The following is a 115343-nucleotide window of genomic DNA, read 5'->3' as shown; positions in this document are numbered from 1 at the left end:
ATGATCGAAGCGCTGACGCGCGAAGTCTTCGAGGAAGGCAACATCGCGCTGACCGGACCGCCGGTGCTGAAATCCCTGCATTTCAACCGCCGCGCCAGCCGACGCGACCATGTCGGCCTCTATCTGGTCGAGGAGTTCGACCAGCCAGCACCCAAGCTGCCCGACCGCGAGATCGCCGAAGCCGGCTTCTTCCCGCTCGACCGCTTGCCCCAGGGCACGACACCGGCGACGCTGCGGCGGATTGCCGAAGTTTTTGAGGGGAATTCGGCATCGCCTTACTGGTAGATCATCTCTTCAACAGCTTTGGCTGCTTCGGTATAGACCGGCAGCATCCATTGTTCTCAGAGAGATACATGCTGAGCGATGAGGAGAAAAAATGCAACACAGCCAAAACGATAGGTTTAGAATCGCGCTCTATGTATCACTTTACACGGGAATTTATGTGATAGCATTTTCTGTGTTAGCCTTAATTTCGACAATAGTTCTTGCGATAGATCCATATATTTTAGCAAAAGTTGGAAGATTCATCCAATTCGCAATACAATTAGTTGCGGCATTCGTGACATATTTCGTTTTTATAAAGCGACATGCTCAGCTTTTTACTCGCACTGAATTCTGGAAAATGGTCGGCTTCTCAACCATGATAGAAATGATTTTGGGAATGGCTGTGCTTCTGCCGTCGGGATTGTTACGCGCAATCCCGCCCCAGATGTCGGTCCTGATCGTCATGATCAGCGGCATCGTTGCGTTCCTGGCAACGTCGCTCGGCTACTCCAATCGATTTGGAAATACCATATTGAAAGCTGAACTCGTTAGAAGGGCAAAGATGGACTCCGAAACCTTCCGCTAGGTCACCGGTCTCACGCCGCCTTCCTGAATCGCGCCCGGTCATGCGGCGCGGCGTAGTCCAGCTCCGGCCCGACCGGCACGATGCGCGTCGGGTTGATCGTCTCGTGGCTGCCGTAATAATGCGACTTGATGTGGTGCAAATTCACCGTGCCGGCGACGCCTGGCACCTGGTAGAGGTCGCGCAGATAATTCGACAGGTTCGGATAGTCGGCGATGCGGCGCAGATTGCACTTGAAATGGCCGACATAGACCGGGTCGAAGCGGACCAGTGTCGTGAACAGCCGCCAGTCCGCCTCGGTGATGCGGCCGCCGACGAGATAGCGCTGCCTTGACAGACGGTCCTCCAGCATGTCGAGCGTCGAGAACAATTCGCCGAACGCCTCCTCGTAGGCCGCCTGCGTGGTGGCGAAGCCGGCGCGGTAAACGCCATTGTTGACCGCGGGATAGACCAGCGCGTTGACCGCATCGATCTCACCGCGCAGCGGTTGCGGATAGAAATCGAGCCTGGCATCGCCCCATTCGTCGAAGGCCGAATTGAGCATGCGGATGATCTCGGAGGATTCGTTCGAAACGATGGTCTGCTCGCGTTTGTCCCACAGCACGGGAACGGTGACCCGGCCCGAATAGCCGGGATCGGCCCTGGTGTAGATCTGGTGCAGGAAATCGAGGCCGTAGAGCGTGTCGCCGGTGGCGCCGTCCTCGGCCAGGAACGTCCAGCCGTCGGCGCCCATGAAATGATGGACGACCGAGATGGAAATCACGTCCTCGAGTTTTTTGAGCACGCGAAAGATCAACGTCCGATGCGCCCACGGGCAGGCGAGCGAGACATAGAGGTGGTAGCGGCCGGGCTCGGCCTTGAAGCCGCGTTTTCGCCCTTCGGCCGGCGCGCCGTCGCGGGTCACCCAGTCGCGCCACTGCGACTGCGCGCGCACGAATTTGCCGCCGCTCTCCCCGCTATCGTACCGGCGGTCCTGCCATTGGCCTTCGACTAGCAATCCCATGCAATATCCTTTCGCGTTCCTGTCCGATGTAGGGCACCAAGCGGCGCCGCGGAAATCCCCGATGCTGAACAGATCGTCAACGGCTGCGTCGTCGAGTGCGGTCGGCTGCGCGGGCCGATTGCGGCGGCTGAAAATTGGTGCTAGCGGACAATCCGCATGTTCGACTTTGCCGTGATCCGGTTCGACCGACGACGAAAGAGCGCCCGCGCTTGATGAAGCGCTGACTGGCGAATGCTGCCGCTTGCAGCAAACCTTTCCTCGCATACCGGAACGCAAAGACCATGAGCCTTGCCGACTTGAAATACCTGGCCGACGTGAAATACCTACCGGAAACTCCGGCGCACGATCCTGAAATCGAAGCCATCAATGACGAGGCCTTCGGGCCGGGCCGTTTCGTGCTTGCCGCCTACAAGATCCGCCAAGGTGGCCCGCACGAACGCGCTTTGTCCTTCGTGGCCGTCGATGGCGCAATCGTCGTCGCCTCGGTACGGATGACGCGCATCGCCGCCGGTGCCGGCCGCGCGCTGATGCTCGGGCCGCTCGCTGTGCGGCCGGCCTTCAAAAATCTCGGCATTGGCCGCAAGCTAGTGGCAATCGCGCTGGAAGCCGCCGCCAAGGCCGGCGCACCGGCGGTGATGCTGGTCGGCGACGAACCCTACTACGGCCCGCTCGGCTTCAGGAGGCTGCCGCGCGGGCAGATCTCGATGCCGCGTCCGGTCGACCCCGACCGGCTTTTGGCGCACGAGATCGTGCCGGGCGCGGTGGCGAGGCTGGCGGGCGAGGTTTGCCACGCCGACCAGGCAAGGATTGTCCGCGCACATCGCCGCGATGGCATGACCGTGCCGGTGCTGTCGCACGGTGGCTTGGCGGCATAGTCTGGGCACGGAGGAGGACGTCGAGATGAACCCGAACGGCCAGATTGCGATCGTCACCGGTGGCGGCTCCGGCCTTGGCGAGGCGACGGCGCGCGCTCTTGCCGCCGGCGGCGCCAGGGTTGCCGTCCTCGATCTCGGTATCGAGCGTGCGGCCAAGGTGGCGGCTGACATCGGCGGCATCGCCGTCCGATGCGATGTGAGCGACGCCGAGAGCGGTGCCGCCGCAGTCGCGGAAGCGGCAGAGACGCTCGGCGCACCGCGCATCCTGGTCAATTGCGCCGGCATCGTTGTCGGCATGAAGACGATCGGCAAGGACGGACCGCATCCGCTCGATCAATACCGCAAGGTGATCGAGGTCAATCTGATCGGCACCTTCAACATGATCCGCCTGGTCGCCGACCGGACCGCCAGGCTCGAACCGCTGCAGGGCGGCGAGCGCGGCGTTATTATCAACACCGCATCGGTCGCAGCCTATGACGGCCAGATCGGCCAGGCTGCCTATTCCGCGTCCAAGGCCGGCGTCGTCGGCATGACGCTGCCGGTGGCGCGCGATCTCGCCCGCTCCGGCATTCGCGTCTGCACCATCGCACCCGGCATCTTCAGGACGCCGATGATGGCCGGCATGCCGCAGGAGGTGCAGGATTCGCTCGGCGCCGCTGTGCCCTTCCCTTCCCGTTTGGGCGAGCCTTCGGAATACGCGGCACTTGCCTTGCACATCATCGAGAACCAGATGCTCAACGGCGAGACAATTCGCCTCGACGGCGCTATCCGCATGGCGCCGAAATAAACGCGACGGTGGTGCTTTGGACAAACCAAAAAAGGACGTGATCCGCGCGACCGATCCCGAGGCGATCAGGCTGGCAAAGACGCTGATCCGCAGCGCCCGTTTCGGCGCGTTGGCAGTGCTCGAACCAGGAACCGGTTCGCCGCTGGCCAGCCGGGTCGGCGTCGCCACAGACATCGACGGCACGCCATTGATCCTGGTATCGATGCTGTCCGCCCATACCGGCGCCATCCTTGCCGACCCGCGCTGTTCGTTGCTCGTCGGCGAACCCGGCAAGGGCGATCCGCTGGCGCATCCGCGATTGACGCTCGTCTGCCGCGCCGTGCGGCTGGAACGCGGCTCGAACGAGCACGCCCGCGCCGAGCGGCGCTACCTCAACCGCAATCCCAAGGCAAAACTCTATGCCGGGCTCGGCGACTTCTCGATCTTCCGGCTCGAACCGGAGCGCGCCAGCCTGAACGGCGGCTTCGGTAAGGCCTATCTGCTCGACCGCACCGATCTGGTCGCGACGGGAGCGATCGTCGAAGAGCTTGCCGCCGGCGAGCAATCGGCGCTCGACCACATGAACGCCGACCATCTCGATGCGATTGCCCTCTACGCAAGTCATTTCGGCGGGGCCGAGAGCGACGGCTGGATCGTCACCGGGTTCGACGCCGACGGGATGGATCTCATATCGGGCGACAATGTCTGTCGGGTTTTCTTCCCCGAGCCGCTGAGAGCGGCGCGCGACCTCAGGCCTGTCCTGGTCGACATGGCCAAGGCTGCCCGATCGGCAAAATAATCACAGCCGCACGGTTAATCGGCTTGCATGGAAAGCAAGCCTTGAGATTTGAGCGAAATGTTCTACCTTTGCGAGTGACGCTGAATCGCTGGCGTGCATCTATAGGGAAAGTCTATGGAATCCGACGCTATTGCCCCCATAGCGGCGGATGAGCAAGAAGGCATGGGGGATCTATGGTCTCGAACAAACTAGTCGCCAACGCCGGAACCGCGGCTGCGTTTCTGACGCTGATGGGCAACGAAAAACGTTTGTTGATCATGAGCTATCTAGCCGAGGGCGAGATGTCGGTCGGCGCCATAGCCGAGAAGGTGTCGCTCAGCCAATCCGCCCTGTCACAGCATCTGGCCAAGCTCAGGGCTTCCGACCTTGTCGAGACCCGCCGCGACCGGCAAATGATCTATTATTCCTGCAAGTCCGCGGCGGTGCGCGAATTGCTGCACATGCTGGACGGCATTTTCGGCGAAGGTGAACTGTCGCAGATGGCTCACCGGCTGCGTCGCGCCGGGACCTGAGCGGCCGAGGCGGAGAACGCCCCGCCAAATCCGCTTTGCTGCCAAGTCCGCCTTGCTGCCAAGTCAGCCTTGCTACTGAACGCGCTCGTCGGCGGCCTGCGCAATCTCGTCCTTGAACTCGACCTTCGTGCCCGGCTGCACCATCGAGGCAAGGTCTTCGGCATCCCAATTGGTCAACCGGATGCAGCCATGCGAAAAGGTGGTGCCGATCTTGCCCGGTTCGGGCGCGCCGTGGATGCCATAGCTTTCGATGGAGAGATCTATCCAGATCGATCCCACGGGATTGTTCGGCCCGGCAGCGATGGTGAAGGGCCGCTTGGTCTTGACCCCCTTGAAAGCGAAGTCCGGATCGTAGTGATAGGTAGGGTTGTGCACCACGCGCCTGACCTCCGCCATGCCGCTTGGCGCCGGCTTCTCGTCGCTCCCAATCGAGGCGGGGTAGACCGCCAGCCATTTGCCGGCACGGTCGAGCACACGCACCTGGCGGGCGCCCTTGTCGACCTCGACGGCGGCAACGCCGGCGGGAGGGTCGCCCCTGCTGACATCAGGCACCACCAACGTCCTGCCTGGTTTCCTGAGGCTGGTGCCCGGATTGAGCATTCGCAGCAATTGTTCGCTGACGTGGAAGCGCTCAGCCAACCTCTCCACCGCATTGCGGTAGCCGAGCCGCCGCAAGCGGGCCATCCTCTCCAAGCGAGCCGGAATACGCCTGGTGAAAGGTCCGCGCACATCCTTGCGCATCACCTCATAGGTCACCAGCACCGGCTTGGCGGAGCTTGCGATGAGTTTGCTCCAGGTCTGTGGACTGAGCTTGCCATCGGGCGGAAGTCCGTTTGCCGCCTGAAACGCGGCGACGGCTTTGGCGAAGTTCTGGGAAAGGCGACCGTCGATGAGGCCCGGCGAGAAGCGGGCGCGATCCAGAAGGATCTGCGCCTTCAGCAGCATCGGATCGACACCCGTCGGTTCGCCGATAGTGAATTGGGCCTGATTGACGGTGGTTGGATCGAGCTTGGCCGCGCGAGCCACGCCGCATGCGAGGGCAAGCGTGGCGGCAAAGACGAGGAGGAGCCTGATCATCGATGTCCTCCCAGGACCGCAGCAGGAGCCCGCCTCTATGACGCGGCATGGCCCTGTGTGGTTCCTTCGCCCATCGAAATTCTGCATTGAAGCGGCTTGGCCGAAGAGCCGTGCCGCGGAAATCAAATATCGCCGTGCCGCCAGGAGGCCAGGCAGGGCATCTCCGCCCGGCGCCTAGTGATTGGATTTGACCGTTAGAACGGCGTGCATCCATTTGGACACTGAGATACGGTCAGAGCTTCGGATCCGGCATCATGCCTTCCGAATCCGAATCCCGATTCGCGGCCGACGCCAGGGTCCGCCGAGGAAGCCATGAATCCGATCCGCATAGACGACCCGCAGGATCCTCGCGTCGCCGCCTATCTCTACATCCGAGAACGCGATCTTGCCGGCCGGCAGGGCCGTTTCGTCGCCGAAGGCAAGGTGGTGCTCGACACGCTGCTTGCCGCCCGTCGCTTCGAGGCAGAATCGGTGCTGGTGCTCGAGAACCGGCTGGCCGGCCTCGATGACGTCCTGCGCAAGGCGCCTGCCGGGCTTCCGATCTATGTCGCATCCGGCGAAGTCATGGACAGGATTGCCGGATTCCACATGCATCGCGGCATATTGGCGATCGGCCGCAAGGGCGCGGCCGTCTCCGCTGAAGCTTTGCTCGGCGCACTGCCCGCCCGCGCGCTGATCGTGGTGCTGGTCGGCATCGCCAATCATGACAATATGGGATCGATCTTCCGCAATGCCGCCGCCTTTGGCGCGGATGCCGTGCTTCTCGATCCGACCTGCTGCGATCCGCTGTACCGCAAGGCAATCCGCGTCTCGGTGGGCGCGGCCTTGAAAGTCCCCTTCGCCTGCTTTGCCGATACCGCCGGCTGCACCGCAATGCTCGACCGGCAAGGCTTCAGCCAATTCGCCTTGTCGCCGCGCGGGCAGATCGACATTCGCGATGCCAAGAGAAACGGCCGGCTGGCGCTCTATCTCGGCACCGAGGGCGAAGGCCTGCCGGAAAGCCTGCTTGCCCGCCTGCAGACGCTGCGGATCGGTATGGCGCAAGGTTTCGACAGCCTGAACGTTGCCGCCGCGTCAGCCATCGCACTGCATTATTTTTCCGGAGCCTAATGCATGTCGCGCAAAAGTGTGCAGCGGTTTTGCGATAACGACATGCATCAAACAAGAACTTAAAGCGCGTCGCATTAAGCCGGTCGAACGCGGCGCGCCTTAGAGCCGGGGGTGTGCTGCTCTTGGATCTGCGGAATCTCAGTCGGTCGAAGCGGCCTTCTGCAGCGCCCGCACCCGATCGGCAAGGCTGCGTCCGCCGCTCCCCGGCCGCGTATCCTCAGGCGCTGCAAGCGCCCGGGCGATCGGTGAATCCGGCCCGTCGAGCTTTGCCGTCAAGGCCACGACTTGCGCCGCCAGATCGTTCATCTCTTCGCGCAACGCCGCGCTGGCGCTGCCGGTATCGTCTCCGGCCTGTGATTTCGACGTTTCGACGGCAGCAAGATCTGTCTTCAGCCGCCTGTTCTCGCGTGCCAGCGACGTCAGCCTGGCCTCCAGCCGCTCGCGGTCGGCGTCGAGCTTGGCGGTTGTCTGTTCGACGTCGCCGTTGACGGCCACATTGACCTGACTGCCTGGCACGCCGGCAAGACCCACCGCAGGCGCCCTTTCAGCGCCTTTCGGCTTTTCGCGAAGGCGCACCAGTTCCTTCTCGCGGCGCTCCAGCCTGTCCTCGCGATCGGCCAGCGAGGCGAGCAGGCGTTCGACCTTCTTTTCCAGGTCGCCGGTTCTTTTCTTCTCGGCCTTCAGCGCGTCCCGCAAAACCTTGCTTTCGGCTGCCAATTCCTGGCTGCGCCTGTCCGCCTCCTTGCGCTGGCCGCGCAGCAGCGAAATGTCGCTCGCCAGCTTCTGCAGCTCGGATTCGCGCGCCACCAGCTCGATCTGCCTGCTGCTGGATGAAAAACTGGCGTCGTCATACATGTGCTCCAGTTTCCGCAGTTCGAGCCCGCGCTTTTCGAGGGCGCGCTCGGTCTCCGCAAGCCGTTCCGACAGCTGCTGCAGCTGCTCATCGCGCTTGCGAAGCTCCTCGCCCCTGGCTGTAAGATCGGCGACGACCCGGTTCTTGTCCTGTCGCTCGGCCGCCAATTCCTTCAGGGCTTCGCGGTCGCGGCCGATCTCGACCAGCTGTTCGGCGGCCTTCTCGCGCAATGATTTGACGGTCATTTCAAGCCGGCGCACCGAAACGGCGAACTCGGCGCGAATGCGATCCTTGTCCGCCTGGATCTCGGCCAGCGTCAACGGCATCGAGCCCTCGACGCGCTTGCGCGTCAGCGCCACCGCCCGCCGCCACACGGCCGGAGCAATCATCAGCGCCAGAAAGCCGGCGCAGAGAAAGCCGAGGACAAAGAACAGGATCGACTGGACCAAGATGACTATCCGTTGTGCATGGCAACCGCCAAAGGTCGACTTTGCCATCTTCGCATGACGGAAATCCGGCGCCACGGCAAGAGTATGCCGCGGCAAAGCTCAGACCGTGGGATCACAGGTCCAATCGCAGTGGCGCCATCATGCAGGTCAGAACGGATTCCAGGTCGCGCGCTGGGTGAGCTTGAGGTAGCCGAGATTGACGCCGAGCCGGGCGCCGACGCCGGTACGGATCGGCACGAGCAGCACATTGTTGTTCTTCAGCACGTTGAAGCCGACGCCGGCGACGACATAGGCGGAGCCGGCGACGCCGCCAAAACGATTATAGAGGCTGCTCACATCGTCGAGATTGTAGACCAGCATCATGACGCGCGAGCCCTCGCCGCCGAAATCCCAGCCGAGCGACGGGCCTTGCCAGAACACTTTGTGGTCGCCGGCATTCTTGGTGTAGAGCGTGCCTTCGCCATAGGTCAGGCCACCGATCAGCGCCCCGGACCCCTCTTCGCCGAGCAGATAGCCGTTCGGCAGGCCATAGGTGGCGAAAATCTTCTCGACGACGGTGGCGAGCCCGCCCGATGTAGCGCCGAAGAATTTATGACCGGAATCGACGATCTCCTGCGCCGTGTATTCCTGCGCCCGCGCGGCCGATGCCGAAAAGGCGACAAGGCCGATGAGCGCGATCGTCATTGAGATGACACGGAAAAAAGTCCGGTCGTAGAATCGGGAAACCATGCTTCCAATCTCCGTCAGGGAGCACTTTCGCCGACGCCTCGCACCCGTACGGCTCTTTGGCGGCCGTTAAGGATGACTGTTAGGGGCAAACTATGCCGTAATCCTTTTTCAACCATTAAACTCCCACATGAAGATGGCGGTTCGAAGGCTGTTTTCACATCGCCCGCGCAGCACCCTGCTGCGTGAACACGCCATTTTCGACAATCATGATTTCGGATTTGTTGCTGCACGCACAAGCGCTGTGTATTCAGAATGCTTGGGAGAGAGCGTGATTCGTGTGGACAGGCGTGATCATGATCGCCCGGTCATTGTGTTGTGAAATTTGCAGGGATTTTTGCCGATGGCCGAGCTTTTCACCCTTTCCGCACCCGATCTGGCAGCGCTGCTGTGCAGCCGGGTCTGCCACGACATCATTTCGCCGGTCGGCGCCATAAACAACGGGCTTGAGCTGCTCGACGAGGGCGGCGCCGACGAAGACGCCATGAAGCTGATCCGCCAAAGCGCCAAAAACGCCTCCGCCCGCCTGCAATTCGCCCGCATCGCCTTCGGCGCCGCCGGTTCCGCCGGCATGCTGATCGACACCGGGGACGCCGAGGCCGTGGCCATCGCCTTCCTGAAGAACGAGAAGCCGGAACTGATCTGGAACGGAACCCGCGCACTGTTGCCCAAGAACAAGGTCAAGCTGCTGCTCAATCTCATCCTCGTCGCCAACGCCGCCATTCCGCGCGGCGGCAGGCTGGTGGTCACGCTGGAGAACCTGGAGACCGAGCCGCGCTTTGCGCTCGCGGCGAGCGGCCCGATGCTGCGCGTGCCGCCCAAATTCCTGGAATTGCATTCCGGCCACAGGCCGGAAGAGCCGATCGACGCGCATTCGGTGCAGCCCTATTACACGCTGCTCCTGGCCCGCGAAGCCAACATGACGATTTCGATCCATGCGACCGCCGACGAGATCGTCCTTTCTGCAGTCTGAAGTTCTGCTAAGAGCCGGAAAAGTATTTTTCTCCAAATCATATTTGCGGCGTCGTCTTAACATCTGTGAGACCGGCTTGCAGATTGATTGCGTGAAGCATTGCGAAAGAATATTTCACTAAAAAACACCTTCAGGAAAATTTTACCTAACGGCTTTTCGGCTTCTTTACCAGATCGGCCTATGTTCCCCGGCAGATGCCACGACGCTGTCGGTTTGCCGCATGGCAAAGAGGGTCCGGGAATGAAACGCTGCATGTTCGTCGACAATTCGAGCGTCATCAGGAAGGTTGCAAGGCGTATCCTGGGCGGTTCCGGCATGATGGTGATCGAAGCCGCCAGCGGCCATGAGGCGATCGAGATGTGCGCGGTCGACATGCCTGATATCATCGTCGTCGACGGCGCCTTGCCGGACATGCAGGCGCAGGACCTCATCCGCCGCGTGCGCGCCATGGAAAGCCCGGTAGTGCCGCAAGTTTTGATTTCGCTGGTCGAGGTCGACGTCGGGGCGATCATGCGGGCAAAGCGCGCCGGCGCCCAGGGCTACCTGCTGAAGCCGTTCAACCGGCCGCAACTGCTCGAGTGCTTCCGCGCCTTGAAGATTGCCGCCTGATCAGAGCTGTTCCATTCCGACGAAAATCGAATCGGCTCTATCTTGTTGTTTTGCCGGGTTCTTTTCCGAAAAAAACCGGCGACCATTTTGGGATCACACCCCTAGTTCAGGCGCTGACGCGGATATCTTCGGGCTCACGCAGCACATAGCCGCGGCCCCAGACGGTCTCGATGTAATTCTGCCCGCCAGACGCGGCGTCAAGCTTCTTGCGCAGCTTGCATATGAAGACGTCGATGATCTTCAGCTCCGGCTCGTCCATGCCGCCATAGAGATGGTTGAGGAACATTTCCTTGGTCAGCGTGGTGCCCTTGCGCAGCGAGAGCAGTTCCAGCATCTGATATTCCTTGCCGGTCAGATGCACGCGCTGGCCACCGACCTCAACGGTCTTGGCATCGAGATTGACCACCAGGTCGCCGGTGGTGATGACCGACTGGGCGTGGCCCTTGGAACGCCGCACGATGGCGTGGATGCGGGCGACCAGTTCGTCCTTGTGGAAGGGCTTGGTCATGTAATCGTCGGCGCCGAAGCCGAGGCCGCGCACCTTGTCCTCGATGCCGGCCATGCCGGAGAGGATGAGGATCGGCGTCTTCACCTTGGAAAGGCGAAGTGTTCTCAAAACTTCATAGCCCGACATGTCGGGGAGGTTGAGATCGAGGAGAATGATGTCGTAATCATAAAGCTTGCCTAGATCGACGCCCTCTTCGCCAAGGTCGGTCGTATAGACATTGAAACTTTCCGATTTCAACATCAGCTCGATGCTTTGTGCGGTTGCACTGTCGTCTTCTATCAGCAGAACGCGCATTTCATTCCCCTTTTCTGCTGCCGGACCATTTCACGACCCGTCCAGGACCGGAGCAGTGATTGCCCTGAGCAGAGGCTGCCATCGAATGGTTAATAAAACCTAATTCCCCGTCCGTGACGGTATCAGATTTTTTAACCCCTTTCTACACCTTGTTGAATCCAATAACGAATCACAGCCCCAAACCGTTAATGCGGCACATTAATAAGCCAGACTAAGTGACTCTTCGGACTCGTTGGCCAGGTTTCGCGACGAGAAGCAGAATTTTTACCCGCCCTTAAGTCCTGAGCCGTATGATTAACAATGCCCGTAAACGAATGGTTACCGCCGGCAAAAAACTTTAGGAGTTTGTTTCCCATAGTTCGGGGAAAGCCGGTGGAAACGGGTCAGGCCTGGGCCTTGCCGGGTGAATTGGACGATATGTGCAGGTGTGCGTTTCCGGGAGTACCGAATCATGAAGTCACGTGAAAACCTCGTTCGGCTGAAGCAATTTCAGGTGAGCGAGAAGCGGCGGCAGCTGCTGCAGCTCGACATGATGATCGCCGAATTCGAGCGCATGGCCGTCGAGCTGGAACTTCAGATCGCTGCCGAAGAGAAGAAGGCCGGCATCACCGACATCAATCACTTTGCTTATCCGACCTTCGCCAAGGCGGCACGGCTACGCCGCGACAACCTTAGAAATTCGCAAAGCGACCTCGCCCAGCAGCGAAATGTCGCCGAATCATTGCTGAGCGAAGCCGAAGCGGAGCTTTCCAAGGCCGAGATGCTGGAATCGCGCGACACCAAGGCGCGCGACACGGAAGCCGGCGGCCGCAGCGCCATGATCGGCTGAAAACAAGACTTTAACGCGCGTCGCGCTTGCGCGCTATTGCTGCGCACCGAACTGTGCCCGCCTCAGGCATCCAGATCTTCTTGCTGTTCCGCCGCCCGTGCGCGCGCATTTTTGATGTCGGGCACATGCTGCTCCGACCAGGCTCTGATCTGATTGAGCAGTCCTGCCAGGTTCTGGCCAAGTTCGGTCAGCTCATATTCGACCCGCGGCGGAATGACCGGGAAGATTTCGCGCCGCACAAGCCCGTCGCGTTCCAGGATACGCAGCGTCTGCGTCAGCATTTTCGGCGTGATGCCTTCGAGCTTGCGCGCCAATTCGCCGTTGCGGAGCCGGCCCCGGCGCAGCGCACAGATCACCAGGTGGACCCATTTGCTGGCGAGCGTCTCGAGCACGGCGTGTGACGGGCACGACCGCCGAAAGGCGTCATAGCCGAAAGGGGAAACATCTTCACTATCCATGAGGTGCGTATATATCAAAAAGGTACATACTAGACAAGAGAATATAACTATCCAAATTATAGTGGCACATCAAAACCAGCAGGAGAGCCTTCCATGCGTGCCATTATCCAGAATTCCTTCGGCGGACCCGACGTCCTCGTCATTGCCGATCGCCCCGCGCCATCACCCGAGGCCGGCGAAGTGCTCGTCCGCATCGAGGCGGCCGGCATCAATCCGGTCGATGGTGCGGTGCGCGGCGGCCACTATCCGCTGCTCGGCGAGCCGCCTTTTGTCCTTGGCTGGGACGTTTCGGGAGTTGTCGAGGCGCTGGGCTCCGGCGTCTCCGGCCTCAAGGTCGGCGATGCCGTGTTCGGCATGACGCGCTTTCCCAAACAGGCGGCAGCCTACGCCGAACTCGCCGCTGTCCCGGCTGATGAGCTTGCGCCGAAACCTGAAGGCATAGATCACGCGCAAGCCGCCGCGCTGCCGCTGGCCGGCCTGACGGCCTGGCAAGGCCTTGTCCGCCATGGCCGGCTCGATTCTGGCAAGCGCGTGCTGATCCACGCCGGAGCCGGCGGCGTCGGCCATCTGGCGGTGCAGATCGCCAAGGCGCACGACGCTTACGTCGTCGCGACCGCCAGCCCGGAAAAGCTCGATTTCGTCCGCTCGCTCGGCGCCGACGAGGTGATCGACTACACAAGGGATGATTTCACCGGGAAGGCCCGCGACATCGATCTGGTTCTGGACCCGTTCGGCGGCGTGCATGCGGAGCAATCACTGAAAGTGCTCACGGCCGGCGGCGTTCTGGTGTCGCTGCTCGATGTCAGCGATGCCACCAAGGCAAAGGCCAGGACGCGAGGCATCCGCGTCGAGCGCATGTCCGTAGTGCCCGACCGTGCCGCTCTGGTGGAGCTCGGCAAATTGATCGACGCGAAAAAGCTGGCCGTCCACGTGGCAAAGGCGTTTCCGCTCGAACGGGCCGGTGCCGCCCATGCCTTTCTCGCCACCAGGCCGATCGGCAAGGTGGTGCTGACGGTCTGAAATTGCAGATCGTCGCCCCTCGCAAACGTAAGGGCGCTGATCAGCGCCCCTCGCAAACGTAAGGGCGCTGATCAGCGCCCTTATCGACCTAATGCCGGTATTGCTGGATGCGCGTGGTGCGCAGGCCGGCAAGGCCGTATTCGTCGATCGACGCTTGCCAGGACAGGAATTCCTCGGTGGTGAGCTTGTAGCGCTGGCATGCCTCTTCGAGGCTCAAAAGCCCGCCACGCACCGCCGCCACCACTTCCGCCTTGCGCCGGATAACCCAACGACGTGTGTTTGTCGGCGGCAGATCGGCGATGGTAAGTGGGCTGCCGTCTGGCCCGATAACATATTTGACTCGCGGTCTAATTAGATCGGTCATCGTACTCTCTACAAAAAACTCAAAGACCCAATCCCCACCACATTACCGCCACAGCTTTAAAATTTGCCTAAGCAGACCCTAATGGTTAGGTAAGGATCATGAACGCGGCGTTAGCCTTTTCATCGGCATTTGAAACACTGCCGGCAAGCGCATTGAACCCGGCAGGAAAAATGAGCCGGCCCGGCAAAGCTGGCGCAGCCGAGACGCTTGACCTATATTCCGGCCATTGGCATTGAAGCGCCGCGCAGAACGAAAGAACCATGAACAGCCTCGATCTTCCCGGACGCCCCGAAAACACCCGCGTCGTCGTCGCCATGTCGGGCGGTGTCGATTCGTCGGTCGTTGCCGGCCTCCTGAAGCGCGAGGGCTACGACGTCGTCGGCGTCACGCTGCAGCTTTATGACCACGGCGCGGCAACGCACCGGGCCGGCTCATGCTGCGCCGGCCAGGACATCGACGATGCCCGCCGCGTCTCCGAGACGCTCGGCATCCCGCATTACGTCCTCGATTACGAGGAGCGCTTCCGCAAGGCGGTGATCGACCCGTTCGCCGAGAGCTATGTCGCCGGCGAAACGCCGATCCCTTGCGTTTCCTGCAATCAGACGGTGAAATTCGCCGACCTTCTTGCGACCGCCAAGGAACTCGGCGCCGACGCGCTGGCGACCGGCCACTACATCCGTTCCGGCGCCAATGGCGCCCACCGCGCGCTTTACCGGCCGGTCGACGCCGACCGCGACCAGAGCTACTTCCTTTTCGCCACAACCCAGGCGCAGATCGACTATCTGCGTTTTCCGCTCGGCGGCCTGTCGAAGCCTGAGGTTCGCGCCATCGCCGAGGAGATGGGACTGACGGTTGCGGCCAAGCAGGACAGCCAGGACATCTGCTTCGTGCCGCAGGGCAAGTATTCCGATATCATCGCCAAGCTGAAGCCGGCTGCCGCCAATCCGGGCGACATCGTCCATATAGACGGGCGCGTGCTTGGCCGCCACGAGGGCATTTTGCGCTACACCGTCGGTCAGCGCCGCGGCATCGGCATCGCCTCGGGCGAGCCGCTCTACGTCGTTCATCTCGACGCCGACCGGGCCCGCGTCGTCGTCGGCCCGCGCGAGGCGCTGGAGACCCACAAGATCTTCTTGCGCAACATGAACTGGCTGGGCGATGGCCCGCTGACCGCTATCCCGGCGGCCGGGCTTGAGCTTTTCGCCAAGGTGCGCTCGACGCGGCCGCCGCGCCCGGCCGTGCTGCATCACCGCGCCGGAGTCACTTCGGTGGAACTGGTCGACGGCGAATCCGGCATCGCGCCCGGTCAGGCTTGCGTGCTCTATTCCGACGGTGGCAACGAGGCGCGCGTGTTCGGCGGCGGCTTCATCGAGCGCTCCGAGCGCGGCGCCGAGGCCGAGGCGATGCTGACGCGGCTTGCCGTCCAGCCGGCGCGGGTTCCCGCCGAATAGACGGCGTTTTCTCTCAGGGCCTTGTATGGGCGACGGTGCCGGCGGTCAGGATGCGCAGCACGCGGATGGCCTCCTCGCCGCTGGTGCGCGGTTCGGCCCGCGTCTCGATGCAGTGGATGAAATGCTCGAGCTCGCGCGTCAGCGGCATGCCCTCACCGACCGCGACATAGGACGGCTCGTTGGCGGTGAACGCCCATTGGCCGCTGTCCTGCCACACCGCGTGGCGATAGACGGCAAGCTTGCGCTCCCACGGCTCGACATCGTCGAACACCGCCATCGCCTTGGTGCCGACAACGGTCAGCCGCCGTTCGCGGTAAGGGTTGAGCCGCGAGGCGAACAGATGGCCGCGCAGGCCGTTGGGAAAGCGCATGTGCAGATGCGCAAAGTCGCTGAGATTGTCGAGAAGAGCAGCGCCTTCGCCGCGCACTTCGACCGGTTCGGTGCCGGTGATGGCCAGGATCATCGACAGATCGTGCGGCGCCAGATCCCATAGCGCGTCGTTTTCGGTGTGGAACTTGCCGAGGCCGAGCCGATGCGAATGGATGTAGCGGACTTCGCCGAGTTCGCCATTGTCGATCAGCGCCTTCAGTGTCTCGAAGGCGGGATGAAAGCGCAGCACGTGGCCGACCATGAAGACACGGCCATTATCGGCGGCCGCCTGCACCGAGCGTTCGGCATCGGCCACCGTCAGCGCGATCGGCTTCTCCACCAGCACGTCCTTGCCGCCGAGCACGGCGCGCACCGCCATGTCGGCATGGAACTGCGGCGGCAGCGCCATGACAATGGCGTCGACATCGTCGCGGGCAAACAGCGCCTCCGGCTCTATCGCCAGGCAATCCTGCTCGCTGGCAAAACCCTCCGCACGCGCGGGGTTGACGTCCGAAACCGCATGCAGCGCGCCGAGCGCCTTTAGGGTGCGGATGTGGTTGCTGCCCCAGTATCCGCAACCGAGGACTGCAATGCGCGGTTTCATCAATTCATGACCATGGCTTTCGTGGCCGAGACATAGCGACGTGCCTCGCTGAACTCAACCCCGGCCTGTGCGCCCAAATGTCTGCCCGGCAAAGCTTTAGGCGCCAGCAATATGCCGGCGCGGCAGCCACTTCGATGCTTGACAGGCTTGGCCTCGCAACCTTATATCCGCGCGACCTTGGCGAACGCGCCGATATGCCTGCCGATTTAAGCTGGATTTCGGGCCTTCGCCCCCCTGGCGGGGTAGCTCAGTTGGTTAGAGCACGGGAATCATAATCCTGGGGTCGGGGGTTCAAGTCCCTCTCCCGCTACCAAATTCCAAAGATAAATCAGACACATAGAGATGTGCCGGTGCCAGTCGTCTCATTGTAGCGGGTCGCGCGATTTTGCAATTTTGACACCCGGTTTTGCACCATCATCACCAAGCTGTCGGAAGCCAGAATCCGGACAACGCATGTCACTGGCCTGGTGACTGACATGGGCATCGAACTCGGCAAGCTGCTTTATTGGAACATCTCGGGGCGTGACTCGGACGAACTGTTCGTGAAGGCAGATCGAAGAAAGCTGAGGCTGCTTGCGTCGCTTGTGGCATTGTTCTTTCTCGGCGGCGTCATCGGCGCTGTGGGTTTCAAGCATGTCGGCTTCGCGGCGACGTTGTTTCTCGCGGCCATTCTCCTCGTGCTGGCCTCCATGCCAGTCCTGGAGGACGTCTCCGTTCGCATGAGGCGGCTTTGGCAGTAGCGCTGCAGAGCTTTGCCGCATGCCAGATTTGGCAGCACATTCGCGAAGGCGCTGTTCCTGGATTTCGGCAGCTATCTGTTTGGCCGATCCTGAAGCACGAACACGATGAGACCGGCCCAACGGCATGAGCAAGCGAACTCAGCCATACCCACTCATAACGTAGAGTGGGGTCGAAGAGATAGCCGACGCGCCCGCGGCGGCTCCAATCGAGTGGCCAGCCGAGATAAGGCCCATTGCCAGCCCCATCACGCGCAATCCGAGACGGCTGGCGACAAGACTGGCCGTGACGGCAATGGCCGCATGGCTTTGGTGCGCAGGGCGTATTGCCCGGTTTTCTACAGCCTCAAGACAGATGCGTCACGCATCACTAATTGAATGCGCCGCATTTTAATATATGCTGCAAGACGTAGAGATAATATCTCAAAGCTGATCAAAAAGGGGGATGCGACCGTGATAACTGCTCCACAGTTGCGTGCCGCGAGGGCGCTCCTTGGCATCGACCAGCGCAGGCTTGCCGAATTGTCCGGTCTTTCCGTGCCGACAATTCAACGCATGGAAGCCAGCGAGTCGATTATTCGGGGCAACGTCGATTCTCTCATGAAGCTGATCGGGGCACTTGACCTCGCCGGCGTGGAATTGATCGCTGAAGGCGCCTCCAGCCAGATCGGTGGGCGCGGCGTGCGACTGAAAGCGGATTTTGACCCCGCCAAAATCCTTGGCGGGGTCGACACGGATGCCAAACTCCCCGTGAGGAGCGTGGCGTGATTTCGGGGGCCGCGGTCCTCCTGTGGGGCGTTGCTGCGCTCCTGGGGACTGCGGTGCTTGCGATTGCGGAAAGCCGCAGATCGGACTCGGGAACACGCCTGATCTACGGCTTGACGCTAGGTATATCGGCGGCCGTGCTCATGGTTCTCGCGAGCCGCATCGCCGACAATCCCGTCACCCCGTCGACTGTGGTGTTGCCTCTTGGATTGCCATGGATTGGCGCTCATTTCCGTTTGGATGCGCTCTCGACTTTCTTCCTCATCGTCGTCAACTTCGGCGGCTCCATGGCCAGCCTTTATGGCCTCGGCTACGGCAGGCATGAGTCTGCGCCGCATCGGGTGCTGCCGTTCTTCCCGGCTTTCCTAGCCGGAATGAACCTTGTCGTGGTGGCCGACGACGCCTTCACTTTCCTGCTTTCTTGGGAATTCATGTCGCTCGCCTCCTGGGCACTCGTCATGGCGCACCATCGCGAGCAGGACAATGCGCGGGCGGGCTACATCTATCTCGTGATGGCAAGCTTCGGCACACTCGCGCTGCTGCTTGCGTTCGGCCTGCTCGCCGGATCCGATGGAACCTACACATTCGACGCGATGCGAGCCGCCGATCCCACCCCGTTCGCCGCTGCTTTCGTCCTGGTTCTCATGCTGCTGGGCGCCGGCTCCAAGGCTGGACTCGTCCCGCTGCAGGTTTGGCTGCCACTCGCCCATCCGGCCGCGCCAAGCCACGTCTCGGCTCTCATGAGCGGCGTGATGACCAAGGTCGCAGTCTATGGCTTCATACGCGTTATTTTCGATCTGCTCGGTGAGCCGGCATGGTGGTCGGGCGTTGCCGTGCTTTTCCTTGGCGGCCTGACGGCGGTTCTCGGCATCCTCTACGCGCTGATGGAAAAGGACCTGAAGCGACTGCTTGCCTATAGCACCATTGAAAACATCGGCGTCGTCTTCGTAAGCCTTGGTCTCGCGCTCGCTTTCAAGGCGAACGCCATGCCATCGGCTGCAGCGCTGGCGCTCACCGCCGCGCTGTTCCACGTCCTCAACCATTCCTTTTTCAAGAGCCTGCTGTTTTTCGGCGCGGGCGCCGTGCTGACGGCAACCGGAGAGCGGGATATGGAGAAGCTGGGCGGTCTCATCCACCGCATGCCCTTTACAAGTTTTGCCTTTCTCGTCGGTTGCGTCGCGATCTCGGCACTTCCACCCTTCAACGGCTTCGTCTCCGAATGGCTGGCCTTTCAGGCCATATTGCAGAGCCCCGATCTGCCACAATGGGGACTGAAGGTCATGGTGCCCGCCGTTGGCGGTCTGCTGGCGCTGTCAGCGGCACTGGCCGCGGCCTGCTTTGTAAAGGCGTTCGGGATTACATTCCTCGGCCGGCCACGCTCGGCCGCGGTGGAACTGGCGCATGAGGTCGACCGCTACTCGCTGGCGGCAATGTTCATTCTCGCTGCCCTTTGTCTCCTGGCCGGCATTCTGCCCGGTCTTGTGATAGACGGCCTCTCATCGGTGACACTGCCACTGATCGGCAGTCGGATGCCTGTGCAGATGGCCCAGCCCTGGCTGTCTATCGTGCCGATTGCAGCGAGCCGCAGTTCCTACAACGGCCTGTTAGTGTTCCTGTTCATCGCCTTTTCCGCATCCGCTGCGGCATATGTGATCCATCGCTTTGCATCACATGCACTCCGTCGGGGTCCCGCCTGGGGTTGTGGCTTCCTGGATGTGGTCCCGAGCTCGCAGTACACGGCCGTCAGCTTCGCGCAGCCTATCCGCCGCGTCTTCGGCACGTTCGTATTCCGTGCAAGGGAAACCGTCGAAATGCCGGCACCTGGCGAGACCGGTCCGGCTCGTCTGAATGTCGAAATGCATGATGTGATCTGGGAGACGCTGTACCTGCCTATCGGCCGGGCCCTCGACTTTGCGACCGACCACCTCAACCATCTGCAGTTCCTGACGATCAGGCGCTACCTGACCCTCGTCTTTCTCTTTCTCATTGTCCTGCTCCTGGTGCTCGCACTATGGCCGTGATTCTCGAATTGGCCGTTCAAGGCGCGCAGATGGCGCTGGTGCTTTTGCTGGCGCCGCTCCTGACCGGATTCGTGCGCAAGGTGAAGGCACGGCTCTTGCGCCGCCAGGGTCCTTCCCTGATCCAACCTTACCGCGATCTCTTGCGGCTGATGCGCAAGGAAGTCGTTCTGGCGGACAACGCATCCTGGCTGTTTCGCGTGACGCCCTATCTGATCTTTGCCACCACCTGGGTCGGCGCGGCGCTCATCCCGACATTCGCCGCCGGCCTCACATTCAGTTGGACCGCCGATCTCATAGCCATTGTCGCACTGCTGGGAAGCGCCCGGTTCTTCCTGGCGCTGGCAGGCATGGACGTCGGCACGAGCTTCGGCGGCATCGGCTCGAGCCGCGAGGTGATGATCGCTTCGCTGGCCGAACCCGCCATGCTGCTCATCGTGTTCAGCCTGGCGCTCGTCGCGGGTGCTACGCAACTCTCAACGGTCGCCGCCTTCATGGGGTCACCGGAGGTTGGCTTGCGGGTGTCGCTCGGGATGTCGCTCATCGCCCTCGTGATGGTGGCGATCGCCGAAAACGCCCGCATACCCGTGGACAACCCATCGACCCATCTGGAACTCACCATGGTTCATGAGGCGATGGTGCTGGAATATTCCGGTCGCCATCTGGCGATGATCGAGTTTGCCGCCTTCCTCAAGCTTCTGCTCTATGTGTCGCTGATTTCCTGCGTCTTCCTACCTTGGGGACTGGCGAGCGCCGGGGCAGGATTGGAATCCCTTGCTCCGGGTGTCGTCGCCTATGTCGGCAAGCTTGCCGTCTGTGGCGTTCTCCTCGCCGTGTTTGAGACTGCCATCGCCAAGATGCGCGTCTTCCGCGTCCCGGATTTCCTCGGGGCAGCGCTGATGCTGGCCCTGCTCGGCACGCTCCTGCTGTTCGTCTCACGGAGCCTCTGATGAACGGCCTCACCTTCGACATCGCTCACCTGCTCGCCGGCGGCCTGGTGCTGGTCAGTTTCATGATGCTGTATCAGGATCGCCTCTTTGCTCTGATCAACGTTTTTGCGCTTCATGCAATCGTGCTGGCCCTGTCCGTAGCTTGGCAGGCATACATTCAGGACGCGCATCATCTCTACGTCACGGCGGCGATCGCCCTCGTCTTCAAGGCGATCGTCATTCCTGTCGGGCTTCATCGCATCATTCAGCGGCTCGGCATCCATCGTGACGTCGAGACCGCCGTCGGCATCGGTACGACGATGCTTGCGGGGATAGGCCTGGTGACCCTGTCCATGGTCCTGATGCTGCGCGTCACTCCCGAGGCTGATCCCCTCGCCCGCGAGGACCTGGCTTTCGCGCTGTCCATCATTTTGCTGGGGCTGCTGGTGATGGTCACCCGCCGCAACGCCGTCAGCCAAGTTGTCGGATTCATGTCGCTCGAGAACGGTCTGGTCCTCGCCGCCACGGGGGCCAAGGGCATGCCTCTGGTCGTCGAGATCAGTGTCGCCTTCTCGATCCTTATCGCCTTCATCGTCATCGGAGTCTTCCTGTTCCGCATCCGCGAGAGGTTCGACTCGGTGGATGTCGGCGCGCTCGACGACTACAGGGGAGAACACCGTTGACCGCGTTTTCCCTCGATGCGGTGGCCGCCATTTTGCTGATACCGGTCTTCGCGGCCGCACTTCTGGCGGCGCTGCCGAAATACCGGATATCGGCGGGCGTCAATGTCGCTGCGAGCTTGCTGACCTTGCTCGCCGCACTGTCGCTTCTTGTCACCGACCGCCCGCAGCCTGGGCAGTATCTGCTCGTCGACGATCTCAACATCGTCTTCATCGTGCTCAACACATTCGTCGGCTTCACCACCAGCGTCTTCAGCGCTTCCTACATTGCCCACGAACTGGAGAGCGGGCGGCTGACAGTCCCGAACTTGCGGTTTTATCACGCAATGTACCAGGTCATGATGTTCGGCATGAACCTGGCGTTCGTGTCGAACAATATTGGCTTGATGTGGGTGGCGGTGGAGCTTGCCACGCTGACCACCGTGCTCATGGTCGGCATCTACCGCACGCACGAAGCGCTGGAGGCAGCCTGGAAATATTTCATTCTGGGCAGCGTCGGCATCGCGCTCGCACTGTTCGGCACCATCCTCGTCTACATGGCTGCACAGCCGGTTGTTGGCGAGGGGACGAATGCGATGGTCTGGACGGTGCTCATCGCTCACGCCGCGCGCTTCGATCCGGCTCTGCTCAATGTCGCCTTCATCTTTCTGCTGCTCGGCTACGGGACGAAGGTCGGCCTTGCGCCCTTACATGCCTGGCTGCCAGACGCGCATGCTGAGGGTCCAACGCCGATTTCCGCAGTGCTGTCGGGCTTGCTGTTAAACGTCGCACTCTATGCCGTGCTGCGCTTCAAGCTGTTGCTCGCGGCAAGCCCGGAAGCGATCGCACCTGGGCCATTGATGATCACGATGGGACTGACGTCGCTTGTCTTCGCGGCCTTCATGCTCTACCGCCGCCGCGACATCAAACGCCTGTTCGCGTACTCCTCGATCGAGCACATGGGCATCATCGTGTTCGCCTTCGGCATAGGAGGCCCGCTCGCCAATTTTGCCGGGCTGCTGCACATGGTCATGCACAGCCTGACCAAGTCGGCGATCTTTTTCACGGTCGGCCACATTGCCCAGGTCAAGGGGACACAGAACATCGCCGAAATCCGGGGACTGACGGAAACACATCCTGCCCTTGGCTGGGCGCTCGTCATCGGCGTCGTTGCCATTGCCGGCCTCCCTCCGCTCGGTATCTTCATGAGCGAATTCCTGGTCGTGAGTTCGACATTTGCAAGACACCCTCTTTTGGCGATGCCGTTGGTTTTCGGGATTCTGCTCGCTTTCGGCGCCCTGCTGCTTCGACTGACCGGCGTCGCTTTCGGCGAACCGCGCGGCAGCACTGCACCCGCCGAGGCGTCCTACATTCCGATGTATTCCCACTTGGCGTTGGTGTTTGCCGCCGGCATCTATCTGCCGCCACCGCTGGTCACATGGTTCCAGCACGTCGCAAGTATCCTGGGGTGAGCAGAGGAGAGAAAGAGCATGCCCGCGCTGATCGACCTCATCCTTGCTGGCCAACGTGTCGAATATCATTTCCCGTGGTCGCGCGCCGTGGTGACTCCGAAAAAATGGGGCTTTGCCGTCGAGCAACTGGCCGAGGGCCACTGGAGCTTGCTCGGCCTATGGGGTGAGCCAGGCGCCGTCCACATGGCACTTCTCGATGAAAGCGCCGGGGACATCGGCGTCGTCAGCCTGGAATGCCCCAGTGGCCGCTACCCATCGGTCGGCCGGCTGCATCCGCCCGCACTGCGGCTCGAACGTGCGGCTGCTGACCTGTTCGGGCTCCTGCCACAAGGCGCGCCTGATACGAGACGGTGGCTTGATCATGGCCACTGGGGTGTCAGCTATCCGTTGAGTACCCGCGTCCGGACGTCTGCTGCGACTGCCTTCCCGTACAGTTTCCTGCCTGCAGAGGGGGAGAGCCTGCATCAGATCCCGGTCGGGCCCGTGCATGCCGGCATCATCGAGCCGGGCCATTTCCGGTTCACGGCGAGCGGTGAAACGGTCGTCCGGCTGGAGCAGCGCCTCGGATACGCGCACAAGGGTATAGAAGGCCTGATGGCGGGGTCCGACATCGACCGTGCAGCCAAATTGGCGGGCAGAACCTCTGGCGACAGTACCGTGGCATACTCCCTCGCTTTTGCCCGCGCGGTCGAGGCGGCGCTGGGTGTCCAGGTTCCCCCACGCGCGGTCTGGCTGCGAGCGCTCATGGCCGAGTTGGAGCGCCTGGCCAATCATCTGGGCGACATCGGCGCTATCTGCAATGATGCCGCCTTCGCGCTCATGCATGCCCACTGTGGGGTGCTGCGTGAGCGCGTATTGCGGGCAAGCGATGCTGCCTTCGGTCATCGTTTGATGCGCGACTGCATCGTGCCCGGAGGCGTGGCAAGCTTCCTGAGCGATGAGGGCACGACAGCGCTCAGGTCCCTGATCGCAGAGATCAGGCAGCGGTTTCCCGCGCTGGTCGAGCTTTACGACAACACGGCGTCGCTGCAGGATCGGACTGTCGCAACTGGCCGGCTGAAGGTGGAACTCGCTCGTCAATATCGCGCCGGAGGCTACGTTGGCCGGGCCTCCGGTCGGGACTTCGATGCCCGACGCAATCTCGCTTATCCACCCTATGGCGAACTCGCCTTCGATGTACCTCTCCTCCAGGAAGGCGATGTGAACGCCCGTGTATGGATTCGTATCCACGAGGTCGAACAGAGCCTGTCCCTGATCGAACAAGTCCTGCGACAACTGCCAGACGGGCCGATCCGCGTCGATTTCGCGCAGACAAACCGATCGCATGAAGGCATGGCGCTCGTCGAAGGTTTCCGCGGCGACATTCTGGCCTGGCTGCGCATTGGCAAGGGCGGCTTGGTCGAGCGCTGTCACCTCCGTGATCCGTCATGGTTTCAATGGCCGCTCCTTGAAGCGGCGATCGAAGGAAACATCGTTGCCGACTTTCCGCTGTGCAACAAATCGTTCAACTGCTCTTATTCGGGCCATGATCTCTGAAGGCACGCTATCATGCGCAAGCTTCTTTTTGAAAGCCTGATACGCCCCCCTCTCACCGAGCATCCGCCGTTGGCAAGCAGCACGGCAGTCGACGAACTCGCACGCGCGCTCGATGGGGCTGCTCACAAACGATTGGGGCGAAGCCTGTCGATCCGGGCGGTCGATGCCGGTTCCTGCAACGGCTGCGAACTTGAGATGCACGCGCTGAACAACGCCTTCTATGACATCGAGCGTTTTGGGATCCGGTTCGTCGCATCACCGCGCCATGCCGATGTACTGCTCGTCACCGGGCCGGTCACAAAAAACATGCGCGAGGCATTGAAGCGGACCTACGACGCAACACCCAACCCAAAATGGGTGGTCGCACTGGGAGATTGCGCAGGCTGTTTCTCCGGCAGCTATGCGGTGGTGCGCGGAGTGTCCGAGGCCTTGCCTGTCGATCTGCACATTCCAGGTTGTCCGCCGCCGCCAATCGAAATTCTGAAAGGCCTGCTCGCCTTGCTTGAGGGCGTGAATTCCAAGACTGGTGCTGCCCGAAGGTGACTATGTAGAGGCTTTGCCAAGGTTGGCCTTGTCGCTGCATAGATCCAACCAATGCGTAGCCGTGAGTTTAAGGGCATCAGCCAACCTCTGTCCCAAACTTGGAAGGCGCTCGGCGGCGAGAACGGCTAAAACGCCTGCTTTTTCGCCGGCAGCCCAGCGCTTTCGATCGAAGGGGAACCCGTTCCCTAGTCCGAAATGGTTACTTGCGCTGCAGCTAATGTAGTTACAATCTTGTGCAGTCGGAAGCTGCATGGGCCGGCCAGGCGCGAGTACCGTCTTCGCCGGCGTCTCAAGGCAGTCGACCACACGTTTGCGGTGCTCTAAGGGGGAAATCAATGAGATTGACGATTATTTGTGCGGCAATTGTGATGGCCGTATCCACCGCCGCCGTTGCACACGAGAAAAAGAGGGTGGTCAGTACAGCAGTAACGTCGTGCTGCGCCGACCTGTCGGGCAGCACGATCAAGAAAAACAGGGAAACAAAATTGGACTGCAGTTCAACCGGAACTGTCTCCAGCGCGATTTCGAAAGACAAATCGGAGCCGCGCCTGGGATATGAAACGGTTAATCCTGCAATCATATCGATCTATTAGCTGAGGAAATACCAGGCAGGTCTATCGGCGCTCAGGCTTCGGGAGCAGGGCCTGGACCGACTCGCGGCCATTGCCTGCGGACCATATTCAAGCATCGATCAAGTCGGACGCCGCCGCGAAATCAGCCGTTAATCGCTTGGTGGCGGCGCTCGGCCTCATTGCGCATGCCTGCGCTCAATGTTTGATGCGGTCACGCATTGCGTACCAAAGCATGCCGAGCACATAGAGCGGGCCGCGCAGCGCCGTGCCGCCGGGGAACGGCAGCGGGCTTAGGGTCGAAAACAGATCGAGCCGCGAAGCATCACCGGTGATCGCCTCAGCGAGCAGCTTGCCCGACAGCGTCGACAGGATCACCCCCTTGCCCGAATAGCCATGCGCAAAATAGACGTCGCCATAGCGACCGACATGCGGCAGGCGCGATGTCGTCACCTGGCATTTGCATCGAAATCGCAGCCGAATGCAGCCATATCGGGCGTGGCGCAGTAGCCGAAGGCTGGTGAGGTCGGAATCAGAAAGGCCACCTGCGCTCAACGGCCATTCGCCCGGCGGACCCGCCAGATGACATTACCGACGTCGTCGGCGACGAGCAGTGCGCCAGTCTGATCGATAGCGACGCCGACCGGCCGGCCCATCGCCTCGCCATTACGCCCGATGAAGCCAGTGAGCACATCTTCCGGTGGACCGCTCGGTTTGCCACCATGGAACGGCACGAAGATGACCTTGTAGCCGCTGTGCACGCTTCTATTCCACGAGCCGTGCTGGCCGACGAAGGCGCCGTTGCCGTAGGCCGGACCGAGCCGCGCGCCTTTGGAGAAGGTCAGTCCCAGCGAGGCGGTATGAGAGCCCAGGGCGTAATCGGGCTTGATCGCTGCCGCCACGAGATCGGGGCGCTGCGGCTTGGCACGTTCGTCGACGTTCTGTCCGTAGTAGCTGTAGGGCCAGCCGTAGAAAGCGCCGTCACGAACCGAGGTCATGTAATCCGGCACAAGGTCGTCGCCGATCTCGTCACGCTCGTTCACGGCGACCCAAAGCTGGCCAGTCTCAGGATTCCAGGAGAGCCCGTTCGGGTTGCGCAGGCCCGAGGCGAAGACCCGAGTGCGGCGGGTAGACCGATCCACTTCAAGGACAGCGGCGCGGTTCTTCTCCGCGGCTATGCCGTTTTCTCCAACGTTGCTGTTGGAACCAACGGTGACATAGAGCTTGCGTCCATCCGGAGTTGCGATCACGTCCTTGGTCCAATGATGGTTGAGGTCCCCGGCCGGCAAGTCGATGATCTTTTCCGGCGACGTGCTGACTCGGGTCTGGCCATTGGAGTAGGGGAAAGCGACCAGCGCGTCGGTATTCGCGACAAAGAGTTTGCCTTTGGACAGCGTCATGCCGAAGGGCGAATTGAGGCCTTCCGCGAACGTCGTGCGTACATCCGCAATGCCGTCGCCATCGGTGTCGCGCAGGAGCGTGATGCGGTTGGCGCTTTTGGTCGCGGCGCCAGCCCGCTTCATAGCCAGGTCCATGAAGACCTTTCTAAGACTGAAGCCTTCGTCATGCTTGGCAGGGGCATTGGTTTCAGCAACCAGCACGTCGCCGTTCGGAAGCACATGTAGCCAGCGCGGATGATCGAGGCCGGTGGCGAAGGCGTTCACTGTCAGCCTCTTCGCCGGGGTCGGCATACCTTCTTTCTGCCAGCCTTTCGCCTCGGCGATGTTAACAGTCGGGATCAGCGTCGGTCTTGGTTTCGGTAAAGTGGGGTTGGGGCCATAGCCGGTTATTGCACCAGTTTTTTGCGCCGGAATGCCAGCGCAGCTCGCCATGACGGTGCCCAACACCGCTACGAGTACGCTTCCTGGGAAGCCGGCATGCATCGGACGTCCTCCGCATGGATTTGTGTCGCGCTCTTTGTGCAAACGGAAGTCAGTGGCTTATTCTTCCAATTGCCTCGAAACAGCGGCGCTCGTGATCCCAGGGCCAGGAATTCGCGACAGATCTGCGCTCGGTAGAAATATGGCGCGAGAAGATTGTGGCAACCGCGCGAATATCTGTCGCGCAATATGAATCATGGGCCAACATGCGTTCGAATGGAAGGAGACCGTGAACGGCGGGACCCACAATGACCCACCGATTGCACCAGCTGGTGAAACAGCTGTTGTTGCTGCTTAGCAAGACGCTGCAAATCTGCTAAAGTCTGCGGTGGGAGGAGACGGATATCCAATCGCTGCCGATAGCACATCCAAGTGTAGCGAAGGCGACACCCGGCGCATCACTTCCGCTCGCCTATTCCCTCGCGACGCTCTGCTGGCTCCTGTCGGCCGGCGTCTATATCGCCGCCAAGTGGGTTGCCCCCGAGATGCCGCCTTGGGCGCTCTGCTTCTGGCGGCTGACGCTCGCGTGCGCGATCCTGCTGCCTATCGTCCATCGTCATCACGGGGCGATGCTCGTGCTGATCCAATCCCGGGTGATCGAGGTGCTGGTCATCGGCACTATCGGGCTAACCTTGTGTCAGGGCATGATCTACACGGGCCTCAACTACACCAACGCGACAACCGCCGGCATCATCATGGCGCTGTCGCCGATCATGACCATGGTGCTTGCCCGCTTCGTGCTCGGCGAGCCCCTCGGTGTCTGGAAAGCGCTTGGAGCGCTGGTCGCTCTGGCCGGGATGGTGGTGATCGTGGCGCGCGGCGACCTTGCCGCGCTGATGCAGCTGCAGTTCAATCCCGGCGAGTTGTGGATCGTCGGCAGCGCGTTTTGTTGGGGCCTCTATACCGTGCTGCTGCGTCGCGCCAAATTCGCTATCGAGCTTCTGCCGATGGTGGTCCTGCTGCTGGGAGCCGGCGCGCTGGCGGCACTGCCCTTCTATCTCTGGGAACTGTTTTCCGGGGATCGTTCGGCACTGCATGCGAACGGCCTTCTGGCTCTCGCCTATGTTGCCGGCCCCGGCGGCGCTCTGATGTACTATCTCTACAACCGTAGCGTCGAGACGCTTGGTGCGGGGCGCGCCAGCATGCTGCTCTATCTCCAGACCGCCTTCGTCGCCGTTCTCGCTTATCTGGTCCTTGGCGAAAGCTTGCACGACTACGATCTCGCCGGCGCCGCCTTCATCATCGCCGGCCTGCTGCTCGCCACCGCGATCAAGCCGAGGCAGCGCACGGTGCGTGTCGCGTAGGCAAACATCAGTTCCGCTGCTTCGGCGAGCAGCTCGCAAAATCAGAGCGCCACCCGAAGCAAGCCGGGTCACTGAAGCCGGCTGTTGTGGCGCAGCACGAGGCCGACCGCGCCGAGCAATGCATCGTTCTCCGTGTGCTTGCCAACGATTATCCGCGTGCGCAGCGCAGGCGCCACATCGCGGGACTTGATGAGCGTGTGGCGTTCATATGATGCGATCAGTGGCGCCAGGAGAATGTCGCCCGCCAAGGCCATGCGGCCGCCGATGATGATGAGCGGCGGATTGAGAACCGAACCGATCAGGCCAAGGCCACGGCCGGCGAACTCGGCGGTGTCCTCGATCATCCGCAGCGCCCTCACGTCGCCCTGCTCGGCCATCATGATCACGTCGTCCATCGTGACCGACCGCCGCACGATGCGCGAAATCTGCTCGAGCGGTCCGGCAAAGCTGGCATAGAGCTCCAGGCATCCTCGATTGCCGCACCGGCAAAGCTCGCCGCCGGGATCGATGCTAATGTGCCCGAATTCGCCGGCGCCGCCGGCGATGCCGCTCACCAGCCGGCCATGTTGGACAATGGCCCCGCCGACGCCCAGATCGATCTTGAACAGCACGAAATCGTCCTGGCCGACGGCCGCGCCCCACATCAGCTCCGCAATGGCCGAGCAGTTGCTTTCATTGTCGGCGAAGATCGGCTGTTCGAGAACCGGCCCGAACACATCGCGGATGTTGACCCCGGCCCAGGTCGGAACGATACTCGCGCGCAGCACCACTCCTTCGCGGCTGACTGGGCCCGAGACGGAGACCCCAACCCCCAGGAGCCCCGCCATCGGCAGACCGTTCTCTTTGTAGCATTGGGCAATCACTGACTTGGCGAGCTGGGCCGCCTGTTGCGGCTGGTAGTCCAGACCCATGGGGATAGTTTGTTCGGCAATGAAAGAATGCGAAACGTCAGCGACGACGCACCGCATCTCGTCGAGGGCCAGATGGATGCCGACGCAAGTGCCTGCGGCGGGATTGAGCGTCAATGTCATGGCAGGCCTGCCGATACCCCTGGCCGAGTCATGATGGGCCGAGGATTCGATCACCATCCCGGACTTTCTCAAGCCGTTGAGCGCGGTTGAAACCGTCGACCGCGCCAAACCGGTAATGCGGGTAATTTGCGACGCAGAAAGCACGCCGCGCTCGCGCAGGCATCGGACGATCAGGCTCTCCGGCGACGCGGACGGCCTGTCGATCAGCCAATTTCTAAGCGAAGGTTTGTTCATGATGGGCACAAAGCACGTTGACTGATAGCCCAAATATGTCATCTTGGAAAGAACGGAGATTACTGAATCTCGCCGGCCACGACCTCAAATCGCGGGCCACAAGCGGTCGATACGAACCGTGCATCACATATGGGAGTGAAACGATGAAATACCTGAGGACGGCCTTTGCGGCCGCTACCGCCTTCACCTTGATTACCGGAACAGCCCTCGCGGAGCCGAAGACCAACCTCTTGCATCAATGGGCCACCGGATCGGACGCCCAGGCTATCGCCAAGCTCGGCGAGATGTTTACCGCCAAGGGTGGCACCTGGCAGCAGACCTCCATCGCAGGCCATACGGCCAATACCCTGGCCAAACTGCGTGCTGATGTGATCGCCGGCAACGCACCTCCCGCTGTGCAGCTCAAAGGCCCCGAGATCGCCGAATGGAACGAGACGGGCATGACAGCCAATCTCGACGACCTGGCGAAGGCGGAAAATTGGGAGAAGGTCGTCGCTCCCGAATTGCTGCCGGTGATGAAGCCGACCGGGAATTGGGTGGCCGCGCCGATGAACATCCACCGCATCAACTGGCTGTGGGCATCGCCGAAGGTCATGAAGGACGCGGGCGTCACCGAGATGCCGAAGACATGGGCGGAATTCAACGCCGCCTGCGACAAGATCGTGGCCAGCGGCAAGATCTGCATTTCGCACTCGACCGCCGACTGGACCGACTCGACCGTCTTCGAAGTGGTCGTGTACGGTCAGGACCTCGATCTCTACAAGAAAGCTTTCGTCGAGGGTGGCGTCGATGCCATGCGCAGCGACGGCATGGTCAAGGCCTTCGAGCAGTTTCGCACCATGACCTCGAAGTACATGGACCCCGGCATGAACGGGCGTGACTGGGATACCATGTCGCATCTCGTCGGCCGCGGCGAGGCCGCCTTCCACATCATGGGCGACTGGACGATCGGCCTGCTGACGGCCGGCGGCTTCAAGGAGGGCACCGACTATGTCTGCGCTCAGGCGCCGACCGATTGGGGCAAGCCCGGTTTCATCTTGAATTCAGACTCCGTCGTGTTCTTCAAGCAGAAGGACCCGGACTATATCGAGGGACAGAAGCTGCTTGCCAGCATCATCCTGTCGCCCGAATTCCAGACCATTTTCAATCAGACCAAAGGGTCCATTCCGGCCCGCCTCGACGTCGATCTTTCGAACGGCTTCAATCCCTGCCAGCAACTCTCGCAAAAGGATCTGCAAGCCTCGATCGCCGCCGGCACGCTCGTGCGTTCGATGGCGCACAACATGACGGTTCCGCAAAAGGTCCGCGGCGCAATAATGGATAGCATCACGGAGTTTGTAGCAACGCCGGATATGAGTGCGCAGGACGCGGCCAATGCGATGGCGGATGCGGCCGAAGCGCAGAAGTGACGCTGCCGATGATGGCCGGGGGCGAAGCTCCCGGCCAGACCTCGCCGGAGCAGCCCGATGTCCACCCATGATCTGATTGTACCAGCCGCAGCTGCCGCGGCCCGTCCGTGGCGCGAGCGCCTGGGCACGATGGTGCCCATTCTGGTGCTGGCGCCGTCGATAGCGGCGAGTTTCATCTATGTTTTCGTCTTCACGCTCTGGACACTCTACATCTCGCTGTCCAATTCGTCGCTGTTGCCGACCTATGGGTTCGTCGGCCTGGACAATTACGCTTCGCTCTGGGCAAACCGGCGCTGGAACATCGCCTATACCAATCTCTTCCTGTTCAGCGGCTTCTATATCGTTGGCTCGATGGCCGTTGGCCTGCTGCTCGCGATCGCGATCGACCAGCGCGTCCGCGGCGAGGCGGCTTGGCGCACCATCTTTCTCTACCCGTTGGCGGTGTCCTTCATCGTCACCGGTACGGTGTGGAGCTGGCTCTATAATCCTGTCGACGGTATCCAGGCCTTCGTTCGCGGGCTTGGCTGGACCGACTTCAGCTTCGCCCTGACGGCCAACCGCAACACTGCGATCTATGCGGTGATCATAACCGGTATCTGGCAGTCGTCCGGCTTCGCAATGGCACTTTTCCTGGCCGGTCTGCGGTCGGTCGATCCGGATCTCGTCAAAGCCGCGCAAATCGACGGCGCGTCGGTTTTCCGGACCTATCGGAGGGTCATCCTGCCAACCATCGCTCCGATATTCCTGGCGGTGGCGGTCATTCAGATACAATTCGCCATCAAGACCTTCGACCTGGTGGCGGCGTTGACGCGAGGCGGCCCAGGTGTGTCCACCACCTTCCCCGCCATCTATGTCTACGACCTGATGTTCCAGCGCGGCCAAATCGGCGAGGGTGCCGCCGCGGCGATGATGATGCTCGCGGCGGTCGCGGTGGTGCTGGTGTCTTACTCGTTGTGGATCGTCTGGCGCCGGCGGGCGGAGGGCCGCAATGGCTGAAATTGCTCCCGATGCCAGCTTTGATCCGGCCCGCCCCAATCCGACCGGCTTTGATCCGGAAGCTGCCGCCGCCACGCGCCGGCATTTCTGGAGCCGCTTCCTTGTCTATGCCGTGCTGACGCTTTTCGCGATCGTCTATCTCGTGCCGCTACTGGTGGTGATCTTCAACTCATTGCGCGAGCAGTCGGAGATTGCCCGCAACGGCCTCATCTCCGTACCGCGCAGCTTCCGGTTCGATGCGTGGGCGCAGGCCTGGGGATCCTACTGCGTCAGCGGTACCTGCGAGGGCATGAAGCGCAATTTCTTCAACTCGCTGGCGATGACGATCCCCGCCACCATCATCTCGACCATTCTCGGCGCCATGAACGGCTACATCCTCTCCAAGTGGCGTTTCAGGGGTTCCGAAATGATCTTCAATCTGATGCTGCTCGGCGTATTCATGCCCGGCCAAATTTCGCTGATGCCGTGGGCGTTCCTGCTCGGCAAGCTCGGCCTGACCAATTCCACATACGGGCTGGTGTTGATCCACGTCGTCCAGGGCATCTCGTTCACCACCCTGTTCTGCCGCAATTTCTACGTCAGCATACCGGACGACCTGATCAAGGCGGCACGCATCGACGGCGCCGGCTTCTGGCGGATCTTCCGCAAGATCATCCTGCCCCTGTCGCCGCCCATCCTGATCGTCACCGTCATCTGGCAGTTCACCGGCATCTGGAACGAGTATCTGTTCGGCGTCGTCTTCACATCGGGCCAGCAGCAGCCGATTACGGCGGCGTTGGTCGCGCTCACGGCCGGCGGCACGACCGCGCGTGCTTACGATGTGATGAGCGCAGCCGTGCTGATCGGCGCGTTGCCTCCGCTGCTGATCTATCTGTTTGGTGGAAAATACTTCGTGCGCGGCCTCACCCAGGGCGCCATAAAATGAGGCGTCGCCGATGTCCGCGTTGATGATCCGCAACCTTCACAAGAGCTACGGCTCGCTCGAGATTCTTGCCGGCATCGATCTCGAGGCTAAGACCGGAGAATTCGTCGCCCTTGTCGGCCCGTCGGGTTGCGGCAAGTCAACCTTGCTCGCCATGATCGCCGGACTGGAAACCGTCACGTCGGGCGAGATATGGATCGGCGACCGGCTGGTGAACTCGGTGCAACCCAAGGACCGCGATATTGCGATGGTGTTCCAGTCATACGCCCTCTATCCCACCATGACGGTGCGCCAGAACATCACCTTCGGCATGGAGAGCCGCGGCGTGCCAAAAGCGGCGCAGGCGGAAGCTGTCCAGCGGGTTGCCGCACTCCTGCAGATCGAACAGCTGCTTAAACGCAAGCCCGGCCAGCTCTCGGGGGGCCAGCGGCAGCGCGTTGCGATGGGGCGTGCCCTCGTGCGCGACCCGAAGCTGTTTTTGTTCGACGAGCCCTTGTCCAACCTCGACGCCAAGCTGCGCGTCGACATGCGTACCGAAATCAAGAAGCTTCACCATCGCGTCGGCAAGACCACGGTGTATGTCACCCACGATCAGGTCGAGGCGATGACGCTTGCATCCCGCATTGCGGTGATGAACCAGGGCTCGGTACAGCAGTTCGACACGCCGAAGCGGATCTACGACCGGCCGACCAACATGTTCGTTGCCGGTTTCATGGGATCGCCGGCGATGAATTTCATTCCCGCCCGGCTTACGGGCTCGACCAGCATCTCGGTACGCGCCGCTGACGGCAGCGACGCCAGCCTCGCCCTTGCCGCGCCGATGCCCGCCGGTGCGCCACAGGACGTCGTGCTCGGTATCCGGCCGGAACACATCTACCGTTTCACGACCGATCTGAAGTCGCGCAAACCTGCTGTGGCGTCCATGCAGGCGCCGGTCGAATTGGTCGAGCCTACCGGGGCCGAGACGCTTGCCGTGCTCAGGCTGGGTGACCTGGAGATCACCGGCCGTTTCGAGCCGGATGACGCTCCCGTCATGGGCGAGACGATAACGCTAGGCATCGACATGTCGCGTGCCTGTCTGTTCGATCCAACAACCAAGGCGCTTCTGTAGTTTGATGTCCGTACAATTCGCGACTTATCCGAGCTTGACCGATCGGGTCGTGCTGATCTCCGGCGGCGCCTCCGGCATTGGCGCCGATATGGTCCGCGCCTTCGTGGCGAACGGCGCCCGGATAGCCTTTCTCGATGTGCAGGACGAACCAGCGGAGGCGTTGGTGCGCGAGCTCGCTGGTGCCGCCGGGCAGGCTCCGTTATATCTCCATTGCGATGTGACCGACGTCGATGCGCTAAAGGCGTCGGTAGCAGGCGTGCGCGCGCGGCTTGGTCCGGTCGCCGTCCTGGTGAATAACGCAGCCAATGATCAGCGCCATCCCATCGACGCGGTAACGGCCGACTATTGGGACCGCAGCTTCGACGTCAATCTGAGGCATCACTTCTTCGCCGCGCAGGCAGTGCATCCGCATATGAAGGAACTCGGCTTCGGCTCGATCATAAACTTCTCCTCCATTGCCTGGCGGTTCGGAGCGGACCAGATGGTGGCCTATGCCACCGCCAAGGGGGCCGTGGTGGCGCTGACGCGTGCGTTGGCGCGGTCGTTCGGACCGGATAACATCCGCGTCAATGCGATCGAACCCGGCGCCGTCATGACCGAGCGGCAGCGCGAGCTGTGGTTCAAGACGCAGGAGGCAGTCGACCAGACGGTGCAGCGGCAATTGATTCGCCGCGTCCTGCTGGGCGAGGAGATTGCACGCACCGTGCTCTTCCTGGCGGCCGACGACAGCCGCATGATCACCAAACAGTCCATAACCGTCGATGCCGGTCTGCGCTAGTGACGCCTCTCCGCTCTCCATTGGAACCGCCAAGCTGATGTTTCGTCTCGGCCTCAACCCTTACGGACTGACCTACTATCTCGGCCTGCAGGGCCGCGGCACGCCGCGGCACAATCCGGACGGCGTGGGGCTGGAAGGCTTCATCACGCTGGCGCAGGAACTGGGCGCACGCACGCTCGAGATCTACGAACCCTGGTTGACCGACTTGACTGACGCCGAAATCGTCGCCCTGCGCAGGCGTCTTGCCGCGCTGGACATCGTCCCGGTGGTGAGCGGCGGACTTCTAGTGGCAGGTCCGCTGGACAACGCCTTTCGGGCTGCGCGCCTGCTCGAGGCGACGACGATCCGTATCGCACTGACGCCTGTCCTGTGCGGCGACCGCAATGCGTGGGGTCCGAAATGGAGCGAGTTCAACGCAACGATTCGCGCTGCCTTGACGGAATGGGGGCCGCGTGCGGCGGCCGAGGGACGCGTGCTCGGCATCGAGAACCATCAGGACTTCGGCAGCGACGAACTGGTTGCGTTCTGCGAACTCGGCGGGCCGGGTGTCGGCATCACCTACGACACCGGCAACACCTTTCCTGTCGGCGAGGCGCCGCTTGCCTTCACGCGCCGGATCGCGCCCCATGTCCGCCACGTTCACCTCAAGGACTATCGCGTCCAGTTCACGGATGAGGGCTACCGCCTGGTCCGCTGCGCGATCGGCGACGGCGCCGTGCCTTTCGCCGAACTGGCAGCCATCCTTGGCGAGCACCACGACACGCTGACGGCGGTGCTTGAGCCCGGCGCGCTGGAGGCCCGTCACGTTCGCTGTCTCACCGACGACTGGTGGAACGGATATGCGCCGAAGACCGCCCGCGAATTCGCGGCCTGCCTGAGTGCTGCGCGCCTGAACCGCCTTGCGGACGACGCCGACTACCGCACGCCATGGGAGCGCGATGATGACGGTGCGCTCGTTTCGTACGAGCTCGACATGATCCGGCGCAGCGCCGCCAACATGAAATTCGATTTCATTGCAATGGAGAAATCAGCATGACTGCCCGAGAACTCAGCGGCCTGACCGCCTTCGTCACCGGCTCGGGACGCGGCCTCGGCCGCGTGATGGCCGACCGCTTGGCCGAACTTGGCGCAAACGTCGCGGTCCACGACCTCGATTGGGCCCGGCCATCTCAATATGGCGAATTCGCGGACCTCGGCGACTCTGCCAGGGGCTTGGAGAAGCATGGGACGCGCATCACCGCGGTCACCGGCAACATCGGCGACAAGCAAGCTGTCGCGGAAATGAAGAGGAAGATCGAGGCGGAGCTCGGCGACGTGCACGTCTTGGTAAACTGCGCCGGCGGCGACATCGGCGCCAAGGGCGTAAAGCCCAATCCCAACAACGCACTGGACATCGACTACGAAGACATCAAGGTTCTAACCGAGAACAACCTCATCGGCACGATGCTGGTCTGCCAGGCGTTCGTTCCGCCGATGGTCAAGCGTGGCTCAGGCTCGGTGATCAACATCGCCTCGGCGGCAGCGCATATCGGATGCTCGCCCGAGGTGGTCTACTCGACGCTCAAGGCGGCTGTCGTCCATTATACGCGCTGCCTCGCCAAGGAACTGATCGACGATGGCGTACGCGTCAATGCGGTGAGCCCCGGCGCCACCAAGACGGCACGGTTCCAGGCGAGCCGCGTGGTCGATCCGCAGCGCATGGATTCGAGCAAGAAATCGCTGAACCGGTATGCGGAGCCTGAAGAGATCGCCGAAGCGGTGGCCTTCCTCGCCGGTCCGCGCGCGCGCTTCATCAACGGGCAGGTAATCCGAGTCGATGGCGGTTTCACGATCTTTCCAGGTTAGGCCGCGATCGTCCATACCGGGTACCGGAAGCAACTTCGCCATCGCGCGCTGTAAATAGCTCCGCCCGAGTTCGGCCAGAACTATGCACTGCATTACAGTCGGAGCTTGACAAAAACTGCGGTATAGCGGGTATATTAATCGAATAATATGACACCATCCATTGTGAGGAAGGCGGGTGGCAAACCTGGGAGGAGACCAAGATGAGCCGCTACAAGTCAGTCGGATTCCTGCACGGCATGGTTTTGGGCGTGGCCCTGACGACCGCGACTGCGGCCCATGCCGAGACCTTGACGCTCTATTGGAACGCCGGCCACGCCTATCAAGCTTATGCCGATGCAATAGCAAAGTTCGAGGCCGATCATCCCGGATGGTCGGTGCAGTGGGAGAAATTCCAGTGGCCGGATATGCGCACCAAGCTGGTGGCGGATTTTGCGGCGAAGAGTCCGCCCGATCTCGTCGCCGAACCCGGCGGCTGGGTGCAGGAATTCGGCCAGCGGAATCTGCTGCGGCCGCTGAACGACTTCATCGAACAAGACGGCAAGGCGATCGGCTATCCCGACGACTGGCAAGCCTATTCCGTCGAGCGCAACAAACTCGGCGACCAGTACTATGGCGTCCAGATCCACCTCACCTGCGCCACCCTCGTGTACAACGTCGATATGCTTAAGCAGGCGGGCTTCGACGCGCCGCCTGCGACCTGGGAGGAGTTCCTGAAGGTTGCCAAGGCGACGACGACCGGCGCCCGCTTCGGCTTCGCTCCCAACCCCAGCATCGGATATTATTCGTCGTGGCTGCTGCAGAACGGCGTAAGCTATTACGATCCCAAGACAAACAAGGTCAATCTCGACAGTCCTGAGGCGATCGAAGCGATCCAGTTCCTCGCCGACCTGATCCACAAGGAAAAAGCAGCGACCAAGCCGGCGGCGGGTGCTGACTATGAGGGTCCGCAAAAGCTGTTCACGGCCAACCGGGTCGCAATGATCATAACCGGTCCGTGGGACGTGAAGCCGATCCGCTCGGGCAACCCGAAGCTCAACTGGGCGGTTGCGCCATCACTCAAGCACAAGGTGCAGGCGACGTTCGCGGGCGGCGTCAGCGTGATGATCCCTAAGGACGCCAAGCACCCGAAGGAGGCCTGGGAGTTGTTGAAGCGGCTCGTCGCGCTCGACACGGAACTGGCGGCTACCAAGGAAGCGGGCATGACGATGCCGCGCAAATCCTGGGCCGAAAACGCCGAGGTTCAGGCCGATCCGGTCATCGGCAGCTTCAGCAAATGCCTGCCTTACGCGCAAGACGTCACCGCCGAGCTGCGCCTCACCGGCAAGCACGCGCGAATCGAGAAGCTTCTGCAAAGTGCGCTCGAGGATATCATCTACAATCAGAAGCCAGCAGCCGAGATTATGCCGAAATTCGCGGCCGAGGCCAACGTCATCCTGGCCAACAACTAGGCCGATGTTTATCAGCGGCAGCACCGATACGGCCGATACGGACATTCGCGTCGGCGCGATGCCGACCCGGCGAGCTGCCCGCTTCAGCCGGCGCACCAGACAAACGCTTCTCGCTTACCTGCTGCTGTCGCCAGCAATCCTCTATTTCTCGGTCTATTTCTTCTATCCGATAGGACTGGAGTTTTGGGCGAGCCTGTACAGCGGCCAGCCGCTGATCGGCGAGAGCCGATTCGCCGGACTGGACAACTACGTTGCTGCCCTCGGCGACGCGCGCGTTCGGCAGTCGCTCTTCGTGACGCTGGCCTTCGCGATAGGCGTCACCGCGGCCAGCATCGCCATTGGCCTCGGACTGGCGGTCGTGCTCAACCGGCCGATCCCGGGGCGCACTCTGATCCGCGCAATCATCTTCTTTCCCTACATCACCTCCTTCGTGATCGTCGCGTTGATGTGGCAGGCAATTCTCGATCCCTACACTGGCATCTTGAACAGCTTCCTTGCCGAGCTTGGGCTGCCGACCCAGAATTGGCTCGGCGACACCTCGACCGCGCTGCCGACCCTCATCGCCATCACGGTGTGGAAGGATGTCGGCTATGCCATGCTGATCTACCTCTCCGCGTTGCAGTCGATCCCGTCCGACTTCTACGATGCCGCATCCATCGACGGCGCCACGCCGACGCAGCAATTCCGCTATCTGACCTGGCCGTTGTTGACGCCGACCACGCTGTTCATCGCGGTCGTCAGCACGATCAGCCAGCTACAGGAGCTGGCGCCGGCCTACCTGATAACCAAGGGCGGACCGGCCGACGCGACGCGGTTCTTCAGCCTGCACGTGTTCGAGGCAGCCTTCTTCGAGCTCAACATCGGCTACGCCTCGGCGCTGTCTTTCCTGATGTTCCTGCTGATCCTGGCCATCACCTTCGTTCAGTTCCGCCTGCTCAACCGCGAAACCACCTATTGAGATTGGCATGACATTCGCAAAAACGCTCCCGTCCTACCTACTGCTGCTCTTCTGCGTGGCGCTGTCGATCTTTCCGTTCCTTTACATGCTTTCGCTGTCGCTGCAGAGCGATGCCGACGTCTTCAGCGGCATTCCGATTCTGATCCCCGAGACGTGGCAATTCACGAATTACATCGACATCTGGCAAAAGGCGCCGTTCGCGCGTTTCACGCTCAACAGCTTCATCATCGCCGGCGGGATTACCTTCCTCCATCTGATCTTCGATCCGTTGATCGGCTACGTCTTCGCGAAAATGGAATTCGCCGGTAAGCGCGTCATGTTTGTCGCGGTGCTGTCGACGCTGATGATCCCATTCTTCATCCGCATGATCCCGCTCTATGTGCTCACCGCGCGGATGGGATGGCTCAACACCTATCAGGGCCTTATCCTTCCATTCGCCATGAGCGCCTACGGAATCTTCCTGATGCGGCAGTTCATCCGTCCGATTCCCGACGAGTTGCTTGACGCTGCACGGATGGACGGCTGCTCGGAACTCGGCCTTTACTGGCGCATCGTGCTGCCGCAGGTCCGTCCGGCACTGGCGACGCTGGCCCTCCTCACCTTCGTGTTCCAGTGGAACGAATTCCTCTGGCCGCTGGTCGCCGTCAACACCACCGAAATGCGGCCGATCACGACGGGACTGACGCTTTTCAACCAGGAATTCTTCACCCAGTGGAACCTGACGGCGACGGGCGGGATCATTCTCTTCATCCCGAGCCTGCTGCTGTTCCTCTTCACGCAGCGCTACTTCGTCCGCAGCGTGATGCTGGCAGGCATGAAATGACCATTCGGAGTTATTGCATCCCATGACGTCTCGCCGACCGAACGTGATCGTCTTCTTCACCGACCAGCAGCGTTGGGACACCGTTGGCGTCCATGGCAATCCGCTCGAGCTTACGCCAAATTTCGATCGCCTCGCCGGGACCGGCACGTTCGTGGCGAATTCGTTTACCTGCCAGCCCGTTTGCGGCCCCGCCCGCTCCGTCTTCCAGACGGGGCGGTACCCGACCATCACCGGCTGCTACCGCAACGACATCCCACTGCCGAAGAGCGAGCGCACGCTCGCGCACCATTTCGCCGCAGCAGGTTATGACACCGCCTATATCGGCAAATGGCACCTGGGGTCCGCCGAGCCGGTCACCCAGGAAGAACGCGGCGGCTATCGCTACTGGCTGGCCTCCAACATCCTGGAGTTCACTTCCGGCCCCTTCGACACCGTCGTCCACGACAATGACGGCAAGGCGGTGAAGCTGCCGGGATACCGCGTCGATGCCCTCACCGACGCTGCAATCCGCTATGTCGCATCGAGGGAAGACGAGCCGTTCTTCCTATTCCTGTCCTTCCTCGAGCCGCATCACCAGAACCAGACGGACAACTACCCTGCCCCGCTCGGATACGAGGACAGGATCCGCAAGAAGCTCGCCATTCCCGGCGATCTCGCCGCACTTGGCGGCACGACAGCGGAACATTTCCCCGGCTATCTGGGCATGGTCGCACGCCTCGACGAGGCGTTTGGACGGCTGGTCGAGGCGCTCTACAGCCTTGGCCGGCTTGACGACACGATCATCCTCTTCACCTCCGACCATGGCTGTCACTTCAAGACCCGCAACAACGAATACAAGCGTTCCTGTCATGAGGCGTCGATCCGCGTGCCGACGCTATTCCACGGCCCCGGCTTCCAGCGCATCGGCACATATGAAGGCCTGGTCAGCCTCGTCGATCTCGCGCCGACCCTGCTCGCCGCGGCCGGCCTGAAAGTGCCCAATTCGATGCAGGGCGTCTCGCTGCTCGACGCACTGCAGGGCGAACGGCCGTCGCGCGACGAGATATTCATTCAAATCAGCGAGCACCATGTCGGCCGCGCGTTGCGCACCAGACGGTGGAAATATGAGGTCGAGGCGCCGGGAAAAGACGGCTGGCGGGATTCCGGCAGCGATTTCTATGTCGAGGCGAGGCTCTACGACCTCGATGGCGATCCGAACGAGCTAACCAATCTCATAGCTTCGCCCGATCACGCAGAGACGCGTGCATGGCTGCGAGGCCGCATCGTGGCCCTGATGGAGGAGGCCGGCGAGGCAAGGCCCGAGATCCTTGCCGCCGGGTATGGAAGCTGGAATGAAATCCGGCTGAGCGACAGCTGATCATGTCACGTCGCGCAGCGGATCCAACAATGCACGAGAGAAGTTCCGATCGCAGAAAGGCGCCGACCATGGCCGATGTCGCCCGGCGCGCCAATGTATCGACCGCTGCCGTGTCGTACCTGCTCAGCGGCGACAGCACGCGCCTGAAGTTCGTCGGCAAGGAGGCGCGGCAGCGCATCCTCGAGGCCGTCGCTGAGCTCAACTACGTGCAAAACCGCACCGCGCGGCAGCTGCGCCGCCAGCAGGCCGAGCGAATCTGCCTTGTACTGCCTCGTCTCGGCGTGCCGTTCAGCGACCGGATCGCGCAGGATATCCAATCTGCAGCGGCGCTGAGGGGATTTTCGACAATTATCACCGCGGGAGACGCCTTCGAGCGAACCGACCGGATCGTGAGGGAAATCGAGAGCGGGCTGGCAGACGGCATTATCGCCGACTGGCAGCATCTCTCCGAGCCCGAGGTGATGCTCTTGGCCGCGCGCCTGGCGGCCGCGGGCCGGCCAGCGGTGATCTTCCATCCGACCATCGAGCCGGCAGGCTTCTCGGTTGTGCGCCAGCATACCGGCAGGGCCGTCTTCGAGGCTCTCGACTACCTCTACGGAGCCGGCCATCGCTGCATCGCCTATATGGTGCATGAGCAAGCGGTGGACGCGAGCCGTCTCGCCGCCTATCGCAGCTTCCTGCAAGCACGCGCCCTTCCGCTGCGAGACGACCTGGTGATCGGCGGTGCAGAGGCGCGCAAGGCTGCGTTTGCCAATGCTACGGCGCTGGCCGCCCGCAAGGATCGGCCGACCGCGCTTTTCGTCGAATCCGATTTTGCCGCCGTGACCGCCCTGCACGCATTCGAGGAGGCCGGCCTCTCCGTGCCCGGCGACATTGCAGTCATCGGCTGCGGCAATATCGACGAGGGCGAATTCAGTCATCCGGCATTGACGACAATCGGCCCCGAAACTGCCCACTACGACCATCTTGCCGATCATCTGATCTCATTGATCTCAGCAACACCGGGCGCAATACCTACCCTTTTCAGCGTTTCGTGGCAGTTGGTCCGTCGCGCGTCCGCATGAGCAGGATCGCCGCTATTTGACGCCCACGCTTTCAGGCCAGAGGACCTGGATTTCCTTTGGCAGCGCATCCCGCACCTTTGCCGACTGGCCAAGGTCGATATGCCGTGCAAGCACACGCAGCACTGAGCGTGCCGCATCCTCGGGATCGACAGGACGAGTCGATTTCAATTCATCGGCGATGTGTTGCAGGAACTTCTCGAGCGAGCGTGTCTTGTCGGGCATGTCGGCGGGCCGATAGCGATCATAGTAGGCGCCGCGCACTAGCAGCGGCAGTTCCGCTCCCAAGTTGGCCCCAGTCCGATCTGCAGCCTGTCGCGAAGGGTTCGCAGAACGGCGCCCAATGTATGCCAGGCGACGTGTCGATCCGGACCAAGATCCGCCATGATCTCGTCAAGCCAGATGTTTGTTATTTGCAGCGTTTTGTCAAAAACGTCCAAGCCGGTTGCGCTCATCGTCGCCTCCTCGAAAGGTTCTGCGGGCGAAACGGCGACCGGAGATTATTGTTTCGTGGTCCTGTGAAAATCGTCCTGGCAAAGCGGCGGAAACCGGTTCGGTCGAAGAGCCTGTCGGCGTCAGGTCTGCTCTACACTCTGCATCTGCTGGATTTCGGCGATCTGTCGGAAGCGGCCGTTTTCCACCCCGTTGAGTGCAGTCACAGCGGCCAGATTGTCGCCCTTTTCATCCCACCGCACCGGCTCGCGATAGGCGATTCCCTTGAAACGGATATCGCGCACCGCCGCCAGAACGTCGCGCCGGCTCGGATATCCCTTGGATACAGTGCTGGCGTCTTTGATCGCGGCAAGGAGAAGGCAGGCCGAATCGTAGGCATTCACGGCATAATTGCGCTTCGGCTTCGCCTCGCCAGCTTCGGCGAGCGTCGCTTCCAAGCAATCCCTTCGCGCGTCAACGACGCCCGTTCAACCTTCCCACAGTTGTATTCGGCGCCCTGCGTTCCGATCATTAAAGTCGTCCTTGCTGATCCGAAAGGTGGTTGTCCTCCGCCTAACTGAGCTTGTGCTCATCGGTTCCGAACGCCGTCTCAGCAATGAGACCAGTCCTCACGTTGCCCGAGCCCGGGTATCTCTTGACTGACTGAGCGGCCCGCGCCGACAATGGCATTGGGAAGATGGCGGGATGGCGCCACGGTGTTCGGCACCACTTGGCGATCAAGCTGCGAAAGGGCTGTCATGGATTGGAAGCTGGAACTAGTCCCGGTCCCCGTATCGGACGTCGATAGAGCAATTGCCTTTTATGTTGGGAAGGTCGGCTTTCATCTCGATCACGACCACACCGTAAGCGACGAGATACGTTTCGTGCAATTGACGCCGCCCGGTTCGGCCTGTTCGATTGCCATGGGCAAGGGCCTCGTCGACAGCCCCGCGGGATCCATAAGGGGCCTGCAACTGGTCGTGCCCGATGTCGATGAGGCACACCGGTACCTGGCCGCTCAAGGTATCGAGGTCAGCGATATCAAGGATTTTCCCTGGGGCAGATTTGTCTTCTTTGAGGATCCCGACGGCAACACCTGGTCTGTCCAGCAACTTCCACCTCGCAGCTGAGGTGGCGCGCTGCGGCAGTGTCGTGCCCCGACGCAGATAGCGCGGGATGCACGGTTCAATTCGAACGCATCCCGGCCTAACGCCTCTTCTCGTCGAAGGCGGCATTCCAATTGTGATAAGGCGCGCGATAGGTGGGGATGCGGTCCTCGACATCGGCAAGCGCTTCGAACGGCTTGTGCGGTTCGGCCTGATACCAGAAGGCGACCGACGAAATGTCGTCCGAGCGGCGATTGGCGTGACCGTGCTCGATGGTCACCCGGATCCGTTTGTGGAAGATGACCGGGTCCTCTATGTGCCAGCGATAGAGCGTAACCGGCTCGGTCCAGTTCGGCCCGCCGGCGGCGATGATGCCGTGATAGGGCGCGCTGTAGTCCTGTGTCGGGCACCATGCCGTATTGAAATAATCTTCCGTGCCGGTGCCGTGCAGCGTCGGCGGCCAGGCATCGTTGGCGCCGGGGCCGGTCTCGCCGCGATCGTCGATCAGTTCGGCCTTCGGTCCGATGCGCGGATCGGGCTTGCGCACTGTATCCGGCACGGAAATGCCCGGCTCGCCATCGACGAAGATCATGTCGTCGCCCTCGCCATACCAGTCCCATAGTGCGGAACGCCGCCGCGAATAGACGGAATAGAGCACGCCGACATAGTGGCCATGACCTTCCGCCTCCAGGATGGTGTAGTTGCGGTTCCCGTCGGTGTTTTCCCCGCCAAACAGGACCTGCTCGTTGGCCAGCCCCGTCTCGTCTATGCCATCAGGTCGCTGCTGCCTGTATTGGGCGTGGAAGCGGCCCAGGCCTTCCTCGAGTTCCTCATGCAGTTCGAGATCGACATAGTAATAGAAAAGCAGGTCGTCCTCAGCCTCATTGGTGACGGTGAAGCGCATGTGGCTGGCAAACGGCATCGGAAAGTAGCAGTTGAAGGCCTTGCCATCCTCGGGACTTGCCTGCACCGGCAGGCTGGCAAAATTGCGCGTGCGGGCGTGGCCCATGCCGAAGAAATCGCCGATCGGCGTTTCGATGCTCGGATGTGCCTCACCATCCCAATAGGCGCGCAATACGATCTTGCGCAGGAACGCCTCGCTCTCGCAGGCGAGCGTCGCCCAGATATGCGTGACGATGCCGGCACCGTCATGCTCGGCAATCACCACCGTCTGGCCGGGTTCAATGTGCAGCCGGTCGTCATTGCCGCCGGTGTGGTCGTAGCTTGAGAACCGGCGGGTTTTGGCGTCGCGCAATTTGGCGAGCCCGCGAAGCGGCGACAAGCCGGCATTATCCATGTGTTTCTCCTCTTGCTTCAGCGGTTATTTCAGGCCGCTTGTCTTGATCGATTCCATGATCTGGCGTTGGAAGATCACGAAAAGAACCAGCATCGGCACGGCTACGATGGTCGAAGCGGCCATGACGTAGTTCCAGGCGGCGGCGTACTGGCTCTTGAAGTTCGCAATGGCTACCTGCACCACCCAGAGATCGAGGTCCGATGTGATCGTCAACGGCCACAGGAAAGCATTCCAGTTGGCGAGGAAGAACAGGATCGCCAGTGCCGACAGGATCGGCCGGCTGAGCGGCAGGATGATGCTCCAATAGATGCGCCAGTAGCCGGCACCATCCATGATCGCCGCTTCTTCCAGTTCCCTGGGCAGCGACAGGTAGTATTGCCTGAGCAGAAAGATGCCGAACGCGTTGAAGATCGCCGGAATGATCAGCCCGGCATAGCTGTCCAGTATGTGCAGCATCCGCGTCAGGATGAACAGCGGCACGATGATGACCGGCAGCGACACCAGGAAGGTCGAGAACATGGCAAGGAACAGCGTGTCGCGGCCCGGAAAACGGAGCCGTGCGAGCGAATAGCCGGCCATCGAATGGAAGAACAGCGCGGCGACCGTCACCGTCGCCGACACGAAGAACGAATTGAAGAGATAGCGCAGGAACGGCACCTCGGTCAGCACATAGAGGAAATTGCCGAGCGTCGGGCGTTCCGGAATGAGGCTCGGCGTGAAGACGTCGCTCGCCGGCTTGAGCGAGATGATCAGCATCCAGACAAGCGGGAATACCGTCATCAGGCCAAGTGCGGCGGTTGCCAGCATCCAGGCAAGTCTCGCCGCTCGTATCTGCGAACGGCCGGAAGGAGTTCGGCCGTCAGTCATGCTCGAAGCGTCCGCCGCGCGTCAGCACGAAGAAGAAGACCGTGACCAGCATCAGCGCCAGCACCAGCAGCGATGCCATTGCCGATGCATAGCCGAACGCGCCGAACTGGAATGCCTGCTTGTAGATATAGATGATCAGCACCGAGGTCGAATTGACCGGACCGCCTTTGGTCATCACATAGATCAGGTCGAAGACCTGGCCGCCGGCGACAGCCGCGACGAGCGAGACCAGGAGGACGAAGAAGCTGGTCGGCTTGAGCAAGGGCAAAGTAATGTACCAGAAGCTCGTCACCGGCCCGGCACCGTCGATCTTTGCAGCTTCGTAGTACTCTGCCGGGATGTCCTGGAGCCCGCCGAGGAAGATCAGCATGTAGAAACCCATCAGGAACCAGACGCTGACCAGCACCAGCGTGAACAGCGCCAGATTTGGATCGCCGAGCAGCGAAATTCCGCCGAGGCCGACGAGCGGCGCCAGCCGGCTGACGATGCCGACCTTTTCGACCAGCATGAGCTGCCACACGAGCGCCACCACGACCAGGCTGACCATCTGCGGCGCAAAGAACATCGAGCGCATGACCGCGTTGAAGCGGTTGGTCTTCTGCACCAGAAGCGCCAGTCCCAGTCCGGCGACGTAGAGCGCCGGCACCAGCATGACGGCATAGGCTACCGTCACCTTCACCGACGACCAGAACAGCGGGTCGCCCCACATGCGCCTGTAATTGACGAACCCGACGAACCTGTAGCCGCCGAAGCCGTTGACCTCGAAAAACCCGACGGCGAGCGACAGCAGCATCGGCACGCCGACGAACACCAGCAAGCCGAGCGCATCGGGCAGGACGAACAGCCATGCGGCGTAGCGCTCCCTTTGCTTGGCGGTGAGGCCGCGGGCGGAATTCGCGCCCGCGGCTGGCGGTTTCATCTGATCCATGCTGGAAAGGGCCTAAAGGATCGGCGCGCCGGAATAGGAAGCGAGGAACGCATCGAGTTGCTGACTGGCCGTCGTCGCCGCCTGCTGGGCATCAACCCCGCCAAGCTGTGCCGACTGGATGGCGTCGGAGATGATCTTGTAGGCCTCCGGCGGAACCCGCGGCTCGGCGCGCGTCCCCGGATGGATCTCCTTGGCGAAGGTGCCGAACTTGCCGGTGCTGAAGACATCGGCGCCGGCCTTCAGCGCGCTGTTGCGCGGCGGCATGTCGCTCTTGGCGACAGTGCACCAGTTGACGACGCGGTCGATCGATGCCGGATCCATTGAGGCCAGCGCCCAGGCGCAGAACTGGGCGGAAGCATCCGGGTTCTTGCCTCCGGCATTGGCGACAAAGGCCCAGCCACCGCCGACGGTGACGTATTTGCCATTGGCCGGTGTCGGCAATTTGAAGATGCCGTAGGGCACGTCCTTGGCGTTGTTGTCCATCGCCGAAATGCCCCAGATGCCGCAGTTCTGCATGGCGCACAGCCCTGCCCCGAGATTGGCGACTATGTCGAAGCCGCCGCCGACCACCTGACGCGGCGCCACGCCGGTATTGATGGCATCCTGCCAGAGTTTCAGCGCCTGGACGGTGGCCGGCGAATCGAAGGCGCTCTTGCCGTCCTTGCCCTGGAATTCGCCGCCGCCCTGCCACAGGAACGGATACCAGGTGAAGTTCTGGTAATAGCCGGGAGTCGTTTCGAACAGCACGCCGTAGCGACTGGGCGTCGTCAGCTTTTTGGCGACCGCCAACAGCTCGTCCCAGGTCTTCGGCACGTCGTTCTCGTTGAGCTTTGCATCCTCGAACGCTTTGACCGAATAGTAGAAGGCCATCGGCTCGACTTCCATCGGCACACCGTAGATCTTGCCGTCCACCATGCGGTTGGCGATGACGCTTTCCGGGAAATCGGCTTTGGCGGCATCCTCGATATGCGGCGTCAGGTCGGCAAGTACGCCGCCATTGTAATAACGCAGGAAATCGCCGGGGCTGATGAGGAAGATGTCAGGGCCCTCGCCCGACGCGAAGGCCGTTGCCAGCTTGGAACCGGAGATGTATTCGCTGTTGACGACATATTCGAGCTCGACCTTCTGGTCGTGGCCGTCGTTCCAGTCGGCCACCAGCTTCTCGAACCACTGGACCTGCGGCTTCACGTCTCCCCCAGGCGCATAGAACTGCCAGAATTTCAGCGGCGCTTCCTGAGCGCGCACGGCCATCCTGTTGATGAACGGGAAGCCTGTGAGGCCGGCGGCAGCGAAAGTGGCGCCGCCCTGGATCAGCCGACGGCGGTTCAGGCTGGCCAATGGCCGGTCGCGGGTCGTTTTGTCAGTCATCAATTCCTCCCTTGGATGTTGTTCGGTCGAACGTTGGCGAAGGGACCTCCGTTCCCTTTGCCGGCACCTGGCGTCACGCGCTGTCGAATGGGCTCAACACGCATGGGATCACTTCGGTGCGCGGCGCGCCCTCGACTTTGCCACCCAGCCGTTCGAGCAGCATTTGCGTGGCGCGCTTGGCAAGCATTGTCGGACTGTTGCCGACACGGGTCAGCTTCGGCCTGACATATTCCAGTTGAGGCAGGTCATCGAAGACTGCGATGGCGATATCCTGAGGGATATTGATCCCATGGTCGTAGAATTCGGTCAGCGCACCGGAGGCCATCAGATAATTGGCGAAGAACATCGCCGACGGCAGGTTTCCGCCGTGCTTCTCCCTGAGCCAGGTGACCGCTTCCCGCCCTGACGGGGCAAGATAGCTTCCCTCGAACCGCAGATCGGCGGAGATTGGCACGCCATTGTCGGCGAGCCCTTTTTCGAAGCCGGCGGCACGCGCCATCGCCTCCTTGAAAAAGGCTGGCCCGGTGACATGGGCGACGCGGCGATGGCCCCTCTTCGCCAGATACTCGCCCATCAGATAGCCGCCGCCGAAATCGTCCAGCTGGACGCTGTCGACAGCATGGTTCGGCAGATGGCCGATGAAGACGGCGGGCAGATCGAGGCTGAGCAGTTCGCTGTGCATGCCGTGCAGCGCGAAGTCGGCAACGATGACGCCGTCGACCCGCTTGCGCCCTATCTGGCGCAAATACTCGCGGCCGTGATCCTGTGAATGTCCGCCCGGCACGTCGGTGTTGAAGATCAGCATGTCGAGGCCGACCACTTCGAGCGTCGACTGCGCCGTTTTCACCAGCTCCGGATAGAACGGGTTGCGGATGTCCGGGATCAGCATCGCGATGATGTTGGTGCGGCCGGTGCGCAGGCTTTGCGCCTGCGGGTTCGGCGTGTAGCCGAGTTCGTCGATCGCCGCTTGTACGCGTTCACGCAGCGATTTCGATACCCGGTCCGCATGGTTGATGACATGCGACACGGTCGTGCGCGACACGCCCGCTCGCGTAGCAACTTTGGAAATCGTGCTCATGGTGACAGGTTATGAGCACATGAATGCATTTGCAAATCGATTTTACCGGTGTATCGCAAATTAGGGCCGTCAGGCGGATTGCGCAAAATGCCAAAAGAAAAGGCCGGACTGTTAAGCCCGGCCAAGTGTGAAGGTCTATAACCTCCAGAGGGGAACGCGCCGGACGCAATGGGAGGAGACATCCGACGCAATTCGCATATGGGTCTGTATTGGTGGCGTTTCAACGATGCGGCAGTAGACCAACGGCGTTGCTGCCATAGAGCCAGAAACGCAAAGCATTCGAAGGGGGCGGTGGATCGCAGCTGCCAGTTGGACACAAAGGTCGCCGAATGCAGGGTGGCTCCTGGCATAGGGACTTCAGTCTGTAGGCCTATCGACCAAGGACCCGCACAGCCAAACTTTGGTCCGAGGCTGCTATCGCAAAAGCCCGAAATGCGAGAGTTTCAGGAACTGAGTTCCGAGGAGCCCCGTTGCGATGCCGACTGTTACAGGAGGCCGCCATGGACCCGAGCATTCACCAGGCACGTTGGCTGCTTTTTCCGCTATTTGGCCTGTGTTTCGGGATCGCGGCCATTGGATTTATTGTTGGCTGACAGTGGGAACTCGGCGCTATCGCGGAGAGACGCAACCACGGGAAGGCAAAAGGCTTGCGCAGTAAATAGTCCCTTCCTGCGCTAGCGAGACCCACCAGTTACCATCGTGGGACTGGTGGGCCTTGACGTTCCGGACGCAAACCATTGTTTTAAGCATCACACGAATTCGAACAGGAGGCAGTACGACAGAGCCGTATGATTAAAGGGAGTTCCGACATGCGACTGGCAAGTTCATTGATGACGACCCGGAAACGAAGGACCGGATCTTCACGAGGACGTCGTGTCGGCATTTCTGTAGTCGTCTTGACCTTCATTCTCGTCGTGAGCCCCTATCGCGTCTTGTTCGATGGATCATCGCAGCCGCTCGGCCCGCAGGCTGCCTGGGCCAAAGATGGCGGGAACGGCAATGGCGGGAACGGGAACGGGAATGGGAACGGCAATTCGGGCAATTCGGGTGGAAACTCCGGCAATTCGAACTCGAACGCTGGTGCCGGCAAGGGCAAAGCAAAGTCGCAGGACGACAATCTCCCTGATCCCGCCCCTGCGGTAAACCCCGATAGCAAGCCAAAACTCTTTGTCAACGCATCCACAGGAGACCGGGTCGAGGTGAGCGGCCCGAGCATTGGCGTGGTGCATTCGAACGGACTCAGCGAACGCATCGACAGCGACCAATATGAAATGCGGGATGCCGAGGGCCGCATCATCATTCGGCGCCTGGCGACGCGTTCCGATCGGGACAGGTTGCTTGGAATGATCAACTGAGGGCCAGTTCACATGGCCGCGCAGTGCGGCAATTTCGGCTCAAGCATGATCGCGAACAGGCGGATGGCGGCGCTCAGTCGCGTCGCGCAAGGTCATGGCGGCTTCGGTCCTATTGCTGACGTTGAGCTTGGCCAGGATTCGCGTCATGTGGTGCTTTATCGTCTTTTCATGCAGGTTCAGCCGAAGCCCGATCCGCTTGTTGCTCAGTCCCGCGGCAACCAGCGTCAGGATCTCCCTTTCGCGGCTGGTGAGGTCGGCAAGTCCTTCAGCTTTCGCCGGCTCTTTTGATTGAGCCGAGAGATCGGCCAACAGGCGCGCCGACAATTGTGGACAGACATATCGTTCGCCCGACGCTACCGTGCGCAGGATCGCAGCCAACGTCCTCGACCCGACCCCCTTCAGAACATAGCCCCTTGCCCCGCTCTGCAACGCGGTCATCACGTGCTGGTTTTCTTCCGAAACGGTCAGCATCACAATTTTCAGTGCCGGATGCCGCTCAAGGGCCGGTCCGATCACGCCAAGGCCACCTCCAGGAACCGAGATGTCCATCAGCAGAATGTCGGGCCGCTGGTCTTCGATTATCCGCAGGGCATCGTCTCTGCTGCTTCCTTCACCGACGATCTCGAACCCGCCGATCTGATCGAGCGTGCGCACAACGCCTTCCCTGAACAGCGGGTGGTCGTCGACGATGGCGAGCTTGATGGCTACTGTCATGTCTGCCCCATTTCAACGATGTTGAGAGCCATTCTTACGACTGTGCCACTCTGTGAGGAAGTCACGGTAAACTGACCCCCGAGGCTTTCCACCCGCTCGCGCAGCCCAACGAGTCCCAGCCTCTCGGGACGCACGATTTGCGGGTCAAAGCCAGCGCCGGCGTCGGCCACTTCGATACAAACGCGCTCGCCGTCGAAATGTTTCTCGACCGACTGACCTTCACCTCCGGCATGACGGAATCCATTGTTCAGCGCCTCCTGGACGAAGCGGAAGATGCAGATCTTGGCCGCCGGCGACAACGGCGCATGGCCGCCGGTCATCGATAATCTCACTTTGACGCCGGTTCGTTCTTCGTGCGCCTGTACGGCTAGCTGGAGAATTTCACCCAGTTCGGCATGCTCGATATGCGGCAGGACAAGGCCCTTGCTGATGCTCCTGATCTCGCGCATGGCATCGTCCAGATGTGCTTTGATGGCCAGCAATTCCTGTGCACGCTTCGATTGCGGCGTAGCGGGATCGGCAATGACGGGGCTGTCGATCCCCAGCGCCGCGAGAGCAACCAATTGCGCGGGGCCATCGTGCAAGTCCGCACCGATGCGCCTGAGATAGCGTTCGTTAAGTGCGGTGGCACGCTGCGAGGCACGCTGCACCCGCAGCCTCAACAGTCTGTTTTGCGCAAGCAGATCGGAAAGCTCGGCAATGCGCTGCTTCAACGAGCGGCTCTGCGAACTGATCATGCGGCTGCCACGGAACACGATTGCCGACAGCCCGAGAAAGAAGGCCGCTGTGACGGCGGCAACGTCCAGCCAGGTTCGAATGAGCGCCTGATGCAGGTTTCTTTCAAAATCAGTGGCGACCTCGTAGAATTCCGAAACGGCCACCACTTCCCCCGACCATGGCTGCAGCACCGGATTGTAGATCTCGAGGAGATGCAAGCCGCTGGCTCTTTCGGCCTCGCTGTCCGGATCGTCGAGCTTGTCGAACTCCGAGACCATTTGGCCTGCGAATGCCGCCCGGAGATTGTCGCTGGGTTCAAAGCGCTTGCCGATCAATGTCTTGTCGGTCGAATACAGGATGGTTCCGTCGCGACGCCAGAGCTTGAAGGATTCGAGCCTTGTGCCGAGTGCCCCTTGTCCCAGCGTTTCATCGAGCGCGTGGGCGACGCTCTCGTCGAGCAATTCGCTCTTGCGCATATCCGGTAGCAGCGGCGCGATAACGCTGTCCACGTAAAGAGCCGTCGCGGAAGCCGAATTCTGCGTGACCACGGTTTCTATATGGTTCGTGACGGAAATCCCCACCACCACCATGGCTGACAGGGAAAATAGACCGCCCGCGAGCAGGAACTGCGTTGCCAGCGACAGCGCATTCCAACGGTCAACAAGGCTTGTCAGCCTGTGTGGCTTGGTGTTCCGAATGGCCCGCTCGGCAGCACGCCGCACCAGTGGCGCGATTCTGGAGAGCCGGCTAATCCGTTGTCGAACGTCGCTGAAAGACGCCATCCTAGGTGTGTAACCGATCAATCGCGATGGAACTAGGGCCTGATGAGAGGGCGAACAGCGTATCCGGCGCTTTTTTGGGCAAACCGTCTCATTGCGTCGTTCGGTAAAGCTCGGACGCGGCCTGCTTCAGTGCCGCCCGTCCATCCGGCCTCAGATACATCATGTGCCCGCCCTCCAGCACCTCGGTGCGAATGGGCTTTGCGCCGGCAAGCGAAGGAATTTGACCAAGCAGGTAGCGCGAGCCCATGTACGGCGTCACCAGGTCGCTGTAGCCGTTGACGATCAGCACGCCGAGGCTGGGGTTTAGCACGCGCGCCTGTTGAAGGTCGTCCATGACACCCGCATAGCCCTGACGCGTCGCGCTCGTCCCATAGTCCCAATTGCCGCTGACTTCACGGTTGAGAAGCCGATAGCTGATATCCGTGCGGAAGTTCAATTCATCACGCACATAGCCGACGAAAGCGGAGGTGAGCGCCGGCACGCTTCGGTCGAGCACCGGATCGGGACCCTCGACTCCCAGGCTCTCTGGCGCCACGTCCGCTGTCGCGATGTTGCCGTCATAGGCGCTGAGAACATTGCCCTTTGCCCGTGCAAACTCCTTGGCGAACAGCCCTATGGGAATGCGTGCAAAGTGCCGCTGGACGAGATCGAGCGGCAGACCGGTGATTGCGGCGACACGCTGGCTCGCCAGGCGTCCACCCTGCTCCAGCCCACCTGCCAGCGCGGCCAGATAATCGCCGAGCGCATAGCGTTCGACTTCCGCCAGCCGCTCCTGCAGGGCCGGGCCGGAAACGCCTTCGCTGTGTAGGCGCACTGCCGCCAGCGACGGCAGTTCCAGCGCCCAGTGGAGCGGCTGGAACTCGTCCGGGCGCACCAGCGTGAATTCGAGCGCCGGCGAAATCAGCACGACGCCACTCGGGCTGATGCCGATGTCTTCCTGAAGCTTCCTGGCGAGCAATGCTGCTCGAAAGCCGCCATAGCTTTCGCCAGCCAGGAAGACAGGCGATACCGTACGGTTCGTCTGCGCCAGATAGAGCCGGATAAACGCGCCTATCGACGCGGCGTCCTGGCTGACGCCCCAGAAGCTGTGTGCTTCCGTGCCGGGCGCTTCACGGCTGTAACCGGTTCCAACAGGGTCCACAAAGACCAAGTCGGTCATGTCGAGCCAAGTGTCGGGGTTGTCGAACAGCCTCTGCGGCGGCGGCAAGAAACTTCCATCGGCCGCCGTCGCCAGGACCCGCGGACCGAGCGCGCCGAGATGAAGATAAGCGGAAGCTGCTCCCGGACCGCCATTGAACACGAAGGTGATCGGGCGCCGCGGATCCGGTCCCGTTTCTTTCCCGGAATGCAGTGCATAGGCGACGTAGAAAATCTCGGCGGTGATATCGCCTTTGCCGGACGGCAATGACAGCGTGCCGGCCTTGGCCTCGTAATCGAGCGTGCGTCCGGCAATGACGGTCGAATGATCGGAAGTCTGCGGCGGTGGCAGGAGCGAGAGAACCCCGCCTGTGGGCGGCGGCCGCTGGGCCGTCTCGGCGTGACCCACCCCAACTCCGGCAACCAACAGCAGAAGAGCGACGGCGATTTCTTGCAGCTTGATAGGCATGATGTCTCCGGAGCAATTGGCTGGAAACTAGCACACCGTCGGCCGAAACAAAGTCACAGCACCGTGCGCCAGTACATCTGACAAGAAGAGGGGTCGGATTTGGAAATCCGATGCCCAGGCGGAAGATAGGGCGCGAGGGTCACGGCGGCAGCCTCAACCTCTTCCAGCAGATGCGTGCGGCGGAATGGCGGACCAAACGACTTCGTGAATTTTCTGCCGGTTGACTCGATTGGCCCACTTCCTAGGTTGGCATTCGGGGCTCCCGTGCAATCCGAAGTTGGTATGACATCTTTCCACACCCGAAAGCTTGCCCTTCTCCTTCTATCGGCAAGCGCCGCCATCCTGTCTTCCTGCGTCATGCCCGACGACACGTCGAGCACTGCAAAGGAGGACGCCACGGCGGCGGCAGCCCGCAGGGAGATGGTCGGCCTTAGCGAGGCGGACGTTCGAATGTGCGCCGGCTTTCCGACCGCCACTGCCGAGGTCGGCAAATCCGGCCAGATCTGGACCTATCAGCGCGTCGTTCAACGCGGCAATCTCAACATTGTGGTTCCGACGGTGGCCATTGGCCCGGTCCCGGCGCTCGGAGGTTCCGTCAACGTCGCCCCCGGCGGCTATTGCAACACACAAATTCGAATGGTTGACGGTCATGTTGCCGAAGTTGCCTACGCCGGCGACAACAACCTGCCGAACAACCGCGATGCGCTCTGTGTCAGCACGGTGGACGCCTGTGTCGCCTACGCCCGTCAGTATCATCCAGGCAGGGCAATGGGCAGATAGCGGGATGAGTGGCATTGCCGCTGATCTGAACGCCTGAGATTTCTGGTTTGCCGGCTAGTGACTATCCTCGATCCCGATCGAGCATCACCGATTTGACCTGATATTCCCCGCTCTCAACCGCCGACCCGACCCCATCGCGAATAGTGGAGAAATAGCGGTCGGTTCCGACCTGCCCGCCCTTGAGGGCAATTTCCAGCCCATCGATCGCCTTAATGCTTGAATGCGCCACACAAAGTGGCGAGCCCGGCGATGCCGGCAGCGGCATTCGCACCGTCAGCGCGTCGACGCCCATCTGGCCAAGTGCATGGCTCGACGTGTCGCCGCCGGCGATGACCACGCGCAGTAGCTTCTCTTGAAGCGTCAGTTCGCGGAGAACCTCGCCAAGGCCGTGGCCGAGCTTATGGCGGGCGCCTTCCCGGAGATCGATTTCTGCACCGCGGTCGGCCGCAGGCCCGAGCGCGGTGTAGAGGATGACGCTGCGCCCGGCCCGTAGGCTGGAGCGGCCGGTTGCCACCGCCCGCGCAATCGCGTCGTTCGAAGCCTCAGAAACCAGTTCGACCGGGTCGAGCTCGATCCCGTCGAAGCCGTCGGCCAGAGCATGACGGATCTGTCGTTCCGTCGTCGGCGAGCAGCTCCCCGAGACCACGGCGATCCTGTCGGCAGCGCCCGGCGGCGAAAAGGCGGATTTGGTATCCACGATCCGGTTCGATGCCCATTCGACCAGCAAGGCATATTCGATGCCTGAAGAGCCGACGACGAAATAACCGCCCGGCTTGCGAGCGCGCCAAATCTCCTTGCCGGCAAGTGCCTGGGTTTCCAGGCTATCGACATCGACAAGCACGATACCTGAGCCATTCTCCACAAGCCGGTCGAATGCTTTCGACCGCGACGCAGACTGCAGCGTCGCCAGGTCGACCAGGCCCGAGGCGAGGCTGGTCTGGCGCGACAGATGGATCAGCAGGTCGGATTCGTCCATCGGCGTGGTCGGATGGCGGCTCATCACGGGATGGCGGTCGATGCGGAAATATTTTTCGCGATAGGCCGCGAACAGATGACCGAAGGCGGTGTAGCGCTTCAGCTGCGGCGCGCCGACCACCAGCGGCACGCCGTCTTGCCGGAAAACCGAGCGGCCGATTTCGATCGCCCGGCCGATGCTGCCGATTGCCGGGCTGGAATCGAAGGTCGAGCAGACCTTGTAGTGGCAGATCTCGGCGTTGACGGTCTTCAGCCAGGCGAAGGCATCTCGCAGATGCGTGTCCATCCACTGCGGCGTCTCGCTGCGGCTGGTGCCGGCCAGCCCGAGGGCGCGGCAATGCGCAAATTGCGAAAGCAGCGCCTCGTCCGGCTGGCGCATGAACAGGACGGTCGGCACGCCGCCGAGCTCGAGCGCCTCCATAACGTCGGTCGAGCCGGTCAGGTCATCGCCATAGTAACTCAGAAGCAGGTTTTGCATGACGTCAGGCCGCCTCGCCGCCGCCGAACTTCTCGATCGACCGCGCCAGCTCGACATGGCTCAAGGCATAATCCGCCAACGGAATGTCTTGGACCGCCGCCTGCCAGGCCTGCTGCACGGCGCGCACGCCGGCGCCCGGCCCGTCCGGGTGGCTGACGATGCCACCGCCGCAGAGATAGAGAAGATCGACCGTCCGGCCGGTTCGCTGGAAGGTTTCAGGCGCCTGCCCGCCCCACTGGCCGGAGCTGGCGACCGGCAATGCGCAATCGGCCGGCGAAAAGATCGGCGTGGTCACCGCCTTGAAGGATTCGACGAAGGACCAGTCGGGTTCCCAGTATTTCGAGGCGATGCCGTTGATCTGGAACTGGTCGACGCCGAGCAACCGCCAGAACTGCTGCCAGACCTTGAAATCCATGCCGAGGCCGGGATGGCGGGTGAGAATGTCCCAGCCATTGCGGTGGGCATGGAGCACCAGGCTGGAGCGCTTTCGGAGGTAAGCCATGCCACCAAAGCCGATCGAATTGATGTTGACCACCGCGCAATTGCCGCCGGCCTTTGCCACCAGATCGTGGTTTCGCATCATCTCGTCGGGATCGGCATGTGAAATGCCGAAGGCATACATGACCTTCTTACCGCTCTTCTGCTCGTGGTCGAGGATCAGCGGCATGATTGCCCTCACTCGCTCCGACAGCGGTGAATAGGCCGGGCTCATCAGCTTCTCGTCGTCCTTGATGAAGTCGACGCCGGCGGCAATCAGCTCTTGCACCATTGCGGCCGTCTCGTACGGGCGGAGTCCCAGCGCCGGCTTGACGATGGTCCCGATGATCGGACGATCCGCGACACCGGTCAGCCTGCGGCTGCCCGTGACGCCGAATTGCGGGCCCGGATGCGCGCCCCGGTACTCCTCGGGTAGCTTCATGTCGACGACACGGATGCCGGACAGGCCCTTGATCGAAAAGGTGCCGCCGATGGCGATGGTCATCAGCGCCGACAGGTCGGTGCCGATGGCGTCCAGCGGAAAGGCGATATCGATGTCGGCGCGCTTGACCGGGCCGTTGCGTGCTTCGGGGCTTGCTCCGGAACCGGTTTCGGGAAGGGACGGCCGGTCCGCGTCCGGCAGATGCCGTATCGCCAGGACTCGCGCTGCGACCCTGGCCTTGAGCTCTTCGGTCTCGCCGGCCAGCGCGACGAAGGTTCCGGTCGACTGGTCGCTTGCGATCTTGGCCGCCAGCGCCTCGATATTGCCGGGCGTTTCGATGCGATAGGTAAGAACAATCATATTCGCGCGGCCTGCCGGGGTGGTTCGAAAAAGGTTCCTTGGCCCTCCAAATCTGGTATAATGAGTACATAACCATTGCAAGCCCTATCCGGCTTGGCGGTAAGGGCGAGCCGGCAACAGGCGTTCCGGAATTCACGGCGAAAATGCTAGGTATAGGCCGGTCAAAGGAGTGATTCGCGACGATGAACCGTTCGGAGCCGATCGTCCGGCGCAAGCTTTCCGACGAAGTATTCTTGAGACTGAAGCGCCTGATCACCGGCGGCGAATTGCTGCCGGGTGACGACATGCCGTCGGAGCGCGAATTGATGGAGCGTTTCGAGGTCGGCAGGCCGGCGATCCGCGAAGCGATGCAGGCGTTGAGCAATATGGGGCTGGTCGCGATCTCGCATGGTGAGCGTGCCAAGGTGCTGCAGCTCACCGCCAAGTCGATCATCAAGCAGGTCGACGGCGCAGCCAAGATCATCCTGTCGTCATCGAAGGACACGCTCGAGCACCTCAAGAACGCGCGCATCTTCTTCGAGCGCGGCATGGTCAAGGAAGCTGCAGAAAAGGCCACAGCCGAGGACGTGCAGCGGCTGCGGGAAACGGTCGCCGAGCAGCGCAGCCATCGTGGCAACTCGGAAGCCTTCATATCCGCCGACATGAAATTCCACACACAGATCGCGGCAATATCCGGTAACCCGATCTATGTCGCCGTCAGCGAGGCAATGCTAGGCTGGCTAAAGGAATACCACACCGAAATGCTGATCTGGACCGGCAAGGAAAAGTTCACGCTGACCGAGCACGAAGAAATCGTCGGACGCATCGAAGCCAAGGATGCGGATGGCGCCGAGAAGGCGATGATCAAGCACCTCGAACGCTCGCGCGCGCTCTACGTGATGAATTCCGGCAACTGAAAATCAAGTGCAGGTCCCGACCGGCGTCGCGGTCGGACCTTGTTCTCGGCCTACTGGCTGACCACAGATCAGCCTGAGCCCGGACCGACGCAGTTTTCTGTTGCCCTCTGAATCCGGTGTATTTGCCGCGTGTTTTCATTCAGCGATTTCAGCATTTGCATCTTCCCAGCCATGGATTTCCGCGGCCCGCTTTCGTCAGCAGGCCCGCATAGGCCCTGCTGGAGCCCCGCGCTTGTTCTGGAATTGGCAATTCTTGCAAAGACCATGCTAAGCTTGCCATCCACGAGAACGACACCGGGGGGTACCGCAATGGCTGTCAGGAGCCTCCACGTCGTGATCTGGCTGCCGTCGAATTTCTATTCGGCCGTCGTCTCGACGCTCGTGGAAATGTTTCAGCTTGTGAATGACGTCTGCCGTTCACAGGTTCTCTCCTGTGAGTTCGTTTCAAGGGGCGCGCCGTCGGCATCAACCACAGGAATTTTCTTCCCGACGAAGGCTCAACCATCCCGGAAAATGGATGTCCTGATTCTCATTGCGATGTCGGGTGTCGAGATTCCGGAGCTTCTGCGCTCGCTCGACGAGGAGAGTGAACATTCAAAACCGCTGATCGCGCTCGCGCAACAGCAGGACGCAATCATCGCAGCACATTGCGGCGCGTGTTATCTGCTCGCCAATTCGGGATTATTGGACGGTAAACGCGCAACGATATCCTGGTGGCTGAAAGCCGAGGCAAGCCGCCGGTTTCCGCAAGTGCGATGGGACGCTTCCCGCCTGCTCATTCGCCAGGACCGCCTTTACACATGCGGAGGCGGGTTTTCCGGACTCGAACTCGCCAGGGCTTTGCTGATCGATCTGGGCTTCTCGAAGGAGGAGCGGATCATTCGAAAACTTCTGGTTCTTCCTCCGCCGCGCAAATTCCAAAGTCCCTACGAATTTTCCCTCGACGAAATTTCGAACGAGGCCAGCCCATTCGAGAACAAGCTGCGCGAGCTCTCGAAAGACAAGATGTCGGAAATCGATCTGAAATTTCTCGCAACTGAATTGGGCATGTCTTCGCGAACCCTGTCTCGCAGATTTTTCGACGAACTCCAGACAACGCCGGGAAAATGGATCCAGGAACGGCGGCTGGAGTTGGCAAAATCCATGCTTGAGGAAACGAAACTGAGTGTTTCAGAAATTTGCTATCGCGTCGGATATCAGGACGTCGCCTCGTTCAGCCGTCTTTTTTCCAGGACAACTGGAATGGCACCAGGCGAGTTTCGAAAGCAGATCCGGTGACAAGTCGGCATGGAAGTGCTGCCGCTACGGGCAACCGCTGCGGAAGTGCGGCTATCCAAGAGCCTCGGCAAATGACTTCAGCCGATCCGGACGATTGCGTAGGGTGTCATCACAAGATGGTCTCGGCCCGACGCGTCTCGCTGAGTCTGGCGTGACGTTCGTCCATCCCCGATCTTCAGAGGACCCCGATCGGAGCCGAGCCCGGAAACATCGACCGGAAAATCGTCCGAGGTAAGGTTCGCCAGCCAGACGATGATCTTGCCTGTCTGGGAGCGGCCGGCCAGTGCCAATACCCGCGTCTCATCGGTCGTTGTCGCCGCCACATGCGCATGGCCGGCCAGATCGCAAAGTCCTTTCACCGCGTGGAAAATCGGCCGGGGTGCACCTTCTTCGACAGGTTCGCCCGACGAGGCCAGTACGCCGAATGGTCCGGTGAAGCTGCAGAGCGTCAGCATTTCGAGCCCGGCCGGCGCAACGCGTGCGGCATAGCCGATCGTCCATGCGGCCCCGAACAGCCCGGCATGGCGAGGGTCGCGGTCGGCCATGGCAATGCGCTGATTGTCGGGATTGGCCTTGGTCGCGCCGCCATAAGGGTTCTGGCGCATGGCAATGGTCGACGGCCCGATCCGATAAGGTATTGTTCCGAAGATCGTTCGTACTGACGCCGTGATGAAAGGCAGTGCCTCCAGCGATTGCATAACGCTGAGATCGTCGGCGGCGTGCACGATCGGGCAGGTGCAATGCGTGACGAAATCGAGCGGGTCAGCCGGCACACGCTTGCGATTGAGTTCGGTGAAATAACTGAACATGCCGCCGCCGAGGCGGGTGTCGGGAAAGGCGCGCCGCGCCGCGGCATAGACGTCTTCGAGCGGTGGGCATTGCGGCCATGCGCTGCCCGGCGGCGTCGACTGCCGGTCGACCGAGGGCGAGACGGCAATGGCCGAAAGCTTGAGCCCGGCCTGGCGCACCATGTCGGCGACGCCTGAAAGCTCGGCGTCGAGATCGCCGTCGCCGGCAATGACGCATTCGAGCGTTGTCCGGACCGGATAGGCGGCGGCGAGCCGGGCGTAGGATCGCAAGGCATCGAGCTCGTGGCCGCGCGTCGGGTCATAGTGGAACATCAATTGCTGCGGACCAAGCTCGGACAGCACCGATAGCTTGTCCAGCGCCGCCTCGACCTCATCCGGGTAGATGATCACGCCGATGCCCGGCAGCACCGGTCCGGCTTGGCCGAGCCTAACATGAATCGGTTCGGCGCTTGCCGCGGCGGCCGGCACTTTCCCGCGACCCGCTACCCGCAAGCTGATGGTTTGGCGGAAGGTCTCGCCGGCCGGCAGCACGTATGGCCATGGCAGCGCCAGCGGCCGGACATAGGTCTTGTAGGAGGCATCCGACCAGTTGCGCTGGTCCTCCATCTCGAAAGTGTCGCCTTCCATCCGGCATTCGGCGGTGACGTCGGGCCGGACTTCATGAGTGATGGCGCGCAAATCCTTGAAAGGTTGCCAGGGATCGATCAGCTCTGGAAGCCGCGTCGCGACCACGCTGCCGTCGGTATGCTCGACCGTGACCGGGCGGCCGGACAGGCCGGCAATCGGATGCAGGATGCAGAAGCCACAGCGATTGGTTTCGAAATCGCTGTCGGGAAGAGTGCTCACGTCGAAGACCAACTGGCCGTCGGCGGAGCCCTTGATGGTCGCACGGAAGCCGAGCCGGCTTCCCTCTGGTCCGAAACAACCTGCCGAATAGCTGACGAAGAAAGCGTCATCGCCCTGGTCGATGATTAAATCGGTGAGCGTCGGCTCGTAGGTGCCCCAGTCGCGATCCCTGACGATGTAGGCGATGGCACGCAGAACTTCGGTGTCGCCGTGGCGGATGCTGCGCAGATTGCCGTTGACGAAGTCCGCCGTCAGCGCGCCGGCGCGCAGCCTGACCGGTTCGGCTTCAACGGCACGTGTGCCGTAGAGGAGGAAGGCGTCGGCTGTCATTTCAGCAAGGCGTCGAGTTGCACCGGCTCCTGGCTTGCGGCGCCGGCATAGGCTGCCTCGACCAGCGCTAATGTCTTGAGGTTGTCCGCGCCCGAGGTCGCGGGCTCGGTTCCGTTGGTCAGGCAATCGACCCAGTGCTTTTGAATGGCGACGACGCTTTCCTGGATGTTGTGCCACGGCCGTGATGCCCAGGCCAGCAGCGGTGGCGAGACGTCGCTCACGGCTGTCCCGCTCCTGCCGGTGACGGTGAGCCGGTAGCCCTGCGCCAGCCGGATCGTGCCGTCGCTGCCGTCGATCTCGATCAGCGTCTCCGGAAACGGCTCGGTAGCGAGCTTGCTCGCGTAGCTGCAGTCGACCACGGAAGTGGCGCCGCTCGTGTGGTCCATCAGCATCGTCGCAACGTCCTCGCCGGCAATGCCGGGATTGATGCGCGCCGTTCGCGCAGTGACCGTCGAGACGTCGCCCAGCAGAAAGCGGGCGATGTCGAGGATATGGATGCCGAGATCCTCGATAATGAAGCGCTTTCCGGTCGCCAGATAGGGCTGGCCGGAAAACACGTCATAGGCAGAGCGGAACGAGATCCGTCCGAAAAAGGGGGTGCCGATTTCGCCGCTGTCGAGCACGGTACGCACCGCCTGGATCGGCGACTGCCAGCGAAAATTCTCATGCACCATCAGCGGCACGCCGGCGTCAGCACAGGCCTTTACCATCGCTTTGGCGTCGGCAAGCGTCGGCGCAAACGGTTTTTGGCAGATTGCCGGAACGCCGTGCTGCGCCGCCATCTCCACGAGCATTCTGTGGCTTGGTGCGGTGGTGGCGATGTCGACGAAATCCAGCCTTTCGCCGGCAAACAGCGCCGCCGCGTCGGTATAGCGCCGCGCGACCCCGAACTGGTCGCCGACGATCCGCAGCCGGTCCGGATCACGGTCGCAGATGGCGGCGATCGAGGCGCCCTCTATGTCGCGCCAGGCATGCAACTGGTTGACGGCAAAGAAGCCGCAGCCGATCAGCGCTCCACGCAGTTCCGCCATGTCAGCCGGCCTTTGCCATCTGCATCAGCGTGACACGGCTCTGCAGCCGGCGCTGTGCCTGGTCGACGACGACGGCGACGATGATGACGAGGCCCTTGATCACCATCTGCCAGAACGAGCTCACTCCCATCATCACCAGCCCGTCCGAAAGGATGCCGATTACGAAGGCGCCGACAATGGTACCGCCGATGGTACCGCGTCCGCCCGACATCGAGGTGCCGCCGAGCACCGCCGCGGCAATGGCGTTCAGCTCGAAGCTCTCGCCGGTCGCCGGATGCGACGCCATCAGCTCGGACGAGATGATCAGCCCGACGATCGCCGCGCAGAAGCCGGAGAACATGTAGACGAACATCTTCACCATGTTGACGCGGACGCCCGAAATCCGCGCCGCCCGTTCGTTGCCGCCGACCGCAAAGATGTGGCGGCCGAGCGGGGTGTATTTGGCGAGATAGGCCGCCCCTAGCGCAACGACGAGCAGAATCCAGAGCGCGACCGGCAGGCCGAGCAGCCGGCCGGCGCCGAGGTAGCCGAACCCTGTGGTGCCGAGCTCGGGCTTGCCGACGAGATTGGGGAAAGTACGGCCGTCCGACGACAGCAGCGCCAGGCCGCGCGCGACATAGAGCACGCCGAGCGTGGCAATGAAAGGCGCAACGTTAAGCCTGGTGATCAGCAAGCCGTTGACGGCGCCGATCAATATGCCGACGGCAAGCGTGATCAGCGCGATCTCGAAGACGTTGAAATAGATGGTGTAGCCGACCTGCAGGTCGATGCCGTTGAGCACGAGGTAGCCGGCCACCATGCCGCACAGGCCGACGATCGAGCCGACCGACAGGTCGATGCCGCCGGTGATGATGACGAAGGTCATGCCCATTGCGAGGAATGCGTTCAGCGCCACGTGCTTCGACATCAGGATAAGATTGGCGGCCGATAGGAAATTGGGGGCGGCTATCGAGAAGAATAACAGCACGGCGATCAGCGCGATGAACGTCCTCGCCTTCATCAGCGTCAGCAGGACCGAGCCGCCCGACATGGAGTTGACCGCCGCCTTGGCTGGGATGTCAGTCATGCGCCTTGCTCTCCGTGCGGGACCGGTCCGTGGCCGAAGGCCGAGGCAGCGACGAGTGCGGCCTCCGTCGCCTCGGCGCGGTCGAACATGCCGGTCAATTTTCCATTGCTCATCACCGCGATGCGGTCGGACAACGCCATCACTTCGTCGAGATCGGAGGTGGCAAACAGAATCCCCAGGCCGTCGCGCGACAGCTTGCGCATGGTGCGGAACACGTCGGCCTTGGCGCCGACGTCGATGCCGCGGCTGGGCTCGTCCATCAACAGCACCTTCGGGCCGGTGAGCAGCGCCTTGCCGATCACCACCTTCTGCTGGTTGCCGCCTGACAGCGACGAGACTTCCTGCGCCGGATCGGCGACCTTGATCGCCAGTTCGCGCACCGTCCGGGCCACCGCCTGTCTTTCGGCGGCACCGCGAATGTGGAACAGGCGCACGAACCGCGACAGGCTGGCCAGCGTCAGATTGCTGGCGACGGAGAGGATCGACACCAGCCCTTCGCGCTGGCGGTCTTCGGGGATCAGCGCCAGGCCGCGCCGGATGCGCCGCGTCGTGTCGCGCTCGTGCACTTTTTTGCCGGCAATGAATATCGTGCCCGTCGAATGGCCGTGGCGGCCCATGACGCAGTCGAACAGCTCGCTGCGTCCGGCGCCCATCAGGCCATAGATGCCAAGAATTTCGCCGGCGCGCAGCGACAGCGAGACGTGATCGACCGCAAGCCCGCCGGTGACGCGCGGCAGGCAGATGTCCTCGGCGCGGAATATTTCCTCGCCCGGCACATGGCCGTCGGCCTTGGCGAAGTCCTTGGCGTCCGAGCCGATCATCTGCCGCACGATCCACCGGGTGTCGACGTCTTTCATCTCCGCCTGGCCGGTGATGCGCCCGTCGCGCAGCACCGTGATGGTGTCGCCGATGCGGATCAGTTCCTCGAGCCGGTGCGAGATGTAGACGATTGCCACGCCGCGTGCCTTGAGGTCGGCAATCACCTTGAACAGGATCTCGACTTCCGCCGCGCTGAGCGCCGAGGTCGGTTCATCCATGATCAGGATGCGCGCATCGAGCGAAACCGCCTTGGCGATCTCGACCAGCTGCTGCTGGCCGATGCGCAGATCCTCGACCAGCATGTCGGGCCGGATGCCGGCTTCCAGGCGTTCAAGGAACTCCGCCGCGCGGCGCTCCTGCTCCTTGCGGTCGATCTTGCGGAAGCGGTTGGTGATCTCGCGGGTGGCGAAAATATTTTCGGCGACAGTCAGATTGCCGAACAGATTCAGCTCCTGGAAAACCATGCCGATGCCGCGGCTCACGGCATCACCGGAAGACGAGAATGAAACCTCCTCGCCGTCCAGCAAGATGCGCCCGAGCGTCGGTTGCTCGACGCCGGCGATGATCTTCATCAGCGTCGATTTGCCGGCTCCGTTTTCGCCGACCAGCACGTTGACCGCGCCTTTGCGCACCTCGAAATTCGCCCGCTTGACCGCGACGGTGCCGGAATAGACTTTCGAGACGTCCTCCAGCTTCAGGATGACATCTTGATCGCCGGTCATGGCTTCGGCCCGATCTTTGCCTCCGCCGGCGTTACCAGCGGCAGGTCCTGGCCACTGCCCGGCGTATAGGCGCCAAGTACCTCGACGCTGCGGCCCTCGAGTGCCTCGCGCGGCAGCTTGGAAAGCACGGTCTTGTCGGCATAGGCGTTGAAAGCCTTGCCGAACTGGGCGAAGTCGATCTGGTTGGTGAAATCGTTGAACTGGATGAAGTCGAGGCTGTCGCGCAGCGCGGTTCCGCGCATGGCGGGTCCGATCTGCACCCGCGCGTCCGCCTTGCCGTCGCCGTCGGCATCGATGTCCATCGTCGCCGCGCGTGACTGTGTGTTGGCTGCCACGACCTTGCCCTCGAGCCGAACCGCGAAGGTCCATGGCGAATTCGCCTGCTTTTTCGGATTGCCGTATTTGGCGCCGGCAGCGGCGGGATCGGTCTTTGCCAAGGCATGAACCTCGGGAAACGGCCCGGCCTTCTGCTGCAGATAGGGTATGACTTTCGCCGCCCAGATGTCCTCGACCATCTTGTCGGGATTGAACGCGGAGCCAGTGCCGCCGTTTTCCGCTGACGGCGTCGGCAGGATCTTGCAGGCGGTCAGGCTGCCTATTGCTGCGAGGAACAACGCGACAAAGATCGGCCGGGTCAGCGTGTTGAACATGTCGGCTCGTTCGGCATGGCAGTCAGGAGCACCCAAAGAAATGGAAGAAAGGGCGAAATGGAAGCAAGGGACGAACCGGAGGCTCGTCCCTTGCTGCTGATGTTGCACCGGCTCAGTTGGTGAGCGCGAACGTCTCCAGCTTGGCGGCATTGTCGCCATTGACCAGGACGCAGTCCATCAATTGCTTTTCTTCGGCGGGAGACTTCTTGTTTTTGATGAAGTCGTTGGCCTGCTCGACCGCCATCTGCGCCTGCGCGAAGGCCGGCTGCAGGACTGTCGCCTTGATGCCGCCGGAGGTGATCGAGTCGCGCACGTCGTTCGACCCGTCGAAGCCGACGACGATGACGTCCTTGCGGCCGGCAGCGGCAAGTGCCGCATAAGCGCCCATCGCCATCGTGTCGTTGCCGGAGATCACGCCCTTGATATCGGGATTGGCCTGGAGGATCGATTCCATCTTTGAATAGGCCTCGGTCTGGCTCCAATTGGCCGACTGCTGCGCCACCATCTTCAGGTCCGGATAGTCGTCGATGACGTCGTGGTAACCCTTGGAGCGGATGCCGGCATTGGTGTCGGATTCCTTGCCGACGAGCTCGACGAAATTACCCTTCTCGCCCATCAGTTTGACGAATTCCTGTGCGCCGAGCTGGGCGCCCTGATAATTGTTGGAGACGATCTGCGCGACGGCAACGCCGGTGGCATTGATCTCGCGATCGATCAGGAAGGAAGGAACGCCCGCGTCCTTGGCCTTCTGCACCGCGGCGACGGTGGCGTCGGCGCCGGCATTATCGAGGATGATCGCCTTGGCGCCGCGGCCAATCGCCGTGTCGATCAATTCGGACTGCTTGTTGGCGTCGTCGTCATGGACGAGCACCAACGCCTCGTAACCGAGTTCCTTGGCCTTGGCCTCCGCGCCGACAGCTTCCGCCTTGAAGAACGGATTGTCATGCGAGGGCGTGATGATGGCGATCAAATCCGCCGCATAGGCGGGTGCGGCGGTGCCAAGCGCCAGCATACCGGCAAAAGCCGCAAGCGTCATTCTGCGTGTCAGTTTCATGTATTCCTCCCGTTGAAAATCCGTGCCTTATCCCAAGGCTATATGCATTCGATTTCGTTAGCCGGCCGTAGGCGGCGGGTCGCGTCAGATTCACAAGCCTTGCCGGCTTCACTTCGACGGATCGCTCCCCCTATCCTCCACTCATCCAGCGCCTGATCCTGCTGCGAAGCTTGACGGTCCGATCCATCGAACAGCTAAGCCAACTGGTATGATGAGTCAATGACAATTTCAGGTGACATGTTCCGGAAGACGCGTCGCTGCCCTCAAGTGATGCGCTGAATGCTCGCGGCAATCTCCTCCGGCTCGAACACCCGCTTCCAGTCGTCTCGCATCAGCACCGGCTTGCCGAACTCTATCGCCTTGTTGCAGGCGTCGGAGAACACGCCTTTGGTCTCGCCGAAGATGACGGCGCCAAGCACGTTCATATGGCCAAGCAGGAAGTCGAGCGCCGCCTGCTTGTCGACCCCGCGCGCCACCACCTCGTCAACGGCCTCCTTCATGACGACGAGCAGCGAAGCGCATACCGTTTCCGAAAGGCCGGGCTCGAGCAGCGCCATCTGATCGACGGTGACGCGATGCGAGCGCATGACCGGGGCCCAGATGATCTTGGCGATCGCCTCACCCTTGGCGAAATCTTCCTCGGGTCCCTGCATCAAGGCGCTGACCATGTGTTGCTTGGCCTTGACGCCGCCGAAATAGTCCTTCTTCGCCGCCATGTCGGTCTCGTCGTTGAAGATCGGCGGATGGCACGGGTGGGTGACGAAATAGGTCAGGTCCGGCCGCTTCGGCAAATGCCCGGCGAAAGGTGCCGCGGCGTCGAGCACGACGACCATCGTGCCTGATGCAAGCTTGCTCTCGATACTCGCCGCGACCTTGCCGATGTGCGTGTCCGGCACCGCCAGGATCACCACATCGGCGCCATCAAGCGCCTCATCGGCGCTGACGGCATCGATGCCGAGACCCGACTTAAGCCGCTCGCGGCCGGCGTCGCTGACCTCGACATGGCGTATCGTATAGGGAGATCCGCGAAAATTGGTCGACAGACGGTAACCCATTTTGCCGCCCGCACCAAACAGCGCAATCGTTGTCATGTGTCCGTTACTCCTGAATTCAAACGACGGCCCTGCCGATCGTCATCCCATTGACTTGTGTGCACATTGCCGCCGGTTGGCGGATTAGAGAACGCAGGGGAGCCGCCGCTCAAATGACGATGCCATGGACGATGTCTCGGGCGCCCGGATGTCCAGCACAGCGCAGCTACGCGGAGCATGCTACCTTAGGTACACATTATACCAGCATACCAAATTGGCAAGCGGCCATGGCACGGCTCTGACCACTTGCTCGGTCGTCGTTTACCTCCTGTTCAACGGCAAGGAGCAATCATCGCGCTGAACCGCCGATCGGCGGGATGATTCGCAGCGAACAAAGGCCCATGCTCGAAACGTCACTCTACAGCCCGGTCAAGGCCTTCCTCGAAGGCCTGGGATTTATGGTCAAGGGCGAGATCGGCGGCTGCGATCTGCTGGCGCTGAGTGCCGACTCTCCACCGATCGTCGTCATCTGCGAGCTGAAGCTGAAGTTCAATCTCGAACTCATCCTCCAGGGCGTCGACCGTATGGCGGCGAGCGACGAGGTCTGGCTAGCGGCATGCATGTCGGCCCGTGGCAAGGGCCGTGAGAGCGATGTGAGATACCGCAATCTCTGCCGTCGGCTCGGCTTTGGCCTGCTTGGCGTGCGACCGAACGGCGAGGTTCAGGTGCTGCTCAGCCCGACGGCATTGGCTCCGCGTCGCGATCCCCGGCGCCGCTCGAAGCTAATTGACGAACATCGGCGTCGGCAGGGCGATCCTGTCGCCGGCGGCGGCTCGCGTGCGCCGATCATGACCGCTTATCGCCAGCAGGCGCTGGCATGCGCCGCAGCGCTCGCCGACGGCCCAAAGCGGCCGCGTGACTTGAAGCCCAACCTGCCGAACGCGCCTAAGATCCTGCTGCACAATGTGTATCGCTGGTTCGCGCGCACCGATCGCGGGATCTACGAACTGACCGCTCAGGGCCGTGAGGCGTTGCAGCGCTGGCCGCAGCCCGATCGCAGCCACACCGCTGCCTGAGACAGGCAACGCCGGATTTCGCGCCCTGCTTTCCGCGACAATCACGGCTTTCGGCAAGACATCACCTCGGTCACGGAACCATATTTCGACACGATGGTTTTGTCGTCACCGAATTGATCGTCCGCTGAGCAAACGGAAGGAACGGCCATGCGCCTATCGACGACAATTGCCACACTTTCGGCACTGGCCCTTGCCTCGCCGGTCTATGCGCAATCCGTGGGACCAGAGCTTGCCCCTGTCCCGCCGACGGCCCCGCAAACCCTGCCGGAGCAAGCCACGCCCGAAGGGACCACTCCCGACCAGACTACACCTGACCAAGCCTTCTCCGCCCAGAATTTCACCGCAGTGACAATCGTGGCGATGGAGGATCTGCCTCCTGACATCAAGGCACAGGCGGAGGCCGTCGTCACCCAGACCAGCGCCGAGGATTTGCGCATCCTGCAAAGTTCGATCGACGCATCGCCGCAGGCGGCATCGGCGCTGGCGGCGAACGGGCTTAATTCCACGCAGGTCGTGGCGGCCAATATCGACGGCGACGGCACGCTGACGCTGATCATCCAGACGACGACGTGAGCGGCTGAAAGCGGACAAGCCGGCTCCGGCACGGAAACGAAGGCCGCCCGATCGCGGAGGACTGTCATGGCCGAGGCTGCAGTTCGCAACTTCACCATCAATTTCGGGCCACAACATCCCTCCGCTCACGGCGTCCTGCGGCTGGTGCTCGAACTCGACGGCGAGATCGTGGAACGCGCCGATCCCCACATCGGCCTGCTGCATCGCGGCACCGAAAAGCTCATCGAGTACAAGAACTACCTGCAGGCCTTGCCCTATTTCGACCGGCTCGACTACGTCGCGCCGATGAACCAGGAGCATGCATTCTGTCTCGCCGCCGAGAAGCTCCTCGAAATATCGGTCCCGAAACGCGGACAGCTCATCCGCGTGCTTTTCTGCGAAATAGGCCGGCTGTTATCGCACCTCCTCAACGTCACCACGCAAGCCATGGACATCGGCGCGCTGACGCCGCCGCTCTGGGGTTTCGCCGAGCGCGAGAAGCTGATGGTCTTTTATGAGCGCGCGTCCGGCGCCCGCATGCACGCGAATTATTTCAGGGTCGGCGGCGTGCATCAGGATCTGCCGCCGGAACTCCTCGACGACATCTGGAAGTTCTGCGATCCGTTCCTCAAGGTCTGCGACAATCTCGAAGAGCTGTTGACCGAGAACCGCATTTTCAAGCAGCGCAATGTCGATGTCGGCGTGATCGGCCTCGACGATGCCTGGGCCTGGGGCTTTTCCGGCGTGATGGTGCGCGGATCGGGCGCGTCCTGGGACCTGCGCAAGGCGCAGCCATACGAATGCTATTCGGAGATGGATTTCGATATCCCAGTCGGCAAGCATGGCGACTGCTACGACCGCTATCTCGTCCGCATGGAGGAAATGCGCCAGTCGGTCCGGATCATGCGGCAATGTCTGGAAAAGTTGCGCTCACCAGAAGGTCAGGGGCCGGTCGCGATCCCGAACCGCAAGATCACGCCGCCGCCGCGTGCCACGATGAAGCGCTCGATGGAAGCGACGATCCACCACTTCAAACTTTATACCGAAGGCATTCGCGTGCCGAGCGGTGAAGTCTATGCCGCCGTCGAGGCGCCGAAGGGTGAATTCGGCGTCTACCTCGTGTCGGACGGGGGCAACGTTCCCTACCGATGCAAGATCCGCGCACCTTCCTTCGCCCACCTGCAAGCGATGGATTTCCTGTCCCGAGGCCATATGATCGCCGATGTTGCCGCGATCATCGGCTCGCTCGACATCGTGTTCGGAGAAATCGATCGCTAGTTTAGCCAGGTCGCAGGATCTTCCCCGATCGCAGGATCATTCGTCGTTAGTAGCCGCGCAGGCAGGCCTGGACGGCGCACGACCGCCGGTCAGACGAAGGCTCTCACCTGCGGCGGGCCAGCTCAAATTCTCACATCAAAGACTGACGCATGGCCGCGACAAGGCGCAGCCAAGCGTCGAGGAGTTTCACAATCTGCGCGGCCCGACGGGGCACGAGCCCTTCCAAGTTCGGAAGCGCTCTCCACGGCGCGGAAAGAACGCGTGTTCCGCCGTTCCTCGTACCGCCTCAATGCACGATCAAGCCCTTCATCCAGGCAACAAATCTGTTGCCGCGAACTATCCCGCGCACCCTGGCAGCGGCCCATCTCGCTTGCATCGTAGCGCCGACATGGCAATGGCAGACGATTTGATGCAACTGCCGGTCGCTCAGTTCGAAGAAGCGCTTTGCCTCACCATAGGTATCATCGCTGAGGCCCATGGCACGCAGAACCGGATCCTCGAAGGCGACAGTGAGCGGCGTCCCAGCGCCACGCGATCTGTCACGCGCTTCCCTGTTCATATATTCGGTGCCTGGAAGCGCCCCAAGGCATCGGGTCGGGTTTTGTTCGAGAAGTTCCGCCCAACGTTCAATCCGCTGGGTTCGAGTCATCGCCGGGTACGCCGCGAAGGACTCAACTTCCGCGACGGCCTGCAGTTGGTCGAGTGTTTGATGTTTCATGGTCGGCTCCTGTCGACAGGTGAATTCGCCCACGCCTACATGAGCAATTATCGCGCCATGGAGCGCTGACAAGGCCGGACCGCCGTAACATGAGGCGTACGGATCACCTGCCCGGTGAAGCGGCGCTCGAATTCCGACGCGCCCCCGCCTGTGTTCGATGTCGACCCGTTAACCGAACCCGTTTCCGGACAGGAACTTTTGCGGAAGCTTGCCGTTTGGCTTTGCGTCCGCTTCGGCGGCTGCAATATCAGTCTTGAAAGCAATTCCGTTGGACACGAAGCCTCAACGCGTCGAGCAAGACGTCGAGCCTGTAAATGAAACCCGGGAGCAACCGGCCCCGGTTCGAGAATCTCGTGAGCGATCGGCAGAGCCCCGGCAGGAGAAGCTCGACGGGAATGCCTCGCAACGAAAGGCCGGTCTGCTCGGCTTTCCCAGGCGCCATCCCTATGCGGCCGCAGCCATCGCGCTTGCGCTGTTGCTCGTCGCGGCAGGCATCGCGATCTGGTGGCTGAACGCTCGCCAGTACGAATCGACCGACGACGCCTTCATAGATGCGCGCACAGTGACGATCGGTGCGCAAATAGCCGGCCGCATTACCGAGCTGGCGGTTACCGACAATCAGCATGTACAGGCGGGCGATGTCCTCCTGCGTATCGACGACAGCGACTATCAGGCAAACCTGAAGCAGGCCGATGCCGGTGTCGCCGCGGCCGAGGCCGAAATCGTCAATGTCGCCGCCCAGATCGAGGCTCAAAAGGCAAAGGTGAACGCTGCCCAGAGGCAGGTTGCACAGGCCAAGGCAGCGCTGGATTTCGCCAAGGCCGAGGATCAACGCAATCGCGAACTCCTGGCCAGGGGCACAGCAACGCAGCAGCAGGCGCAGCAGGCGGCATCGACGTTGCGTCAGGACCAGGCCGCGCTGGACAGCGCCGAGGCCAATGTCGCCTCCGCAAAAAGCCAGGTTTCGGTCTTGCAGGCACAGGCCAGGAGCGCCGAGGCGCAGCTCGAGCAGGCAAAGGCCAGCCAGGAGCAAGCCCGCATGACGCTGTCGCGCACGACTATCACAGCACCCGCAGCCGGGCGCGCAACGAGCATTTCCGCCGCTAAGGGCACCTACGCCCAACCCGGCCAGGTATTGATGATGTTCGTTCCCGACGAGGTCTGGGTGAAGGCCAATTTCAAGGAGACGCAGCTCGATCTGATGCGGCAGGGACAGCCGGTCGACATCGACATCGACGCCTACCCGGACAAGTCCTTTCATGGCCGCGTCGACAGCATCCAGGCCGGCAGCGGCACCGCCTTCAGCCTCCTGCCGGCCGAAAATGCCACCGGCAATTACGTCAAGGTGGTGCAGCGCGTGCCGGTCAAGATCGTCTTCGACAAGCCGCCGGATGTGCTTCTCGGGCCAGGCCTGTCGGTGGTGCCGACGGTCAAGGTGCGATGAACGGCGAAACCGCCAGAAATCAGGGCGAAAGCCGATCCGCCGCCGGGACACACAATCCGTGGCTCATCGCCGTCGTCGTCTCCATCGCCACTTTCATGCTGGTGCTGGACACCTCGATCGCCAATGTCGCCCTGCGCAACATCGCCGGCAGCCTGGCGGCCGGAATGGATGAAAGCACCTGGGTGATTACCACCTATCTCGTTGCCAACTCGGTGATCATTCCGGTCAGCGGCTGGCTGGCAAGCGTCATCGGCCGAAAGCGCTACTACATGCTCTGCGTTGCGACCTTCACCGTCGCGTCGCTGCTGTGCGGACTGGCGCCCAACCTGGAACTGCTCATCCTGTTCAGGGTCCTTCAGGGCCTCGGCGGCGGCGGCATGGCGCCAAGCGAGCAATCGATCCTTGCCGACACCTTTCCGCCTGAAAAGCGCTCGCAGGCCTTCGCGCTTTACGGCATTGCCGTCATCGTCGCACCGACGGTCGGGCCGACGATCGGCGGCTGGCTGACGGACCATTTCTCCTGGCACTGGATCTTCTTTATCAACGTGCCGTTCGGCATCCTGTCGCTGGCCCTGGTGCAATGGCTGTTGGTCGAGCCGGACGTACTCGAACGCGAACGCAAGGAACGACTGAAGGGCGGCCTGAAGATCGACGGGGTCGGGTTCGTCCTGGTGGCGATTGCCTTGGGGTGCCTGGAGATTTTTCTCGACCGGGGCCAGCGCTACGATTGGTTCGCCTCGGATTTCATCACCACTTTCGCAGTGATTTCCGCGATCGCGTTCCTGCTGCTTATCCCATGGGAACTCAGTCGCAGCGATCCGGTCGTCGACATGCGTCTATTGTTCACGCGCCAATTCGGCACGGCCTTCCTGGTCATGATGGCGGTCGGTGCTATCCTGTTCAGCACCACCCAGATCGTGCCGCAGCTGCAGCAGACGACATTTGCCTACACCGCGACGCTCTCGGGCCTTTCGATGATGCCGGGCGGCATCGCCATGCTGATCTTGATGCCGGTATCCGGATTTGTAGGCACCATCGTGCAGCCCAAATACCTGATCATGATGGGCATGTCGGTGGTCGCAGTGGCCCTTTGGCATATGACCTCGCTCACCCCGGACGCCAGCTTCCGCTTCTTTGCCTTTGCCCGTGTTTTCCTGATGGTCGGACTGCCGTTCCTGTTCATTCCCATCTCGACCGCGGCCTATGTCGGCCTGCCCCCGCAGAAGACCAACCAGGCATCGGCGCTGATCAACGTTGCGCGCAATATCGGCGGCAGCATCGGCGTCTCGCTGTCCAACACCGTCATTGCGCAAAGCTCCCAGATCCATCAATCGAATCTGGTCGGCCACACCGTGCAGTCGTCGCCCGCCTATCAGCAGGCGCTTCGGCAGGCGACCGAGCATTTCGTCGCCCAGGGTTCGCCGATGGTCGAGGCGAAGCAGCAGGCGATCGGCTGGCTTGGCCAGTTGATCGCCCGCCAGGCCACGCTGCTCGCCTATGTCGATGTCTTCCGCTACTGCGCGGTGGCAACCGCCCTGCTCGTTCCGCTTGCTCTGCTGCTGCGATCAAGCAAGTCGGGCAGCAGACAGGCGAATCCGGAGATGGGCTGACCAGAAGGCGGGAACCAGCTGACCCATTGCGTTGTTCTGCGCCAAGAGGAGATGATCACGATGGCCACTATTCCCACACCCGAGCCAATGCCGACCCCGGTGCCGCCGCCTCCCATCCCCGATCCCAAGCCCGTGCGTGAGCCGGACCCCGACAGGCTCCCCGACGAGGACCCCATTCCCAATCCGGATGAAAACGATATTCCGCCGAAGCGGGCGTTCAACATCTAGCCTATCAGATTTCGAGCACAGCGTAGGGGCGGCCGGTCGGCTTGGCGACATGCATGGCAACGTTATAGACCGACGCCCCGCCCGGTGTGCGGCCCTCGTAGGCGCCGCGATGCGCATGGCCATGCACCACCGCGCTGACCTGGAACCGGTCTATTGTCTCGGCCAGGCGTGACGAACCGAGAAACGGGAAGATCTCCAGCGGCTCGCCTTCGACCGTCTCGACGACAGGCGCGTAGTGCAGAACGACAAGCGTGCGTTTGGCGCGGACCTGCCGCATTGCGTTTTCAAGCCGCATCGCTTCGTTCACGCTTTCCGCCACCATTGACTTGATCGCCGGTTCGCCGAAGGAGCCGAGCATGCGCGATCCAAAACCGCCAACGAAACCCTTGACCCCGACGAACCCGACCTCGTGAATCTCCGTCGCCTCGCCGTCGAGCAGGTGAACGCCCGCCTGGCGCAGAATGTCGGTGACCTGCTCGACGGCGCCTGACTCATAGTCGTGGTTGCCAAGTACGGCGACGACCGGGATCGTGCAGGCACGCAGTTCCTCGGCAAGGATTTCGGCCTCCCGAGGCTTGCCGAGGTTGGTAAGGTCGCCGGTCAGCACGAGAACCTGGGCTGCACGCGACATCTCGCCGAAAAGATCGCGGTACGAGGCCTGGTCCTCCTTGCCGACATGCAGATCGCCAATGGCGGCGACTTTGAGTGCGCTGCCGTTTTCCGCCTTCGGCGAAGCGGTTTCGAGCTCGTCAGCCATTGCTATGTTCTCCTTCACCGCCGACGTCGGCAAAACCCCAGTCGTTGACGTCGATCTCATAGTCAGTTCGTGAAAGCATGCGCCCACGGCAGATTTTCATCCGGGAAGGTGGCAATTCGCGCTGCTTGGCCAGCCGGTCAAGCAGCTCGTCGAGCAGCCAGGCGGGCACGCGGCCCCGCTCCGTCGGATAGATCCATCGGAAGTTCAAGAGATGCATCAGCAGAACTTCCCAATGAACTTCCATGTAGGAAAGCAGCCTTTGCCAGTCGATCTGGTCGTGGGCCTTGAGGATGGTGTGCGCGACGTCGGCACCATCGTGGCGACCGCGGTCCTGGATGAAACTTTTGGACCAGATAAGCTCGGTGGGCCCGATGATCCGCACCTGGCTGCCCAGCAATTCGCCCTGACGGGCGTGCTCCAGCCACTGGTCGTCGACAGGCATTGTGCCGTTCATCGAGGCGAAAATGACGTCGAAAAAATGGGTGCCCTTGAACACTTTGCCGAGCCACCGGTCGTCCTCGACCACGACGGCGTAGCCGATCTGCTTAAAATGGGCGAGGATGCGCGGGCAGTCGCCGGCCTTGCAGAAAATGTCGAGATCCTTGGTCTGACGGATGATCCCGGTATAGGCGCTTACGGCATAGGTGCCGGCGACGAGAAAGGGGATGCCGGTCGCGACAAGTTCGCGGATCGCTTCGATATAAAAGACCTCCGCTTCGGCATTGCGAAGCGTCGGGGCGGCTTTTGGGTCGACCGACGGAACGGATGCCGGGATGGCGCTTTCCGGTGGGGGATTAATGATCATGGCAATGGCTCCTGGCCCGGCAGACCAGCAGCCGCCTGTATCTAATAGCCAAGCATGCCCGATGGTTCCCGCCGTTACGCGGCACTGCCGCTCTCGCCTGCTGCATCAGGCGGACATGCCGCCGTGGCAGGCCTTCGAAGCGGTCATGGTTGTCGGCTGCGGCGCGGCCCTAAAATGATATGTGAGCGGTCATTTTTGACGTCAAGATCGCAGCGCGGTCAGCCTCAAGCACGTCGAGGCGGAGTGGGCCCGCTATCGTCCTCGGGTTCGGAAAGGATTGGCTTCAACATGGTTCCCGAACTGTCGGAGGCGCTGCGCACTCGGCGCAACAGCCACTTGAGCGCCCGTGGCCAGACCGACTCTGTTTGCCGGAAAGCTGCAGGCGGCGTGGCGAAAAGGCCATTCTCCATTTTGTAGTCCCTCACTGTCTCAGTCCAATCAGCGTTCTTCAACGAGCAAAGCTTGTGTTGGTTCCGCGTCGCCATCGGCGGGAGCACGGGCTGGACAGGCGAAGTCATCGTTGGTGGGTTCGAGCGGGCTAGCCCTCTGCAGCGAAATCAGTGGCCTCGGCGATCAAGTCGCGGAATTCAGCCCACTAGCCGGCGGGATTCAGCTCGTATCCTAATGCGCCGGCTCTGGACACGACCCGCGAAGGCTGAAATTGTGATCGGCATTTTCCAGTTGCAAATTTGGTTGGGCTCGGCGGGGATGGCGCTGGTTTCTGAAGACATTGCCAGCCATCCGGCACTGCGTCGCCATGTCCAGGCTCAGTCGCGGACGCTTCTCCAGACCTATGAAGCGAACCCGCGGCTGGCTTCCGTATTCGCCACGCAACAGCGTTGGCTGATGGCCCATATCGGCCTTGGCTTGTATTTCAATCGAGAGCCGGACGATCATCGCAAGGGACTTACGTCCGCACGGTTCATGGACGACATCTGCCGGCATTCGGTGGCCAGCCGCAACACCGCCGATGCCTTCCTGAAGGAGATGCTGCATTACGGTTTCATCCGGCATCTGCCGATTAAATATGGGCGCATCCGCCCGTTTCAGCCGACCGCGGGCACTCTGGAGACGGTTGCCGGCTGGGTCATGGCTCATCTCAAAACGCTGGACAGCCTGGACGGTGGATCTCGACTGGCTGCATTCGTCGTACAACCGGATGTGCTCGCCAAACTGCAGCCGCTGGTGGCCGACGGCCTGCTTTCGTCGCATGCCGTGCGGCAGCCAAAACAGACTTTTTCCTTGTTCACCTGGCTCGACAATGGCGGCATCGTCATGGATTGGCTGATGTCCGGCGTCGATCCCGATTATGCCGACCTGGACCGAATCCCGACCGGTGTCGTCTCAATCGGGGATTTCGCGAACTGGCTCAAGCTTTCCCGCACTCACCTGTCACGCAAATTGCGCGATGCCGAGGAACTCGGCAGCATCGGCTGGTTGGGCCAGCGCGGTCACTCGGTCATGTGGGTGTCGAGCGAGTTCTATCAGGAATACATGACCGCCCAGGCGGTCAAGCTCGCCATCATCGATGCAGCCTTCGACAACTGTGTTGTAACTTCCGAAACCAGCTGAACCGCGAGCCGACCGCCCTCGTGGCAGCCTTGGCGCCGCCGCGACGGAGGTCTGGCATTTCAATCGATGTCGAACGACACGCCCTGCGCAAGCGGCAGCGCCTTGGAATAATTCACCGTATTGGTGGCGCGCCGCATATAGGCCTTCCAGGCATCGGACCCCGACTCGCGGCCGCCGCCGGTCTCCTTCTCGCCACCGAAGGCACCGCCGATCTCGGCCCCTGACGTGCCTATATTGACGTTGGCGATGCCGCAGTCCGATCCGTCGACGCTAAGAAAGCGCTCGGATTCCTGCAGGTCGCGGGTAAAGATCGAGGATGACAGCCCCGCTCCCACCGCATTGTGTTCTTCTAGCACGGTGTCGAAGTCCGAATATTTCATCACATAGAGGATGGGCGCGAAGGTTTCCTCCGTCACCGGCGAAACCTGCCGCGGCATTTCGACCAGCGCCGGACGCACATAGTAGGCGTCGGGGTGACCGTTCTCGACCCGCATTCCGCCGGTTATCTTACCGCCATGCGAAGCCGCCTCCTCCAGCGCCTTCTGCATATTCTCGTAGGCAGCCTTGTCGATCAGAGGGCCAACCAGAGCGCTTGTCTCCAGCGGATTGCCGACCGAGACGCTCTCATAAGCCTTCTTCAGGCGCGGAACGAGCTGGTCATAGACGCTCTCATGCACGAACAGGCGCCTGAGCGTCGTGCAGCGCTGGCCGGCCGTGCCCATGGCGCCGAAGGCGATAGCGCGGAGCGCCATGTCCAGATCGGCCGTCGGGCAGACGATGCCGGCATTGTTGCCGCCGAGCTCCAGCACCGCACGGGCAAAGCGCTTCGCCAGCCGTGGGCCGACATCCCTGCCCATGCGCGTCGAGCCGGTGGCCGAGACCAGCGGCACCCTGGGATGATCGACCAGGATCTCGCCGACGGCGCGATCGCCGATCAGCACGGGCGCCAGTCCCTGCGGCGCGTCAGCACCGAAACGCTTTACCGCGCGTGCAAAAATCGCTTCGCAGGCGAGCGCCGTCAGCGGCGTCTTCTCCGACGGCTTCCACACCACCGCGTCGCCGCAGACCAGCGCAAGTGCTGCGTTCCACGACCACACCGCGACCGGGAAATTGAAGGCGGAAATGACGCCGACGACACCGAGCGGATGCCAGGTCTCCATCATGCGATGGCCGGGACGCTCGGTGGCGATGGTCAGGCCGTACAATTGCCGGGAAAGACCGACGGCGAAATCGCAGATGTCGATCATCTCCTGCACTTCGCCAAGACCTTCGGATGGGATCTTGCCGACTTCGATCGATACCAACCGGCCAAGCTCGGCCTTGTGTGTGCGCAATTCCTCGCCGAGCAGCCGTACCAGCTCGCCACGCTTGGGAGCTGGTACCTGCCGCCACGCCAGGAAAGCCTTGTGGGCATTGTCGATGGTCGTTGCCGCATCGGCCGGCGAGATGGTCTTCAGCGCGGCGATCTGCTCGCCGGTCACCGGGCTGCGCACGATAAGATCGCCGCCCGTAAGCGCGCGCTCGGCAACGCCCAGTTTCGCCAGAAGCCCGGCCGTTTCCTTCGCAATCGTCATTTTCATCCCTTTCAGATCCCGTCGCTCATATGGCGTCGGTCCAAGCCTTGCGCCATACCCGCTCCCTGCCGGTCGGCACACCAGGCGCTGTCATGGCGTGGCATTACGCGTTTCAGGGAAAAATCGCCACCCCGGCATGGTCCAAGCCGGCGTCCGACTGTTGAACCAGCCAGATAGAGCGAATCAGTGTGCCGTCTTGGCGGTTTCCCGCACGGCGCTTTCTTTCATCAGCCGGTCGATATGCATGCGGATATGCGCTGCCTCGGCGGCCGTATTGGCGAGCGCGATGGCGCGGTCGAAAGCGACACGCGCCTCCTCGCCGCGGCCAAGCTGCATCAGCAGTCCGCCCTTGAGGCCGAAGAAATGGAAATAGCCGGAAAGCCTTCCCTCCAGCGGCTCGATCATGGCGAGTGCGGCTTCCGGTCCACGCACCTTGGAGACCGCGACGGCGCGGTTGAGCGTCACCACCGGCGACGGCTGCATCTGCTCGAGCAGCCCGTAGAGCAGGTCGATCTCGTTCCAGTCCGTGTCCTCGGGCTTTTCCGCCCGCGCATGCAGTGCGGCGATCGCCGCTTGCACCTGGTAGGGACCGGGCTTGCGATGGCGCAACGCCTTGTCGACCAGCGCCAGGCCTTCATCGATCATCTTGCGGCTCCACAGGCTGCGGTCCTGGTCTTCGAGCAGCACGATCTCGCCGTTCTCGTCGAAGCGAGCCGGCGAGCGTGCATGCTGCAGCAGCAACAGCGCCGTCAGCCCCATGATCTCCGGCTCGGTCTGGAATAGCCTGAGCAGCAGCCGGGCCAGCCGGATCGCCTCTTCGCAAAGCGGCGCACGCGCCGAAGCCTCGCCGCTGTTGCTGGAATAGCCTTCGTTGAAGATCAAGTAGACCATGGCGGCGACGGCGGCGAGCCGTTCGGAGCGCTCGACCGCTCCCGGCGTCTCGAACGGCACCCCGGCGTCGGCGATACGCGCCTTGGCGCGCGTGATACGCTGCTCCATGGCGCTTTCACCGACGAGGAAGGCGCGGGCGATCTGCTTGACCGTCAGGCCGGAGACGATGCGTAACGCCACCGCGATCTGCTGTGTGGCCGGCAGGTCGGGATGGCAGCAGATAAACAGCAGCCGCAAAATATCGTCGCGGTAATGCGCCCCGTCCAGCCGCTCGGCGACGTCGCTCTCGGCATCCTCCAGATCGGAGATCTGGTCCTCCTCCGGCAGCGGCGCCTGCTTGGCCCGCTTGCGCACCGCATCGATGCCGCTGTTGCGGCCGACGAAAATCAGCCAAGCTGCCGGATCGCGCGGAGGACCGTTTTTCGGCCAGTTGTTCAGTGCCCTCAGGCAGGCGTCCTGGAATGCTTCCTCCGCCGCGTCGAGGTCGCGGAAGTAGCGCAGCAATGCCCCCATCACCTGCGGGCGAGCGGTGCTGATTGCCGTGCTGATCCAGGCGAGTTCGGTCATGCGGAAACCTTGGCGGGATTGAAGAGCGAGACCGGCCGGATTTCATAGGAGCCGCCGCTCGGGTTGACTTCGGAAAGCTCGCGCGCGAAGTCGACGGCCTCATCGAGGTCGGCGCATTCGAGCGTGTAGAAGCCGAGGAACTGTTCCTTGGTTTCGGCAAACGGGCCGTCGATGACGATCGATTCGCCCTTGACCTTCCTCAGCGTCGTCGCCGCGGTCGTCGGCAAGAGCCGCGCCACCGGGCCAAGCCGGCCTGCCTGGGCATATTTTTCCTGCACACCGATAAGCTTTTCCATGACTGCGTCGTCCTGCTCCTTGCTCCAGGAGCAGACGACGTCTTCCGAGGCATAGCAGAGGATCGCGTAGAGCATGGGTCGTCCTTTTCTCTATCAAAGGACGAAACACTAGGACCGATGCCGACATGGCGTCGACAAAAAAAATACGCCCCCGGTCTGGCGTCATTCCCTCGCCTTCAGCCATCTCAAGACCAAGGCCTCCTCGTCGTCGAGCGCGGCGATCGAGCGCTTGCCTTTGTTGGCATCCGCCATTTCGTCCAGCAGCCGTCCTTCGGACCAGGCGCGGAACACTTCCGGATGGATGTAGCATTGGCGACAAACCGCGCGCGTATTGCCGAGCCGCTCGGCAACCTTGTCGATGACATTGTTCATCACCCGCTTTTGCTGCGCCTGGCTTTCCGGACGTTCGGTTTGCGCAAACAGCGACGCCGCATGGATGGTGCCGCCCCAGGTTCTGAAGTGCTTGGAGCTGAACTCCGCTCCGGCTTTTTCCCTGATATAGCGGTTGACGTCGTCTGAGCGCACCGGACGCCTGTTACCGTCCTCGTCGAGATACTGGAACAACTTCTGCCCCGGCAGGTCCTGCGCTCCACGCACGACCTTGGCAATCCGGCGATCGACAAGCTTCAATCTCCATTCCTTGCCGGATTTGCCGATGAAAGCAAAACGCAGGCTCGAGCCCTTGATGTCGACATGGCGGTCGCGCAGCGTGGTCAGCCCAAAACTCTTGTTGTCACGGGCATAGGCGGCATTGCCGACACGGATCATCGTGTTGTCGAGCAGCCAGACGATAGCCGCAACGACGCGTTCCAGCGGCAGGCCGTGACGGCGCAAATCGACGTCGATCTGCCGCCGCAGTTCGGGCAGGCTTTCGGCGAAGGCGATCAGGCTCGAATATTTGACGCCGTCACGCTCCTCCGCCCAGTGCGGGTGATAGCGGTATTGTTTGCGGCCGCGCTGGTCCCGACCGGTCGCCTGGATGTGACCGTCGGCATCCGGCGAGATCCACACATCCGTCCAGGCCGGTGGAATGGCGAGCGCCTTGATGCGTGCCAGCGCCTCCCCGTCGACAATCCGCCCGTCGGGTCCTTTGTACGAGAACCCCTTGCCCGAACGCAGCCGGCGAATACCGGGTTCAGTGTCGGTGACATAGTTGAGCGAGGCCCGAACGGCCGAGGCTTGCGCGCCGTTCTCCAGCGCTCCGTTCTGCGGCACCCCGTTTTTTGGTGCAGCTTTCCTCACAGCCAATTGGCCAGACGACGACCCGGATTTGTCCAGCATGTCCTCTCCACGGAATTTCCGTAGATAAGCCGCTTGCCGGCTGCGGGTTCCAACGCCTCTTGATCTCTTGGTTCCAGAACAGCCTATCGACGTCGCCGTGCAACGAAGACGTGCGTCGTCACGCCTTTTCGAGCACGACCGGAATGACGTCGACCGCCTGCTCGCCGACCTGTCCACCAGTGGTTTTCAGCACGCCGACGATCGGCGCCACATCGGAGTAATCGCGGCCGTAGCCGACCGTGATATGGTCGTTGCTTGCCCGCATGCCATTGGTCGGATCGAATTCCTGCCAGCCGGCATCGCGCCCGCACCACACCTTGACCCAGGCGTGCATGGCGTCGGCGCCTTCGAGCCGCGGCTTCCCGCGCGGCGGGATGGTGCGCAGGAACCCGCTGACATAGCCCGCGGGAATACCGAGGCCGCGCAGGCCGGCGATCATGATGTGGGAAAAATCCTGGCAGACGCCGCGCTTCAGCCCGAAGGCGTCGCTGGCCCGCGTCTGCACGGTGGTCGCCTCGCCGTCATAGGTGAAATCGCGGTGAATGCGGTTGCACAGAGCCATGGCCGTGCCGACTGTCGAACTGCCGGCACTGCCTTTCGCATAGGCAGTGATTGCCGCGTCGATGCCGGCATGATCGCTGGCGGCCAGAAAGTGATGCGGCGAAGCCGGCGCCAGCGAGTGCACTGCGCCGAGTTCTTCCCTCAGCCGGCGTATGTCCGGCGATACGTCGAGCCCGGGTTCGGGCCGCGACACTGAAACACGCGCGCTCATCCTGATGTCGAGCGCATCATGCGCGTCACGAAAGGCGATCGAGGTGACACTGTTGCCGAAAAAGTCGGAAAAGTCGGAACGTTCGCTGGGCGCCGGCACAAAAGACAGTGAAGCGGCGATGACGCGCTGCACGCCAGGGATGGTCGGCGGCAGCACGCGCACTTGATGGCGGCCGCCGCCGGCCGCCGCATCATAGTCGTAACGCAGGTGAAGCCTGATGTCGTAGAGCATGCTGTCTCTACCCGAAATAGGCTTTGGCGAGGCTGTTGTAGAGCCCGCCGATTTCATTGGCGAGATCGCCGAGGGCCTTGGCCGTCATGTCCGAGGGCTCCTTGATGGCGATCGACGTGTTGAGCTGCAGGATTTCCTTGGCCGCCGGCGACATATGGCCTTCAGCGCCGACAGCGGGCAGCAGCGCGATTTCGGCTTTCAGCCGTTCGAGCTGGAAAAGGATTGAGCGCGGGTTGAGCGGATCGAGCGCCAGAAGGTCGACCACCGTGCGCCGCCCCGCCTGCACCGGATATTGCCGACGGTGCGTCATGACGCTGTCGCCGATCTCCAGCATCATGTCGAGCGCGCCTTCCGGCGCCTGGGCTCCGGTCAGCCGGGCGAGCGTGCGGGCGATCTGGATGCCGCGTTCGAGCCTGCGGCCGATTTCCAGGAAACGCCAGCCGGCAAAGCGGTACATGTTCTCGTGCAGCAGGCCGGAAAACCCGGCCAGCTTGCGCAGGATGACCGTCATTGCCCTTGTCGCGTCGTCGCCCGGCGCCACTGTCGCGGCAAATTGATGGATGGTCTTCGACAGATCCTTCAATGCCAGCCAGCCATCGGGCGAGAAGCGGTCACGGATCTGCCCGGCGCTGTAAACGGCGCTGTCCAGCGTGCCGATGAGCCCCAATGGGATTGCCGTCTCGACGTCGATGCCGAACGGCGCGAGATAGTCGCTGATATCGGCGAGCAGCGGCATCTCGGGATCGGATGTCTCGGCCAGCCGCACATGGTAGGCGCGCAGGATGCGCACCGTGTCTTCCGACCGCTCGATATAGCGGCCGAGCCATGTCAGGTTCTCAGCCGCGCGGCTGGGCAGGCTGCCGGGCAAGGTTCGGGTGAAGCTGTCGTGCTCCTGCGGCAGCAGCGTCTCGCGCTCGACCGGCCTGTCGCTGACCACCCAGACATCCGCCGCCTGGCCGCCGCGCTGCATGGCGATGGCGGTCGGGTCGAGCGAGAAGCCGACACGGGCAAAGCCGCCCGGCATCACCGTCCAGCCTTCCGGCGTCCGCGCCAGATAGACGCGCAGGCTTGCCGGCCGCGGCTCCAGCCAGCCGCCGACATAGACAGGCGTGGTCGACAGCGTCACCGCTTCCTGGCCGACGAAGTCGCCGCCGTCCCGTTCGATCCTGGCGACGAGTTCGGCCCGTTCCTCGACCGACAGCGCTGACCCGAGCTTGGTCGAGCCGTCGTCCTCGAAGGCAAGCCGCGTCGACAGCGCCGGGCCGATCACCATGCTATCGATATTGGCGAGCACATGCTCACGCTCCGTCTCCTGCCCGCACCACCATGTCGCGACCGTCGGCAGCAGCAGTTCCTCATTGCGCAGGGCGCGCGAAATCTTCGGCAGGAAGGCGAGCAGCGCGCGCGTCTCCATCAGGCCGGAACCCAGTGCATTGACGGCCGAAACCGCCCCTTGCCGGACCGCTTCGACCAGCCCCGGCGTGCCGATCTGCGAGTCCGGCCGCAATTCAAGCGGATCGGCGAAGGCGGCGTCGAGCCGCCGCCACAAGACGCTCACCGGCATCAGCCCCGAAACCGTGCGCACCATCAGCCTGCCGCCCGAGACGGTCAGGTCCTCGCCCTCGAGCAGCATGATGCCGAGATAGCGGGCGATATAGGCATGTTCGTAATAGGTTTCGTTCAGCGGTCCCGGCGTCAGGATGGCGACACGGCCGCCGGCTTGCTTGGCCATGCCGATCAGCGCGTCGCGGAAGCGACGGAAGAAGCCGGCCAGGCGGTGCACATGCATCTCGCCGTAGATGTCGGACAGCGCCCTCGTAGTGGCGACGCGGTTCTCCAGCGCGAAGCCGGCGCCCGACGGCGCCTGTGTGCGGTCGCCAAGCACCCACCAGCGGCCGTCCGGGCCACGACCGAGCTCGAAGGCGCAGAAATGCAGGAAATGGCCGCTGGCCGGCCTGGTGCCGACGACCGGCCGCAAATATTCGGGGCTGGCCGCGATCAATCCGGCCGGTAGAATGCCTTTCTCGACCAGCCGGTTCGGACCGTAAATGTCGGCGATGGTCTCCTCGAACAGATCGGCGCGCTGGACCAGGCCGGCGCTGATACCAGCCCATTCCTGCTCCTCGATCAGCAGCGGCACATGCGCCAGCGGCCATTCCCGCTCGTTGGCGCCGGCCTTGTCGTAGACGCGGTAATAGACGCCGGCATCGCGCAGGTACTGGTCGGCGCGGGCGAAGCGCTGGGCAAGCTTTTCCGGACCCAGGTCCTCCAGCGCCTCGATGAAGTGCCGCCACGCCGGCCGCGGATTGCCCGACGCATCGACCATCTCGTCGACGACGCCTTCGATCGGCTGATAGTGCTCCAGCAGACTGTGGGTTTGCGGCTTGCTGCGCAGCCTTTTGTGATTCCCCTTCGCCATGGCTGATCAGAGTCTTTGCGGCCGCCGAAGGTCAAGGGTCATCGGGAAATCTTCAGAGGCTTCTTCGTTGCGCAGCACATAGCTGGACGGCGTATGGCCACGTGGTTCGAAGCGGGCGAGCCGCCGCGCCTCCGCTTCGTTGCCGTTGACCGGGAAGGTGTCGTAGCTGCGCCCGCCGGGATGTGCCACATGGTAGACGCAGCCGCCGACCGCGCGGCCCGACCAGCGGTCATAGATGTCGAAGACCAGCGGGGTGTTGACCGGTAGCGCCGGATGCAGGCCCGACGCCGGCTGCCAGGCCTTGAAGCGCACGCCGGCCACTGCGATCTCGCGGTTGTCGGTCACCTTCATCGGCACTACGCGGCCGTTGCAGACGACGGCGTGACGCTCCGGGTTGAGCCCATCGGTCTTCACCTGCAGCCTTTCGACGGAGGAATCGACAAAGCGTACGGTGCCGCCGATCGCGCCTTGCTCGCCCATCACGTGCCACGGCTCGAGCGCCTGCCTGAGCTCCAGCTTGACGCCGGCATGCTGGACCTCGCCGCAGAACGGGAAGCGGAATTCGAGCTGGGCGTCGAACCATTCCGGACGGAACGCAAAGCCGTTCAGCTTGAGGTCGTCCAGCACGTCGAGAAAATCCCCCCAGACATAATGCGGCAGCATGAAACGGTCGTGCAGCGAGGTGCCCCAGCGCACGAAGCGGCCGTCGAGCGGGTTCTTCCAGGCCCGGGCGATGATGGCGCGCACCAGCAATTGCTGCGCCAGGCTCATGCGCGCGTTGGGCGGCATCTCGAAGCCGCGGAATTCGACCAGCCCGAGCCGGCCGGTCGGCCCGTCCGGCGAAAACAATTTGTCGATGCAGATTTCCGAGCGATGCGTATTGCCCGTCACGTCGGTCAGAAGGTTGCGGAACAGCCGGTCGACCAGCCACGGCAGGGGTGCCGCGCCCTTGTCCGGATGTGGCACCTGCGCCATCGCGATTTCGAGTTCGTAGAGCGAATCGTGGCGTGCCTCGTCGAAGCGCGGCGCCTGGCTGGTCGGGCCGATGAACAGGCCGGAGAAAAGGTAGGACAGCGACGGATGTCGCTGCCATTGCAGCACCAGGCTCTTCAACAGGTCGGGGCGGCGCAGGAACGGACTGTCATTGGGCGTGGCGCCGCCGACGACGACGTGGTTGCCGCCGCCGGTGCCGGTGTGGCGGCCGTCGATCATGAACTTGTCGGCGCCAAGCCGCGTCTGCCGCGCCTCTTCGTAGATCGCCGTGGTCGTCGCCACGCAATCCTGCCAATTCGCGGCGGGGTGGATATTGACCTCGATGACGCCGGGATCGGGTGCGACACGGATGACATTGAGGCGCGGATCGTGCGGCGGGCCGTAGCCCTCGATGTGCACCGGCAGGCCGATCGCCCTTGCCGCCTTCTCCGCCGCCGCCACCAGTTCGAGATAGTCCTCCAGCGCCTCGACCGGCGGCATGAACACACAAAGCCGTCCGTCGCGCGGCTCGACCGAAAGGGCCGTGCGCACGGCGCCGCCGATCTCGGTAATCTCCTGTTCAACGCGGTCCTGCTGGCCAGTAACGGCCGTAAAGGAGACCGCCTGCTGGCGTCGCGCCATCTCGTCGGCGCCCTCCAGTTCGGCCGCAGCGGGCGACGAAGCAGAACCGGGCAAGATCGCCTCACGCGCCGGCAGTGGTCCGCGCGGCAGCGATGGATCGACCGGGACTATGTAGGGGAACTGCGCCGGCGGCACATAGGGCAGCGTGCCGAGCGGCAGGCGGTAGCCGACCGGCGAATCGCCGGGCACCAGGAACAGCCTGCCGCGCCGCGTCTTCCATTTCTCCGAGCGCCAGCGCGGTCCGGAAGCCTGGCTGTTCCAGCGCTGGACGGGCAGCACATAGCCCGACGGCTTGGTCAGCCCGCGTTCGAACACCCGCGCCATGCGGCTGCGCTCCTCCGGATCCTCCAGCTTCGAATTGGAAGGATCGACGTTGTCAGGCAGCTTGCCTTCCTTGAGCAGCCACTCGGCCGGATCCTCATAGGCTTCGCTGACCATCGTCTTGTCGATGCCGAGTTCGTCGGCGATCGCCGTCAGCAGGCCTTCGGCCTGCTTCGGTCCGACATCCGCCTCGCTCTTTTCATGCGCGATCAGCGACGGGTCGCTCCACACCGGCTCGCCGTCGGTGCGCCAGTAGAGCGAGAAGGTCCAGCGCGGCAGGCTTTCGCCGGGGTACCATTTGCCTTGCCCGTAATGCAGGAAGCCGCCCGGCGCGAAGCGTTCGCGCAGCCGGCGGATCAGCGCGTCGGCCTTTTCGCGTTTGGTCGGCCCGACGGCGGCGGTGTTCCACTCTGCAGCCTCGAAATCGTCGATCGAGACGAAGGTCGGCTCGCCGCCCATGGTCAGCCGCACATCGCCGGCCTGGAGCGCAGCATCGACCTGGACCCCCAGCGCGTCCAGCGCCTGCCAGCTCTCGTCGGAGAACGGCTTGGTAATGCGCGGATGCTCGGCGATGCGGTCTACCCGCATGTCGAAGCCGAACTCGACATTGGCGAAGCTCGCCATGCCGGAGATCGGCGCGGCATTGCGGAAATGCGGCGTTGCCGCGAGCGGCACATGGCTTTCGCCGGTGAGCAGGCCGGAAGTCGGGTCGAAGCCGATCCAGCCGGCGCCCGGCAGATACACCTCGCACCAGGCATGAAGATCGGTGAAATCGGTCGCCGTGCCGGGCGGCCCGTCAAGCGCAACGAGGTCGGGCTTCAGCTGGATCAGATAGCCCGAGACGAAGCGCGCGGCGATGCCGAGGTTCCTCAGTATCTGCACCAGGAGCCAGCTCGAATCCCGGCACGACCCCTTGCCGGCGGCCAGCGTTTCCTCGGGCGAGAAGACGCCGGTTTCCATGCGCACGATGTAGGCGATCTCGCGCTGCAGCCGCGCATTGAGGTCGACGACAAAATTGACGGTGTTGGTCGGGTGGCGCGCGAGGGTTTTCAGGAATGCCTCCAACAGCGGCCCCGCCGGTTCCGGCGTTCGGTAGATGGTCAGATCGTCCCGGATCTCTTCGGGGTATTCGAACGGAAACGTCTCGGCCGACGGTTCGACGAAGAAATCGAACGGATTGTAGACCGTCATGTCGGCAACGAGATCGACCTCGATCTTCAACTCCGTCACCGGCTCGGGAAAGACGAAACGGGCAAGGAAATTGCCGTAGGGGTCCTGCTGCAAATTGACGAAGTGGTTTGCCGGCCCGACCTTCAGCGAATGGCTGAGCACTTTGGTGCGGGAATGCGGCGCAGGCTGCAACCTTATGACTTGCGGGCCCAAGACGACCGGCCGGTCGTATTTGTAGTGGGTCAGGTGATAGACGGCTGCCAGAATTGCCATGGTGCCCCTGAAGTCGGCGTTTCAAAAGGAGTTCGCTGAACCCTGACACGAATGCTGACCATTCTCCAAGCAGAGATGTTGCGCTGCACCTAAATTAAGCAGCTTTCACAGCTTCACGAAACGGAGCGCCGACCTGGGATTCCGTGGCGTGGCGGCAAGACGTTGCAACGGTGCAGAGCCGAAGGCCGGCGAGTCAGCACCGGGCGCTTCCCGCCGACATTGATGTCAGCAGCACGCGCGATGCTTGGTCGAAAAGAGCTGAAAAGAAAAACCCGCCTCGGTGAGCGGGTCGTCGGTGCGAATTAGCACCATAGCGAAATTAGTAGCATAGCTGCCGGCACAAAGCAAGAACAAAATGTGGCGCCGTTGGCGAAAATTGCCGATCTCCCGCCTTGCGAGGGGAGATGCCAAGCAGTGGCGCTGGAAGCGGAGGACACCTGCCAATGCTAAAAGAACGCCTGCAACCCGGTCTGCGCCCGCCCGAGGATCAGCGCATGCACGTCATGCGTGCCCTCATAGGTGTTGACGGTTTCCAGGTTCTGGGCGTGGCGCATGACGTGGTAGCCTATCTGGATGCCATTGCCGCCATGCATGTCGCGGGCCTGGCGGGCGATGTCGAGCGCCTTGCCGCAATTGTTGCGCTTGACGAGCGAGATCATCTCCGGCGCCATCTTGCCTTCATCCATCAGCCGCCCGACGCGCAGGCTGCCCTGCAGGCCGAGCGCGATCTCGGTCTGCATGTCGGCGAGCTTCTTCTGGAAAAGCTGCGTGCCGGCCAGCGGCTTGCCGAACTGCTTACGGTCGAGGCCATACTGGCGGGCGCGGTGCCAGCAATCCTCAGCCGCGCCCATGGCGCCCCAGGAAATTCCGTAGCGCGCCCGGTTGAGGCAGCCGAACGGTCCCTTGAGACCCGAGACGTTGGGCAGCAGCGCGTCCTCGCCGACCTCGACGCCCTCCATCACCACTTCGCCGGTGATCGAGGCTCGCAGCGACAGCTTGCCGCCGATCTTCGGCGCCGACAGCCCGTTCATGCCCTTTTCCAGGACAAAGCCGCGAATCTCGTTGTCATGCGCGGCCGATTTTGCCCAGACGACGAACACGTCGGCGATCGGCGCGTTGGAAATCCACATCTTCGAGCCGGAGATCCTGTAGCCGCTCGCGGTCTTCTCGGCCCGCGTCTTCATGCCGCCCGGGTCGGAACCGGCGTCAGGTTCGGTCAGGCCAAAGCAGCCGATCCATTCGCCCGACGCCAGCTTCGGCAGGTATTTCTTGCGCTGTTCTTCCGAGCCATAGGCGTGGATCGGATACATTACCAGCGACGACTGCACGCTCATCATCGAGCGATAGCCCGAGTCGATCCGCTCCACTTCCCGCGCGACCAGCCCGTAGGTGACGTAGTTGGCGCCGAGCCCGCCATATTCTTCCGGGATGGTGATGCCGAGCAGACCGGCCTCGCCCATTTCGCGAAAGATCCCGGCGTCGGTCTTCTCCTCGAGATAGGCTTCCTCGATCTTCGGAGCGAGCTTGTCGGCGGCAAACGCCGCGGCGCCATCGCGCACCATGCGCTCGTCCTCCGAAAGCTGGTCCTCGATCAGGAAAGGATCATCCCAGACGAATGCGTTCTTGTCGGCGGCCATGGCTCTCGGTCTCCCAAACTCATGCATGTCGCCCAAAGCTTGCCCGCGGGCCTGACCCGAGGGTGTTCGGCAGCTTGGAGATAACGACATGCATCGAAACAGAAATCTTGAAACGCGCGGCTTATCGGCTCCCGTCCTGAAAAAATCAAACGAAATAGCTTCGCCGATCCATGAGCATTGGTGATGGATGATCAATGTCGAGCGCCGCCGTCTGACCTGGCGGCGCAGCCCGGCTCGCGAAATTACTTCCGCTTCAACGCATCGGCCAAAGCGGCGCCGAACGCGCCCTGCTGCACCGGCCGCTCCGGCTGGCGTTGGGGCGCGGGCGCGCGCGGCACCGGCCTGCTGCCATTGTCGCGCGGCTTCGGTGCGCCAGCGTCGCCATCCTTGCGCATCGACAGACCGATGCGCTTGCGCTTGATATCGACGTCGACGACACGCACCTTGACCACGTCGCCGGCCTTGACCACCTCATGCGCGTCCTTGACGAAACGGTCGGCTAGTTGCGAGACGTGCACCAGTCCGTCCTGGTGCACGCCGATATCGACGAAGGCGCCGAAGGCGGCGACATTGGTGACAGTGCCTTCAAGCTGCATGCCGGGCTTCAGATCTTTGATGTCGTCGATGCCATCGGCAAAAGTCGCGGTCTTGAAGCCGGGGCGCGGGTCGCGGCCGGGCTTTTCCAGCTCCGCCAGGATGTCGCGCACCGTCGGCAGGCCGAAGCGCTCATCGACGAAGACGCGCGGATCGAGCGCCTTGAGTGCGGCGCTGTCGCCCATCAGCGAGCGGACGTCGCGCCCGCAGGCCGCAACAATCTTCTTGGCCACGCCATAGGCTTCCGGATGCACCGCTGACGCATCGAGCGGTTCGCTGCCGTTTGGAATGCGCAGGAAGCCGGCGCATTGCTCGAACGCGCGGGGTCCAAGGCGGGAGACCTTCAACAGTTCGCGACGGCTGGCGAACGGGCCGGAGGCATCGCGATGCGCAACGATCGCCTCGGCCAGCGATGCGCCGAGACCCGAAACCCGCCCCAGAAGCGGCGCTGAGGCCGTGTTGAGATCGACGCCGACGGCGTTGACCGCATCCTCGACCACCGCTTCCAGCGAGCGGCCGAGGCGGTACTGATCGACGTCGTGCTGGTACTGGCCGACGCCGATCGACTTCGGCTCGATCTTGACCAGTTCGGCGAGCGGATCCTGCAGGCGCCGCGCGATCGACACTGCCCCGCGCAGCGACACGTCAAGGCCGGGAAATTCCGCCGCCGCCGTTGCCGAGGCGGAATAGACCGAGGCGCCGGCTTCACTGACGATCACCTTGAGCGGCTTCGGCCCGGACCCGGCAGGCATGTCAGCCAGCATGTCGGCCACCAGCCTTTCGGTCTCGCGGCTGCCGGTGCCGTTGCCGATCGAAATCAGCTCGACCTTGTGCAGCCGGATGAGCTTGGCCAGTTCGGCCTGCGTGCCGCGGACATCGTTCTTCGGCGGGAACGGATAGACCGTTGTCGTCGCCAGCAGCTTGCCGGTGCCGTCCACCACCGCCACCTTGACGCCGGTGCGAATGCCCGGATCGAGCCCCATCGTCGGCCGCGAGCCGGCAGGCGCGGCAAGCAGCAAATCCTTGAGATTGCGGGCGAAGACATGGATGGCTTCTTCTTCGGCCCGCTCGCGCAGATCGCGCATCAGATCGAGCGTCAGGTGCAGCGACAGCTTTATGCGCCAGGTCCAGCCGGCGACCTCCATCAGCCAGCGGTCTCCCGGCAACTGGCGGCCGATGGCGTAGGCGTCGGCGATCATCCGCTCAACCGGTTTCACCGGAGAGGCGTCATCGGCATCGACTTCGACGTCGAGCGACAGAACCTCCTCGTTGCGGCCGCGCAGCATGGCCAGCGCGCGATGGCTCGGCACGTTGGCCCAGCGCTCGACATGGTCGAAATAGTCGGAGAATTTCGCGCCCGCCTCCTGCTTGCCGTCGACGACGCGCGACCGCAGGAAGGCGCGTTCCTTCATGTAGGTCCGCAATCTGCCGACCAGATCGGCATTCTCGGCGAACTGTTCGGACAGGATGTCGCGCGCACCCTCGAGCGCCGCCTTGGTATCGACGACGTCTTTGCTGATGTAGGCCAGCGCCAACTCGGCGGGTACAGCCGTACGGTCGGCGAGAATAGCTTCCGCCAGAGGCCCGAGCCCGCGCTCGCGTGCGATCTCGGCCTTGGTCCGGCGCTTCGGCTTGTAAGGCAGATAGATGTCTTCGAGTTCGGCCTTGGTGCCGGCCGCAGCGATCTTTGCCTCGAGCTCCTCGGTCAGCTTGCCCTGCTCGCGGATCGAACCAAGGATGGTGTCGCGGCGCGCGTCGAGTTCGCGCAGATAGGCGAGCCGCTCGGCGAGGTCGCGCAGCTGCGTGTCGTCGAGGCCGCCGGTGACCTCCTTGCGGTAGCGCGCCACGAACGGCACGGTCGCGCCGTCATCGAGCAAGCCGATCGCCGCCGCAGCCTGTTCGGGCCGGGCGGCGATTTCGGCGGCTATGATGGATGCGATGCGCTTGATGTCGGCTGCCATGTCGTACCTGTCGCTAGTCGAAACGAGCAGCGACCATAGGCGCAGAGCACTGCCGCGCCAACTGCGCCATTTTCAACCCGGCGAGAGGTCCACAGGAAAGGTCGGGCTTTCTGGACGGATCAGACCATCCGGCTCAGCGCCTCGAAGAAGGAAACCATATCCAGATCGAGCGGATCGTCGACCGGCTGCGGCTGCGACGACATTTTTGCGATTACCATTTCGGCCTTCGGATTGACGTAAAGCCACTGGCCGTGGATGCCGATGCCGCAGAAGGCGCCGCTTGCGGCGCCCGTCTGGTACCATTTGTTGCGGTAGCGGCCACGCGGAAACAGGAACGCCATCGTGCCGCGCCGCCAGGCCTCGGCGTCACCGCCAGTTTCGGTCGTGTCGCGCACCCAGGCTTCCGGCACGACGCGGCGGCCATTGGCTGCGCCGCCTTGCCGCATCATCTCGCCGACGCGTGCAAGGTCGCGCGGCGTCACCGAAATGCCGCCGGCGGTGCGCGCCGTACCTTCCGTGTCGACTGTCACCGAGGCGTCGCTGACGGCGCCGAGCGGCGCCCATAATTTCTCGCGCATCAGATCGTCGAAACGCCGGCCAGACGCACGTTCGAGCAGGATGCCGAGCAGGTCGGAATTGGGCGAACGGTAGCGGAACGTCCGGCCATGCGGCTCGGCCAGACCTTGCAGCGTCATGAGGAAAGTGGCCAGGCTCTCGGTGCCCCCGCCCGGATTCCACAGCATGGCGCGGCGATAGCGGGCGAAGGCACTTTCCGGATCGAGATAGGCCTCTTCGAAATCGAGGCTGACACTCATGTCGAGCACGTGCCGCACACGCGCATCGCCATAGGCCGAGCCGGCGGCTTCGGGCAGATAGAGGCTTACCGGTGCCTGCGGATCGAAAATCCCCTCGCCTTCCAATATGCCGGCAACAATGGCGGTCAGCGACTTGCTGATCGAAAAGACGATGTGGCGCGCCCCAAACTCCATATGCGGCGCGAACCAGTCGCCGACGAATTTGCCGCGTTTCATGATCGTCAGCGCGTCGGTATCGGAGCGCCTGAGAAAAGCCGCGACCGTCTCCGCGCCGCCTGCAAGAGCGACCTTTTCGCCAAGTAGCCCGCCGAAATCCTGCGCCGGCGCCTCGCTGCTGCCCGGCTGTGCCGTCACGGCAGCGCTCGGCACCAGCTCGCCGACATTCTGGAACGACCACCGGCTGAACGGGCTTTCCCGCCAATTGCCGAGCAGCACCTCCTTGCGGGCAAAGCCATACCTGGTCTCGAACGCGGTCTTGCCAGCCATGGTGGTCCTTGCGGATTTTCTTTGAGGTTCAGCCAAGCGCGGCGGCAATGGCATGCACTGCCTTCAGCGTCGCCACCGAATAGCCGATGTTGGTGAAATCCGGATAGCTCGAAAGCTTCACCATGACCATTTTCGTATCCCAGTCGATATGGATCAGCTGCCCGAACACGCCCCGGCACAACAACGCCCGCGAGCGCGGGTCCTCGATCCAGAACTGGTTGCGGTAGCTGCCTTCCGGCAGGCTGGGACTGAAATCCGGTCCATGCCTGCCATGGCGCGTCGCCTCGATCCAGTCGGCCGGTACGATGCCGCCTCCATTGTCGAGGATCAGCTGGCCGAAGCGGCCATAATCGCGCAGCGTGGCGTTGAAACCGCCGTCGGCGACCGCATAACCGGCGCTGTCGACAGTGAAGCAGGCGCTTTCATCGGCGCCGAGCTTTTGCCAGAGCTCTTCCGAAATCAGCTGCGCCAGCCTTTTGCCGCTCACCCGCTCCATGATGAAGGCAAGCACGTCGGTCTCGATCGAGCGGTATTCGAAGGCGGCGCCGTGCGGCCGGCTCTTTTCCTTGAGCCCCAGGATCAGTTCGAACATATGCGATGGCCAGCGGAAGACCGGATCGCTGCCCGGCGGCACCGGCTTCCAGCCGGTGGCGACATCGACCTGGCCGATGTCGGAATAGGGATCGGCGTATTCCTCGGAAAAGCGCACGCCGCTCGTCATGTCGAGCACATGCTGCACGCTGGCGCCTGCCCAGCCGGTCGCTTCCAGCTCCGGCAGATAGACCGTCGCCGGCAAGGCCGGATCGATCAGTCCGCGCCCGACCAATATGCCGAACACCGAGCCCGTGACCGACTTCGCCATCGACTGCGACAAATGCAGCGTGCGCTCGGTCATGCCGTTGAAGTAGCGCTCATAGGCGACCTTGCTGTCCTTGAGCACGAGAAACCCGTCGGTATAGGTCTCGTCGAGCAGCCCGGCGAGCGTCGTCGGCTGCCCCATGCTGTCGCTCACCGGCAGCGCGTCGAGATCGACCTCAGCTCGCTCCAGTCGGTGGCGATGGCCATTGCCGCGCCAGACTTCGATCGTCGGCAGGATTTCGCGAATATGCTGGAACGCCCAACGATTCCATGGCGGCCGGTCCCAGTCGAGCTTCGGCGGCACCATCCGCGGCGGCGAACCCTGCATGATCGGCAGCGCCGGTTCGCTGTTGCGATAAGATTTCATCCAATCCCCTTGTCGCAAAGAAGGGAGGCCGAAGCCTCCCTTCGATCGATCCCACGTCGAGCCTATTTGCGCAGATTGGTCCAGATCTTGTTGTAGATCTCGACCACTTCCGGTGGGCAAGGTGGCACGAATTCCGCAGTCGGCGCACCGGCCGGCGGATTGATTTCCGGCGCGCTGGCGAAGTCCGGCGGCAGGAATTTGTGGCTCCCGGTAATGCCGTTGTCGTAACCGGCGAATTCCGAAATCAGCGCGGCGTTTTCCGGGGCCATGACGAAATCCTGAAACAGCTTCGCATTTTCAAGGTTCTTCGCGCCTTTCAGCACGGCCACATTGTCCATCCAGCCTTCGATGCCTTCCTTGGGATAGGCGTATTTGATCGCCGGAATTTTCTGGCGCGCACGATAGGTTGCGCCGTTCCACGCCTCCGTGACGATCACATCGCCCGAGGTGATCTTGGTGATGGTGTCGTAGCTGAAGGTCTTCCATGACGGCTTGGCGGCCATCAGTATGTCGTTGACCTTCTTCAGATTGGCCTTATCGGCGCCGCAACGCGGCACGCCGGCGTAGCGCTCGGCCGCATGCATCACAGTGTTGACATCGTCCAGCATGTTGATCTGGCCCTTCAACTCGTCCGGCGGGTCAAACAGGATCGCCAGCGTGTCGATGTCGCCCTTGTATTTGTCGGTGTTGACTTCGAAGGTCGTGGTGCCGAACTGCCACGGCACGGTGTAATGCCGGCCATTGTCCCAGTAGATGTCGACGAAGCGCGGGTCGAGGTTCTTGCCGTTCGGCATCGCATTGGGCTCGGTCTTTTCGAGCAGGCCCTCATCGATCATGATCTTCACGGTGTAGTCGGATGGGACGACGATGTCGTAGCCGGAATTGCCGGCGCGCACCTTCGACAGCATGGTCTCGTTGGAATCGTAGTCGTCCAGCGTCACCTTGACGTTGTATTGTTTTTCGAATTTCTCGATCAGCTTGGGGTTGGTGTAATCACCCCAATTGTAGATGTGCAGCTCACCATCGGCGAGTGCAGGTACTGCCCATAAAAGTGCTGCCGTCGAAACGGCAGCCATCAGTTTCCTAGACATCACAGTCTCCTTTGCCTTCCCATTGACTCACTTGGCGCGGCGGCGCGCGATCAGGAACGATATCGAGACGAACAGGATCGAGACCAGCAGCAGGATGGTGGAGATGGCGTTGATCTCTGGCGTCATCGGCCGCCTGATCTGGTTCCAGATGTAGAGGGGCAGCGTCGTCTGCCCGGGGCCGGCGACCAGCTGCGTGATGGTGAAATCGTCGAAGGAGACGATAAAGGCGAGCGCCCCACCCGACAGGATGCCGGGAACCAGCAATGGCAGCGTTATGCGCCGGAAAGCATGCCAGGGCGTGGCATAGAGATCGGCCGCGGCAGCTTCGAGCGTCAGATCCATGTCCTCGAGACGCGCCCGGATCGGCATATAGGCGAAAGGAATGCAAAAGACGGTGTGGGCGAGGATCAGATTGCCGATGCCGAAATTGAGCCCGAGAGTGCCCGCGATCAGCGCAAAGAACGAGAGCGTCGCCACCGCCGTGATGATCTCCGGAACCATCAGCGGCAGGTTGATGACCATGAAGGCGGCCGACAGCCCGCGCCACGGCTTGACCCGGGTCATGCCGATCGCCGCCAGCGTCGCGGCGATCGTCGAAATGATCGTGGCGGTGACAGAGATGATCAGCGTGTTCTTGGCGGCGTTGTGGAATTCCTGGTTGAGCAGCGCACTGCCATACCAACCGAGCCCGATGCCTTCCCAACGCGTGACCAGAGACCCGGTGTTCAGCGAGAAGATCATCAGGATCAGGATCGGCGCGTAGAGCACGCAGAGGCAGATGATGGCGATCGAGCGGAAGCCCGGTTGGTCCTTGATATCGGCGCTGCGGGGGTCAGCCATGCCTCATCTTCCCCGACGTGTTACGGACATAGAAGTAGAGCGCCACCAGCACCGCTGCCATCAGGATCAGCGCCTGCGCGCAGCCGAGCGGCCAGTTGCGCCCGGAGCCGAATTGCTGGGCGATGAGATCGCCGATCATCAGGTGGATACCGCCGCCGAGGATCAGCGGCGTCACATAGGCGCCGAGGGCCGGAATGAACACAAGCAGGCAGCCGGCGATGATGCCGGGCAGCGACAGCGGGATGATCACCCGCCATAGCACCTGCCGACGGGTCGCATAGAGATCGTAGGCGGCCTCGACCAGCCGGAAATCCAGCTTCTCCAGGCTGGAATAGAGCGGCAGCACCATGAACGGCAGGAACGAGTATAACAGGCCGAGCTGGATGGCGAAGTTGGTGTAGAGCATGGTGATCGGTTTCTCGATCACCCCCAGAGCCATCAGTGCGTTGTTGATGAGGCCCTCGTCGCGGATGATGAACATGATGGCAAGAGTGCGCACCAGCAGGTTCGACCAGAACGGGATGGTGATCAGCAGCACCCACCAGTTGCGCTGCGCCGGCGGTCGCGTGGCCATGAAATAGGCTGTCGGAAAGCCGAGCAGCAGGCAGATGACCGTCGTCACCACGGCGAAGACGAACGAGCGCAGATAGATGATCAGGAAATCCGGCGTGAACTGCAGCGTGTCGTCGAAGATGTCGCGCTGGAACAGGAAGTTCAGATAGGCGTCGGTCGAGAATTGCCACTGCACGCCGCCATAGGGTGCTGCGGCAAGAAATGAATAGATGACGATGATGAGAAGCGGCAGCACGCCGAAAATGCCGATGATTATCAAAGCTGGCAACGAAAGCAGGCGGTGGCGCCTGGCACTGGCCTTCTCCGCCTCTGCTTCGAACAATGCAGCTTGGGAAAACGCGCTCGCCATCAATCCCTCAGCACTTGCGCGGCGTCGTTGCCGATCGAGATACCGACCTTGTCGCCCCGCTCGAAACCGCAGCCTGCGCTGCGCGTGTTCTGCTGGCGCACGGTGAAGGCTTCGCCGCTGTCCAGTTGGACATGAATATGCGTGTCGGTGCCGAAATAGACGATGTTTTCGACGGTTCCGGAAAGATCGCCCTTGCCGCTGGTCAGCTTGGCGTGTTCCGGCCTGACCACCACGGTAGCATTATCCTTCGGCTGGAAGCCTTCAGCCACCGTCGCGTCGATCGTTGCGCCGGATTTGAGGGTCGCGCGCGCCTTGCCGTTGCCGATGTCGGTGATGGCTGCGGTGAGGAAATTGGTTTCGCCGATGAAGTCGGCAACGAAGCGCTCCGCCGGCTTGTCGTAGATGTCCCAGGGCGTGCCGACCTGCAGGATCTTACCGGCCGACATCACAGCGATGCGGTCCGACATGGTCAGCGCTTCCTCCTGGTCGTGGGTGACGAAGATGAAGGTGATGCCGGTCTGGTGCTGCAGCCGTTTCAGTTCGATCTGCATCTCCTTGCGCAGCTTGTAGTCGAGCGCCGACAACGGCTCGTCGAGCAACAGCACTTTTGGCTGCGGCGCCAGCGCGCGGGCCAGTGCCACGCGCTGCTGCTGGCCGCCGGAGATCTGGCTGGTGCGGCGGGCACTCAGCGCCTCCATTTTGACCAGCTTCAGCATCTCGGCGACGCGTGCCTTGATTTCGGCTTTCGGCTTGCCCAGCATCTCCAGGCCGAAGCCGATATTCTCGGCCACCGTCATGTGCGGGAACAGCGCATAGGACTGGAAGACGGTGTTGACCGGCCGCTTGAACGGCGGCAGCGGCGCAATGTCGTGGCCGTGCAGCAGGATTTCGCCTTCGCTGGGGAAATCGAAGCCGGCGATCAGCCGCAGCAGCGTCGTCTTTCCGCACCCCGACGGCCCCAGCAGCGTGAAGAACTCGTTCTCGCGGATCGACACCGAAACCGTGTCGAGAGCGGCGACTTGTGCGTCCCCGGTACCGAACACCTTGCGGACGCCGCGGACCTCGATTGCACTCTTACCCGGCTGATCCGGCACGCATTACCCCATTGTCATGTCCGCTCTTGTTGGCGGATCCAGTTCCCATTCGATTGTCAGCATATGCCGGTCGGCTTGGCAACCATGCATCTGAATCTCGGTTCAGAACGCAAGCTCCGTGCCATCGTCAGCCCCATCATCAACCTGATGACTGATCTTGCCGCCGCAGATGGTAGTCACCGGATGCACCTTGTGTAACAAACCCGGTTCAGTTGTCTCGATATCGGCCGACAGCACCACCAGATCGGCCAGATAGCCGGTTTTCAGCCGGCCCTTGCGGTGCTCCATGAATTCGGCATAAGCGCCTTCGACTGTATAGCCCGCAAGCGCTTCCAACAGCGAGAAGCTCTGGTCGGGAACGCCGTCTGCCCAAGGTTTGCGCAACACCGCCGCCTGAATGCCCAGGATCGGGTCGACCCGCGACACCGGCCAGTCGGAAGCGAAGACGACATGCGCACCCGCCTGCTTCAGCGTCCGCCAGGCATAGCTCAGCGGCCATCTTTCGCGGCCGATGCGCGAAAGCGTCGGCTCCAGCGGGAAGTCCATGGCGCCGGGCGGGTGCGGCGGCTGCATCGAGGCGATGACGCCGAGTTCGGCAAAGCGCGGCACGTCGGCGGCAGTGGTCACCTCGATGTGCTCGACCCGGTGACGGCTGTCGCGCCTGCCGTTCTTCCGCCGCGCCGCCTCGTAACCGTCCAGAACCGCGCGCACAGCGCCGTCGCCTATCGAATGCACGGCGATCTGCAGGCCGCGCCGGTCGGCCTCCAGCGCCACCTCGGCGAAATGCTCTGGCGTGAACAGCGGCTCACCGCGCCAGCCCGGCCGGTCGGCATAGTCGTCGACCATGACCGCGGTCCAGCCTTCCAGCACGCCGTCGTAAAACATCTTGACCATGCCGGACGACAGCCATTCCGATCGGTAGGCGGAAGCCATCCTCGACGCTTTTTCCAGCCTGTCGAGCGTCATGAAGTTCTTGAAATGAAAAGGTATCTTGGTGCGGCAGAGCAGCCGGCCTTCCTGCTCCAACCCGGCAAGCAGTTCGAGCTGGTAGAGATTGCCGTCCATGTTCTGGATTGAGGTGATGCCGTGGCGGGCGCACCATTCCAGCCCCCGATGCATCAGGGCACGGTCGGCCGCGATTTCAGCGGCGGAAGGGTACGGCTCGGGCTCGCCGCCTGTCGCAAGGCCGAGCCGCACGCGGTTCTGCCCGGAAAGCTCGAGGATCGGCCCAAAGGCCTCGCCCTCACGCAATTCGCCGGCCGCGAGGCCGTCGGCGCCCATGACGATCTCGTTGCCGGGGCCGAGTTGCTTGCCGTGCAGGATGCCAGCCAGCTCAAGCGCCTTGGTGTTGGCCCACATTGTGTGGTGATCGGAAGCCGACATGGCGAACGGCCGGTCGGCGATGATGCGGTCGAGATGATGGCGGGTGACCGGCTCGTCCTTGGAAAGGATGGTATAGTCGACGCCGGCCCCAAGCAGCAATTTGGCGTTCGGCCGTGCCGCAGCGTAGGCGCGGATCGCGTCGCTCAGCGCATCGAAGCCATGCACGCCCTGAAGGTGCAGATTGTCCAGTTCGGCCGCGCCGCCGAAAAGGTGCATATGCGCTTCGATGAAGCCCGGCACCACCGAACCGCCTTGCGCATCGATGATCTTCGTGGCCGGCCCTTTCAGCGCCTCGATCGTCCGGCGATCGCCAACCGCCAGGATGTTGCCGTCCTTTATCGCCACGGCCTCGGCCGTCGGATTGCCTTCGTCCATGGTCAGCACACGGGCATTGGTGACGATCAGGTCGGCATTTGAACTCATGATTACCCGCGGTTCGGTTGCGCTGCCGGCAGGCTAGACGACCGGCTGCCGGGCCAGCAAGCCATGGCTGGTTGGCCCAGCGCCTTGTGAAAGGCAGTGCAGGACGGTTAGGGTTGCCGCGTCTCACCACGGAACAATTTCATGAAGACTGTTTTTTCGCCTTTCCATGCCGGCCATTCCGGCAATGTCGAATTGATCGCCGGCGCCATCGTGCCGGCTTTTGAAAAGCCTTCGCGCGCCGAGTTCATCAGGGCGCGGGTGGAGAGCGAGAAGCTCGGTCCGATCCTGCCGCCGGAAAGCCACGACCTCGCCGCCGCCAGGAAGGTGCATGCCAGCGACTACATCGATTTCCTACCGACCGTGTGGCCGCTCTGGGAAGCGTCGGGCCGCAGCGGTTCGGCCATTCCCTTCACCTGGCCGACGCGCGGCCTTCGCGGCGACGTGCGCCCGAAAGGCATCGATGCGCTGCTCGGCTTCTACTCCTTCGACGGTGGCGCGACGTTCGTCAAAGGCACATGGGATGCGATCAAGTCGTCCTATGACGTCGCGCTGACCGCCGCCGCGCTGGTCAAGGCCGGTGAGCCTTCCGCCTTCGCCCTCTGCCGCCCGCCGGGGCACCATGCAGGGGCGGCCTTCATGGGCGGCTATTGCTTCATCAACAACGCCGCCGTCGCCGCGCAATGGTTCCGCGACCATGGCGCCGGGCGCGTTTCGATCCTCGACGTCGATTATCACCACGGCAACGGCACCCAGGAGATATTCTATCGCCGCGGTGACGTTCAGGTGCTGAACCTGCATGGCGATCCGATGACCGAATATCCCTTCTTCCTCGGCCATGCCGACGAACGCGGCGAGGGCGACGGCGAAGGCTTCAACGACAATTACCCGATGCCCTTCGGCACCGGCTGGGACGTGTGGAACGCCTCACTCGAGGACGCTTGCACGAGGCTTTCGGCTTATGCTCCTGATGTCGTCGTGGTTTCACTCGGCGTCGACACCTTCGAGAAGGACCCGATCAGCCAGTTCAAGCTGAAGACCCCCGACTATCCCAGGATCGGCCGCCGCATCGCCAGGCTCGGCCTGCCGACGCTGTTCGTCATGGAAGGCGGCTACGCCGTCGAGGAGATCGGCATCAACGCCGTCGGCGTGCTGACCGGCTTCGAAGACCGCTAGAAGCAATTCCAGGAAACAGGGCGGTTCGTCGTTTCCGTGAAACGATGAACCGCTAGAACCGCCGGCGCCTGCAAATCATGTGGCCGCGCTCGGCGCCGCAACCGGCGGAGCCGGCCTGCGCGAGCGGCCGAGGTAATAGACCGCCGCCGCTGCGATGACGCCCGCTGCCAGGATGCCCGCCGCCAGCACCGGCCGGTACCAGAACCAGGCGATGGCCATCGTCGTCGCCCCGACCAGGATCGCCAGGAAGAACGCGATGATGCCGGTACCCATCCGCGCCATGCTGCCGAGCAAAGGAATGACGTCGAGGATGACGCCGATCGGCCCGAGCAGCAGGGCAAAGCCGATGGCCAGGAGCAGCACGCCGGCGGCGCGCAGCAGCCAGGTGATCAGCGTGTTCGCGCTGACCGCTTCGGCGAACATCTTTTCCGCCGGAACATTGCCGGTGTCGACCATCAGCAACTGGTCGCCGGCGATTGTCTGGTATGGCTCGAAGCCGCCCCCCGTCTGGCGCGCGACGACGCTGACCACGCCGAGCGGCGCCAGTTCGTAGCCGATGCGGTAGTCGCCCAGCGCCGGCGACGTGGTGTTGAAACCGAGATAGATTTTTCCGTCGACGATGTTGACCCGCTTGGTGCCGGTATAGGCGGCGTCTATGGCGGCCGACTGATCGGCAGACAGTGAGAACATCTTGTCGCCGCCGATCAGGTCCAGCACGGGCCGGTCGAGCGTGAAAGCACCGAGCTTGCCGTCCGGAATCTGGAATTGCTTGCTGTGGATCTCCATCGGCGGATTCTCGTGGCCGTCCGGCTTCTTGAACTCCGACGAATTGATCTGGCTGTCGTCCCACACCTTCGAATAGCTGTAGGTCGTCACCGTCTCCTCGCCGCCGCCCAGCTTCTTCGTCGTCTCGGATTTCTCCTCTTCTTTCCACTGGTACATCTCGGCGCCGCGCGACAGCCGCAACCCCTGCGCCGAAATACCGAAGTCCGGATCGGCAAGGCCGCTGCTCGCCGTCACCGCCCCGGTGACATGGACGAGCTTGCCGTCATTGGCGGCATCGACGCTGTCGGCGCCGACCGAGACCACCGCGCCCGATCCCTCGGCCAGCGAGCGCGCCGTCTGCACGGCCCGGCCCTCGTTCCAGAACAGGCCGATCACCATCAGCACGATCAGGAGCAGCCCGAAGACGACCCCGGCGAGCGCGCGTTTGATCCGCCCGAACCACGAGACGGACGTCACTTCCTGAAATGAATCGCTCATTATTTCCCCCATCCCCCGAAACCAGTCTCGCGAAATCCGCGCTCTGCCGCGCAGTGGCAAGCAACCAGCGTCACCCCAAACCGGGGCGGACGCCCATCCGTCTCGGCACCGGGAGCTTATCGCAATCGGCGAGCCGCCACAGTTGCGATCCGACCCGGTTTCGCGGCCGTAAAGCCCATCGCTCACCGCCAATTCATTGAATTCGTTTCCGTCAAATCGCGTTGATGTCAGATTCGTCTGCAGTTGGATTGTAGCCGAATCAGCCGTTCCTTGGGGGGCGTGGCAATCACCAAAGCTTGATGGTCCGCAACTATTCCGGAATCAGATCGGCTAGTGGGCAATGCTCCACCAGCAGGCTCTTGCAGAGTGCGTAGTCTTCGTACGCGAAAACACCTTGGTGCGCCCGTAACCCCGTTGCGTGACGTGGTGCGGCAGACGGCGAACGACAATGCGGGCAAGGCGAGGCATGCGATCAATCCGAACACAGAGCCTGTCGGTTGGGCAGCAAAAAGTGCACCATCATCGTAGTTCGATTCGGACGGATCTCAGTATAAAAAGGAGAGATATAGGAAAAATAAATAAGACAATAAATCCATATATGCTGCCGGCTATCAAAAATACGTTCTCATATGGGTAAAATGTAGTTATTAGACAAGCGATAATATACAATACTACGTTCTTTTCATACAATTTGTCACCAAGTATGTTCAACATAAGATATGTGTACAAAATAGCACATGTAAATATTTGTATTAAAGCCAGGCCGCTCATGCTCGCAAGCGGTCTAAAAAATACGTGAGGTATAGCCACTATGAGAATGGCAATCGACATCACCTTGAGAGCTCGCGCTTTCATTTCAGTCCCTCGGTAATTTCCTTCTGGCAATTTTCCTACGTACGGACCGCAGTTTGATCAAGTCCGAGCTGTGGAGCCTGAAGGGCCGAATTACCTTCATGCCAGCATCTGAATCGGCGCACGCAGTGACGTGCGCTGACCGGCTCCGCACTCGTTATCTTGTTGTTGGACCATGATGTTTTTCCAGAATGCGTTCGCCCTTTGCGAAATGATGTTCTATTTTTTGAACCCACGGCTTGCGGGGCCGATTGATCGGAAGAACAAACGCATTTGAGCCCGGGAAAGCATTTATGAACGACGACACACCGGAAAGCGAAAGCGCCTCGGCGCTGGCGCCGTTCCGGCACGGCATCTTCCGGGCGGTGTGGTCCGCCAGCCTCGTCTCCAATTTCGGTGGCCTCATCCAGGGCGTTGGCGCCGCCTGGATGATGACGACGATCGCCACCTCGTCCTACCAGGTGGCATTGGTCCAGGCCTCGACCACCTTGCCGATCATGCTGTTTGCGCTGCTGGCCGGCGCCATCGCCGACAGCTTCAACCGGCGCAAGGTCATGCTGATCGCGCAGATCTTCATGCTCGTCGTCTCGGCTCTTCTGACCGTCTTCACCTATCTCGACCTGATGACACCGTGGACGCTGCTCGCCTTCACCTTCCTGATCGACAGCGGCACCGCGCTCAATAGCCCGTCCTGGCAGGCTTCGGTCGGCGACATGGTGCCTCGCACCAAGGTGCCGGCGGCGATCGCGCTCAACTCGATGGGCTTCAACCTGACGCGCAGCGTCGGCCCGGCGATCGGTGGTATCATCGTTGCCGCGGCAGGTGCCGCCGCGGCCTTCGCCGTCAACACGCTGAGCTATGTCGGCCTCATCGTCGTGCTGGCCCGCTGGAAGCCGGAACTGCCGGCATCGACCTTGCCGCGCGAGACGCTGGGCGCCGCAATGGGCGCCGGCCTGCGCTACGTCGCCATGTCGCCCAACATTGGCAAGGTGCTGGTCAGGAGCTCGGCTTTCGGCTTCAGCGCCGGCGCGGTCCTGGCATTGCTGCCGCTGGTCGCGCGCGACGTCGTCAAGGGTGATGCCTTGAGCTACGGCATCATGCTCGGCGCCTTCGGCATCGGCGCCGTCGGCGGCGCGCTGACCAGCGTCAGGCTGCGGCAGCTGCTGTCCAGCGAAACCATGGTGCGCATGGCATTCGCCGGTTTCGCCGTCTGCGCCTTCAACGCCGCCGTCAGCAATCATGCCTGGCAGACGTCGCTCGGCCTGCTGCTCGGCGGCGCCTGCTGGGTGACGGCGCTGTCGCATTTCAACGTCACCGTGCAGATGTCGACGCCGCGCTGGGTGGTTGGCCGCGTGCTTTCGGTCTATCAGACCGCGACCTTCGGCGGCATCGCGCTCGGCAGCTGGGTCTGGGGTGTCGTTGCCGACGCGCATGGCGCCGAAGTCGCCCTGATGGCGGCCAGCGTCGCCATGCTGGCGGGAGGCGCCATCGGCCTGCTGCTGCCGCTGCCGCAGCAGGCGGTGCTCAACCTCGACCCGCTCAACCGCTTCCGGGAGCCGCATCTGGCGCTTGATCTCAAGCCGCGCAGCGGTCCCATCGCCATCATGATCGAATATGTCATCCGCAACGAGGACGTACCGGAATTCCTCGCCACCATGGCCGAGCGCGGCCGCATCCGCCGACGTGACGGCGCCCGCAACTGGACATTGGCGCGCGATCTCGAAAATCCGTCGATATGGATCGAGCACTACCACACGCCGACCTGGGTCGAATATATCCGCCACAATCGGCGCGCCACCTACGCCGACGCGGTCATCGGCGAGCGTATAAGGGCGCTGCACAGCGGCAACGAGCCACCGCGCGTCCGCCGCATGATCGAGCGCCCGACGACTGCCGGCACGGCGCTGGTCATGCCGAAGGGACCGATCGAGCATTAAAGCATTTTGCACCCAAGGGAATCACTTGACGTCGCAGAAATGCGGTTAAAACAAATAGATAAAGCGGGATGCACCGTTCAATTTGAACGCATCCCGCTCCAGCGCAATTCCAAGAAAAGTGTGATACGGTTTTCCGTCCGGAAGAGACAGAGCGGTTCGCCGTTTCCGTGAAACGATGAACCGCTCCAGCCACCCTGACGCCCTTCCGCTGGCGATTCGACTACATGAGCTCTATGACGAAATAATCGCCCTGCTGTATCCACTTTACCAGGAAGTTGATCGTCAGGTCGGTACCGCTCCAATACATCTCGACGGTTGATGGAGACGGCTTTATGAGGCCTCCCTCGATAAAGTCACTCGACCTCGTCCCAGATACGCCTGAGATGAAATTGAAATCCTGGAACTGGAATGTGACCTCGCAGCTGAGAGTGAACGGCGTGAACCCGCCGCCGGCCGGCTTGGGCAACGCGAACTGAACCAACGCCGGCTCTGCGTTCGGCTTTTCGGTCTTTGAAAAGCTGCCGGATGGCCCCTGCAGGTGCCAGGTGATTTCAGTGATTTCTTTCTTGGTGGCGTTGAACCAGAGACCCGTTGCTATCGTCAGCATCGCCGGCTTGACGACCGGCGCCGCAGTAAGGGGAATACTGATGGTCTCGGTCTTGTAGCCAACGGCTGCAACTTGCAAGCTGACCGATGCTTGGCCGGTCGGCGGAGATAGCGTGAACGCTGTGTTGGTGGCCCCGACCACCGCGCCCCCTTGCGATATGGTCCCTCCAACCGATTGGGACTTGTTATCGGCGTCGACTGCTTTGATGGTTATCGTCGCCGGCTGGCCCGCTATCAGGGACGGGGGAGCCGCGGAGAGCAGCATTTCCCCGAGGGTGACATTGACGGGAACTCTGGTGAGCGGAGACATCTTCGTGCACAATGTCTGCATCACCGTAATTTGGTCTTCTACCTTGAGCTCGCCCACGTAAATCCCGAAGAAGAGCGTCGTCCAACCAAGTGGCGTATCGCTGGCGCGCCACTTCCCGTTCACGAATACATGCACGCGCGCCCCGGGAATCACGCCTGATACGTAAATTAACCGCTGGAAGACCCGGACGGGCTGTTGAATATCCGGGGTCTTGAGTGGGGTCAGGTCGGACACTTTGATCGGGCCCCCGACCCGAAGCGCGAGGGGCTGACAAGTAAGCTCCAGCTCGGCGTGAATGTGCTCGCCGGCGCGCAACGGCCGAAATGTCTCGACCCAGACGAGGCCGCCAAAACTGAATACGGGCTTGCTGATTACAGGAGAATCTGGCGCATCCGAGTACAAACGTACGACCGCGTTGTCGACGCTGTTGACGAAAGCGCCGCTTGCACATTCAAATGCAGGCTCCATGACGGTCGGCGGAAATACGCTGCCCTGGTAAGACCCTACCACCAGCAACTTATCCGATGTGGCTGTCTTGCCGCATAGCTCCTGGATGACGACGAGCGATGGAAACGGCGGCGAGGCCGGGATCAGGGCCGACACGTCGGGAATCCAGTATTGGCCGGAACTCACATCCTCGCCGACTCCGATTCTCCCGAGCACGGTAGCTGCACCCGAAGTCGGATCGACAAGTTGGATCGTCAATGTCGCGCCGGGCTCGAGATTGGAGATAGGCAAAGCACGGGCTGCCGGGCAGGAGTACTGTGAGGCGTCGATTACGGGCTTTCTAACCGGCAAGGTTTCGTCGACGATCACCGGAGGGGCAGATGACGGACTTGATGCATTGCAGCGCTCGAAGTGCTGCGTGGCGCTGAAGACATCCGGATTGTGCGCGGCACGGCCAAGCAGCGCCAGGAGGTTGGCACCGACGAAAGGATATTCCAGCACGTCGCCATTGAAGTGGACCTTCGTGGTGGCGCCTTGAGCCAACCCCCTGACGGGTACTGCTTGCGCGCACCCAGGAACCGGGCCGACTGCTGGTGCCGGCATGGTATTTTCCCGATACGGCGTCTGTTCGGCGGGCAAGCTCGGGGTCTGACTGCTCTTCACCTGTCCGGCAGGCGTCTGAACGGACTGCACCGCGCTAAGCACATCGTTGGCCTGGATCGCCCCGCGAATGCGCACTGGTACGACATTTCCGCGTGCAGTATCGCTGCCAATCAATGCGCCGCCGTTGAAAATCTCGACCGTGGCGCCAGGATAGGCTGCGCCTATCAGCACCCAGTCGACGCACTCGTGCACCTGACTCAAATACACCAATGGGCTTAGCGTCGAGGGATACCCGAGCACGACGATCGGGACCGGGCTTGGATCACTGGCTTCGGCGCCGAGCGTCCAGCGTGCGGTCAATGCATCCCCCACGTTGAGGGAGCCTGCGGCGACCGGCACAAAGGTACTGGTTGTGGCGCCGGCATTTACCGCAGGGACGGGTACGCCATTTACCAGGAGGGAAATGCTCGAGCCGGGAAGCGGCCCATCGATACGGACCGAGGTACTCAAGACCGATACGGGGCCAATCACAATTGGTGCAAGGAGCGTGCTCATGTTCGTTTCCCTCTCTGTACGGCGCAGACATGTCGCCTGGTTCGAAACAGGACATAGAGGGAGCGCACTTACGGATGACTTACGGATGGGTCGGCGCGGTGCTGGACTGCGCGCGCGTCCGCCGCATGATCGAGCGCCCGACGACTGCAGGCACCGCGCTGGTGATGCCGAAGGGACCGATCGAGCATTAGTGGCTGGCGGTGCGTCCAGTTGGACGAGCAAATGAAATTGCGGCGCCTGGCCCAATCCGCGAATGCACGAACAGGATGGCCATTGTGGAGAGACGGTTATATCAGTTGGTGTGACTATGACCACTAAGGGGAGACGATGCGTTACATACGTCCGCTTTCAATTGAAGACGCCGCCGGCCTGTTGGCCGGTTCAGCCGGCACGGCCGCCATCCTCGCCGGAGGCAGCGACCTCTTGGTGCGAATGAAAGGCGGCTTTATCGAACCCGACCTGATCGTCGACATCAAGGCGATCGACGGGCTTGGCGAGATCAGGGAAACAGCCGAGGGCTTCAGCATCGGCGCGGCGGTCCCCTGCGCATTGCTGGGCGAGAACACGGCCCTGCAGAAGGCATGGCCTGGCGTCGTCGAAGCGGCCAAGCTGATCGGCTCGAAGCAGGTGCAGGGACGCTGCACCATCGTCGGCAATCTGTGCAACGCCTCGCCGGCCGCCGACAGCGTCCCGGCGCTGGTGGCCGCTGGCGCCAAGGCTGTGGTCGTCGGCCCGGGAACCAGGCGCACGATTGCCGTGGAAGCGGTGCCGACTGGGCCGGGCAAGACGTCGCTGGCCAAGGGCGAGATCATCGAGGCAATCCTGCTCGACAGCCGTCTGCCGCGTTCGGGCGATGCCTATCTGCGTTTCATTCCGCGCACCGAGATGGACATCGCGGTGGTAAGCGCCGGCGTGAACTTGACGCTCGATGAGCAAGGTCGCGTCAAATCCGCCCGTCTGGCGTTGGGCGCCGTGGCGCCGACGGTGATTCTGGTCGAGGAGGCCGCCGAGGTTCTCATCGGCTCCAAGCTGGACGAAGACACGCTGGAGAGGCTCGCCAAGGTCTGCTCGGGCGCCTGCCGCCCGATCGACGACAAGCGGGGCACTATCGAATTCAGACGGAAAGTCGCGGGTGTGCTGGCCAAGCGGGCCGCCACGACCGCCTATGCACGCGCAGGAGGCAAATGATGGCTGGTGTGGCAGTATCAACGACAATCAACGGCGACAATGTCGAGTTTCTTTGCCAGCCGGACGAGACGCTGCTTGATGTCCTGCGCGATCGCCTGGGGCTGACGGGCGCCAAGGAAGGCTGCGGCACCGGCGACTGCGGGGCCTGCAGCATCATCCTCGACGATCGGCTGGTGTGCTCGTGCCTGGTGCTCGGCGCGGAGGCCGAGGGTCGGCACGTCGAGACCATCGAGGGCATGGCGCATGGCGACAGGCTGCATCCGCTGCAGCAGAAATTTCTGGAACACGCCGCACTCCAATGCGGCGTCTGCACGCCGGGCTTCCTCATGGCTGCCAAGGACCTTTTGGCCAAGAATCCCGATCCGACCGAGGAGGAGATCCGCTTCGGCCTCGCCGGGAACCTCTGCCGCTGCACCGGCTATGACAAGATCGTGCGTGCCGTTCAGGACGCCGCCAGCGTGATGAAGGGAGCATGACGATGAATTTCGATCCGCGTTACTCCGGACGCAATTTCACCGCTGTCGGCACGCGTCCCATCCGTCCCGACGGCGTCGACAAGGTGACGGGCCGCGCACGCTATGGCGCCGACTTCAACATGGCCGGGCAACTGGTCGGGCGCGTTCTCAGAAGCCCCCATGCGCATGCCACGATCAGGAAGATCGACACGTCGAAGGCGGAGAAGCTCGCCGGCGTCAAGGCCGTGATCACCGCGGCCGACCTGCCCGACCTCACCGACGGCGATGCCGCCATGTACGACATCCTCGACAACTGCATGGCGCGCAAGAAAGCGCTCTATGACGGCCATGCCGTGGCCGCGGTGGCTGCGGTCGATGCCCGCACGGCGAGGCAGGCACTGAAGCTGATCGAGGTCGACTACGAGGTGCTGCCGCATGTCACCGACGTCGACGAGGCGATGAAGCACTCCGCACCTCTGGTCAACGACGCCATCTTCACCGAGGGCCTCGAGCAAAAGCCCGTCAAGCCTTCCAATGTCACCAAGCGCACCCAGTACGGCCATGGCGACATCCATGTAGGTTTCGGCCAGGCCGACTTCGTTGTCGAACGCTCCTTCAAGACCGAGCAGACGCACCAGGGTTATATCGAGCCGCATGCCTGCGTGGCCAATGTCAGCTCCGACGGCACCGCCGACCTGTGGGTCTGTACGCAAGGCCATTTTGTCTACCGCCAACACTGCGCCCAACTGCTTGGCATGGAGGCCTCGAAGCTGCGCGTCACCTCCTCGGAGATCGGCGGCGGTTTCGGCGGCAAGACCCATGTCTGGGCCGAGCCGGTGGCACTGGCGCTGTCACGCAAGGCCGGGCGGCCGGTCAAGCTGGTCATGACGCGCGACGAGGTGTTCCGCGCCTCCGGCCCGACCAGCGCCACCTCGATCGATGTTCGGATCGGCGCCCGCAAGGACGGCACGATCACGGCGGCCGAGGCGACGCTGCGCTATAGCTGCGGCCCCTATGCCGGCACGTGGGCCGAGATCGGCGCCATGACGGCCTTTGCCTGCTACAAGCTCGAGAACGTCAGGACGGTCGGCTACGAAGTGCTTGTCAACCGGCCCAAGACCGCGGCCTATCGCGCGCCGTCGGCTCCGATGGCGGCGTTTGCGGTGGAAAGTGCGGTCGACGAGCTGGCCAAGGAGATCGGCATGGACCCCGTCGAGTTCCGGATCAGGAACGCGGCGCAGGAAGGCACCAGATCGTCCTATGGACCGGTATACGGCCCGATCGGCATCGGGCCGACGCTGGAGGCGGTGAAGAACCACCCGCATATGAAGGCGCCGCTCGGCAAGAATCAGGGCCGCGGAATGGCCTGCGGCTTCTGGTTCAATTTCGGTGGCCAGACCTGCACCGACCTCAACATCGGCATGGACGGCTCGGTCTCGCTTGCCGTCGGCACTGTCGATGTGGGTGGTTCCCGCGCGTCGCTGTCGCTGGTGGCGGCGGAGGAGCTCGGTATCCCCTATGAGCAAATCAAAGCGGTGGTCGCCGATACCTCCAGCCTCGGCTACAACGATATGACGGACGGCAGCCGCGGCACCTTCTCGTCTTCGATGGCGACGATCTCCGCCGCTCGCAACGCCATCAAGGTGTTGCGGGATCGCGCCGCGCAGATGTGGGACATACCCGTCGACGACGTGGTCTGGGAAAAAGGTCACGCGATTGCCAAGGGCGAGAAATACGGCAACCTTGCAGCATTGTCGCTGAAGGAGATCGCGGCCGCTTCCGGAAAGACGGGCGGACCCATTGCAGGGCACAGTGAGCTCGTCGCCGACGGCGCCGGCGTCTCCTTCGCCACCCATATCTGCGATATCGAGGTGGATCCCGAGACCGGCGCCACCAGGGTGCTGCGCTACACCGTCGTCCAGGACGCCGGCAAGGCGGTGCATCCGACCTATGTCGAGGGGCAATACCAGGGGGGTGCCGCGCAAGGCATCGGCTGGGCGCTCAACGAGGAGTATATTTACGGCAAGGACGGGCGGCTGCAGAACCCTGGCTTCCTGGATTACCGGATCCCGGTCTGCTCGGACCTGCCGATGATCGACACGCAGATCCTCGAGATCCCCAACCCTAACCATCCTTACGGGGTGCGCGGCGTCGGCGAGACCTCGATCGTGCCGCCGCTGGCGGCGATCGCCAATGCGGTGTCGAACGCCGCGGGCGTGCGGATGACGCATATCCCGATGTCGCCGCCGCGCATCCTGGCGGCGATCGAGGCGGAACGGGGAGGCTGATGGTCGAAGTAACGCTCTGGGGGTCGCTCGGCGCGATCGCCGGAGGCAAGAGCAAGGTCGAGATCGAGGCGAAGGACATAAGGGAGCTGTTCAGGAAGCTGGCTGAACAGTATCCCGGCCTCGAGCCATACATCGATCGCGGCATCGCCGTCGCCATCGACGGGACGATCTATCGCGACACGTGGTCGAAGGAACTGCCGGAAGGGGCGGAGATATTCCTGCTGCCGCGTCTTGCCGGGGGATAACTGGACAACCCTGTCCTACCCATTGACGACCAAGACATGGCCTAGGCTCGAGAAAAACCTCGGCTATCCACGAGAATTCTTGGCCAGTTCAGCCTGCGAGTTTGGCTCCTTTTCGATGACTGGCTTCTGTGTCAATCACAGACATAGAGGCGAGCGAGCTACACGTCTGCTTTGGGGCCGGAAGCAGCCGCCCGCAGCGTAGAAGTCAAATGGCTTGGGTCAGAACCTACCATTTACCAATGGATAGTGTGCTGAAGGTTCTGCAAAAAGTTTTGGAGAGAGAACGGCGCTTGCTCTGAGGGGCGAGCGGCCATGGCACGGTGGTG

General features: G+C 62.3%; 101 protein-coding genes, 1 tRNA gene and 3 pseudogenes (1 of these 105 running past the window's edge). 53 read left to right on the top strand and 52 right to left on the bottom strand.

The window, feature by feature from the left end:
• Both NKI52_RS07585 and NKI52_RS07580 read left to right on the top strand, forming a co-directional pair.
• Window positions 1–285, top strand: the 3' portion of a protein-coding gene (locus tag NKI52_RS07585; protein WP_352690555.1) for an NUDIX domain-containing protein. Its footprint begins 216 nt before the window's first position; 285 of the gene's 501 nt are visible here — the last part of the coding sequence; the start codon falls outside the window, past its left edge; the stop codon is at window positions 283–285.
• Between the two features lie 91 nt (window positions 286–376).
• A complete protein-coding gene (locus NKI52_RS07580) occupies window positions 377–850 on the top strand; it encodes a hypothetical protein (RefSeq protein ID WP_352697507.1) in 474 nt (157 codons plus the stop codon).
• Between the two features lie 10 nt (window positions 851–860).
• Here the strand turns inward: NKI52_RS07580 and NKI52_RS07575 are convergent, their stop codons facing one another.
• The gene (locus NKI52_RS07575) at window positions 861–1850 is read right to left on the bottom strand and encodes a glutathione S-transferase family protein (protein ID WP_352690551.1); all 990 of its coding nucleotides are present in this window, start codon (window positions 1848–1850) and stop codon (window positions 861–863) included.
• A gap of 281 nt (window positions 1851–2131) precedes the next feature.
• Between NKI52_RS07575 and NKI52_RS07570 the strand changes: the two genes are divergently transcribed.
• The 4 genes from NKI52_RS07570 to NKI52_RS07555 all read left to right on the top strand — a co-directional run bounded on the left by NKI52_RS07570 (window position 2132) and on the right by NKI52_RS07555 (window position 4802).
• On the top strand, window positions 2132–2725 hold the full coding sequence (locus tag NKI52_RS07570) for a GNAT family N-acetyltransferase (protein WP_352697505.1): 594 nt from the start codon (window positions 2132–2134) through the stop codon (window positions 2723–2725).
• A gap of 25 nt (window positions 2726–2750) precedes the next feature.
• The gene (locus NKI52_RS07565; protein WP_023679551.1) at window positions 2751–3512 is read left to right on the top strand and encodes a 3-hydroxyacyl-CoA dehydrogenase; all 762 of its coding nucleotides are present in this window, start codon (window positions 2751–2753) and stop codon (window positions 3510–3512) included.
• Window positions 3513–3528: 16 nt separating this feature from the next.
• Complete coding sequence (locus NKI52_RS07560) at window positions 3529–4290, top strand: HugZ family pyridoxamine 5'-phosphate oxidase (protein ID WP_352690547.1); 762 nt, start codon at window positions 3529–3531, stop codon at window positions 4288–4290.
• Window positions 4291–4463: 173 nt separating this feature from the next.
• Window positions 4464–4802 (top strand): ArsR/SmtB family transcription factor, encoded by a 339-nt coding sequence (locus NKI52_RS07555; protein ID WP_023679553.1) that lies wholly within the window; start codon window positions 4464–4466, stop codon window positions 4800–4802.
• Between the two features lie 72 nt (window positions 4803–4874).
• Here NKI52_RS07555 and NKI52_RS07550 read toward each other — a convergent pair whose 3' ends face one another.
• Entirely contained in the window at window positions 4875–5879 is a 1005-nt protein-coding gene (locus tag NKI52_RS07550; protein WP_352690545.1) for a L,D-transpeptidase, read from the bottom strand.
• 312 nt (window positions 5880–6191) lie between these two features.
• On the opposite strand from NKI52_RS07550, the gene NKI52_RS07545 reads away from it, so the two are divergent.
• Window positions 6192–6989 carry a TrmH family RNA methyltransferase gene (locus NKI52_RS07545; protein WP_352690543.1) on the top strand — a complete coding sequence of 266 codons (798 nt, stop codon included), beginning with the start codon at window positions 6192–6194 and terminating at the stop codon, window positions 6987–6989.
• Between the two features lie 138 nt (window positions 6990–7127).
• On the opposite strand, the gene NKI52_RS07540 is transcribed toward NKI52_RS07545, so the two are convergent.
• A complete protein-coding gene (locus NKI52_RS07540; protein WP_352517004.1) occupies window positions 7128–8291 on the bottom strand; it encodes a coiled-coil domain-containing protein in 1164 nt (387 codons plus the stop codon).
• A gap of 147 nt (window positions 8292–8438) precedes the next feature.
• Window positions 8439–9020, bottom strand: coding sequence for a DUF1134 domain-containing protein (locus NKI52_RS07535; protein WP_023679557.1), 582 nt, complete (start codon window positions 9018–9020; stop codon window positions 8439–8441).
• Between the two features lie 340 nt (window positions 9021–9360).
• Between NKI52_RS07535 and chpT the strand changes: the two genes are divergently transcribed.
• On the top strand, window positions 9361–9990 hold the full coding sequence (gene chpT, locus NKI52_RS07530) for a histidine phosphotransferase ChpT (protein ID WP_023679558.1): 630 nt from the start codon (window positions 9361–9363) through the stop codon (window positions 9988–9990).
• Between the two features lie 240 nt (window positions 9991–10230).
• Entirely contained in the window at window positions 10231–10599 is a 369-nt protein-coding gene (locus NKI52_RS07525) for a response regulator (protein WP_023679559.1), read from the top strand.
• A 106-nt stretch (window positions 10600–10705) separates the two neighbouring features.
• Here the strand turns inward: NKI52_RS07525 and ctrA are convergent, their stop codons facing one another.
• A complete protein-coding gene (ctrA, locus tag NKI52_RS07520) occupies window positions 10706–11401 on the bottom strand; it encodes a response regulator transcription factor CtrA (RefSeq protein ID WP_006203583.1) in 696 nt (231 codons plus the stop codon).
• 451 nt (window positions 11402–11852) lie between these two features.
• On the opposite strand from ctrA, the gene NKI52_RS07515 reads away from it, so the two are divergent.
• Complete coding sequence (locus tag NKI52_RS07515; protein WP_023719275.1) at window positions 11853–12230, top strand: flagellar export protein FliJ; 378 nt, start codon at window positions 11853–11855, stop codon at window positions 12228–12230.
• A gap of 62 nt (window positions 12231–12292) precedes the next feature.
• Here NKI52_RS07515 and NKI52_RS07510 read toward each other — a convergent pair whose 3' ends face one another.
• Window positions 12293–12688 carry a winged helix-turn-helix transcriptional regulator gene (locus NKI52_RS07510; RefSeq protein ID WP_352697503.1) on the bottom strand — a complete coding sequence of 132 codons (396 nt, stop codon included), beginning with the start codon at window positions 12686–12688 and terminating at the stop codon, window positions 12293–12295.
• A 93-nt stretch (window positions 12689–12781) separates the two neighbouring features.
• On the opposite strand from NKI52_RS07510, the gene NKI52_RS07505 reads away from it, so the two are divergent.
• The gene (locus NKI52_RS07505; RefSeq protein WP_352697501.1) at window positions 12782–13708 is read left to right on the top strand and encodes an NADP-dependent oxidoreductase; all 927 of its coding nucleotides are present in this window, start codon (window positions 12782–12784) and stop codon (window positions 13706–13708) included.
• 88 nt (window positions 13709–13796) lie between these two features.
• Here the strand turns inward: NKI52_RS07505 and sciP are convergent, their stop codons facing one another.
• Together sciP and NKI52_RS07495 are read right to left on the bottom strand one after the other, a co-directional pair.
• A complete protein-coding gene (gene sciP, locus NKI52_RS07500; RefSeq protein ID WP_023679563.1) occupies window positions 13797–14072 on the bottom strand; it encodes a CtrA inhibitor SciP in 276 nt (91 codons plus the stop codon).
• Window positions 14073–14157: 85 nt separating this feature from the next.
• Window positions 14158–14334, bottom strand: a complete 177-nt coding sequence (locus NKI52_RS07495; RefSeq protein WP_352697499.1) for a hypothetical protein — start codon at window positions 14332–14334, stop codon at window positions 14158–14160.
• Here NKI52_RS07495 and mnmA point away from each other — a divergent pair.
• Window positions 14333–15523 (top strand): tRNA 2-thiouridine(34) synthase MnmA, encoded by a 1191-nt coding sequence (gene mnmA / locus NKI52_RS07490; RefSeq protein ID WP_352633379.1) that lies wholly within the window; start codon window positions 14333–14335, stop codon window positions 15521–15523. The genes NKI52_RS07495 and mnmA overlap by 2 nt on opposite strands.
• Window positions 15524–15536: 13 nt before the next feature.
• On the opposite strand, the gene NKI52_RS07485 is transcribed toward mnmA, so the two are convergent.
• On the bottom strand, window positions 15537–16496 hold the full coding sequence (locus NKI52_RS07485; protein WP_352466761.1) for a Gfo/Idh/MocA family protein: 960 nt from the start codon (window positions 16494–16496) through the stop codon (window positions 15537–15539).
• Between the two features lie 236 nt (window positions 16497–16732).
• Between NKI52_RS07485 and NKI52_RS07480 the strand changes: the two genes are divergently transcribed.
• The 10 genes and pseudogenes from NKI52_RS07480 to NKI52_RS07435 all read left to right on the top strand — a co-directional run bounded on the left by NKI52_RS07480 (window position 16733) and on the right by NKI52_RS07435 (window position 25748).
• Window positions 16733–16809 (top strand) — tRNA-Met (locus tag NKI52_RS07480).
• A gap of 100 nt (window positions 16810–16909) precedes the next feature.
• Window positions 16910–17224 (top strand): annotated as a pseudogene (locus NKI52_RS07475) (YoaK family protein); the annotation flags it as partial.
• 462 nt (window positions 17225–17686) lie between these two features.
• On the top strand, window positions 17687–18001 hold the full coding sequence (locus NKI52_RS07470) for a helix-turn-helix domain-containing protein (protein ID WP_023675522.1): 315 nt from the start codon (window positions 17687–17689) through the stop codon (window positions 17999–18001).
• On the top strand, window positions 17998–20019 hold the full coding sequence (hyfB, locus tag NKI52_RS07465; protein WP_502897744.1) for a hydrogenase 4 subunit B: 2022 nt from the start codon (window positions 17998–18000) through the stop codon (window positions 20017–20019). Before NKI52_RS07470 ends, hyfB begins: the two co-directional genes overlap by 4 nt.
• Entirely contained in the window at window positions 20010–20966 is a 957-nt protein-coding gene (locus NKI52_RS07460; RefSeq protein ID WP_023675520.1) for a respiratory chain complex I subunit 1 family protein, read from the top strand. The genes hyfB and NKI52_RS07460 overlap by 10 nt, the downstream gene beginning before the upstream one ends.
• The gene (locus tag NKI52_RS07455; protein ID WP_023675519.1) at window positions 20966–21628 is read left to right on the top strand and encodes a hydrogenase-4 component E; all 663 of its coding nucleotides are present in this window, start codon (window positions 20966–20968) and stop codon (window positions 21626–21628) included. The genes NKI52_RS07460 and NKI52_RS07455 overlap by 1 nt, the downstream gene beginning before the upstream one ends.
• Entirely contained in the window at window positions 21625–23076 is a 1452-nt protein-coding gene (locus NKI52_RS07450) for a hydrogenase 4 subunit F (protein ID WP_023675518.1), read from the top strand. The genes NKI52_RS07455 and NKI52_RS07450 overlap by 4 nt, the downstream gene beginning before the upstream one ends.
• A gap of 18 nt (window positions 23077–23094) precedes the next feature.
• On the top strand, window positions 23095–24612 hold the full coding sequence (locus NKI52_RS07445; protein ID WP_352690536.1) for a hydrogenase large subunit: 1518 nt from the start codon (window positions 23095–23097) through the stop codon (window positions 24610–24612).
• 12 nt (window positions 24613–24624) lie between these two features.
• Window positions 24625–25155, top strand: coding sequence for an NADH-quinone oxidoreductase subunit B family protein (locus NKI52_RS07440; RefSeq protein ID WP_352697498.1), 531 nt, complete (start codon window positions 24625–24627; stop codon window positions 25153–25155).
• 335 nt (window positions 25156–25490) lie between these two features.
• The gene (locus NKI52_RS07435) at window positions 25491–25748 is read left to right on the top strand and encodes a hypothetical protein (protein WP_352586693.1); all 258 of its coding nucleotides are present in this window, start codon (window positions 25491–25493) and stop codon (window positions 25746–25748) included.
• 174 nt (window positions 25749–25922) lie between these two features.
• Here NKI52_RS07435 and NKI52_RS07430 read toward each other — a convergent pair.
• Window positions 25923–26177 (bottom strand): annotated as a pseudogene (locus tag NKI52_RS07430) (FAD-dependent oxidoreductase); the annotation flags it as partial.
• A 98-nt stretch (window positions 26178–26275) separates the two neighbouring features.
• Entirely contained in the window at window positions 26276–27607 is a 1332-nt protein-coding gene (locus NKI52_RS07425; protein WP_352697496.1) for a PQQ-dependent sugar dehydrogenase, read from the bottom strand.
• Window positions 27608–27948: 341 nt separating this feature from the next.
• Here NKI52_RS07425 and NKI52_RS07420 point away from each other — a divergent pair, with 341 nt between their 5' ends.
• A complete protein-coding gene (locus NKI52_RS07420) occupies window positions 27949–28908 on the top strand; it encodes a DMT family transporter (protein WP_352469816.1) in 960 nt (319 codons plus the stop codon).
• A 68-nt stretch (window positions 28909–28976) separates the two neighbouring features.
• On the opposite strand, the gene NKI52_RS07415 is transcribed toward NKI52_RS07420, so the two are convergent.
• Window positions 28977–30173, bottom strand: coding sequence for an ROK family transcriptional regulator (locus tag NKI52_RS07415; protein ID WP_352697494.1), 1197 nt, complete (start codon window positions 30171–30173; stop codon window positions 28977–28979).
• Between the two features lie 143 nt (window positions 30174–30316).
• Here NKI52_RS07415 and NKI52_RS07410 point away from each other — a divergent pair, with 143 nt between their 5' ends.
• The 12 genes from NKI52_RS07410 to NKI52_RS07355 all read left to right on the top strand — a co-directional run bounded on the left by NKI52_RS07410 (window position 30317) and on the right by NKI52_RS07355 (window position 42884).
• Window positions 30317–31582, top strand: a complete 1266-nt coding sequence (locus tag NKI52_RS07410) for an ABC transporter substrate-binding protein (RefSeq protein WP_352697492.1) — start codon at window positions 30317–30319, stop codon at window positions 31580–31582.
• Between the two features lie 57 nt (window positions 31583–31639).
• Window positions 31640–32578: a carbohydrate ABC transporter permease gene (locus NKI52_RS07405; RefSeq protein ID WP_352697490.1), complete on the top strand. Its 939-nt coding sequence runs from the start codon at window positions 31640–31642 to the stop codon at window positions 32576–32578.
• Entirely contained in the window at window positions 32571–33503 is a 933-nt protein-coding gene (locus NKI52_RS07400) for a carbohydrate ABC transporter permease (protein ID WP_352697488.1), read from the top strand. Before NKI52_RS07405 ends, NKI52_RS07400 begins: the two co-directional genes overlap by 8 nt.
• 10 nt (window positions 33504–33513) lie before the next feature.
• Window positions 33514–34611, top strand: coding sequence for an ABC transporter ATP-binding protein (locus NKI52_RS07395; protein ID WP_352454145.1), 1098 nt, complete (start codon window positions 33514–33516; stop codon window positions 34609–34611).
• A gap of 4 nt (window positions 34612–34615) precedes the next feature.
• Window positions 34616–35389, top strand: a complete 774-nt coding sequence (locus NKI52_RS07390; RefSeq protein ID WP_352454144.1) for an SDR family NAD(P)-dependent oxidoreductase — start codon at window positions 34616–34618, stop codon at window positions 35387–35389.
• A gap of 37 nt (window positions 35390–35426) precedes the next feature.
• The gene (locus tag NKI52_RS07385) at window positions 35427–36425 is read left to right on the top strand and encodes a sugar phosphate isomerase/epimerase family protein (RefSeq protein ID WP_352697487.1); all 999 of its coding nucleotides are present in this window, start codon (window positions 35427–35429) and stop codon (window positions 36423–36425) included.
• Window positions 36422–37234 (top strand): SDR family NAD(P)-dependent oxidoreductase, encoded by an 813-nt coding sequence (locus NKI52_RS07380; protein WP_352448128.1) that lies wholly within the window; start codon window positions 36422–36424, stop codon window positions 37232–37234. Before NKI52_RS07385 ends, NKI52_RS07380 begins: the two co-directional genes overlap by 4 nt.
• Before the next feature lie 200 nt (window positions 37235–37434).
• Entirely contained in the window at window positions 37435–38682 is a 1248-nt protein-coding gene (locus tag NKI52_RS07375; protein WP_352454143.1) for an ABC transporter substrate-binding protein, read from the top strand.
• A gap of 4 nt (window positions 38683–38686) precedes the next feature.
• Window positions 38687–39640: a carbohydrate ABC transporter permease gene (locus tag NKI52_RS07370; protein WP_023675501.1), complete on the top strand. Its 954-nt coding sequence runs from the start codon at window positions 38687–38689 to the stop codon at window positions 39638–39640.
• Between the two features lie 7 nt (window positions 39641–39647).
• Window positions 39648–40463: a carbohydrate ABC transporter permease gene (locus tag NKI52_RS07365; protein ID WP_023675500.1), complete on the top strand. Its 816-nt coding sequence runs from the start codon at window positions 39648–39650 to the stop codon at window positions 40461–40463.
• 22 nt (window positions 40464–40485) lie between these two features.
• Window positions 40486–41820: a sulfatase family protein gene (locus NKI52_RS07360; protein WP_352697486.1), complete on the top strand. Its 1335-nt coding sequence runs from the start codon at window positions 40486–40488 to the stop codon at window positions 41818–41820.
• Window positions 41821–41888: 68 nt separating this feature from the next.
• The gene (locus NKI52_RS07355; protein ID WP_352568066.1) at window positions 41889–42884 is read left to right on the top strand and encodes a LacI family DNA-binding transcriptional regulator; all 996 of its coding nucleotides are present in this window, start codon (window positions 41889–41891) and stop codon (window positions 42882–42884) included.
• Window positions 42885–42896: 12 nt separating this feature from the next.
• Here NKI52_RS07355 and NKI52_RS07350 read toward each other — a convergent pair.
• Window positions 42897–43336: pseudogene (locus NKI52_RS07350) on the bottom strand (DUF2267 domain-containing protein).
• Between the two features lie 120 nt (window positions 43337–43456).
• The gene (locus NKI52_RS07345) at window positions 43457–43771 is read right to left on the bottom strand and encodes a hypothetical protein (RefSeq protein ID WP_352697484.1); all 315 of its coding nucleotides are present in this window, start codon (window positions 43769–43771) and stop codon (window positions 43457–43459) included.
• Window positions 43772–44071: 300 nt separating this feature from the next.
• Here NKI52_RS07345 and NKI52_RS07340 point away from each other — a divergent pair, with 300 nt between their 5' ends.
• Window positions 44072–44443 carry a VOC family protein gene (locus tag NKI52_RS07340; protein WP_352568068.1) on the top strand — a complete coding sequence of 124 codons (372 nt, stop codon included), beginning with the start codon at window positions 44072–44074 and terminating at the stop codon, window positions 44441–44443.
• Window positions 44444–44519: 76 nt separating this feature from the next.
• On the opposite strand, the gene NKI52_RS07335 is transcribed toward NKI52_RS07340, so the two are convergent.
• From NKI52_RS07335 to NKI52_RS07315, 5 genes are all read right to left on the bottom strand, one after another.
• On the bottom strand, window positions 44520–45716 hold the full coding sequence (locus NKI52_RS07335) for a glycoside hydrolase family 172 protein (protein WP_352697482.1): 1197 nt from the start codon (window positions 45714–45716) through the stop codon (window positions 44520–44522).
• A gap of 24 nt (window positions 45717–45740) precedes the next feature.
• Window positions 45741–46583, bottom strand: coding sequence for a carbohydrate ABC transporter permease (locus NKI52_RS07330; protein WP_352697480.1), 843 nt, complete (start codon window positions 46581–46583; stop codon window positions 45741–45743).
• Entirely contained in the window at window positions 46576–47502 is a 927-nt protein-coding gene (locus NKI52_RS07325; RefSeq protein ID WP_352568071.1) for a carbohydrate ABC transporter permease, read from the bottom strand. Before NKI52_RS07325 ends, NKI52_RS07330 begins: the two co-directional genes overlap by 8 nt.
• 21 nt (window positions 47503–47523) lie before the next feature.
• Window positions 47524–48879 carry an ABC transporter substrate-binding protein gene (locus NKI52_RS07320; protein ID WP_352539309.1) on the bottom strand — a complete coding sequence of 452 codons (1356 nt, stop codon included), beginning with the start codon at window positions 48877–48879 and terminating at the stop codon, window positions 47524–47526.
• A 73-nt stretch (window positions 48880–48952) separates the two neighbouring features.
• Entirely contained in the window at window positions 48953–49957 is a 1005-nt protein-coding gene (locus NKI52_RS07315) for a LacI family DNA-binding transcriptional regulator (protein ID WP_352690525.1), read from the bottom strand.
• An 809-nt stretch (window positions 49958–50766) separates the two neighbouring features.
• Here NKI52_RS07315 and NKI52_RS07310 point away from each other — a divergent pair.
• Window positions 50767–51312, top strand: coding sequence for a hypothetical protein (locus NKI52_RS07310; protein ID WP_352697478.1), 546 nt, complete (start codon window positions 50767–50769; stop codon window positions 51310–51312).
• A 39-nt stretch (window positions 51313–51351) separates the two neighbouring features.
• On the opposite strand, the gene NKI52_RS07305 is transcribed toward NKI52_RS07310, so the two are convergent.
• The 3 genes from NKI52_RS07305 to NKI52_RS07295 form a co-directional block, all read right to left on the bottom strand.
• Complete coding sequence (locus NKI52_RS07305; protein WP_023675488.1) at window positions 51352–52026, bottom strand: LuxR C-terminal-related transcriptional regulator; 675 nt, start codon at window positions 52024–52026, stop codon at window positions 51352–51354.
• Entirely contained in the window at window positions 52023–53252 is a 1230-nt protein-coding gene (locus tag NKI52_RS07300) for a sensor histidine kinase (RefSeq protein WP_352697476.1), read from the bottom strand. Before NKI52_RS07300 ends, NKI52_RS07305 begins: the two co-directional genes overlap by 4 nt.
• Before the next feature lie 361 nt (window positions 53253–53613).
• Entirely contained in the window at window positions 53614–55131 is a 1518-nt protein-coding gene (locus tag NKI52_RS07295; RefSeq protein ID WP_352697474.1) for a S10 family peptidase, read from the bottom strand.
• Window positions 55132–55413: 282 nt separating this feature from the next.
• Here NKI52_RS07295 and NKI52_RS07290 point away from each other — a divergent pair, with 282 nt between their 5' ends.
• Entirely contained in the window at window positions 55414–55911 is a 498-nt protein-coding gene (locus NKI52_RS07290) for a hypothetical protein (protein ID WP_352586646.1), read from the top strand.
• Window positions 55912–55972: 61 nt separating this feature from the next.
• Here NKI52_RS07290 and NKI52_RS07285 read toward each other — a convergent pair whose 3' ends face one another.
• Both NKI52_RS07285 and oiaX read right to left on the bottom strand, forming a co-directional pair.
• Window positions 55973–57364, bottom strand: coding sequence for a four-carbon acid sugar kinase family protein (locus NKI52_RS07285; RefSeq protein ID WP_352697472.1), 1392 nt, complete (start codon window positions 57362–57364; stop codon window positions 55973–55975).
• 4 nt (window positions 57365–57368) lie between these two features.
• A complete protein-coding gene (gene oiaX / locus NKI52_RS07280) occupies window positions 57369–58643 on the bottom strand; it encodes a 3-oxo-isoapionate-4-phosphate decarboxylase OiaX (RefSeq protein ID WP_352697470.1) in 1275 nt (424 codons plus the stop codon).
• Between the two features lie 182 nt (window positions 58644–58825).
• Between oiaX and NKI52_RS07275 the strand changes: the two genes are divergently transcribed.
• A complete protein-coding gene (locus tag NKI52_RS07275; RefSeq protein WP_352577753.1) occupies window positions 58826–59539 on the top strand; it encodes a transcriptional regulator NanR in 714 nt (237 codons plus the stop codon).
• A 333-nt stretch (window positions 59540–59872) separates the two neighbouring features.
• The gene (locus NKI52_RS07270; RefSeq protein WP_352697468.1) at window positions 59873–60817 is read left to right on the top strand and encodes a GlxA family transcriptional regulator; all 945 of its coding nucleotides are present in this window, start codon (window positions 59873–59875) and stop codon (window positions 60815–60817) included.
• A gap of 77 nt (window positions 60818–60894) precedes the next feature.
• Here NKI52_RS07270 and apnL read toward each other — a convergent pair whose 3' ends face one another.
• From apnL to NKI52_RS07235, 7 genes are all read right to left on the bottom strand, one after another.
• Entirely contained in the window at window positions 60895–62802 is a 1908-nt protein-coding gene (gene apnL, locus NKI52_RS07265; protein WP_352697466.1) for a D-apionate lactonase, read from the bottom strand.
• The gene (locus NKI52_RS07260) at window positions 62799–63833 is read right to left on the bottom strand and encodes a Gfo/Idh/MocA family protein (RefSeq protein WP_352697464.1); all 1035 of its coding nucleotides are present in this window, start codon (window positions 63831–63833) and stop codon (window positions 62799–62801) included. The genes apnL and NKI52_RS07260 overlap by 4 nt, the downstream gene beginning before the upstream one ends.
• A 1-nt stretch (window position 63834) precedes the next feature.
• A complete protein-coding gene (locus NKI52_RS07255; protein WP_352577757.1) occupies window positions 63835–64899 on the bottom strand; it encodes an ABC transporter permease in 1065 nt (354 codons plus the stop codon).
• Window positions 64896–66440, bottom strand: coding sequence for a sugar ABC transporter ATP-binding protein (locus tag NKI52_RS07250; RefSeq protein WP_352697462.1), 1545 nt, complete (start codon window positions 66438–66440; stop codon window positions 64896–64898). Before NKI52_RS07250 ends, NKI52_RS07255 begins: the two co-directional genes overlap by 4 nt.
• The gene (locus tag NKI52_RS07245; RefSeq protein WP_023675476.1) at window positions 66437–67090 is read right to left on the bottom strand and encodes a DUF2291 family protein; all 654 of its coding nucleotides are present in this window, start codon (window positions 67088–67090) and stop codon (window positions 66437–66439) included. Before NKI52_RS07245 ends, NKI52_RS07250 begins: the two co-directional genes overlap by 4 nt.
• Window positions 67091–67202: 112 nt before the next feature.
• Window positions 67203–68144: a D-ribose ABC transporter substrate-binding protein gene (locus tag NKI52_RS07240; RefSeq protein ID WP_023675475.1), complete on the bottom strand. Its 942-nt coding sequence runs from the start codon at window positions 68142–68144 to the stop codon at window positions 67203–67205.
• Window positions 68145–68407: 263 nt separating this feature from the next.
• On the bottom strand, window positions 68408–69235 hold the full coding sequence (locus NKI52_RS07235; RefSeq protein ID WP_352568083.1) for a phosphogluconate dehydrogenase C-terminal domain-containing protein: 828 nt from the start codon (window positions 69233–69235) through the stop codon (window positions 68408–68410).
• 341 nt (window positions 69236–69576) lie between these two features.
• On the opposite strand from NKI52_RS07235, the gene NKI52_RS07230 reads away from it, so the two are divergent.
• The 3 genes from NKI52_RS07230 to NKI52_RS07220 all read left to right on the top strand — a co-directional run bounded on the left by NKI52_RS07230 (window position 69577) and on the right by NKI52_RS07220 (window position 72081).
• Window positions 69577–70251: a DUF2161 domain-containing phosphodiesterase gene (locus NKI52_RS07230; RefSeq protein WP_352577760.1), complete on the top strand. Its 675-nt coding sequence runs from the start codon at window positions 69577–69579 to the stop codon at window positions 70249–70251.
• Window positions 70252–70398: 147 nt separating this feature from the next.
• Entirely contained in the window at window positions 70399–70824 is a 426-nt protein-coding gene (locus NKI52_RS07225) for a hypothetical protein (protein WP_023675471.1), read from the top strand.
• Window positions 70825–70890: 66 nt separating this feature from the next.
• A complete protein-coding gene (locus tag NKI52_RS07220; protein WP_352615389.1) occupies window positions 70891–72081 on the top strand; it encodes an NADH-quinone oxidoreductase subunit D in 1191 nt (396 codons plus the stop codon).
• A gap of 286 nt (window positions 72082–72367) precedes the next feature.
• On the opposite strand, the gene NKI52_RS07215 is transcribed toward NKI52_RS07220, so the two are convergent.
• Entirely contained in the window at window positions 72368–72799 is a 432-nt protein-coding gene (locus NKI52_RS07215) for a hypothetical protein (RefSeq protein ID WP_023675469.1), read from the bottom strand.
• Between the two features lie 268 nt (window positions 72800–73067).
• Between NKI52_RS07215 and NKI52_RS07210 the strand changes: the two genes are divergently transcribed.
• The 3 genes from NKI52_RS07210 to NKI52_RS07200 are packed head-to-tail and all read left to right on the top strand — an operon-like array spanning window position 73068 to window position 76081.
• Complete coding sequence (locus tag NKI52_RS07210; RefSeq protein ID WP_352697460.1) at window positions 73068–74243, top strand: HlyD family secretion protein; 1176 nt, start codon at window positions 73068–73070, stop codon at window positions 74241–74243.
• A complete protein-coding gene (locus NKI52_RS07205) occupies window positions 74240–75853 on the top strand; it encodes a DHA2 family efflux MFS transporter permease subunit (protein WP_352697458.1) in 1614 nt (537 codons plus the stop codon). Before NKI52_RS07210 ends, NKI52_RS07205 begins: the two co-directional genes overlap by 4 nt.
• Window positions 75854–75913: 60 nt before the next feature.
• Entirely contained in the window at window positions 75914–76081 is a 168-nt protein-coding gene (locus NKI52_RS07200; RefSeq protein WP_352448160.1) for a hypothetical protein, read from the top strand.
• Window positions 76082–76085: 4 nt separating this feature from the next.
• Here NKI52_RS07200 and NKI52_RS07195 read toward each other — a convergent pair whose 3' ends face one another.
• Together NKI52_RS07195 and NKI52_RS07190 are read right to left on the bottom strand one after the other, a co-directional pair.
• The gene (locus NKI52_RS07195) at window positions 76086–76838 is read right to left on the bottom strand and encodes a metallophosphoesterase family protein (RefSeq protein WP_023675466.1); all 753 of its coding nucleotides are present in this window, start codon (window positions 76836–76838) and stop codon (window positions 76086–76088) included.
• Window positions 76831–77643, bottom strand: coding sequence for a nucleotidyltransferase family protein (locus tag NKI52_RS07190; protein ID WP_352586627.1), 813 nt, complete (start codon window positions 77641–77643; stop codon window positions 76831–76833). The genes NKI52_RS07195 and NKI52_RS07190 overlap by 8 nt, the downstream gene beginning before the upstream one ends.
• 708 nt (window positions 77644–78351) lie before the next feature.
• Between NKI52_RS07190 and NKI52_RS07185 the strand changes: the two genes are divergently transcribed.
• A complete protein-coding gene (locus NKI52_RS07185) occupies window positions 78352–79215 on the top strand; it encodes a hypothetical protein (protein WP_352697672.1) in 864 nt (287 codons plus the stop codon).
• Between the two features lie 59 nt (window positions 79216–79274).
• Here NKI52_RS07185 and amaB read toward each other — a convergent pair whose 3' ends face one another.
• The 16 genes from amaB to NKI52_RS07105 form a co-directional block, all read right to left on the bottom strand.
• Window positions 79275–80789 carry an L-piperidine-6-carboxylate dehydrogenase gene (gene amaB, locus NKI52_RS07180; protein ID WP_352568310.1) on the bottom strand — a complete coding sequence of 505 codons (1515 nt, stop codon included), beginning with the start codon at window positions 80787–80789 and terminating at the stop codon, window positions 79275–79277.
• Between the two features lie 183 nt (window positions 80790–80972).
• Window positions 80973–82247: an RNA polymerase sigma factor gene (locus tag NKI52_RS07175; protein WP_352568090.1), complete on the bottom strand. Its 1275-nt coding sequence runs from the start codon at window positions 82245–82247 to the stop codon at window positions 80973–80975.
• A complete protein-coding gene (locus NKI52_RS07170; protein ID WP_292663532.1) occupies window positions 82244–82618 on the bottom strand; it encodes a YciI family protein in 375 nt (124 codons plus the stop codon). Before NKI52_RS07170 ends, NKI52_RS07175 begins: the two co-directional genes overlap by 4 nt.
• Window positions 82619–82705: 87 nt before the next feature.
• Window positions 82706–83824, bottom strand: a complete 1119-nt coding sequence (locus NKI52_RS07165; RefSeq protein WP_352568091.1) for a DNA topoisomerase IB — start codon at window positions 83822–83824, stop codon at window positions 82706–82708.
• Between the two features lie 118 nt (window positions 83825–83942).
• Complete coding sequence (locus NKI52_RS07160; protein WP_352448166.1) at window positions 83943–84827, bottom strand: transglutaminase family protein; 885 nt, start codon at window positions 84825–84827, stop codon at window positions 83943–83945.
• Between the two features lie 7 nt (window positions 84828–84834).
• On the bottom strand, window positions 84835–87246 hold the full coding sequence (locus tag NKI52_RS07155) for a circularly permuted type 2 ATP-grasp protein (protein WP_352454108.1): 2412 nt from the start codon (window positions 87244–87246) through the stop codon (window positions 84835–84837).
• Window positions 87247–87252: 6 nt separating this feature from the next.
• Entirely contained in the window at window positions 87253–90624 is a 3372-nt protein-coding gene (locus NKI52_RS07150; RefSeq protein ID WP_352568092.1) for a transglutaminase family protein, read from the bottom strand.
• Window positions 90625–91070: 446 nt separating this feature from the next.
• Window positions 91071–92261 (bottom strand): acyl-CoA dehydrogenase, encoded by a 1191-nt coding sequence (locus NKI52_RS07145; RefSeq protein WP_352454106.1) that lies wholly within the window; start codon window positions 92259–92261, stop codon window positions 91071–91073.
• Between the two features lie 242 nt (window positions 92262–92503).
• A complete protein-coding gene (locus tag NKI52_RS07140; RefSeq protein WP_352697455.1) occupies window positions 92504–94816 on the bottom strand; it encodes a Tex family protein in 2313 nt (770 codons plus the stop codon).
• A 119-nt stretch (window positions 94817–94935) separates the two neighbouring features.
• Entirely contained in the window at window positions 94936–96117 is a 1182-nt protein-coding gene (locus NKI52_RS07135) for a serine hydrolase domain-containing protein (protein ID WP_352697453.1), read from the bottom strand.
• A 28-nt stretch (window positions 96118–96145) separates the two neighbouring features.
• Window positions 96146–97342 (bottom strand): serine hydrolase domain-containing protein, encoded by a 1197-nt coding sequence (locus tag NKI52_RS07130; protein ID WP_352697451.1) that lies wholly within the window; start codon window positions 97340–97342, stop codon window positions 96146–96148.
• A gap of 62 nt (window positions 97343–97404) precedes the next feature.
• Window positions 97405–98433 carry an extracellular solute-binding protein gene (locus NKI52_RS07125; protein ID WP_352697449.1) on the bottom strand — a complete coding sequence of 343 codons (1029 nt, stop codon included), beginning with the start codon at window positions 98431–98433 and terminating at the stop codon, window positions 97405–97407.
• Window positions 98434–98460: 27 nt separating this feature from the next.
• Window positions 98461–99273, bottom strand: coding sequence for an ABC transporter permease (locus NKI52_RS07120; protein WP_023675453.1), 813 nt, complete (start codon window positions 99271–99273; stop codon window positions 98461–98463).
• On the bottom strand, window positions 99266–100195 hold the full coding sequence (locus tag NKI52_RS07115; protein WP_023675452.1) for an ABC transporter permease: 930 nt from the start codon (window positions 100193–100195) through the stop codon (window positions 99266–99268). The genes NKI52_RS07120 and NKI52_RS07115 overlap by 8 nt, the downstream gene beginning before the upstream one ends.
• Window positions 100195–101289 (bottom strand): ABC transporter ATP-binding protein, encoded by a 1095-nt coding sequence (locus NKI52_RS07110; protein WP_352697447.1) that lies wholly within the window; start codon window positions 101287–101289, stop codon window positions 100195–100197. The genes NKI52_RS07115 and NKI52_RS07110 overlap by 1 nt, the downstream gene beginning before the upstream one ends.
• Window positions 101290–101391: 102 nt before the next feature.
• Window positions 101392–103095, bottom strand: a complete 1704-nt coding sequence (locus NKI52_RS07105) for an amidohydrolase (RefSeq protein ID WP_352697446.1) — start codon at window positions 103093–103095, stop codon at window positions 101392–101394.
• A 141-nt stretch (window positions 103096–103236) separates the two neighbouring features.
• On the opposite strand from NKI52_RS07105, the gene NKI52_RS07100 reads away from it, so the two are divergent.
• Window positions 103237–104268, top strand: coding sequence for a histone deacetylase family protein (locus NKI52_RS07100; RefSeq protein ID WP_352448177.1), 1032 nt, complete (start codon window positions 103237–103239; stop codon window positions 104266–104268).
• Window positions 104269–104343: 75 nt separating this feature from the next.
• On the opposite strand, the gene NKI52_RS07095 is transcribed toward NKI52_RS07100, so the two are convergent.
• A complete protein-coding gene (locus NKI52_RS07095; protein WP_352620429.1) occupies window positions 104344–105531 on the bottom strand; it encodes a TMEM43 family protein in 1188 nt (395 codons plus the stop codon).
• A 1145-nt stretch (window positions 105532–106676) separates the two neighbouring features.
• On the opposite strand from NKI52_RS07095, the gene NKI52_RS07090 reads away from it, so the two are divergent.
• Window positions 106677–108320, top strand: a complete 1644-nt coding sequence (locus tag NKI52_RS07090) for an MFS transporter (protein ID WP_352697444.1) — start codon at window positions 106677–106679, stop codon at window positions 108318–108320.
• A 220-nt stretch (window positions 108321–108540) separates the two neighbouring features.
• On the opposite strand, the gene NKI52_RS07085 is transcribed toward NKI52_RS07090, so the two are convergent.
• Window positions 108541–110841, bottom strand: coding sequence for a hypothetical protein (locus tag NKI52_RS07085; protein WP_352577775.1), 2301 nt, complete (start codon window positions 110839–110841; stop codon window positions 108541–108543).
• Window positions 110842–111168: 327 nt separating this feature from the next.
• Here NKI52_RS07085 and NKI52_RS07080 point away from each other — a divergent pair, with 327 nt between their 5' ends.
• From NKI52_RS07080 to NKI52_RS07065, 4 genes are read left to right on the top strand one after another with little or no spacing between them, the layout of a single operon-like run.
• A complete protein-coding gene (locus NKI52_RS07080) occupies window positions 111169–112029 on the top strand; it encodes an FAD binding domain-containing protein (RefSeq protein WP_352697442.1) in 861 nt (286 codons plus the stop codon).
• Complete coding sequence (locus tag NKI52_RS07075) at window positions 112029–112505, top strand: (2Fe-2S)-binding protein (protein WP_023675443.1); 477 nt, start codon at window positions 112029–112031, stop codon at window positions 112503–112505. Before NKI52_RS07080 ends, NKI52_RS07075 begins: the two co-directional genes overlap by 1 nt.
• Window positions 112506–112507: 2 nt before the next feature.
• Window positions 112508–114772: a xanthine dehydrogenase family protein molybdopterin-binding subunit gene (locus NKI52_RS07070; RefSeq protein ID WP_352697670.1), complete on the top strand. Its 2265-nt coding sequence runs from the start codon at window positions 112508–112510 to the stop codon at window positions 114770–114772.
• A complete protein-coding gene (locus tag NKI52_RS07065; protein WP_023675441.1) occupies window positions 114772–115017 on the top strand; it encodes a MoaD/ThiS family protein in 246 nt (81 codons plus the stop codon). The genes NKI52_RS07070 and NKI52_RS07065 overlap by 1 nt, the downstream gene beginning before the upstream one ends.
• Window positions 115018–115343: the final 326 nt, after the last annotated feature.

This window comes from Mesorhizobium sp. M0590 (genome assembly GCF_040320905.1).
Taxonomy (GTDB): domain Bacteria; phylum Pseudomonadota; class Alphaproteobacteria; order Rhizobiales; family Rhizobiaceae; genus Mesorhizobium.
Note: the sequence above shows the minus strand (reverse complement) of the source record. Positions and strands in the feature narration are given on the sequence as shown.

Coding starts and splice junctions, on each gene's coding strand:
- NKI52_RS07580 (WP_352697507.1), top strand. CDS start 377: ATGCAACACAGCCAAAACGATAGGTTTAGAATCGCGCTCTATGTATCA.
- NKI52_RS07575 (WP_352690551.1), bottom strand. CDS start 1,850: ATGGGATTGCTAGTCGAAGGCCAATGGCAGGACCGCCGGTACGATAGC.
- NKI52_RS07570 (WP_352697505.1), top strand. CDS start 2,132: ATGAGCCTTGCCGACTTGAAATACCTGGCCGACGTGAAATACCTACCG.
- NKI52_RS07565 (WP_023679551.1), top strand. CDS start 2,751: ATGAACCCGAACGGCCAGATTGCGATCGTCACCGGTGGCGGCTCCGGC.
- NKI52_RS07555 (WP_023679553.1), top strand. CDS start 4,464: ATGGTCTCGAACAAACTAGTCGCCAACGCCGGAACCGCGGCTGCGTTT.
- NKI52_RS07550 (WP_352690545.1), bottom strand. CDS start 5,879: ATGATCAGGCTCCTCCTCGTCTTTGCCGCCACGCTTGCCCTCGCATGC.
- NKI52_RS07545 (WP_352690543.1), top strand. CDS start 6,192: ATGAATCCGATCCGCATAGACGACCCGCAGGATCCTCGCGTCGCCGCC.
- NKI52_RS07535 (WP_023679557.1), bottom strand. CDS start 9,020: ATGGTTTCCCGATTCTACGACCGGACTTTTTTCCGTGTCATCTCAATG.
- chpT (WP_023679558.1), top strand. CDS start 9,361: ATGGCCGAGCTTTTCACCCTTTCCGCACCCGATCTGGCAGCGCTGCTG.
- NKI52_RS07525 (WP_023679559.1), top strand. CDS start 10,231: ATGAAACGCTGCATGTTCGTCGACAATTCGAGCGTCATCAGGAAGGTT.
- ctrA (WP_006203583.1), bottom strand. CDS start 11,401: ATGCGCGTTCTGCTGATAGAAGACGACAGTGCAACCGCACAAAGCATC.
- NKI52_RS07515 (WP_023719275.1), top strand. CDS start 11,853: ATGAAGTCACGTGAAAACCTCGTTCGGCTGAAGCAATTTCAGGTGAGC.
- NKI52_RS07510 (WP_352697503.1), bottom strand. CDS start 12,688: ATGGATAGTGAAGATGTTTCCCCTTTCGGCTATGACGCCTTTCGGCGG.
- NKI52_RS07505 (WP_352697501.1), top strand. CDS start 12,782: ATGCGTGCCATTATCCAGAATTCCTTCGGCGGACCCGACGTCCTCGTC.
- sciP (WP_023679563.1), bottom strand. CDS start 14,072: ATGACCGATCTAATTAGACCGCGAGTCAAATATGTTATCGGGCCAGAC.
- mnmA (WP_352633379.1), top strand. CDS start 14,333: ATGAACAGCCTCGATCTTCCCGGACGCCCCGAAAACACCCGCGTCGTC.
- NKI52_RS07495 (WP_352697499.1), bottom strand. CDS start 14,334: ATGGTTCTTTCGTTCTGCGCGGCGCTTCAATGCCAATGGCCGGAATAT.
- NKI52_RS07485 (WP_352466761.1), bottom strand. CDS start 16,496: ATGAAACCGCGCATTGCAGTCCTCGGTTGCGGATACTGGGGCAGCAAC.
- NKI52_RS07460 (WP_023675520.1), top strand. CDS start 20,010: ATGGCCGTGATTCTCGAATTGGCCGTTCAAGGCGCGCAGATGGCGCTG.
- NKI52_RS07455 (WP_023675519.1), top strand. CDS start 20,966: ATGAACGGCCTCACCTTCGACATCGCTCACCTGCTCGCCGGCGGCCTG.
- NKI52_RS07445 (WP_352690536.1), top strand. CDS start 23,095: ATGCCCGCGCTGATCGACCTCATCCTTGCTGGCCAACGTGTCGAATAT.
- NKI52_RS07440 (WP_352697498.1), top strand. CDS start 24,625: ATGCGCAAGCTTCTTTTTGAAAGCCTGATACGCCCCCCTCTCACCGAG.
- NKI52_RS07435 (WP_352586693.1), top strand. CDS start 25,491: ATGAGATTGACGATTATTTGTGCGGCAATTGTGATGGCCGTATCCACC.
- NKI52_RS07425 (WP_352697496.1), bottom strand. CDS start 27,607: ATGCATGCCGGCTTCCCAGGAAGCGTACTCGTAGCGGTGTTGGGCACC.
- NKI52_RS07415 (WP_352697494.1), bottom strand. CDS start 30,173: ATGAACAAACCTTCGCTTAGAAATTGGCTGATCGACAGGCCGTCCGCG.
- NKI52_RS07410 (WP_352697492.1), top strand. CDS start 30,317: ATGAAATACCTGAGGACGGCCTTTGCGGCCGCTACCGCCTTCACCTTG.
- NKI52_RS07405 (WP_352697490.1), top strand. CDS start 31,640: ATGTCCACCCATGATCTGATTGTACCAGCCGCAGCTGCCGCGGCCCGT.
- NKI52_RS07400 (WP_352697488.1), top strand. CDS start 32,571: ATGGCTGAAATTGCTCCCGATGCCAGCTTTGATCCGGCCCGCCCCAAT.
- NKI52_RS07395 (WP_352454145.1), top strand. CDS start 33,514: ATGTCCGCGTTGATGATCCGCAACCTTCACAAGAGCTACGGCTCGCTC.
- NKI52_RS07390 (WP_352454144.1), top strand. CDS start 34,616: ATGTCCGTACAATTCGCGACTTATCCGAGCTTGACCGATCGGGTCGTG.
- NKI52_RS07385 (WP_352697487.1), top strand. CDS start 35,427: ATGTTTCGTCTCGGCCTCAACCCTTACGGACTGACCTACTATCTCGGC.
- NKI52_RS07380 (WP_352448128.1), top strand. CDS start 36,422: ATGACTGCCCGAGAACTCAGCGGCCTGACCGCCTTCGTCACCGGCTCG.
- NKI52_RS07375 (WP_352454143.1), top strand. CDS start 37,435: ATGAGCCGCTACAAGTCAGTCGGATTCCTGCACGGCATGGTTTTGGGC.
- NKI52_RS07370 (WP_023675501.1), top strand. CDS start 38,687: ATGTTTATCAGCGGCAGCACCGATACGGCCGATACGGACATTCGCGTC.
- NKI52_RS07365 (WP_023675500.1), top strand. CDS start 39,648: ATGACATTCGCAAAAACGCTCCCGTCCTACCTACTGCTGCTCTTCTGC.
- NKI52_RS07360 (WP_352697486.1), top strand. CDS start 40,486: ATGACGTCTCGCCGACCGAACGTGATCGTCTTCTTCACCGACCAGCAG.
- NKI52_RS07355 (WP_352568066.1), top strand. CDS start 41,889: ATGGCCGATGTCGCCCGGCGCGCCAATGTATCGACCGCTGCCGTGTCG.
- NKI52_RS07340 (WP_352568068.1), top strand. CDS start 44,072: ATGGATTGGAAGCTGGAACTAGTCCCGGTCCCCGTATCGGACGTCGAT.
- NKI52_RS07335 (WP_352697482.1), bottom strand. CDS start 45,716: ATGGATAATGCCGGCTTGTCGCCGCTTCGCGGGCTCGCCAAATTGCGC.
- NKI52_RS07330 (WP_352697480.1), bottom strand. CDS start 46,583: ATGACTGACGGCCGAACTCCTTCCGGCCGTTCGCAGATACGAGCGGCG.
- NKI52_RS07325 (WP_352568071.1), bottom strand. CDS start 47,502: ATGAAACCGCCAGCCGCGGGCGCGAATTCCGCCCGCGGCCTCACCGCC.
- NKI52_RS07320 (WP_352539309.1), bottom strand. CDS start 48,879: ATGACTGACAAAACGACCCGCGACCGGCCATTGGCCAGCCTGAACCGC.
- NKI52_RS07315 (WP_352690525.1), bottom strand. CDS start 49,957: ATGAGCACGATTTCCAAAGTTGCTACGCGAGCGGGCGTGTCGCGCACG.
- NKI52_RS07310 (WP_352697478.1), top strand. CDS start 50,767: ATGCGACTGGCAAGTTCATTGATGACGACCCGGAAACGAAGGACCGGA.
- NKI52_RS07305 (WP_023675488.1), bottom strand. CDS start 52,026: ATGACAGTAGCCATCAAGCTCGCCATCGTCGACGACCACCCGCTGTTC.
- NKI52_RS07295 (WP_352697474.1), bottom strand. CDS start 55,131: ATGCCTATCAAGCTGCAAGAAATCGCCGTCGCTCTTCTGCTGTTGGTT.
- NKI52_RS07290 (WP_352586646.1), top strand. CDS start 55,414: ATGACATCTTTCCACACCCGAAAGCTTGCCCTTCTCCTTCTATCGGCA.
- NKI52_RS07285 (WP_352697472.1), bottom strand. CDS start 57,364: ATGCAAAACCTGCTTCTGAGTTACTATGGCGATGACCTGACCGGCTCG.
- oiaX (WP_352697470.1), bottom strand. CDS start 58,643: ATGATTGTTCTTACCTATCGCATCGAAACGCCCGGCAATATCGAGGCG.
- NKI52_RS07275 (WP_352577753.1), top strand. CDS start 58,826: ATGAACCGTTCGGAGCCGATCGTCCGGCGCAAGCTTTCCGACGAAGTA.
- apnL (WP_352697466.1), bottom strand. CDS start 62,802: ATGACAGCCGACGCCTTCCTCCTCTACGGCACACGTGCCGTTGAAGCC.
- NKI52_RS07260 (WP_352697464.1), bottom strand. CDS start 63,833: ATGGCGGAACTGCGTGGAGCGCTGATCGGCTGCGGCTTCTTTGCCGTC.
- NKI52_RS07255 (WP_352577757.1), bottom strand. CDS start 64,899: ATGACTGACATCCCAGCCAAGGCGGCGGTCAACTCCATGTCGGGCGGC.
- NKI52_RS07250 (WP_352697462.1), bottom strand. CDS start 66,440: ATGACCGGCGATCAAGATGTCATCCTGAAGCTGGAGGACGTCTCGAAA.
- NKI52_RS07245 (WP_023675476.1), bottom strand. CDS start 67,090: ATGTTCAACACGCTGACCCGGCCGATCTTTGTCGCGTTGTTCCTCGCA.
- NKI52_RS07240 (WP_023675475.1), bottom strand. CDS start 68,144: ATGAAACTGACACGCAGAATGACGCTTGCGGCTTTTGCCGGTATGCTG.
- NKI52_RS07235 (WP_352568083.1), bottom strand. CDS start 69,235: ATGACAACGATTGCGCTGTTTGGTGCGGGCGGCAAAATGGGTTACCGT.
- NKI52_RS07230 (WP_352577760.1), top strand. CDS start 69,577: ATGCTCGAAACGTCACTCTACAGCCCGGTCAAGGCCTTCCTCGAAGGC.
- NKI52_RS07225 (WP_023675471.1), top strand. CDS start 70,399: ATGCGCCTATCGACGACAATTGCCACACTTTCGGCACTGGCCCTTGCC.
- NKI52_RS07220 (WP_352615389.1), top strand. CDS start 70,891: ATGGCCGAGGCTGCAGTTCGCAACTTCACCATCAATTTCGGGCCACAA.
- NKI52_RS07215 (WP_023675469.1), bottom strand. CDS start 72,799: ATGAAACATCAAACACTCGACCAACTGCAGGCCGTCGCGGAAGTTGAG.
- NKI52_RS07205 (WP_352697458.1), top strand. CDS start 74,240: ATGAACGGCGAAACCGCCAGAAATCAGGGCGAAAGCCGATCCGCCGCC.
- NKI52_RS07200 (WP_352448160.1), top strand. CDS start 75,914: ATGGCCACTATTCCCACACCCGAGCCAATGCCGACCCCGGTGCCGCCG.
- NKI52_RS07195 (WP_023675466.1), bottom strand. CDS start 76,838: ATGGCTGACGAGCTCGAAACCGCTTCGCCGAAGGCGGAAAACGGCAGC.
- NKI52_RS07190 (WP_352586627.1), bottom strand. CDS start 77,643: ATGATCATTAATCCCCCACCGGAAAGCGCCATCCCGGCATCCGTTCCG.
- NKI52_RS07185 (WP_352697672.1), top strand. CDS start 78,352: ATGGCGCTGGTTTCTGAAGACATTGCCAGCCATCCGGCACTGCGTCGC.
- amaB (WP_352568310.1), bottom strand. CDS start 80,789: ATGACGATTGCGAAGGAAACGGCCGGGCTTCTGGCGAAACTGGGCGTT.
- NKI52_RS07175 (WP_352568090.1), bottom strand. CDS start 82,247: ATGACCGAACTCGCCTGGATCAGCACGGCAATCAGCACCGCTCGCCCG.
- NKI52_RS07170 (WP_292663532.1), bottom strand. CDS start 82,618: ATGCTCTACGCGATCCTCTGCTATGCCTCGGAAGACGTCGTCTGCTCC.
- NKI52_RS07165 (WP_352568091.1), bottom strand. CDS start 83,824: ATGCTGGACAAATCCGGGTCGTCGTCTGGCCAATTGGCTGTGAGGAAA.
- NKI52_RS07160 (WP_352448166.1), bottom strand. CDS start 84,827: ATGCTCTACGACATCAGGCTTCACCTGCGTTACGACTATGATGCGGCG.
- NKI52_RS07155 (WP_352454108.1), bottom strand. CDS start 87,246: ATGGCGAAGGGGAATCACAAAAGGCTGCGCAGCAAGCCGCAAACCCAC.
- NKI52_RS07150 (WP_352568092.1), bottom strand. CDS start 90,624: ATGGCAATTCTGGCAGCCGTCTATCACCTGACCCACTACAAATACGAC.
- NKI52_RS07145 (WP_352454106.1), bottom strand. CDS start 92,261: ATGGCCGCCGACAAGAACGCATTCGTCTGGGATGATCCTTTCCTGATC.
- NKI52_RS07140 (WP_352697455.1), bottom strand. CDS start 94,816: ATGGCAGCCGACATCAAGCGCATCGCATCCATCATAGCCGCCGAAATC.
- NKI52_RS07135 (WP_352697453.1), bottom strand. CDS start 96,117: ATGGCTGGCAAGACCGCGTTCGAGACCAGGTATGGCTTTGCCCGCAAG.
- NKI52_RS07130 (WP_352697451.1), bottom strand. CDS start 97,342: ATGAAATCTTATCGCAACAGCGAACCGGCGCTGCCGATCATGCAGGGT.
- NKI52_RS07125 (WP_352697449.1), bottom strand. CDS start 98,433: ATGTCTAGGAAACTGATGGCTGCCGTTTCGACGGCAGCACTTTTATGG.
- NKI52_RS07120 (WP_023675453.1), bottom strand. CDS start 99,273: ATGGCTGACCCCCGCAGCGCCGATATCAAGGACCAACCGGGCTTCCGC.
- NKI52_RS07115 (WP_023675452.1), bottom strand. CDS start 100,195: ATGGCGAGCGCGTTTTCCCAAGCTGCATTGTTCGAAGCAGAGGCGGAG.
- NKI52_RS07105 (WP_352697446.1), bottom strand. CDS start 103,095: ATGAGTTCAAATGCCGACCTGATCGTCACCAATGCCCGTGTGCTGACC.
- NKI52_RS07100 (WP_352448177.1), top strand. CDS start 103,237: ATGAAGACTGTTTTTTCGCCTTTCCATGCCGGCCATTCCGGCAATGTC.
- NKI52_RS07095 (WP_352620429.1), bottom strand. CDS start 105,531: ATGAGCGATTCATTTCAGGAAGTGACGTCCGTCTCGTGGTTCGGGCGG.
- NKI52_RS07090 (WP_352697444.1), top strand. CDS start 106,677: ATGAACGACGACACACCGGAAAGCGAAAGCGCCTCGGCGCTGGCGCCG.
- NKI52_RS07085 (WP_352577775.1), bottom strand. CDS start 110,841: ATGAGCACGCTCCTTGCACCAATTGTGATTGGCCCCGTATCGGTCTTG.
- NKI52_RS07080 (WP_352697442.1), top strand. CDS start 111,169: ATGCGTTACATACGTCCGCTTTCAATTGAAGACGCCGCCGGCCTGTTG.
- NKI52_RS07075 (WP_023675443.1), top strand. CDS start 112,029: ATGGCTGGTGTGGCAGTATCAACGACAATCAACGGCGACAATGTCGAG.
- NKI52_RS07070 (WP_352697670.1), top strand. CDS start 112,508: ATGAATTTCGATCCGCGTTACTCCGGACGCAATTTCACCGCTGTCGGC.
- NKI52_RS07065 (WP_023675441.1), top strand. CDS start 114,772: ATGGTCGAAGTAACGCTCTGGGGGTCGCTCGGCGCGATCGCCGGAGGC.